Below are 101,818 nucleotides of genomic sequence, written 5' to 3' on the forward strand. Positions count from 1 at the left end.
TTACAACATTCCAGTCGATGCCTTCGCCCTCGGGTAAATCTTTGGGTAAATTAAACAGATTGGACCGAATCAGGCAGTCTTCAACATGACGGACAATTCTTGAGGCTGTGGGCTCTGAAACCCCGTAACTCGTCGCAACGTGAAATAAGGTTCGGTATTCCCGCCAATAGCTCAGACAGAGCAGAACCTGATCCTCCAGGCTTAACTTGGGCGGTCTGCCTTTGGCAGAGACATGCTTCTGCAATTGCTCAACCATCAAATAGAAAGTTGACCATGAGATGCCTGTGAACTGAGGATCAGAAAGCTTGTTTGAATCGATGTATTTCATCCGCAGATTATGCACGAATGCCAAGAAATCCGGAGTGCAAATATTAACCAAAAAGAAGATCGTTTTTTGATTTATGAAAGAGATCTAATAAATTCATCTTAATTCTAAAGTTCATATGAGCACTTAGGTAATTGTTTATTAAAAATATTTAGAGTATTTACTCTAAATAAAAAAATTATTTCATCAAGTTTATCTTATTAATAATCAAAAGATTAACTCTTTTCATCCTAATTATCCAAAATTGTAAACCTACAATAATCATGCATAATTTCCATGAATTTGAGATGTAGTTGTTACTTTAGAATTTAAAAAACCACTATGTCTTAAAAGTGATATATCAAGAAAAATACCATCTATTTACATAAATTTTAAAATAGATATTGAGGGAATAATCATGACACTTCGATTCAAAGTGAGTGGCATAGCACTGTTAAGTACTCTATTAATTGCATGCGGCGGCGGCGGAAGCAGTAACAGCAAGACACCAGCAACCAACTTGCCAGAAAATTTACCAGAAGCAATTTCACCAGAAATACCTGATGACTTTGTTCCTTTTACTGAATATGACTTGCTTGATAAAATCAAAGATAAACTTACCGGCCAGGAAGGTACCAGCGAACTTGCACATAACTATAATGAAGCCTTAGCCCATATGGTGGGAGAAATTTTTGCTGATTATCCCCTTGGTCGTACAGGACGTGCTGTGCAGATTTATAATCTTGGAGTAAACAGCATAAAGATTGGTAATTTAACGTGTGCTGAAGTTACAACAAATGGTAATACCAAGACACTAACCTTAAAGTCAAGTAAAGAAACTTGTATTGTTCTGGACAAGACATTTGTAGCAGGTTCTAAAATCACACAAATTAGCGATGGTGATACAACCACCGTTTCTTTTGACAATGTACGCTATGGACATAACTTGGATTTTAGTTTGAAAGATCAATATTTGATCTCTGGCTCGATTCAATATACATCTTCTAAATCAGACACAGGTCAAGAGCGTAATTACAATATTTCCAATCTGAGCTTCCAGCGTGTAAAAACAGATAGCAATAAATTGCCAGAAGGTGATATTTATAATGCTGAAAGCCGCGAGTATTTACAATTAAAAGATTATTCCTTTAGTTTAGTTGATGACTTTGGCAACGATAGTCATGCTATACGAACCTTAAATTCAAAGGGTACTGTGATCGGTCAGCCTTTAGATGCCACTTTCAGATATACCTTTAGTTTCGATACAGGTTCTACTCCATTTATCATGAAGGAAACAGTGGCAAATAATTATCATCATTTGCCTGAGGAAGGTAGTGTCAGCATAACGCATCAAAAAGGCTTATTTAACTCGCAGCTAATCACCAGGATTAGCCAAGACTCCCCGCAGTCATTGAAAGCTGGAGTGTATCTCGCTAATGAAAAAGTAGATGATATTCTTTGGTCCAATATTATTGGTAAATAACTATAAAAAACCTCATCAAATGGTGGTGAGGTTTTTATTTCAATATTTAATATCTATATTTCTTAATTGCACCAATGATCAGATTTCTAAATATTAGATTGAATTGTAGTAATATGGATCTTTATAATGTGATTTAAGCTATCCACTTTTTTTATAATAGCTTGTATTCTCTTACTTATAGTACTTATCTATTTATATAATTATGATTAAAAAAATAATACTTTTCAGCTCAATACTGATCTCATATAGTTCGATTCAAGCACAACCTAATGCAAATTTTCGGGAAGTTTCAGATTGTGATTCTGATCTGTTTAATGGAAATTTTTGCTCTAAAAGCAATATTTCAAGATACAAAGATGTATTAAAAACATCAAAGGCAAATTTTGATCACAAATTTATTTTGTTAAATACCGGCACGCTTGATTCTTTAGAACTGATTGCGTTGGATACTCAGACAGGTATTGGCTATCCGCTCAACTATCAATTTACGGGTTGGGAAGATAATAACGGCAATCTTAAAAAAAAGCCTTCCTATACTTTTTCATTAAATGATTCAAGAGTATGTCTTATGGGCTCACAATATGACGGTGACCATCCTGGTACGCATCAAACCTATAGCAATATCCGTAATTGTTTTCATATCAAAAAAGATGACAAATATACCTCTTTTGAATCGACGTATATTGATCTAGTTCAATATGAATATAATGTGCAGAAAAATGTCTGGGTGCCTTATTCAAACTAATTTTTTCTTGGGTGATCAGAACATACAAAAGAGGCTTTTCGCCCCTTCTTATATATATTTTTAAACTGCTTGAGGATCCGTCAACTCGGTCATCGGCCAACGTGGAGTTGTGGTCACAGCCAAACCATCTTGCTGTCCGGCTTTTAGACGTTGATAACCCGCAAAGGCAATCATCGCACCATTATCGGTACACAGCGCAGGTTCTGCATAGTACACGGTGGCTTTGATTTTCGCCAAGTCTGCTTCCAGGCGTTCACGTAAACGCTTGTTGGCACTTACACCACCAGCAATCACCAGACGTTTTAAGCCAGTCTGTTTCAATGCCTTCACTGATTTTTTAACAAGTGTATCGACAATGGCTTCCTGGAAGCTCGCAGCGATATCTGCATCACGTCTTTCTTCACCGAGTTTCTTCATTTGAACAGAAACTGCAGTTTTTAAACCACTGAATGAAAACTCCAAACCTTGATGCAGCATTGGACGTGGGAAAGCAAAGGCGTTCGGGTCGCCCTGCTCAGCTAGTCTGGAAATATTCGGGCCGCCCGGATATGGCAGACCCATCATTTTCGCAACTTTATCAAATGCTTCACCCGCCGCATCATCAATCGATTCACCGAGTAATTCATATTGTCCAATACCATAAGCGGCCATGAGCTGTGAGTGACCACCAGACACCAGTAATGCCACAAATGGAAATTCCGGTGGCGTTTTAGAAAGTAATGGTGCCAGCATATGACCTTCCATATGGTGCACACCAATTGCCGGTTTATTTAAGGCAAAGGCCAAAGTCCGACCAAACAGTGCGCCAGTCATTAACGCGCCCATCAGGCCCGGACCACGGGTATAGGCCACCGCATCAATTTCTGATTTTTTGATGCCACTTTGTTCAAGCAGTTCATTCAGTAAGGGAATGAGTTTACGCACATGGTCGCGCGAAGCCAGTTCTGGTACGACGCCGCCATATTCAGCATGCAGTTTAATCTGGCTGTACAGCACCTGTCCGCGCAAACCCAACTCGCTGTCATACAGCGCAAGTCCTGTTTCATCACACGACGTTTCCAAGCCTAAAACGATCATTAAACTGCCTATAACCTGTATCAAATCTATTGCAGCAACTATTATAGACTTGTGATATGAGATGTAAATGAGTAAAATACTGACCTTCACTTGTGATCGAGGGCAATTCGGCCCTGATCTTATCCATAACTTAATGAGGATTCTTCATGCCACAAGTTAAATTGAAAGAAGGCGAACCAGTAGACGTAGCTATCCGTCGTTTCAAACGTTCATGCGAAAAAGCGGGTGTTCTTGCTGACGTTCGTAAACGTGAATTCTACGAAAAACCAACTCAAGAACGTAAACGTAAAAAAGCTGCTGCTGTTAAACGCTACCAAAAGAAATTGGCGCGTGAATCAGTACGTACTACTCGCCTTTACTAAGATTAATTTGTGATTGACTGCTTGGAATAAATAATGACTACTTTAAAAAACCAGATTACTGACGTATTGAAAGCCACCATGCGTGCCAAAGATATGTCAAAGTTGACGGTCATTCGTAGTCTGCAAGCAGCAATTAAGCAAATCGAAGTCGATGAGCGTAAAGAACTTGACGATGCTCAAGTTCTTGCGGTCATTGAAAAGCAAATTAAACAACGTAAAGAATCGATCAAAGCCTTTGAAGGCGCTGGTCGAGATGATTTAGCTAGTAAGGAACAAGCCGAAGTTGAGGTTCTCTCTCAATTTCTACCAGAAGCTATGACTGAGGAAGAACTTGATTCCCTGATTGCGCAAACAATTGAAGCGCAACAAGCTACTAGCATGAAAGATATGGGTAAGGTGATGAATTCTCTGCGTCCGCTCATAGCCGGGCGCGCCGATCCTGCACAAGTTTCATCAAAAATTAAAGCAAAACTTGCTTAATTTCCCATTCTATTTCAAATCTAAATCTGCGTTGAACTGCCTCCATTCCGGACAGTTCTCAGCATTTTCTTATTTATTCTTACTGCAAATTACAATCCACATTATAACGTTTCAGCAACTGCATCTCTTTTGAAGATTTTACCTGCAGTATGACATCCTGCTTGCCTACATTTTGATACTGACGATCCAGATAAGCCCGGTTCTGATCTGCCGCTTTATATAAGCGATCCACATAGCGCTGTACAATCGCGCAAAACTGCTGATTCTGCGATGCGCTAAAACCCTGCTGCTGTGGATTTAAACCTTTTAAAAACTGGCGTGATTCTTTTTGATAATCAGTATTAATCTGTTCAACGGACTGCACGTATTCTGCAGCACTAGCCGCCAATACATTTCCGCCACACCCCAATATCAATAAACCCAATAATATTTTTTTCATAAAATAATTGAAATAAACAACTTAGCTTTGCCCGGATTGTAGCGTGATTTAGTGAACTTCGGCTATATCTACTGAAGCTAAAAATCATTAGAAAAATAGACTTAAATTTTAAACTGTCGCGTTTGCTGCATCTGTTTTAAACGCTGGCCAATCGTTGCCGATAAAGACTGATTGCCTTTGCTGATGCGTTGAGCATGTATTAAGGACTTAATCGCAGTTTCTTCATAGCCTGACCAGTACTCCACTTCAGCCCGATAACGCAAGACGTTGGCGGCTTTTATTGATGAATCAGGTGCTGCATTCGCTGCCAGTTGCATTAATCTCCAGCCACTAACATCACGGGTATTGCTATTTAAAAAGCGCTGTACTATGGTTCTGGCTTGATCAGGTTGTTTGGCACGAATTAGGGTTTCGGCATATTTATAATTTAAAGCACGGTTTTCCGGCATGATTCGTGCGGCTGAACTAATGCTTTTTAGCGCATTATCCAGCTGATTTTGCCCCAGATAAATATCAGTTTGAAATAACACCTGCAAAGGATGCATTTTATTGTGCTTTTTGGCTTGATCCAGTGCGGCTTGTGCCGCCTGAAAGTCTCCCTGCTGAAGCTGATAAGCCGTTAAAGCCAGCTGGCCAGGAAAATCATTACGTTGCACCATTAAGTTGAGCTGTTGTTCAGTGGTCTGACGTGACAGTACCCGCGTATACCATTTAATGATTTCAAAATCCTGATCATTTAAATTACGCTTAACCGCAGGCAACTGATTGGCGCGCAAACGCGCTTCACTCATACGCTCAGTAGTTAAAGGATGCGTCAGCCAGAAATCTGGCATAAAGCTTAAACGGCTAGTGGAACGATGCATCACTTCAAAGAAATCCGCCATACTGTGCGGACTATAGCCGGCAGCATACATATATTGCATCCCGATCCGGTCCGCCTCACGTTCCTGATTACGGCTATAAGTCAATTGCTGATCCAGTAGTGCTGCTTGAGAACCCATCATCACTGCTGCACCTGCATCACCATCTGCCTGTGAAGCGACTAATGCCCCCACCAGAATCCCTGCTAAGGCTAATAACCCTTGTCCTTTAAAGGTTTCTTGCGAACGACTGTAATGACGTTGTGTAACATGTGCAATTTCATGTGCCATCACCCCTGCCACTTCGTCTGTATTCCGGGCTGAATTAATCAGGCCAGCATTTAAAGCAAATAATCCGCCGGGTACTGCAAAAGCATTAATTTTCGGATCATTGATTACCATTAACCCAATCGGCTGCTGTAATTTGGTCTGACTGAGAATGTGGGAAAATATGGAAAGTAACTGATCTTCAAGCCATGGATTCTGAATCACAGGCATTTGTTTCTGGACTTGACGATAGACCTTTTCGCCGATCATTTGTTCTTTTTGCTGATCGATCAATCCGACGCCCGCACCAATATCCGGTACAGAAAATTGTGCAGCAGGCTGATTAAAATAATTATTATCACTATGTCCTGCCGTTGCACACAGACCTAACCCGCACGCCAATACCAAACGTTTCAATGAAAAATCTCTAAAATTCAGTTTCAACCTGTCTCGAATATAGCATCGAAAAATGAGCATAGATGCAGGGAAATGTTATTTAATATTACTTAGATGAACCAATCACTTGCGGATTCACCACATAGCGTGGCACCCGCCCTTCAAGTGCATCGACCAGATTCTGATAAGCCAGCTCAGCCATTTTTCGACGTGTCGCCACTGTGGCCGAACCGACATGGGGCAAGGTAATGACATTATCCAGCTCAAATAATTCTGATTCTTTTAAAGGCTCTTTCTCATAGACATCCAGCCCCGCAGCAAAGATTTGGTTGGCTTTTAAGGCTTCGATCAAAGCCTGCTCATCAATCACAGGCCCACGGGAGATATTCACCAGCACCGCATGTGGCTGCATTTGTGCCAGTTGTTCGGCTCCAATCAGAGCTTTTGATTCAGCATTTAAATCCACGGTAACCACCACGAAATCTGAACGCTGCAAAAGCTCATTCAGAGAGCAATACTGTGCACTGAGGCCTTGAGCCAATTCCGGTTTTTCATGGCGATTATGGTACAGGATATTCATATTGAAACCGTAAAACCCACGGCGTGCAACTGCTGCCCCAATATGCCCTAGTCCAATTATCCCCAGCGTTTTTCCGAAAATATCCATACCAAACTGCGCTTCACGTGTCGTGCGGTGCCATTGTCCCTGTTTGGTCCAGTGATCCAGATAAGCCACTTTGCGTGCAGCTGCCATTAACAGTGTGAATCCCAGATCTGCCGTGGTTTCAGTCAGGACATGTGGAGTATTGGTCAGATAGATATTTTTTTCATTCAGATAATCAACTGCATAGTTGTCATACCCTACACTGACACTAGAAATGATTTTAAGTCGGGTTGCTGGTGCCAGATTATCGCGATTGAGCAGTCGGCCTGCCCCAATCATGCCATCGGCATCGCGCACATGTTCCAGCAACTGTTCATGTACATTGCCCAGTTTCGGCTGTAAAGTTACTACATTAAAATTTTGTTCGAGTTTTTTCTGGACATCCTGATCGATCTGGCTAAATACAATCACTTTTTGTTTCATATGTCCCTATTCCACATCAATATTATTCTGAGTTCTCTGGCCTGTTTTGCATAAACTGCCATAAGCGTTTTTTAAGTATGGGCTGATCCAGCATTTCCTGTAAAGATGCCAGTTGAATCATTTTATTATGTGTCACATGCGGAATAGAGCCAAGGGAAATGATATTTTTTTCCAGGCTCATCATGTCCAGAAAACCCTGAATATAAGATTCAACACCCCGGCCATCTTGCAGATTCACCCAAGGAAAGGGCCAGTTCAGTTCATAAAATTCACTTTGCAGAACACGCTGGATGTTCGTCCATAAAAGCTGGGTTTGCTCGGTCATTTCTGTGGCATCGATGACAATCGTGCAATGTTCCAAGCTTAAAGCCTGCAAGTTGAATGGCGAAATATGAAGAATTTCCCGCTGTTCCTGAATTGGTGCAACCATTACTGGTACTTTACTTTTAACTTCAGCTTTTGCTTCAACTGTAACAGGCTCAGGCGCAATTAAAGGAGCTTTTTCTACCGGAGCAATCTGAGTCGGTTGTGGCAGAATGATTTCGCTATGCAATTCTGCTGGGGCCTGATCACGCCAGATCGAAACCTGATACTGCTGACATACGTCGCCCTTAGGAATCCAGATATCGATTCCTAATGTTGCCAGTATGTCACGCTGATGCCCAATCATCTTTTCTTCATCACCTATTTCAGGTCGAACATTTTAACGGGATTCGCTTTTCTTTGCCGAACTATTTCTAGCTTTTCACTCTCTATCTTGAGTCATTTTAACTCAGAATAGAAATCAATTTATAAGATTACTTTTTTCTACTGCAAGTTTGTTTATAGATCAGTTCTTGAAAGACTGGACTTAAATACATCTTATTAATTTAAAAATACTAGATAATCATCAAGCTGTTTTTCTTAAGCATTTGCTGGGTAATTTCATTGGATTCAAAGCCCAAGCGCCAGTACAAAAGCTCCATCACATCCAGCTCATCCTGAGTCATGATCCGGTCGCTCCACAGGCAAACTTCTGCAATTCCTAACATGCTCAAACGATCACGTAATAACAATCCGGCAATATCATTTAAAATCTCGGCCAAATCAATCGGCTCATCTGAGATTTCACTATACAGCTCAAGTTCTCGCGGGCTAAGAATACGATTTAAAATCTTTTCCCGAACCTCCAGCTGATTATCGCTATTAATCTGCTGCACATGCAGCAAGGCATCAATCAGACGTACAATCTGTGGTTTGACCTCATCTAAAGACGTTGGCGTATGCATCGGCAGTAAATTCAGTTCATACTTCACCCGCTCTAGCAATAAGGCATCCAGCAAACCGATTTCACCATCTTCCTGAATAATCCTTGCCAGCTTCATTAAAAACTGCCGTGCCACCGTGGTTGGCATTCCACCAATATTTTTACAGGCTTGCTGGAAAATCGAGATATGTACCCGTCCATCCAGATTTAATAATGAATCAATAATCGCACGACTGACTTCTGCCTCGGTTGGAATAAATTCACGATATTGCCGGATCATCAGAATCGCGACCATCACCTCACGTGAACCGGTCGAAGTTTGCAAAGCACGCTCAATCAGTTCCGGACGCGGCATATTGGCACGTAGTTCAGGATTCAATGGCTTGATGGCATCTTTAATGGCGAAGCTAATTGGGGACAAACGCAATAAAGGTAAAGGCTGTGGGGATTCCCAGACTGCTGTGCTTTCAGGTACAACATCTTCCAGTGAGCGAAACAGACTAAACAAAGGCTGATTTTTTAATTTCTTCAGATTTTCAAGCTGCAGATCTTGAATCAAGGCAGGATTTAATTCATAAATACGCTGATTAATATTTGGATGAATATTCAGCCAGTTCTGTGGACTTAAAGAATTGGCAAAACACATATGCGAAATGGATTCGGCATATTCACTATAAATCTGTGAACCTGAATGATGCACATGAATGCGCAATAAAGTCTGAATATTGGCATCATTCTGAATCAGGCGTCGGGTTTTCTGGTCATTTTTATAGGTACGTCCGCCCAATGAAATATATTTAATAAAACGTGTAATCAAAATACCCAAGCTGCCAATCAACCAGATGACTGCTCCGATTGAGACATAGAAGGTTTCAAACTTGTTTTCCCGAGGTACATCATTTCGATAAAACCCCAACTTCGCAATCTTGCTGCCCCACTGGCTAAAAGTGGTCAGACTGCTATATAGAATTTTCAGGCGGGTATTTTCAGCTGTTTCACCAGATAGAATCTTGTTAAATTCATGACTGAGCAAGCCATAAAGTTCAATTTCATCAAGAGTTTGTAATGCACCCCAAGTCAGAATAATAGCAGTATCACGTGGACTAAAACCCGCTGTTAATGCATTGACCCCCACTTCATTCGGCAGGACATACATAGCTGGCGGTTCAATCAGGAACGTATCTGCCAGTTGAGTATTGATCCGTAGTGCAGCACTTTCTTCCGGAATACTTTCCATTTGGTTCAGTCGACGCGCGCCCATTTGCTGGGCTAAAGAATAGCCGCCGGCACGAAACGTATAAAATTCATAGATGACCGAAATAATCATCAAGAACAAAACCAGTGCTACCAGATAAGGACTAAGGACATGCCACCATATCGACTGGCTAGGATCAGCATAGAAAACAAACAGGCCAACCACTGTATTGATAATCAGAACTGTTAATAGTATCGCAATCAGACAAAAGCTGGCTAGCAATAGCATATTCTTGTTTTTGACCAAAGCATATCCTACGCTTTTCAATCTACCACCCTAACTGATCTGGTCTTTCCTTGGGCTCATCATAAAACAAAAAAGCGGGAAATTCCCGCTTTTTCATCATGATTTTAATTGCTTAGACTTCGCGTACACCGGTCAGGTCAACTGATGCTGCATCAATATTCACATCAATAAAATTGTCGCCTTTTTTGGCGCCATCACTGCGTTTTTGCTCTAATTGATCGAGGTATTCAGCATTGATTCCACCTGCGACATACACACCATCAAATACAGAACAGTCAAATTCACGCAAATGAGGAACTTTTTTGGTACGTACTGCATCTTTCAGGTCTTCCAGATCTTGGAAAATCAGACGGTCAGCACCAATGATTTCACGGATTTCTTCTACACTGCGTTCAGAAGCGATCAGTTCAGATTTCGCCGGCATATCAATACCGTATACGTTTGGATATTTCACCATAGGTGCCGCAGAAGCGAAGAATACTTTTTTCGCACCCGCATCACGTGCCATCTGAATAATTTCATTACAAGTCGTACCACGCACAATCGAGTCATCGACCAGTAGAACGTTTTTGCCCTGGAACTCGAGCTCAACCGGGTTCAGTTTTTGACGTACTGATTTTTTACGCAGTTGCTGACCTGGCATAATGAAGGTACGACCGATATAACGGTTTTTCATGAAACCTTCACGGAATTTCACACCTAGCATATTGGCTAATTCTAATGCCGAAGTACGCGAAGTATCCGGAATTGGAATCACCACATCGATGTCATGCTCATCGCCCCACTCGCGCAGGATTTTTTGTGCCAGTTTCTCACCCATTTTCAGGCGGGCTTTATAGACAGAGATCCCATCAATGGTTGCATCTGGACGGGCAAAGTACACATATTCAAAAATACATGGACGATATTCTGGATTCGCTGCACATTGCTGGGTAAAGAAGTTACCGTCAGAATCAATGAAAACTGCTTCACCTGGTTCGATATCACGTTCAACCTTAAAGCCTAGTGCCGTAATCGCTACAGATTCAGAAGCAATGATATATTCCATACCATTTTCTGTTTCGCGCGAACCGTAAATTAATGGACGGATACCGTTTGGATCACGGAAGCCTACCAGACCTTGACCGGTAATCATCGCAACAACGGCATAACCACCTTTACAACGCTCATGTACACGCGTTACAGCCTGGAAAATATCTTCAGATGTTGGTACCAGCTTGCCACGTTTTTGTAATTCGTGCGCCAGTACGTTTAGTAGCACTTCTGAATCTGAATCAGTATTCATGTGACGCAGGTCAGTTTTGAACAGGTCATCATGAATTTCTTCAGCATTGGTCAGGTTACCATTATGCGCCAGTGTAATCCCATAAGGTGAGTTTACGTAGAATGGTTGCGCTTCGGCACTGCTTGAAGTACCCGCCGTTGGGTAACGCACATGACCAATACCATAATTACCCTGTAAAGCACGCATATGACGGGTATGGAATACATCACGGACCATACCGACATCTTTACGCAGGAACAGGCGGCCTTCCTGACAAGTCACAATCCCAGCTGCATCTTGTCCACGATGTTGTAACATCGTTAATGCATCAAACAACATTTGGTTAACAGGTGATTTACCAGCTATACCAACTACTCCACACATAGCAACCTCGCAGACAAGCTAGGATTAATAAAAAGGATTATTCGTTGACGCATCTGAACTCTTGGCCTTGGATGCCGGTTCAGATGAGGAATCTGAAGGTTTCTGTGCCCCTTCAGACTTGATATGTTGCAGGGCGCCATTTGCGGCTTCTTTGGAGAGCTCTGTTGCCCAAGGCGCATATGGCAATAAGACCTGTATAAATTTAGACTGCTTCCAGTGCGGCGAACTTTCCACCCACGGACCAATACCCTGCATGGTAATCAGGACAATCAGCAAACCTTTCAGGCTGCCGAAAACACCGCCCGCAAGACGATTCAGCGGACCAAGTTTCAGGGTTTTTAAAATGAGGTTGAGCAGAAAGGTGACAATCCAGGTGAGTACCACAATCATCAGAACGATAAAGGCAAAGGCTGCAATCTTCTGTACCACTGGATCTGTACTGAGAGCAACCATTGAGGGCGCAAGTAGTGTTGAATATTTCGCCGCAATAATCAAGGCAAAAATCCATCCCACTAAGTTCGCAAAGGCTTTAATAAATCCTTGGCGCAAACCGTTGAGCCCTCCAATGAGCAAGATAATCAGTAGAAAGATATCAATGGCATTCATAGGATTTAAAGCGCGGCTACACAGTCTTTAACCAGTTCCGGCCCAGTATATATGAGGCCACTATAGACTTGTACAAGGCTTGCACCAGCTTTTTTCTTGGCCAGCGCATCCGCACCTGAAAGAATACCACCCACACCAATCAATGGAATTTGTCCCTTTAATTCCTCTGCAAATGCAGCCAGACATGCCGTGCTTTTCTCAAAGACTGGCGCGCCTGATAAACCGCCCGCTTCTTCTGCATGCTCCAGACCTTCCACACCTTCACGTGACAATGTGGTATTGGTCACGATCAGACCATCAATCTTGTATTGCAATAACTGCTTGGCAATAAAGGCAATATCTTCAGCTTCAAGATCCGGTGCAACTTTTAATACCAGAGGAACGTAATGCTGATGTTCCTGAGCCAGTTCCAGCTGACGATTCTTCAGCGTTTCCAGCAATTCAGTCAGTGCATCGCCACTTTGTAAACTGCGCAGGTTCTTGGTATTTGGAGAAGAAATATTAACGGTGATATAGGAAGCATAATTATAGACTTTTTCTAAACAAATAAGGTAATCATCTACTGCTTTTTCTACCGGAGTATCAGCGTTTTTACCGATATTGATTCCCAGTACACCTTTAAATTTTGCAGCTTTAACGTTTTCAATCAGTTTGTCCACACCATCATTATTAAAACCCATACGGTTAATAATCGCTTTGGCTTTCGGAAGACGGAATAAACGTGGATGAGGATTACCAGGTTGCGGGCGTGGAGTAATGGTACCAATTTCAATAAAACCAAAGCCTTGACTGGCCAAGGCATCAATATAGGCACCATTTTTATCTAACCCTGCTGCAAGACCGACCGGATTAGGAAATTCGATTCCCATACAGGTCACAGGTTTCACAGCAACATTTTGACGCATCATGCCCATTTTATGGGATGATTTTAATAGTGATAGTGTCAGCTCATGTGCACGCTCTGGTGCTAAAGAAAACAACAAAGGGCGGGCTAGAGAATACAACATATCTAGAAAAGTCTACTGCTTTTTAAGTCGGCATATTATAGGCATAGGCTGACAAAAAAACCATGCTTTGCAAATCTTTATTTTTACCAGTTATTGCACAGTCGCTGTTAATTTAATCTGCCCTGCTTCATTATTTAGTTCCATTTTCTCGATACTTAGCCCCATTTGTGCCAACTGTGTCAGGAAGTTGGCCAGCACAGAATAATTTTCATGAGACAGCATCAACTGAATTTTTCCATCCATTTGCTGTGATGCGACCGACAGCCCTTGTTGCTGAGCAATACGCTGCACTTTTTCTGCTGCATCTAATTGCAAGTCTCCTGCCGGCTTCATAGTAACAGCATTGCTTTGCATCCAGACCAGCGTATCTTTTAGATCATTTAAACGTTTCTGCTGGGTATCTGCTGCCTGATGCATTGCCCAGAGTGCACTCGCAACAGCGGTCACCAGCACAAAGATTGTGGTAAAGATTACCAGAATGCGTTCACGTGCTGACAAACGATCCAGATAATCGGTCAGTTTTTCAATTTGCAGATCCATGCGGTTCTGTAAGGTTTCAATAGCTTTCATTATTGTATTTTCACCAGTCCTACGGCGCCTGTTCCATTCGCCTGTATATTCCCCAATTCTACTTTAAAGCCTTGCTGCCCCAGTTGCTTGGTCAAAGTATTTAAACTCTCAGATGAATTGGACTGTAACTGCAGACTCAATCCAGACGGATCATAATTGACACGCTGTGCCACAATCTGGTTTTGCATCAACACCGGCCCGACTCGGCTAATGAGCTGCAAAGCCTGAGTATCCGCAGTCTGACTTTGACGAAGCTGGGCTTCAAACTGACTTTTAATATTCTGCTCAGTGACCGGATAATTCTGTCCGAACCAGTATTTAAACTGATCAATCGCCTGCATCGCAGTGGTATTGGCGACTTTCTTATATTGGTACCAGCGCACTGCATCGTAAGTGAACTGCAATACCAGAATCCCAAGAAAAACCGCCGCACAGGCTTTCCAGTAACCAGAAACAGTATGATCCGATTTACCCTTTGGTAGGATATTAAATGGATGCTGTTTCGGTTTTTTCAGCATTGGCAACGTATATTGGAACGAGTTTAATTGTTCACGTGTTGCTACCGCTTCTAAACTGCTCATTTGTTCAGGGCTGAGATTGCTAACCTGATATTCCAGATCTTTGGGCTGAAAATCCAGATAAAGGCTCAGATCATCCACTGACTGGCCGATATATTCAGCTTCACGTACCAGCAAATGCCCACCAATTTGTGCAATAACGCGCTGCTGCGCATGTTCAGGCACTGGCAAAACCAGAAAGTCTGGCAATAATGCAGCGAGTTTAACAGGAATCAAATTCAGGGCATGCTGCAAAGTTTCAACTGTAGAATTTGCAATCCCCAGAATACTGATCTGGTCAGGCTGCTGAAAATGATGCAGCACTTTCATGGTATCGACAGGCAGTACTACATATTCTTCTAACAGATATTTAATGCCATCATTGCCCATTTTTTTATATTGGCTCTTTGGCAAAGTCTGCTGCAAAATTTGCACATGACGACTTGGAAAAAAGACCGTCGCCTCTACACCATGATAAGCCTGAATATCCTGAATCAGCTGCTCAAGTGTTGCAGCAGTGTTCCAGAACTCCCCCTTTGACCATTGCCAAACCCCATTGGCTTCCGGCATCCATAAATACAACATCGATTGTGTTCTACCGTTTTAATTGGTTTTTATACTGTTGGAATAAAGCTTTTAACTTGTGTTGATAAGCCTGGTGCAATCACGGCCTGATCATAAATACGTGCTTCTGATAAATGAAATGGATGAAAAGACTCAGTCACGAGAATGGAGGCAATATGCGCCACAACATTCATATGACAAACCACCGCAATGGACTCATACGGCAACTGCGATAACCATTCAACTGCAACTTTAGCATCATCATCAGGCTTGATCGTATTACAGATCACCACGGGCACATCTTTAAAATAGTGCTGTAAATGCGCCAGAGTTTCCTGCGCACGCAATAAAGGACTGACCACAAATACTTCCGGTTTAATGATGTCCTTTAAATACTGCGCTGTCTGTTCCGCCTGTTGATGCCCGCGTTCCGTTAGGGGACGTTTGCTATCATTCCCACTCACTGGTGGCGCGGCTTCGCCATGTCGCACTAAAGTCAGTTGCATCTTATTCCCTATTTATTTTGTCGCTACGGTCATCAGTCAGCATTATAATCATCGCTCTTCCTGTGTTATAGATCAGACTTGATGATGTGGCAAGACAAATTCCACATCACTGCGATGACCATTTTTCATCAAAGATAAAGCGATCGTCAGCGGCGGCGCTCCTTCAAAGATCACTTCATACAAGGCAGTTGTAATCGGCATATAAACATCCAGCTCTTCTGAACGCGCTTTTACCTGCACAATGGTGTTGATCCCTTCCGCAGTTTGACCCAGTTCAGTCGTCGCCTGCTCTAAGGTTTTACCCTTACCTAATGCATAACCAACCTGATAGTTACGACTCAGCGGACTGTTACAAGTGGCAAATAGATCACCTACACCAGAAAGCCCCAAGAAAGTTAGCGGATTTGCACCCAGCTTGACTGCAAATCGGCTCATTTCCGCTAGAGCACGGGTCAGAATCATACTCTTGGTATTTTCACCGACATTATAGGCAGCCGCCATTCCCATCGCGACCGCATAAATATTTTTCAATGCGCCACCCAGTTCTACGCCATGCACATCATCACTGGCAAAGACACGAAATAATGCACTATGGAGTGCCTGTTGCACTGCATAACGTACCAGTTCAGATTCACTGGCAATCACCGTACCTGCCGGCTGACCTGCGACAATTTCTTTGGCCAGGTTTGGACCAGACAGCACACCATAAGGCACTTCCGGTAGTTCTTCACGAATGATGTCACTCATAAAGCTGAAGGTATTGGCCTCAATCCCTTTTGTCAGGGAAATCACCGCTTGAGAGGTTATAAAGGGCTTGATCTGCTGCAACACATCACGGAAAGAATGGCTTGGAATCGCGACTAGAATAATATCGCGATCACGAACAGCCTTCTCCAGATCGGACACAGCAAGCAGATTTTCTTCCAGCTTAAAATCCGGTAGATAGCGTTTATTGATATGTGTTGCATTAATATCTTCAGCTACTTCCGGATCACGAATCCAGATCATGGTATCGCAGCCATTTCGAACCGCGGTATTGGCCATCGCAGTACCAAAACTACCACCGCCTAAAACTGTAATTCTTAAAGCCGTATTCTGGTTGACCACTACCGGTTCAATCAAATCGGTAAAATTTAATTCTGACATCTTGTTTTCTAATATCCTGTGTCTTGAAATGCCTTAGTTTTGATTCCAATAACTTACATAATTCTGGGTTTGGATTTCAGCACGTGGTGCAATCGCTTTTGCCGCCGTACCGATATAGATAATGCCAGAAACCAGATCATCCTTACCAATGCCGAGCGACTGCTTGAAAAATTTTGATTCTACTACTGCGCCACTACGCCACATAGTTGAAAAACCTTGAGCCTGCAAAGACAGCAAGAAGTTTTGAATAGCGGCACCTGAACTCAAAATCTGCTCAAAATGTGGCACTTTCGGATGATCCTGCAAACGGGTTAATGCCAGTACCAGCAAAGGTGCACGAAAAGGATGATTCTTGACCCGTTCAATCTGAGCTGATTCAGTTTGACCCAGATCTATCAGTGCTTGCGATAACAGTTCACCAAATGCTTCACGTTGCGCATCCGGGATGATCACAAAAGTGGTAGGTTTTAACCGGTGATGATCCGGTGCTGTCAAAGCAGCTTTAAATGCCATTTCTAACTGTTCTGCATTCGGCGCAGGTGCCAGCAAATGTCCTATTGATTGACGTTGGTGAATATTTTGATGAACGATGTCGACCACAGATTCCGTCATTGCTTTATAGATCTATAACTTAAAAACTACGGTCAAGATTAGCATATTCCACTAGTAATACTCTAGAAACTTGCAAATACCTCTACCTTGAAAATATTTAAGGAAGATTACAATATTTTCTATGGAATCAATAAAAGGTCTCTTTCATTCACTTTTCTCTCATAGAGCAACATCAAAAATTGCCAAACTTATACAACAGCTCCTAATTCTGTGCTTTTTACTGTGTTTCAATATTCCCAGTTCTGTTTTCAAGCGAGATTTTATGATGAAAAAAACAATTGCGATCAGCGGATTAGCAGCTTCAGCTCTACTTTTAACTGCCTGTGCATCTAACCCGACTTCAGTGGCGGTTCAAAAGGAAAATAATCAGTTTGAAGTAACAGGATTAGGTAAAAACCAGTTAACCTCTAAAAATAATGCAGTGAATGCCGCCAGCAAAACCTGTGGCTCCAAAGCAACTGCGATTATTCTGGATGAAAAAACTTCTTATAATGGTGCACTAAAAGGTGTAGTCGATGAACAGACCGGACAAATGATTCAGGCTGCTGCGACTGTATTAGGCAATATTGCCGGCACCAACACCGGATTGAACCAGAATGATGATTATCAGACTGTTTTAACGTTCCGCTGTGAAGCAAAATAAGCTTCAACATGTGCAGTAATAAAAAACCGCTCTTTAAGAGCGGTTTTTTTGCAGTTTAGATTAGCAATAGCCTTCCAAACGGGTCAGCGGTAATTTTTGTCCAATCGCTTTTTCAATCTCTGGCAAATAGAACGCATCATCTTCCGCCAGGAAACTGATACTTACACCACGCGTTCCCGCACGACCAGTACGACCAATACGGTGTACGTAATCATCGGACTGTTCAGGTAAAGTGAAGTTAATCACATGAGATACGCCATCCACATGAATACCACGACCGGCAACGTCTGTCGCAATCATGATGTTATGTTTACCATTTTTGAACTGGTCTAACATTTTTAAGCGTTTGTCTTGGGCAATTTCACCTGACAGCATTACCACCTTATAACCATCACGTTTTAAATGATCATATAGCTTACGTACCTGATCACGACGGTTAGCGAAAATCATGACCTTTTCAATCGGCTCATCACGCAGAATGTCTTGCAGCAACTTATATTTGTCTGCTTTCGCCACCATATACACACGCTGTTCTACGTCGGCATTGGTTTTTTTCTCTGGCTCAATTTCGACAGTGACCGGTTCAAATAACCATTGCTGTGCCAGATTCAAGACATCATAGCTAAAAGTTGCAGAGAACATCAGCGTCTGACGCTGCTCTTTGCGTGGCGAGAAACGCACAATACGTTTTACTGATGGAATAAAACCCATATCCAGTAGACGGTCAGCTTCATCAATCACCAGGAATTCAATCTGGTCTAGCCAGACTTCTTTTTGCTCGACAAAATCAATCAGACGCCCTGGAGTAGCAACCATGATATCCACTGGCGCTTTATCCAATTGAGCTTTCTGCTTGTCAAAATCTACACCACCTAGAAGTGTTACGACACTCAGGTCAGTAAACTTGGTCAGCTCATGTGCATCGCTTTCAATCTGTAATGCCAGCTCACGAGTGGGTGCCAAAATCAGAGCACGCGGTTCACCACGATAACGCTGTTCTTTTACCGGATTATTCAGCAAGTCATTAATCACGCTAATCAGGAATGCGGCTGTTTTACCCGTACCCGTTTGTGCACGACCAATAGCATCATGTCCTGCCAAGGTGAATTTTAAAACCTTCTGCTGAATCGGCGTCATGGAAGTAAAGCCTAAAGCATCAATTGCCTTTTTCAGTTGGGGATGTAAATTTAAGGTTTCAAAACCAGATGACATAAAGCGCTGCTCTAATTTGATAATCACTAAGATGGAATAGTATAAACAAAAAACGCCCCAATTTATATTGGGGCGTTTATTAGCTTAATCCGAAGATTAGTCTAATGGTTGAACTTCTTCAGCTTGGAAGCCTTTTTGGCCTTTAACTACACTGAATTCAACACGTTGGCCGTCACGAAGTGAACGGTGGCCTTCGCCTTGGATTGCACGGAAATGAACGAATACGTCATCACCGCCGTTGCGTTGAATAAAGCCGAAGCCTTTAGTGTCGTTGAACCATTTAACTACGCCTTGTTCACGAGCAGCTGTCATAAGTTAATCCTCATTGATACTAAAAAAAGGACCACCCGGTGTTGCAAACAGCAGAGCAAACAAGTTTGAAAATATTATTTTTAAGCTTGTAATCATTCTGTAAAACTATTAACAAAATCCCGGTTACATCCATTGTGTATAGGGCGAAAAACAATCAATTTGTTTATCTGAAATCCTAAATACGCAACGAGCTTAACATGGGTTTATGACAATTAATAGATATTTTTTAGCTTTGTTCCTTTTGATTTAGTTATTTTTTTCACAATATATATCAGAAAAATTATATATATTATTTCATGTAACTTTTTAGCTAAATAGTTGGGTTTTGGCATCCTATTTGCTAATATTTATAGCCTTTTTTTGCGATATGAATAAAACGGAAATGAGTGATAACCACGGTCAAGCGCATATTATAGATGCCATGGGTAAACCCTGTCCGATGCCGCTCCTGATGTTAAAGCGTGCATTAAAAGCAGATCAGGGCAAAACATTCTTGCTAAAGTCATCAGATCCACATAGTCAAACTGATGTTACACGATATTGCCAAATGCATCAGTTAAAATGCGAATCTCAACAGATTTCTGCAACTGAGTATCACTACCTGATTGAATCTTAAAAATTTTCAATTAAACTGGATGCTCTCCATACTCGTATAAAAGTTTACATTTCTCTACCCAAATATCCATTATTTGAGGAGAGTTTGGATTAAGATAAAACCTAGTTAAGGGTTAAATCCCCCGCACTTCAAGGAGAACACATGAGTGACAGCCGCAATCAATTGATGCCCCTGTCATTATCGGCGCCAGGTGTCAATCTTGGTGCTTATATTAGCACTGTCAATCAAATTCCTATTTTAACGGCCGAACAAGAAAAAGAGTTGGCTGAACGCTATTACTACGACCAAGACCTGGACGCAGCAAAAATGCTGGTCATGTCTCATTTGCGTTTCGTAGTGCATATTGCACGTAGTTATGCAGGTTATGGGCTGCCTCAAGGTGACCTGATACAGGAAGGCAACCTTGGCCTGATGAAAGCTGTTAAACGTTTTGACCCGAGTATGGGCGTACGTCTGGTGTCATTTGCGGTGCACTGGATCAAAGCTGAAATTCATGAATATGTAATTCGTAACTGGCGTATTGTCAAAATTGCGACCACTAAAGCGCAGCGTAAACTGTTCTTCAATTTACGTAGTCTGAAAAAGTCTTCTAAAAAGTTAACGCTTGAAGAAGCTCAGTCGATTGCCAATGACCTGAATGTAACACCAGAACAGGTGTTGGAAATGGAAGGCCGATTGACGGCTTATGATGCAGCATTTGAAGCATCAGGTGACGATGATGACGAAAATTCAACTCACGTTGCTCCAGCACTATATCTGGAAGACAACCGTTATGACCCGGCACGTCTGATTGAAAATGAAGACTATGAGGAACAAAGCACCTCTGCCCTGCATGAAGCGATGGAACAGTTAGATGACCGTTCCCGTAATATCTTGCAGCGTCGCTGGCTGGATGATGAAAAATCAACCTTGCATGAACTGGCAGCTGAATATAATGTTTCCGCCGAACGTATCCGTCAGCTTGAAAAGAATGCAATGGAAAAGATTAAAGTAGCAATGTCTTCAAACTGATGTATTGAATTAATAAACTACTAATCTTAAGAAAAAGCCTTCATATATGAAGGCTTTTTTTGTCTTTTAATGCCGTGTTTCAGCCTTAGCTTTTATGCTAAGGTTAAGCGCAAACTTTATTGGGAAGGTCAATTCAAATGTGGATTGCGATTTCAGCACTGAATCTTGCGCTTGCAGTCATGCTCGGCGCATTTGGTGCCCATGGTTTAAAGACTCGAGCGACTGAAGCACAGTTGACCTGGTGGCAAACGGCCACAGATTATTTCTTCTACCATGCTCTTGGCTTACTTATTCTGGCAGTGATCAGCCGAGTGATTCCTGAATTGCCAATCAAATGGAGTTTTCTCCTGATCCAGGCGGGGATTTTCCTGTTCTGTGGCTCACTCTATGTCATGGCACTGGGTCTACCGCGCGGTTTAGGTGCAATTACACCAATTGGTGGTGCCTTAATGATTGCTGGCTGGTTAATTCTGGCCTGGAATGCCGTAAAATACCTCAAATAGGTCTGATGCTTTAATCAATAATCATGGAGGGTTGCCAAGATGCTGGTGTATATCAATGGCGAACAACAAGAAACTCAATGCAAGAACCTGCTGGAACTGGTTCAAAGTCTGGCGCTTGAGGGTAAGCGCTTTGCTGTTGAGGTCAATGAAATGATTATTTCTAAAAGCAGATTGGGTGAAACGCCCATTTGCGAAGCGGACAAAATAGAAATTATTCACGCAGTCGGTGGCGGCTAATAACACTTGGAACAATTATGCAAGATTTATTACAGATCGGTTCACGCCAATTCCAGTCTCGTCTTTTAGTAGGCACAGGCAAATATAAAGATTTAAATGAAACAGATCAGGCCATTCAGGCCAGTGGTGCAGAAATTGTAACGGTTGCTATTCGCCGGGTGAATATTGGTCAGCATCCAGACCAACCGAACCTGCTTTCAGTGGTTCCACCAGAAAAATACACCATTTTACCAAATACTGCGGGCTGTTTTGATGCCAATAGCGCAATACGCACCTGTATGCTGGCACGTGAACTGCTGGATGGTCATAACCTGGTAAAACTGGAAGTTCTGGGTGATGAAAAGACTCTTTATCCAAATATTACCGAAACTTTGAAAGCAGCGCGTACCCTGATTGATGACGGTTTTGAAATCATGGTCTATACCTCAGATGATCCGATCGTGGCACAAGAACTGGAAAGTATGGGCTGCGTAGCAATCATGCCTTTGGGTAGCCTGATCGGTTCTGGTCTGGGGATTCTGAATCCACACACGATTTCGATTATTAAAGAAAATGCCAAAGTGCCTGTGCTGGTTGATGCGGGTGTCGGTACTGCCAGTGATGCAGCGATTGCCATGGAACTAGGCTGTGACGGCGTACTGATGAATACTGCGATTGCTGCTGCACAAAATCCGGTCTTGATGGCCTCTGCGATGCGTAAGGCGGTTGAAGCGGGTCGTGAAGCATTCCTGGCCGGTCGTATGCCACGCAAACGCATGGCCAATGCCAGCTCACCTGAAACCGGTTATTTCTTTAAATAATAATCGAGGCTAGAGGCCCAAAAAATTATTTAAATCATGTCGATCTGTTCAGGAGTTTCCAGCAAACTCCTGGACTTTTAAATCTTTATGACTCTGATTACATTTTAAGATTAAGATGAGATCCCTTTCATAAATCAGACAATGGTCGTTCATTAGTATTAAAGTTCCTTCCTTCTCTCTTCAGGATGGGGAGCATGCTCCACGAGAGGATGAGGGGATTTCTTAAAAACCTCTCCCTAGCCCTCTCCTATAAGGAGAGGGAGTTTCCTTGATCATTTTCTAGTAACTTAGATTCTCAAATGAAGAACTCAAAATATTTTTAATTGATGAGAAAGACACATTGCAGCTCATCACAAACCCGTCTCATATGATTTTTAAAAGAGTCCTCTCACCTTCTTTTGATAAACTAACTTATTATCTAACTTCGAACATTTATAAAAATATAATTAAAAGGAATTTAAGTCGATGCTTTATCAGATCAAACTGCCTTTCCTATTTAGCACCCTGCTGTGTATAGCATTTACACAAAATGCATGTGCAACACCTCAGACAGATAGTTCTTCCAAATCAAGCTATCAATCTTTTATTCCGAAAAACTGGAAAGTTCTAGAAAAAGCGCAAGGCGATTTAAATCAGGACGGTCAAGCAGATCTCGCGCTGATTATTGAAGATACTAATCCCGAAAACTTTGTTGCAAATGCAGGTGTAGGCAATCATGTTCTGAATACCAACAAACGAAAACTTTTGATTTTATTCAAGCAGGCAAATGGTTATCAGCTTGTAGCTAGTAATACTACTTTACCAACCGAAGGTGATGTAGAGTCGCCTTGCCTCACTGATCCACTTGGTGAATCCGAAGCCTTAAGCATTCAAAAAGGTGTACTTCGGGTTCATTTACATTACTGGCTAAGCTGTGGTTCATGGTATGTCACCAATTATACTTATACCTTTCGATACCAAGATAATGCTTTTAAATTGATTGGCTATGATGTAGATGATTTTCACCGTGCCTCGGGTGAGAGTACAGCACGAAGCATTAACTTTTTAACAGGCAAGCTAAAAACTACAACAGATGAAAATGAATTTTCAGAACAGACGCAACTTGCCAAAGTTCAATGGTCCACCTTAAAACACCGCTACGCACTGAAACTTGAACAGGTTCAATTTAATCAGCCACAAGAGTTCGAATAAAATTAAATATTACAAACTCTTTCAAACTGAGAATTACAGCTTAAAGTGCTTCTAAAATCCGAATCTTTACACTCGCAACCGCACCTTGAGTGGCTTTAGCATGTTGCTGCATATTTACACTATGCATGTGGGTTTCCAGATGCTGAATACTTTCCCATTTTTCAAACATCATGATTGAAAAAGGCACTTTGGTCTGTAATAGGCTCTCAATCTCTGGATGATCAATATAAACATCATAAAGATGACAGCCTGGCTCTTGTAATACCTGTGCGCGGATGTTGTTAAATGAATCCAGCACTGTTTTCAGATCTTGTTCCGAATGACAGATGATTTCAGCAATAACGGTTAGCATGGTCATATCTCCTGGTTAAGCAAAAATTTGAGTTAAATGTTCACGATACTGTGCGATATACGCTTCAACTTCAGGGGCTTTAATTACATCATTCACAATAAATGTCGGTAAAGCCTGCATCCCCAGGAATTGGTTGGCTTTATGAAAAGGTAGGTAAACGCCATCTACACCCACGCCATGAAAAAACTGCTCGGTATCTGTAAACGCATCCATCGGTGCATTCCAGGTAAGAGATAACATATAGTTTTTATCGTGAATCAGGCCACCTGAGCCATATTTTTTTGAAGCATCTGAACGTGAGCGACCATCATTTGCATACAGGCTGCCATGCCCTTCGGTAAAAACATCATCAATATACTTTTTCACTGGCCACGGCGCACCCATCCACCAGCCTGGCATTTGGTAAATGACCGTATCTGCCCAAAGGTATTTTTCTACTTCTGCTTTTGCATCATATTCATTGTCAGCACGAGTTACCTGAACCTGATGCCCCAGCTTTGTTAATACTTCTTGAGCCAGTTCGGCCAAAGTATCATTTAACTGACCATTTGAGTGGGCAAAAGCTTTTGCGCCATTAATTAATAAAATATTTTTCATGGAAAGAACCTGAAACCAAAAATTTATGCAGGCACTATATAGACTCTGCTTATTGCTAAAAAGCAGTGATTTTGCAAATCATTATTGACTAAATATCAACAATTACTTTGGAAGCAATAAAAAAAGCGCCTTATGACGCTTTTTCAAAATTTTAGTATTAAGGAATCAAACCTTCATCACGCATTGCAATCTGTACAGACTGACGTTCTGCAACCTTATTACGGATATGAATAATATTTTTATATGGACTCAGATCATGTTCAATCTGGTTCGACCAGTTGGTGAGAACAAACAGGTAAGCATCTGCCGGACCGAAATTATCATCGACCAGATAATCATTGTCCGATTCACCAATCGCCTTATCGATATAACTCAATAAACGGTCAATTTCTGCATAGGCTTTTTCTTTGGCTTCATCTGATAATTTTCCAGTGAAGAATACAGCATAAGCATCATGCAACTCTGAGTTGAGATAACCTAACCACTCCAGCACTTTGGCACGTCCCATGCCAGAAGGTGGAATCAGATCTTGTTTTGGATCGTGTTGAGCAAGAAACGGTAAAATTGCAACATTTTCTGTAAGAATTAAACCCGGATTAATTTCTAATGCTGGTACATAACCCTTCGGGTTAATTTCGTAATAATCTGCACCTTTTTCTGTTTTATGGGTTTTTAAGTCAACACGTTCCAAATCAAAATCGACATTAATTTCATTTAAAATAATATGAGCTGCCAAAGAGCACGCGCCTGGCGAATAGTAAAGCTTCATTTCTGATCCTTGTTATACACTTCTCAATGTTTTAAATCGCTTCTGACAAACTTTCAAGTGATCAAACCTGTAAATTGCAAAAAAGCGTAACTGTGATTCAGCACAGTTACATATTCAATATTGAGGAATTTACAGGTTTTTGCAAGTCAATCTTGTGTAGATTTTTATCTGTATCTGTTTAAGATACGCAGGTTCTCAAAATTTAGATGATATTTCGTGATTAACCTGAAAAAAGAAGAATGGTTTTCCAATATCCGGACTGATGTACTGGCAGGTTTGGTGGTTGGACTGGCCCTGATTCCTGAATCTATTGCCTTTTCTGCGATTGCCGGTGTCGATCCGCAAGTCGGCTTATATGCCTCTTTCTGTATTGCCGTGTCCATTGCCTTTTTCGGTGGTCGTCCTGCCATGATTTCTGCGGCTACAGGTGCAATGGCACTATTGATGATTACGCTGGTCAAGGATCATGGATTGCAATACCTGCTTGCAGCCACGATTCTGACTGGAATCATTCAGGTGATTGCGGGCTTTTTTAAAGTTGCCAAGCTGATGCGTTTTGTGTCGCAGGCTGTGGTATATGGTTTCTTGAATGCCCTCGCGATCCTGATTTTTGTGGCACAAATCCCGGAAATTCACCGGATGGACAGTACGGCTTATCTGTTCATTTTAGTAGGTTTGGCAATTATCTATCTGTTTCCTTATATCCCGAAAATCGGTAAAGCCATTCCATCGCCTCTGATCTGTATCGTCGTGCTGAGCGCACTTGCGTTATTGCTTGGTGCAGATATGCGTACTGTGAGCGATCTGGGAGAGTTTCCAGATACCTTGCCAGTCTTTCTTCTTCCAGAAATTCCACTGAATCTGGAAACTTTGCAGATTATCCTGCCTTATTCCTTTACTCTAGCCACTGTAGGTCTGCTTGAAAGTATGATGACGACTACAGTGATTGATGAAGTGACTGGAACTGAAGGTGACCGACATCAGGAATGTCGTGGTCAGGGTATGGCCAATATTGTCAGCGGTTTTATGGGCGGAATGGCCGGTTGTGCCATGATTGGCCAGTCGATTATCAATGTCTCATCAGGTGCTCGTACACGTTTATCGACATTAGTTGCTGGCGTATTTTTACTGTGTTTGGTGGTCTTCCTGAAAGACTGGCTGGCTTATATTCCTATGGCAGCACTGGTAGCTATTATGATTATGGTATCATTTACCACCTTCCAGTGGGGTGCAATCAAACAGTTTGGCAAGCATCCGCTAGAATTTAATACCGTGATGATTGCAGTGATAATTGTCGTGCTTGCTACTCATAATCTGGCGCTCGGTGTATTTGTCGGTGTATTGCTCTCTGCTCTGTTCTTTATTAATAAGCTGGAAAGAACTGTACATGTCTCGACTTATTTGCATAAGCCTAATTCACGTAGCTATATAATTTCTGGTCAGATTTTTTTCAGTAGTACAGAAAAGTTCTACCAGTTTTTTGATTTTAAGGAAAAGCTAGATCATGTTGAGCTAGATCTGACGCATGCACATATCTGGGATGTAACTTCAGTAAATATGCTCAATAACGTCATCCAGAAGTTTAAAGCCCAAGGCATAGACGTGACTGTGATTGGTTTAAATGAAGCCAGTAGCACTTTGATCGACCGTTTTAGTACCTGATCAAGCTTGATCTATAAAAGAGCCGATTGGCTCTTTTATTTTGTCTGAGATATCTGACTCGATTTTTATGGAGAAATACCGAGAAAAGTTTGACTTGCACCGCTCAGGACTTAAAATACCGCATTCTGAATTTTTAGATTTGCCAAAATTATGTCGAACGATCAATTAGACCAGCAAGTCGTGGAGCTGGACAATTTAAGCGAGCACCGTGAAATTGTGACGTTTATGCGCCGCTCAGCGCCATTAAATACCTCTCAACGTACTGCGCTTGAACAATATGGTCACTTAATTTTGGAATATCCGGTAGGTGATTTGCGTCAGCATTTTGAACACCCTGAACGTCCGCTGACTGTCGAAATCGGTTTTGGTATGGGCCGCTCTCTGGTTCTCATGGCGAAAGCGAATCCAGAGCGTAACTTTGTCGGAATCGAAGTGCATGTACCGGGTATTGCGCAGTGCGTGTATGAAGCAGGTATGGCTGGCGTGACGAACTTACGTGTACTGGATGCTGATGCGATTCAGGTACTTCGTGAAATGCCAGACAATAGCATCAACACCGTTCAGCTGTATTTCCCTGATCCATGGCAGAAAAAACGTCACTTTAAACGCCGTTTTGTATCTCATGACCGCATGCCATTGGTTGAGCAAAAGCTGGAACTTGGCGGTACTTTCCATGCTGCAACAGACTGGGAACCGTATGCTGAGTGGATGCTGGAAGTTCTGGAAGAACGTCCACGTTTAGAAAACCTGGCAGGTAAAGGCAACAGCTACCCTCGCCCTGAATGGCGCCCACAAACCAAGTTTGAACGTCGCGGGATCGAAGCTGGCCACAAGATTAATGACTTTATCTTTAAGAAAATTTCTTAATATCTATAAGTCTAAAAAGCGCTGATTATTCAGCGCTTTTTTATTAGCTCTTATGGCGTTCTAAAATCTGCTGACTGAATAATTTATATACATCTGCCAAGTCTTGTCGTTCAGATTGCTCTAGCATCTGCTGATGCATATTCAGAATATTCTGATCACCACGCATCGCAGGTCCAGTCTGCCCCTGACGAGGATCATTTTTCGTCGCTTTATTGGCTGTTTCCAGAATCAATGGATAAAGCAGGCTAAAGTCTACCTGCTGTGCATCCACAATCTGCTTGGCCATGTCATAACAGTAGTTGCTAAAATTGCAGGCAAACACTGCAGCCAGATGTAAGCTCAAACGTTGGTCTGAACTATATTGATAAACTCGTTTGCTTAGGCTATTTGCTAAATGAGTTAAGATTTCTTGATCTTCTGGCTCAGACGCTTCAATAAATAAAGGCGTATTTTCCCAGTCAATTTCACGTTCCAGACTAAAGGTTTGCAATGGATAAAAGACGCCAGACTTTGCATGTACATCTGCTAGAACATTCAGGTGAGAACTGCCTGAAGTATGGACAATCAGCACATCTTGCAAGTAAAAATAGACTTGTCTGATGACCTCAGCAATTGATTGATCACTCACGGCAATGATCATCAAGTCTATATTCTGATTCAGATTCTCAGGTTGAGCGATGGCTTGCGCTTTAAATTGATCAGCCAGTTGCTGTGCTTTATCCAGAGTCCGGCTGTAGATCTGTACAATTTCATGTTGTGCTGACAAAGCACGGGCAAGATGATAAGCCACTCGCCCTGCCCCAATAATACTAATCCGCATTCATCAATATTCCTGAATCATTGCGCACAGCATGCCAATAAAAAAAGGATGAATCAATTCATCCTTTTGCTTTTGAACCGGATTTAGAATTTACGTAAGGTCAGAATCTGTTCACTACGACCGAAAGGCCCGTGAATATCATGCAGCACACCACTGGTGAGACCAATCCCATCTTCACCATATTGTTGCACCACTTCCAGCCCCAACCATTCACCTTGCGGCAGACGGTACATATGAATCTGTAAATCTAGATTCGGGAATCCCCAGCCCGCATTCGGGTCCTGACGTGGCACAATGCCATTCGCGGTATCGACCATACCGAGTAAACGACTAAAATCTGTAGTCGGTTGTCCTTCTACCATATCCAATGAATTTCTGAGCCAGACAATGCCTTTGCCTGCACGATGATCAGGATGTGCACGGGTTTCAATACTTTGAATATAACCGCCCGGCCAGCAACTCATACCCTCCCAAACCGGTAAAAACTCAGGGCTTTCAATCGGAAAATCTTCGATACCTGCAATGGCCCGGCTATCTGAAGTCAACATCCTCCAGGCACGTGCAACAATACAGGTTTTTCCATTGGCACACATTTCTGCCTCAATCAATTCAATAGTTTTGCCAGGACGGATCATGCGTGTAGTAATAGAAAATTCACCAAATGCAATCAGCCCAAAAATATCCAGTCCAACCCGGCCAATGCGCATTTCTGATCTAGGCTGAAACTGTTCCAGTTCAACACATAGAATACCGGTTGCCGGTGCCATATGCTGTTCATGAGGATTCCACGCACCTTGAGCATGAATATTGGAACGATAATAGGCAGTATTACTGCCATCTGTATGCTGCTCGCGCTGGATCAAACTATAATATGCTGACATTCTTCTTAAACTTCCTTGATTATTCTCTTAAACTTTAAAATTCATATAAAGTTTCATGATTTTTATTTTCTGAGTAAAAAACCATAATAATTCATGATTTGACTATAATTTTTGCGCTGTTTAAATCCGACTTTTGTTAAAAGTTCATTTGAATCTTCTACTGAAATCAGGAAAAAGTCCTGCTGCAATCTGGCCAGCATATTTTCGCTTTGCTGCACACTAAGTCCGGTTTGCTGTGCCATTTTTTGCATTACCTTTAATTCATTCTCATCTTCTGGTTGCATCAGATCATAGGTCAATCCGATCCCGCCAGCTTTAAGGCTCTGATAGATAGCCTGAAAAAAATCAGATTTCTGAGGTTCAGGAATAAAATGGACGACTAAAATAGCGAGTGCAGCATCGAATGAATTTTGTTGATCCAGTTCCTGAGTGGTGCACTGTATAAACTGAACTCGTTGTTCAGCGCCAATAGAAGCCAGCTGCTTCCTTGCCTGCTCAAGCATTGCAGCGGAAGGATCAATCGCAGTAAATGTCCAGTTTGGATGCTGTTGCAATAAATAAGATAGTTCATAACCAGTTCCGCAACCCACAATCAGGATATGTGCATTTTCTGGAAGCTCAGTACTGAGTATGGCTTCAATCTGCTGATGCACCAGTTCATAGCCAGGAATCAGTTTACGGATATGATCATCATAACTTGCGACCACCACTTCACTGTGAAAGTTTTTTGCCATCTGTTTACTCTGATTTATATAGAAATAGATTTTTATCTATTTAAAGAAATTGCTAAATACATGACCTCAATTTGCAAGATGGATTCTTCTTCCATTGTGCAGGTGCTTCGTTACTTTGACTGGGCAAAGTAACCAAACCCCTCTGTTTCATTGATATGGCATCCTTGCCATACAATGAAACGGCGGCATCCATGCCGCCAGGTCATCTGATCAAATACTATTTAAACTTAGCTTTAATTAATTTAAGCAATCTCTTTTAAATTTAATTCTTCACGCATAAATTCACGCAACTTGAACTTCTGTGCCTTGCCTGAAGCTGTCATCGGGAAGTCATGGAAGAAACGCACATAACGCGGCACTTTGTTATGCGAGATATGCTCGGCACAATATTGGCGGATGGCTTCTTCGGTACATGGATCATTCTCATGCAGGATAATGCAGGCACAAAGCTCTTCACCATATTTATGGTCTGGCACGCCAATCACCTGCACATCCGACACCGCTGGATGGGTGTAAAGGAAATCTTCAATTTCTTTCGGGAACAGGTTTTCACCGCCGCGAATCACCACATCCTTGATACGACCCTTGATTTTGACAAAGCCTTCATCATCCATTTCCGCAATATCACCGGTATGCATCCAGCGTGCAGCATCAATCACTTCCTGAGTCTTGTCCTGATCTTCCCAATAACCGAGCATCACGGAATAACCACGCACACAGAGTTCACCTAATTGACCGCGCGGCACCACCTTGCCATTTTCATCGACAATTTTAACTTCCAAATGCGGATGGACACGGCCAACTGTACTCACACGACGTTCAACACTGTCTTCTGTTGAACTTTGGGCACTTACCGGTGCTGTTTCAGTCATGCCATAACAGATGGTAATTTCAGACATATGCATTCGCTCTATTACACGCTGCATAATTTCCTGTGGACACGGGCTACCCGCCATAATACCGGTACGCAGACTGGATAGATCAAATTCGTCAAACTGCTCATGTTCCAGCACGGCAATAAACATGGTCGGTACGCCATAAGCCGCAGTACATTTTTCCTGCTGAATGGCTTTCAAGGTTTCCAGCGGATTAAATACGGCAGATGGATAAATCATGGCTGAACCATGGGTAATACAGGCCAGATTGCCCATTACCATGCCAAAGCAGTGGAATAGTGGAACAGAAATACAGACACGGTCTTCTGGACTTAAGTGAATCGCTTCACCGACGAAGTAACCATTATTTAAAATATTGTTATGGGTCAGCATCGTACCCTTAGGATTCCCTGTGGTGCCCGACGTAAACTGGATATTGATAGTTTCATCGAACTGCAAATCAGTGGAGATCTGTTGCAGCTGTTCCAGCTCTTGAGCACTTGGTGTAGGCATTAAATCCTGAAAACGATGAATGCCAGTATGCTGCTGCTCATCAATTTTAATGACATGCTTTAAATGTGGGAGACGTTCTGCATTTAGTAATTTATTTTCAGCCTGTTTTAATTCAGGCGCAATTTTGGTCAGGATTTCCTGATAGTCCGTGGTTTTAAACTGCGATGCAATGACCAGTCCCTTACAGGACACTTTATTCAGGACATATTCCAGCTCATTGCTTTTATAGGCCGGATTCAGGTTAACCAGAATAATGCCTGCCTTGAAAGCTGCGAACTGGGTAATAGTCCATTCCACACAGTTCGGCGACCAGATCGCCAGACGGTCACCTTTTTGCATACCCAATTTCAGCAGCTGACAGGCAAAGGCATTGACCTGATCCTGTAGCTGCCGATAACTCAGGCGTATGTTCTGATGCATGCTGACGACTGCATCGCGATCTGCATACTGCTCGCAAGCTTGATCAAATTTTTCACCAATCGTCATGCCCAATAAAGGCTGGCTGCTGGTTCCATAGGCATAGCTTAACCGTACTTGTGTCATTGAATCGATCTCCTTGATTCTTTGTAATTCTGATTTTCAACTTTACTAATTGTTTTATGACCACGACGACCTTGTCTATGTGCCTGTTTTTGTGTGTCTATGCTACTGAATTTCCCTCCTGTCGATGTACTGCGTTAACACAAAAATCGGCAATCTGTTTGACAAAGTGATCCTTGTAGTTCTGATCAAACATCACATTACGGGACGGATTCAAAGGTTCAATCACGACAAAGGTCATGGCACCAACCACGCCCAAAGCTGCCGTATTTAAATCTTCAAACTCGAACTCTCCATTCACCTTTCCTTCGGCCAGGATTTCCTTAATGCTTTGTTTAAGCAGCTGTTTACTGCGAAAACGCTCATGTTCCATTTCCGGATCAACCGGTTCAAACATAAGTGAATACGCCAACTGGGGGCTATTCATGGCACGTTTCACAAAAGTTGTAACAGATTTTTGCAATTTCAGTTTTGGCGACAAATCCGACCCGGCAATGGAAACAAGAATTCCAACTTCATGCTGAATCGCTGCCGACAAAACCTCAATCAAAATCTGGCTTTTGTTTTCAAAATATCGATATACCAGCCCTGTAGAAACGCCTGCGCGTTCTGCAATCGCCTGAATCGACGCCTCTTTAAAGCCCCCTTGAGTAATCAGTTCACGAGCAGACTGTAAAATCGACAAACGATTTTGTTCCATTCGTTCCTGCATCAGTGATGATCTTTTATAACTCATAATCTTATTCTCAACCAGATAAAATGAATTGTAAATCATTTTGTGAATATAGGTTCACTTTTTTAATTTTTCGTTGTATGTTAAAAAAACAAGCACAACAAAAATGCTTTTGGACACAACAAATATAATCTCAGGATGGATGAAGAATGAATTTACAAAGCTTAGATTTCGGTTTGGATGAAACTCTTATTGCGCTTCGTGATTCAGTGGCCGCATTTTGCGCCAAGGAAATTGCCCCAATTGCCCAGCAAGTTGACCGTGACAATGAATTCCCGGCTCACCTCTGGAAAAAATTTGGTGATATGGGCCTACTTGGTTTAACGGTCAGTGAAGAATATGGCGGTACCAATCTGGGGTATCTGGCCCATATTATTGCCATGCAAGAAATTTCCCGTGCTTCAGCATCCATTGGTTTGTCCTATGGCGCCCATTCTAACCTATGTGTAAACCAAATTAAGCGAAATGGTAATGAAGAACAAAAGCAGCGTTATCTGCCAAAACTGATTTCTGGTGAATATGTCGGTGCATTAGCAATGTCTGAGCCGAATGCCGGATCAGATGTAGTCAGCATGAAACTGAAAGCTGAAGATAAAGGCGATCATTATCTACTCAATGGTTCCAAGATGTGGATCACTAACGGTGGTGATGCCGATGTACTTGTCGTCTATGCCAAAACCGATTTACAAGCTGGTGCCAAAGGCATGACTGCTTTTCTGGTTGAGAAAAATATGCCAGGTTTTAGTCACGGCACTCATTTAGACAAATTGGGCATGCGTGGTTCCAATACTTATCCCCTGTTTTTTGACAATGTCGAAGTTCCGAAAGAAAACGTGCTTGGCGGTGTCGGCAATGGGACTAAAGTGCTGATGAGTGGTCTGGACTATGAACGTGCGGTTCTGAGTGCTGGCCCACTGGGCATTATGGATGCCTGCATGGATACCGTGATTCCTTATATTCATGACCGTAAACAATTTGGTCAGGCACTGGGCGAATTCCAGTTGATGCAAGGCAAAATTGCTGACATGTACTCTACCTGGCTGGCATGTAAGGCACTGGTGTATGCCGTTGGTGCTGAATGTGACAAGGCTGATCATAGCCGAAGCCTGCGTAAAGACGCTGCCAGTGCGATTTTATATGCCGCTGAAAAAGCCACCTGGATGGCGGGTGAAACCATTCAGACCCTAGGTGGGAACGGTTATATCAATGAATTTGCTGCAGGCCGTTTATGGCGCGATGCCAAACTCTATGAAATTGGCGCCGGAACTTCCGAAATCCGCCGCATGCTCATTGGCCGTGAGCTCTTCAACGAAACAGCCTAAACATTAACACTTAGAATAAAACAAGGATGTTCGTCATGAATCAGTTACAGAGCAAAATCAATATACGTAGTGAAGAGTTTAAGACCAACCAGGCTGCCATGCTGCAACTGGTGGATGACCTGAAACAGAAAGTAGAAAAAATTGCCTTGGGTGGCGGAGAAAATGCCCGCCAGAAACATCTGGATCGCGGCAAATTACTGCCGCGTGAACGGATTAATCATTTAATTGATCCAGGCACGGCTTTTCTGGAAATCGGTCAACTGGCTGCCTATCAGGTTTATCAGGATGATGTTCCTGCAGCAGGTGTAGTCGCTGGTGTGGGTCAGGTGAATGGCGTAACCTGCATGATCGTGGCCAATGATGCCACAGTCAAAGGCGGGACTTATTATCCACTTACGGTGAAAAAGCATTTACGAGCCCAGGAAATTGCCGAGCAGAATCATTTGCCATGTATTTATCTGGTCGATTCTGGCGGTGCTTATTTACCTTTACAGGATGAAGTCTTCCCGGATCGTGATCACTTCGGTCGTATCTTTTACAATCAGGCACGTATGTCGAGTCTAGGTATTGCCCAGATTGCAGTGGTGATGGGTAGCTGTACGGCAGGTGGTGCTTATGTGCCAGCGATGTCAGATGAAACCATTATTGTGCGTAATCAAGGCACGATTTTCCTCGGCGGCCCTCCTCTGGTGAAAGCGGCAACCGGTGAAGTGGTTTCTAGTGAAGACTTAGGTGGTGGTGATGTACATACCCGTTTATCTGGGGTTGCCGATCATCTGGCAGAAAATGATGAACACGCAATTGCCATTGCCCGCAACATTGTGGCGAACCTGAATAAAAAGCCAAATAAAACTGCAGATGAAATTGAAGCACCGCGTTTTGACAGTTCAGAGCTGTATGGCATTGTGCCAAGCGATGCACGTAAACCGTTTGATATCCGTGAAGTGATTGCGCGTATTGTCGACGGTTCACGCTTTGACGAATTCAAGGCACGCTTTGGGACTACCCTGGTCACTGGCTTTGCCAAGCTCTATGGAATGCCAGTTGGAATTATTGCCAACAATGGAATTTTATTCTCTGAGTCTGCACAAAAAGGCGCGCATTTTATTGAACTATGTACCCAGCGCAATATTCCGCTGATCTTCCTGCAAAACATCACCGGCTTTATGGTGGGTCGTCAGTATGAAAATGAAGGTATTGCTAAAAATGGTGCCAAGCTGGTGATGGCCGTCGCGACAGCCAATGTGCCTAAACTGACTCTGGTGATTGGCGGTTCTTTTGGTGCCGGTAACTATGGCATGTGTGGCCGTGCTTACTCGCCACGCTTTATGTGGACCTGGCCAAACTCACGTATTTCGGTGATGGGCGGTGAACAGGCCTCTAGCGTATTGTCGACTTTGAAACGCGATCAGATTGAGCAAAAAGGTGGAACCTGGTCAGCTGAAGAAGAAGACCAGTTTAAACAGCCAATTCGTGACCAATATGAACGCCAAGGCCATCCTTATTATGCTTCTGCGCGTTTATGGGATGACGGTGTCATTGATCCAGCGCAATCGCGTGAAGTCCTGGCCCTAAGTCTGGCTGCAGCGATGAATGCACCAATCCAGCCAACCAAATTCGGCGTGTTCCGCATGTAAGAGGTGACAAAAATGGACTATCAATTTTTACAGCTCGAACAGCAGTATCAGGTAGCAACAGTCTGGATTAATCGCGCTGAATTGCACAATGCATTTAATACCCAGGTCATTGAAGAGCTACATGCTTGCTTTCAGTCTTTAAATCAGCGTGATGATGTACGTGTAGTGATTCTGGCAGGCCGAGGTAAAAGCTTTTCTGCGGGTGCGGATCTGAACTGGATGAAAAAGGCCGGTCAGGCCTCACAGGCAGACAATGAAGCCGATGCTCTCAAACTGGCAAAAATGCTGCAAAGTCTGGCGACCTTGAAACAGCCAACGATTGCCCGTGTCCATGGTATTGCTTTTGGCGGCGGTATGGGTCTGGCAGCCGCTTGTGATATCTGTATCGCCAGCACTGATGCCAAGTTTGCAACGTCTGAAGTACGTTTAGGATTAGCCCCTTCGACCATTAGTCCGTATGTGATTCGTGCGATTGGCGCCCGTCAGGCGTCACGTTATTTCCTGACTGCTGAGCGAATCTCAGCTGAACAGGCGAAAACCATTGGTCTGGCACATGAAGTGACTGCACCAGAACAGCTCGACAGCAAAATTGATGAGATTGTGGAAGCGCTCTTACTCGGTGGACCAGCAGCGCAAAACGCCTCAAAACAGCTGATTCAACTGGTCGATCAACAGGTCCTGACTGAAGATCTGCTGTTTAAAACCGCACAGCATATTGCCCATGTTCGCCAGGGAGATGAGGCGAAAAATGGACTGAATGCATTTTTAAACAAACAAAGCCCGGCCTGGATTAAGACCACGGCATAACAACAAGAAGGATCGTAGGATGTTTGAAAAGATTTTAATTGCCAATCGTGGTGAAATTGCCTGCCGTGTGATTCGTACAGCGAAAAAGTTAGGGATTGCCACCGTTGCCGTATATTCCGATGCCGATGCACAGGCACAGCATGTCAAACTGGCAGATGAAGCCATCCATATTGGTGAATCGCCTGCTGCACAAAGTTATTTACAGATTGAACGTATTATTCAGGCAGCAAAAACTACCGGTGCTCAGGCCATTCATCCAGGTTATGGTTTCCTGTCTGAAAATGACCAGTTTGCCCTGGCCTGTCAGGATAACAACATTGTCTTTATTGGTCCGCCAGTGGATGCGATCTTAGCAATGGGTCTGAAAGCGACCTCTAAAGCCTTAATGGAAAAAGCTGGTGTACCGTTAACCCCCGGCTATCATGGTGCCAATCAGGATGCCGATTTCTTGAAACAACAAGCTGACAGTATTGGCTATCCAGTACTGATCAAGGCTAGTGCTGGCGGTGGCGGTAAAGGCATGCGACTGGTCGAGCGTAGTGAAGATTTCCTGAGTTCACTCGCTTCCTGTAAAAGCGAAGCACGTTCCAGCTTCGGCAATGAAGATGTGCTGATTGAACGCTATGTCGTGCAGCCACGCCATATTGAAGTTCAGGTCTTTGGTGATACACATGGCAATTATGTGCATCTGTTTGAACGTGATTGCTCCGTGCAGCGTCGTCACCAGAAAGTTCTGGAAGAAGCACCTGCACCTAAAATGCCAGAAGACAAACTTGAAGCGATGCGCCAAGCTGCAATTGATGCTGCACGTGCAGTAAATTACGTTGGTGCCGGTACAGTCGAGTTCATCGTTGAGCAAGACGGTACTGCTTACTTCATGGAAATGAATACCCGTCTACAGGTTGAGCATCCGGTCACTGAAATGATCACCGGTCAGGATCTGGTGGAATGGCAGTTACGTGTTGCGTTCGGTGAGCCTTTACCGAAACAGCAACATGAATTACAGATTCATGGTCATGCACTCGAAGCCCGTGTTTATGCCGAAGAACCGGAAAAAGGCTTTATTCCTGCGATTGGTCAGATCAGCTATTTGCACTATCCAGAACAAAATGACAGCGTACGTGTAGATAGTGGCATTGTCGAAGGTGATGAAATCAGCACCTATTATGATCCGATGATTGCCAAACTGATTGTTTGGGGCAAAAACCGTGAAGCTGCTTTAACCCAGATGCATCATGCCTTGGGTCAGTTTCATGTCGATGGTCTTGGCAATAACATCGCTTTTCTTGATCGCTTAGTATTATGTGATTCATTTAAAAATGCCCATCTCGATACTGGCCTGATTCAACGTGAAGAAGAGTTCCTACTCAAACCATCTGCTGATATCAGTGCAGAATTAGTGGTCACTGCAGCCTTGGTTGAACTGTTATCGCGTCTGGCTCAAAACCCGACTAGCAATAATCCCGTCTGGCAGCAAAAGGCATTTTGGCGTCTGAATCAGCAAAATAACTACACAATTAAATTACAATGTAATGACGTTTTACGTGTGGTGAGCTTTAAAGCGCTAGAAAATAGTTTCCTGGCAAATTATGAAGGCCAGACACTTACCATCCAGGGTGAGCTGCTTGATCAACACCTACTCCAGTTAAATCTTGCGGGTCAGCAGCAGAAACTGGCATTTAGCCAGACTGAGCATGGCATTACCCTGTTCCAGAATGGTCAAAGCTACAAGTTCAATTATTTGAAAAATGACTTTAATAACCAGGATGAACAAGGGACTGAAAATAACTTGACTGCGCCAATGCCTGGCGTGATTACTCAGGTTCTGGTCGCGGCAAATGACAAAGTGAAAAAAGACGATGTACTGCTGACCTTGGAAGCAATGAAGATCGAATATACCATTCGCGCTCCGCATGATGGCATTATCGCAAACTCATACTTCCAGAAAGGTGATCAGGTTAAAGCCGGTGATGAACTGGTTGAGTTTCAGCCTCTAGCGGAGGAAGTTGCATGACAGATTTCGTTAAAATCGTAGAAGTCGGGCCACGCGATGGCCTGCAAAACGAAAAAACACCTTTAACACTAGATGACCGTAAAAATCTGATTCTGGACCTGATGAAAACAGGTTTGCAGGCGATTGAGGTCGGCTCCTGTGTTTCAGCCAAATGGGTTCCACAGATGGCAGATAGCGATACGCTATTTGCCAGCTTGCCTAAAGATCCGAATATCCAGTTCAGTTTGCTGACGCCAAACATGAAAGGTTTTGAATCAGCGCTGGCTGTGGATTGTAAAGAAGTTGCGGTATTTACCGCAGCTTCTGAAAGCTTTACCCACAAGAATATCAACTGCTCGATTGATGAAAGCTTTGAGAAGTTTGCAGATGTGATGGCAGCTGCCAAAGCAAATGATGTCAAGGTGCGTGGCTATGTCTCTTGTATGGTGGACTGCCCTTATGAAGGTGCAATTGATCCGAAGCAGGTCGTCAAAGTTACACAGCGTCTACTAGACATGGGCTGCTATGAAGTGTCATTAGGTGAAACCATTGGTACGGCAACTCCGGATCGCGTGAAGAACGTCTGGGATGCCTGTCTTTCAGAAATTGATAGTAAAGTGCTAGCCGGTCATTTTCATAATACCTATGGCATGGCCATCGCTAATATTTACCAGTCATTGCTGCAAGGGATTCGGGTATTTGACTCCTCTATTGCCGGTCTCGGTGGCTGTCCTTATGCCAAAGGTGCTTCCGGCAATGTTTCAACTGAAGACTTGTATTACCTGCTCTCCAAGATGGGCTTTGAAACCGGTATTCAACTGGATGCTTTGATGCAGGCCAGCCGTAATATCAGCGAGGTATTACAACGCAATAATCCATCCAATTATGCCAATGCCTATTGGCAAAAAGCCTGTGCTTAAAAACTTAAAATAGCCGGACACTCTATAAGTCCTCATGGATAGAAATCAGCAGATCTTTAGATGAAAGAGATCTGCAAGAGAAGAATAAATCGAGGTAAAAATGTCAAATAAAGTGTATGACAGTGCAAAAGCCGCTTTAGACGGCGTAGTTCAGAATGGACATACCTTGGCGGTAGGCGGTTTTGGTCTATGTGGTATTCCAGAAGCCCTAATTGCAGCTTTAAAAGAAACCGGTGCCAAAAGTCTCACCTGTATTTCCAATAATGCCGGTGTCGATGGCTTTGGCTTGGGGCTATTGCTGGAAACCAAACAGATTAAAAAGATGATCTCTTCCTATGTGGGCGAGAATAAGGAATTTGAACGCCAATACTTAAGCGGTGAACTTGAAGTTGAACTGACCCCGCAAGGAACTTTAGCTGAAAAATTACGTGCCGGTGGTGCAGGTATTCCCGCTTTCTATACCGCGACCGGTGTTGGAACCGTCATTGCTGAAGGTAAAAATGTCCGCGAATTCAATGGCAAGTCTTATATTCTGGAAGAATCCTTAACTGCTGATGTAGCTTTGGTTAAAGCTTATAAGGCCGATAAAGCCGGCAACCTGATTTTCCGTAAAACTGCCCAGAACTTCAATCCGGTCTGTGCCATGGCTGGCAAAGTGACCATTGCTGAAGTCGAAGAAATTGTCGAGATCGGTGCCCTTGATCCAGATGAAATTCATCTTCCCGGCATTTATGTGAACCGGATTGTACTGAATACCCAACCGGAAAAACGGATTGAACAGATGACTTTAAAGGCGGAGGCTTGATCATGGCTTGGACACGTAATGAAATGGCGCAGCGCGCCGCACAGGAACTTGAAGATGGTTTCTATGTGAATCTGGGTATTGGTCTGCCAACCTTAGTCGCAAATTATATTCCAGAGAATATTAATGTCTGGCTACAGTCTGAAAATGGCCTGCTGGGTATTGGAGAATTTCCAACGGCCGATACTGTGGATGCAGACCTGATCAATGCTGGCAAACAGACGGTAACTGCCCGCAAAGGTGCTTCTTTCTTTTCTAGTGCCGACTCCTTTGCCATGATCCGTGGCGGTCATGTCAATATCGCCATTCTGGGGGCTATGGAAGTCTCAGAAAATGGTGATCTAGCCAACTGGATGATTCCAGGCAAGAAAGTCAAAGGCATGGGTGGTGCCATGGATCTGGTCGCAGGTGTGCAAAAAGTTGTGGTGCTGATGGAACACTGCGCCAAAGATGGTACGCCTAAAATTGTCTCACAATGTAGTCTTCCGCTTACTGGTCAGGCCGTAGTGAACCGGATTATTACTGACTTAGGTGTATTGGATGTCACACCTGAAGGTATTCAACTTGTAGAACTGGCACCCGATGTCAGTTTTGATGAAATTCAGAAAGTCACCGGCGTACCTTTACTCCGTAAAGCAGCCTGATTTTTTCCAGCCCTTAAAATGAAAATTTTTAAGGGTTTCTTTTTGGCTGAAGAAAGCCACTTCTTAATAACAAATGCAGAATAAATGGATTTTAATCATGCAAACTCAACAAAATATCTTGCAGCGCTTTGCCATGCGCGTCAGCGACTGGTCTGAAAAATGGTTTCCGGACTCTTATATCTTTGCCCTACTCGGTGTCATCATCGTTGCGATTGCCGCGATTGGCATTGGTGCGCCGGCACAAGACGTCGCGATTTCATTTGGTGACGGATTCTGGAGTCTGATTCCCTTTACCTTACAGATGTGTATGCTGATCGTGGTGGGTTATGTAGTTTCGGTTTCCAAACCGATGCAATTACTGATTCAGAAAATGGCGCGCATTCCTCATTCTGGACGTGGAGCCATCGTTCTCGTCGCCACTGTTAGTCTACTGATTTCCCTGATTAACTGGGCGATGAGTACGGTTCTAACCGCACTTCTGGTGATTGCGCTAGCGCAGCGTAAAGAACTGAATATGGATTACCGTGCGGCTGCCGCAGCAGCGATTATCGGGATGGGCGCAACCTGGGCACTGGGTATCAGCTCTTCAGCAGCGCAATTACAAGCCAACAAATCCAGTCTACCAGAACCACTTTATAATCTGACTGGTGTGATTCCATTTACTGAAACGATTTTCCTGCCGCAATCCATGATCATGACAGCAGTCTTGATTATTGCTTCGATTGCCATTGCCTACTGGTCTGCGCCCAAAGGCAATCATATTAAAACTATTGATCACTTCCCGATCCAGATTGAAGAAGAAAAGACTGAAACCGTGACCCATAAACGGCCGGGTGACTGGCTGGAAAACTCGCCAATCTTAAGTATTCTGATTGTGGTTCTGGGTCTGGTCTGGATGTTTAACGAGTTTTCCAAAAGTAATCCTATTCTGGCAATCTCCAGCTTAAACACCTATAACTTTATCTTTCTGATTTTGGGTGTAGCTTTACATGGTACACCACGTAATTTTCTCAATGCTGTGTCCAAAGCTGTGCCGGCCATTTCAGGGGTGCTGATCCAGTTTCCGCTTTATGGCAGCATCGCCTTTATGATGACCAATGCCCTGAATTCTGCTGACCTGTCCCTATCGCACTATATAGCCGAGTTCTTCGTGTCGATTGCATCCCAGGAAACCTTTGCCATCGTTATGGGAATTTATTCAGCGATTCTAGGCTTCTTCATTCCTTCTGGTGGAGGCAAATGGATTATTGAAGCGCCTTATGTGATGCAGGCCGCACATGACCTGAAAGTGCATCTGGGCTGGTCTGTCCAGATTTACAATGCAGCCGAAGCCTTGCCCAATCTGATTAATCCTTTCTTTATGCTCCCTATGCTGGGAATCTTGAAATTAAAGGCCAAAGATGTAATTGGCTTTACAGTGACACAACTGGTCTTTCATCTTCCGTTGGTACTGTTCTTACTCTGGTTCCTGGGAAGAACCCTGACTTATACCCCACCTGTTTTCTCTTAATTCAGGACAAATAAAAAAGGACGAATCATCCGTCCTTTTTTATACTAAAAGATGATTTAACTAGCTTTCTTCTCAACCACACCTTCATTATCTACAGTATGTACACGACCATCTTCGGTACTCATAACTTCAAAAGTTATACGACGGTTTTGATACTGACCGTTCGAAGTCGCATTCGGTTGAGCAGGCTGATTCGCCGCCATACCTACAGGTTGTAATTGTGCCGGATTCACCCCTTTCTGCACCAGATAATTCACAATGGCTTGAGCACGTTTTAAAGACAGTTCCTGATTTTGAGTGCTGCTGCCTTCCGTATCAGTATGGCCTATCACGGTTAGACGTACATCTTTGGCATATTGCAATAAAGCTGCGGTCTGATCTAGCAAGCTTTTATTCACTTCAGGAATTTCTGTAGAACCTGTCGCAAAATGAATAAGTTGCAGGTTTAAGGCAGTAGCAACATCCAAGGCCTCAATATTTTCCATCTGAAGTTCATCTAAAGCTTTTTTAGCCTCAGTATTGGCTGTACTGATTGCCTCGTCCATATCAACCGGTTTTTGGGTCACGACTTCTACATTTTTAGCCAGACCACGAATCTGACCTGCCAAACGCTGTGCATCTGCACTGTTCGCTGCCTGCACAGACACCTGATTACCTGCCCAAGTCAAAGTCACATTTGACATGCCTTGCAGCAGTTTTAGTACTGAAGGAATCGTATCCTGATCAATAAATTCAGAATGGTAATTTTCATTGGCTACTGCACCACAGCCAATACTGTAATTAAAGATCTGTTTAATTTCATTTTGCAGAATCTGCATATATTTCGGATCATTCATCTGTACCTGACAGTTGACGATTTCACCCTGACTACCGGTGCTGATTTTTAGAATTGCAGGGTTCGTTGCAGCAGCTTCACTCACCGCCTGAGCATTTCGTAATTCATCCGAATCATCATCACGCAGGCATCCACGGAAGAAGAATAAGATAATTGCAGCAATAATCACGAGGAGAATAAATGGCCAGAACACCACTGCCTTTTTCTCTTCAGTCAGTACCGGTTCTGCTTCCGGTTCGGAATCCAGACCCGGTGCGCGGTTCAGGTTTTGTCCTGCTAGTGGAGATACGCCTAGAGATGCTAGTATAGGACCAGCCCAGACTGGAAGTGACCGTTGAATTGAGTCTGTATGGGTATCTAGTAAATGCCCTACTGCTTCAGCAGTGGGTGCACCCGCTTCTGCTTGCAAGAAGCTCATGGTTGGAACAATTGCCCGGTTCAGGGTCTGTTCAATTTCATCTTGAGGTGCAGTTGAATCTAACTGAGCCAGGAATTGTTGTTTTAGGGTCGGATTATTATTAAATAATTCATCAATCTTGGGATTAAGTTGCTGACCCAGACTTTCAATCCAGGCCGGTCTTGCACGAAGAATACTTAACAATACAGGATAGAATTGGGCTAAGGCCTGATCCTTGGCAAATAGATGTTCTGTTTCACCTTGCAGCACAATGGCGGTCACATCACTCTTTAAACGTTCAATTAAATCTGTATTCATCAAGATCACCATTATTCTGATTTATAATGTTTAATATTTAATCAGTGTAGCGACCCACCCTCTTTGGAATGTTAATAATTGTACTGATATCATAAAGTTTCACTGTTTATGTAAGGCTAACTTTTCTAGTATTTTAATTAAGATATAAAAAAGTCAGCCGAAGCTGACTTTTTGTAAACGCGAAATGTAAGTGTTATGCAGCAATAAAAGTTTGCAGCACTTTACCTTTCACTTTTTGATTGAGCAGTGGTGTATTTTTACCTTGAGAAACGATCGTTTCTTTGCTTAATGTCCACTCCTGTTCTGGATCAACCAGTACCCAGCCTGCTTCCGCTTTCCAACGCTCAAACATACTGGCGACTTTCGCAGGAGCAACTGTGACTTTCTCCACCCATTCCAACGGCGTAAAGAAGCCTTCATTCACTAGTTGGATACCGAACGGTACGTAGGTATCAAACGCGGTAAAGCCAGGCTGTGTTTCCGCAAAGGGTGTCATTTTGGCAGAGCTGCTCAGGGGTTCATGATGGGTACAGATCGCATCAATCACACCAGATTTCACACCTTGACGCAGTAATTCTTTGTCAGATTCAGAACGTAATGGTGGACGTACGTGTGCAAGAGAGTTAAAGCCATCAATCAGATGGTCAGTCAGATGCAATTGGTGCATTGCAACATCACAAGTTACTGGCAAGCCTTTTTCTTTAGCAATACGGATCAGTTCTACTGATGCACCACAAGATAACAAGCCAAAATGAGCGCGTACTTTAGTCGCTTCAATCATGAGCAGGTATTTGGCAATTGCTACAGTTTCAGCTAGTGCCGGAATCATTGGCAAGCCCTGACGTGAAGCAATAAAGCCTTCATGCACACAACCATCTTTGGCAATTTGCGGCTCTTCTGCATAGAACACTACAGTCAGATCCAAACCCGCTGCATATTCAAGTGTACGTAATACCACATCATCATTGGCAAACGGCGCACTGGCATTAGAAACCGCAGTACAACCGCCTTTTTTTAAACCAGCCATATTGGCCGGTTGCTGACCTTGCAAACCTTGGGTTTGCGCACCGATCACCTGTAAATAAATACCGCCATCCAGCATGGCTTTTTCAACCAGACCATGAATCAGCGCACCATTATCCTGCACAATCGGTTTGGAATCTGGCGGGGTAAAGACATGCAGAATACCGTTTTCACGTGCAGCCTTACCTTCAGACTTTAAAGTTCCGTGTTGCTGCTGGCCCGGTTCACGTAAACGTGCGCATAGATCCACCATAGTGGGCATCAGCCATTTGCCCTGTCCATCAATGGTTTCAGATACGTTGGCAGTTTCTGCAACACGTTTACCATTTTCGAGATAAACCGTTTCGACTGAATCAGTGTTTTGGATTGGGTCAAGAACACGGACATTTTCAATTTTTACAATAGACATGACTTATTCCTTATACCGCAATCGCTTCAATCAAACCCTGTTCCTGTAACTGACCCTGCATCGCAAGAGCCAGTACCGCCATACGTACTGCAATCCCGTTAGTAACCTGTTTCAGAATCACGGATTGCGGACCGTCTGCAATACTGGAATCAATTTCCACACCACGGTTCATTGGTCCTGGATGCATCACGATACAATCCGGCTTGGCCATGGCGAGACGTTCTTTATTCAGGCCATACATTTTGTAGAATTCAGCCTGAGAAGACAGCGCTGGCGAATCAATACGCTCGTTTTGAATACGCAAGGTAATGATCACATCACAGTCTTTGATGCCATCTTCCATATTATTGAACAGGCGTACATCTTCACTGTAGTCATCAAAACCGTATGGCAATAACGTATTCGGTGCAATCACGCGAATATCTTTGCAGCCTAAGGTTTGCAGTGCCGCCACATCTGAACGTGCTACACGCGAATGCTTGATATCGCCAATAATCGCAATCGACATATCTTCGAATTTTTTATTGGTTTCACGGCGAATGGTCAGCATATCCAGCATCGCTTGAGTTGGATGGGCATGACGGCCATCGCCTGCATTAATGATGGCGACATTTGGACAGACATCTTTGGCAATAAAGTGCGCTGCACCTGAAGATGAATGACGTACCACGAAAATATCTGCCGCCATGGCTTCAAGATTCCACAAGGTATCACGTAAAGTTTCACCTTTAGAGGTGCTTGAACGGGCAATATCGATATTCAGCACGTTGGCAGACAGACGTTTGGCCGCTGCCTCAAAAGTAGTACGCGTTCGGGTAGAATTTTCAAAAAATAGGTTCATCACCGTTTTGCCTTCGAGCAAATTATTGGTGATCAGCTGATTTTGGTCATTAAAAAAGGACAACGCAGTGTCCAGTATTTTTGTAAGAGTTTCTTTAGAAAGACCTTCGATGGTCAGGAAATGTTTAAGATTACCTGCTTTGTTGAGTTGAATCTGGCTCGGTGTATGCAATGCCGCCAAGTGCATGAGAGATTCCTTATACGTTAAGTCAACGTATTATACAGAGATTAGCGAATCTTTATAGTTGATAAAGAGCTCGGTTGTACAAAAACCATCTCGGTAATAAGAATGGAAATTTAAATTCCCATGTATTTTTTCAATAAGATAATTTAACCTGTTTATCTATATGCTTGTTTTTCATTTAAACATGAGTGCTTCAGTCTGGAGCATCCACACCCAATCCCCCAATTAGCGCAATGCGCCAATATAATGATGTGAAACCTGAGCGCGATAGATATCTTCTTCGCTTGGTTCCACAGAAATCAGTTCCTTTTCCGCCTGTTCTTCAGCCTGCAGTTCTGAAAATGACAATAAATCCAGAGTGGTTTTTAAGCGGTTGACCAGATGTAAAAGCTCAGGATCTTCAGTCTGCTCTGCCAGCCCAATCACATGCTTTGCATAGTGGATATTTTCTGCAAGATACATGGCATCAATTACTCGCCCAGTTACTCGTCTTAAACGTGCATAAATCAAGGTAGCGATTGAAAATGCCTCATTCCTGCGTAATTGAAGATCCAACATCTAAGCCCCTCCGAAATAATAATTAAGAATAAAGATGAAGCTGTAATGATCCCCCTCAGCATTACAGCTTCATTGATATTAGATAGAGCAATAAACGTACCAAAATTAATAGGGTGTGTTGACACTTTTAGCTTAAAAAATAGCGAAGTAGTAAAATCAAATCGCCAAACCCAATTTTACTATTCGCTATGCCTCGTACCATGCTGACAGATCAACACTGGCAAAAGTTGAAAACTATTTTGCGTAATTTATCTATTCATCACAACTCAAACTTACGTAATTTTATTGAAGCTATTCTCTATAGAATTAGAACAGGCTGTCCGTGGCGAGATATTCCTTCCTATTTCGGTCAATCAAACTCTATTTTCAAACGTTTTAATCGTTGGTCAAGCAGTGGTAAGTTGCTTAGATTATTCAAATTATTAGCATCATGCCCCGATATGGAATGGATTTTTATTGATGGCTCTCACGTACGTGCTCATCAACATTCTGCCGGTATAGCGAATCAATCCATTTCTAAAAGTGTAGGAGGAAACTCCTCAAAAATACATTTGATTGTTGATGCAAATGGCAATCCTATTGATTTCATGATTACCGATGGAACCACACATGACGTCAAAGTTGCACCTGATTTAATATCAACATTAGACTTAAAAGAGACAAAAGTGGTCTGCGCAGATAAAGGCTATGATTCAGAACCACTGCGTGAACAGATCAGAAAAACAGGGACAAAAGCGAATATACCAAAGAAAATAAATAGCCAATCGAACAATGATCATATGGACTGGTATTTATATAAAATCAGGCATTTAGTTGAAAATATGTTTTGTAGATTAAAGCAATTTAGAGGAATAGCTACCCGATATGACAAGCTCAAAAGAAATTATCAAAGTGCTGTTGCCTTAGCCTGTATATTTTTATGGCTACCTTTATAGGTTTAATTATGAACAGTAAATGTCAACAGACCCCACATACCCATCTGTAAAATAAAAGTTTTATTCAAAATATTTTCATTCTTGGTATTTTGTAATTTTACATCTCTCGTCAATTTTTAGTTTACTTTTTAAGTCAACATTTAGCGCTTTTTAGGATGAGTAAAACTAGGCTGTATATGCTCGAATTTAAAAAATTTCCAAAGCTTTAACAGGCAAAATACGCTAAACTGAGCGCAGTTTTTTATTTATTCTTTTCCGGTCTCTCTATTTTATGAATACCTCTTCACGTTTAAGCAATTATTGGGTCACCTGTGCCGATGGTCTGGAAACCTTATTAGAAGAAGAAATCAAAGGTTTAGGTGTTCAGGATATTGAACGTTTCCCAGGTCGTCTGACCTTCAAAGGCACGCTTGAAAATGCTTACCGCATCTGTATGTGGTCTCGTCTGGCTTCTCGTGTCCTGATGCCAATTCACACGCATGAAATCGAATTCTCCCACGATGCGCGTGATGTTGCAGAAGAGCTTTATGAAGGTGCGATGAGCTTCGACTGGTCACTGATTTTTGCACCACAAAGCACCTTCGCAATTCGTCTGCACGTTGAACGTGATATTAAGGTTAATACCCAGTTTGCGACCCTTCGTGCCAAAGATGGCGTCGTCGATTCCTTTATGGAAGCTGTGGGCAAGCGTCCAAGTATTGATACCAAACAGCCAGAAATCACCATGTATATTCTGGCCGGTAAAAAAGAACATACTTATTGTTTAGACTTATCCGGTGATTCCCTGCATAAACGTGGCTATCGCCGCTTTATGACTGAAGCACCAATCAAGGAAAATCTGGCGGCTGCGATCCTGCAAAAAGGTGGCCTGAAAGATATCAACCCGGATATTGTGGTTGATCCAATGTGTGGTTCAGGGACATTTATTATTGAATCACTGATGATTCTGACTGATCGTGCCCCGGGTCTGGTGCGTCGTTTCGGATTTAATGGCTGGAATGGTCATGACCATGAATTATGGATGGGTATTAAAGCTGAAGCAGCTGAACGTCATAAAGCTGCGCTAGAAAACCCATTACCCAAATTCTATGCCTTTGATGCCGACTGGGAAGCGGTGAAAGCCACTAAACAGAACATTATTGCTGCAGGTTTTGAATCAGCCCTTGATCAGATCAAGATCGAAGAGCGTACTTTAAATGACTGGCCAGATTTCCAGGCTGAAGGCAAGAAAGTCTTCTTTGTGACGAATCCACCATATGGTGAGCGTCTGGGCGATAAGGCATCTAACCGTGCCTTGTATCTGGGTTTGTCTAATCTGCTACAAAAGAATTTCCCGAATCAGAAAGCGGCAGTCATTGCTGCTCAGGTGGAACAGGCCGATGTCTTGGCGTTCAATGACCCGCAAATTCTGCGTTTGATGAACGGTAAACTGCCAATCTATATCCGTTTTGGTACAGTAAAACCGGCAGCAGTCACACGTCCTTTCCTGGAAAGCTGGCAGCCGCAACAATTCGAGCCGATCGAAGGTGCGATGGAATTTGCTAACCGCCTGACCAAGAATATGCAAACCCTGAAAAAATGGGCGGTAAAAGAAAATATTCACTGCCTGCGTTTGTATGATGCCGACTTACCAGACTTTAACGTAGCAGTCGACCTGTATGGCGAACGTCTGCATGTGCAGGAATATGCGCCTCCGAAGAAAATTGATCCAGAAAAAGCCAAAAAGCGTTTTAACCTGGCATTGCAAGCGATTCGTGCTGTGACTGGTCTAGGCCGTGATGCCATCTTTATTAAAACTCGTGCCCGTCAGGAAGGTAAGAACCAGTACACCAAACAAAGTACAGCGTCTAAACGTTTTATCGTCCAGGAAGGCCAAGCCAAGATTCTGGTCAACCTGACCGATTATCTGGATACCGGTCTATTCCTGGATCACCGTCAGATGCGTCTGCGTATTGCCAAAGAAGCCAAAGGTAAACACTTTCTGAATCTGTACAGTTATACTTCTACGGCGAGCTTACATGCAGCTTTAGGTGGTGCAGCGAGTACCACCAGTGTCGATTTATCTAATACTTATTTGAACTGGTCAAAAGAGAACTTTGTTCTGAACGGCCTGACTGTAGACCATGCCGATCAACAACATCAATTCTTTGCATCTGACTGTTTTGAATGGCTGAAAGAAGGTCATGAACAATATGACCTGATCTTTATCGATCCACCGACATTCTCTAACTCGAAAAAATTCTACGGGACTTTCGACGTTCAGCGTGACCACGTCTCTTTATTGAAACGTGCCATGAACCGTTTAACCACTGACGGTACGTTGTATTTCTCGAACAACTACCGTGGTTTCGAAATGGATGAAATGATTGAAGGTTTATATGACGTGGAAGAAATCACGCATGAAACCATTGGTCCAGACTTCAAGCGTAACCAGAAAATTCACCGTGCCTGGAAAATTACTCATCCAAAAATGTAAGGTGTGAATATAAGATAAAGAAAAACCCAGCCTAGGCTGGGTTTTTTTGTTGCGAGGAGAACTTCTATTAGCTGAGTTTCATTTTTTCAAAGACCAGCTCGCCACTTTCACCACGAACGACGATGGTATCACCAGGGCCAAACTCACCTGCCAGGATGCTTTGTGCCAAACCATTTTCAATACGTTGCTGGATCGCACGTTTTAATGGACGCGCACCATACAACGGATCGAAACCAGCTTCGATTAACCGATCGAAAGCACTGTCATCCACAGACAGACGCATATCGCGTTCTGCCAGACGTTGACGCAAGCGGTTCAACTGAATATCGGCAATACCACGGATCTGGTCTTTTTCCAGTGCATGGAACACCACTAGCTCATCAATACGGTTGATAAACTCTGGACGGAAATGTTCCGATACCGCATTCATCACCACTGTACGGACTTCTTCACGAGTTGCTTTATCGCCCAGTTCACGAACATCCTGTGAACCCAGGTTCGAAGTCATCACAATCACGGTATTTTTAAAGTCCACCACACGGCCTTGCGAGTCAGTCAGACGACCATCGTCCAGCACTTGCAGCAGAATGTTAAATACATCCGGATGCGCTTTTTCGACCTCATCGAATAACACCACGCTATATGGTTTACGGCGCACCGCTTCAGTCAGCACACCACCTTCTTCATAACCGACATAGCCCGGAGGTGCACCGACCAAGCGGCTCACCGAATGTTTTTCCATAAATTCGGACATGTCGATTCGGATCATGGCATCGTCACTGTCGAACAGGAAGTTCGCCAAGGCTTTGGTCAATTCTGTTTTACCTACACCTGTTGGGCCCAAGAACAGGAATGAACCACTTGGACGGTTTGGATCTGACAAGCCGGCACGTGAACGACGTACAGCATTAGATACAGCTACTACGGCTTCTTCCTGACCAACAACACGGTTATGCAGGAAGTCTTCCATATGCAGCAGTTTGTCACGCTCACCTTGCAGCATTTTCGCTACAGGAATACCGGTCGCAGCACTGACTACTTCAGCGATCTCATTGTCAGTGACTTTGTCACGTAGCAGTTTTGGTGCTTCACTTTCTTCAGCCGCTTCAATACGTTCCAACTGTTTTTGCAGTTCAGGAATCACACCGTATTGATAACGTGCTGCTTCAGCCAGATCACCTTCACGCTGGGCTTTTTCCAGCGCAATGCGAGCCTGATCCAGTTTCACCTGAATATCTTTGTTGCCTGCTACCAGCGCTTTATCGGCACGCCAGATTTCTTCCAGTTCACTGTACTCTTTCTCTACAGTGGCAATCTGCTCTTCCAGATGTTTCACTTCGCCTTGTGCACCAGAGTCTGCATCTTTTTTCACCGCTTCAAGCTGCATCTTCAGCTGAATCAGACGACGTTCGAGTTTATCCAGTGCTTCAGGTTTAGAATCCAGCTCCATTTTGATACGAGATGCTGCTTCATCAATCAGGTCAATGGCTTTATCCGGCAATTGACGATCTGTGATGTAACGGTGTGACATTTTCGCCGCAGCAATGATTGCAGAATCCAGAATCTGCACACCGTGGTGAGTCGCGTAACGATCTTTCAGACCACGCAGAATCGCAATGGTATCTTCCACGCTTGGTTCATCCACCAGCACTTTCTGGAAACGACGCTCTAAAGCTGCATCTTTTTCAATGTACTGACGATATTCATCCAGAGTCGTTGCACCGACACAGCGTAGTTCACCGCGCGCTAATGCAGGTTTCAGCATGTTACCCGCATCCATGGCGCCATCGCCTTTACCGGCACCGACCAATGTATGCAGCTCGTCAATGAACAGGATGATTTCGCCTTCATGTTTAGCCAGATCTTTCAGAACGGCTTTCAGACGTTCTTCGAACTCACCACGATATTTGGCACCTGCCAGCAATGAACCTAAGTCCAGTGATAATACACGTTTGCCTTTCAGGCCTTCAGGAACTTCACCGTTAACAATACGTTGTGCCAGACCTTCGACAATCGCAGTTTTACCGACACCTGGCTCACCGATCAGTACCGGGTTGTTTTTGGTACGGCGTGACAGCACCTGAATTGTACGACGGATTTCATCATCACGACCAATCACCGGGTCCAGTTTGCCAGCCATGGCACGTTCAGTTAAATCAATCGTATATTTATTCAGTGAGTCCCGTTGATCTTCATGATTATTGCTCATGACTTTTTCATCGCCTCGAATTTGATTAATGACCTGTCGTAAAGTTTCAGTTTTTACGCCAACACTATTTAATAAGGTTTTGGTGGCACCCGTTTCTGCAAGTGCCAGTAATACCCAGTCAGTGGACAGGAACTCATCTCCTGCTTTTTGTGCATAACTGTCCGCTAGATGCAGGGCTTTGGCTGCTTCCTGACTGATATTGATATCGGCAGAGGGATTACCGAGCGTAGCTACATTGTTCAGCGCAGTTTGTACTTTGCTTTGCAGGTCACGCAGGTTCGCTCCTGCCTGTTGCAGCAAGCTCACATTCGATGCTTCTTCCATCAAGGTGGACAAGATGTGAATCCCTTCAATGGCAGCATGATCCTTGCTCATTGCCAGAGATTGCGCATCGGAAAGGGTTTGCTGTAAGCGATTGGTAAATTTCTCAAAACGCATTCTTGTTATTCCTCACAACAAATTTTCTACTTGATGGATATATGGGTGCTGGAAATAAAATTTCAAATAATTTTTTATATATTTTTCAAAAATTTAATTAAATAAAAGACAGAGTTATCAGTATTAATATTGGTATTCAATGAAAATATTTCAAGTGAGCGAAAGTAGAATTTTTAAAGTGAAGATCAATAATGAATATCTGATTTAATTTACTCTGCTATTTTTCGGATGGGTAGAAAATAGAGAAAGACCTTTAGTGCGGTTGCAAGCGTCCTAATAATCGCAATACTGCACTCAAACCATATTCTGTTTGCATCAAGGATCTTGGTATTTGCTGATCCAAAAGCTTGTTAGGTGAATTGATAAACTGGCGCATCCAGCTCAGATCCCCACCATTCAGACCAAATAACGCTTGATAGATATTGATTAAAGTTATTGCTCTTTTACCTGCGGTAGTATCTGGTTCTAATTCTTTTTGATTTATGATTGACGATAATTCTGCTTTAGATAGATCCAGAACTAATGCAAGCTCGGATTCTTGCAATTGCAACTGTTCAGCTAAGTTGAATATAGCTTTGGCTAATACTTGGGATTTAGAAATATCCGTTTCATTATTCATTTTTATTAAATCCTATTGATGAATCTTGTTTTGATTATGCTGCCTTTATCCTTTTCTTGCTATGTTGTTTATCATCAAATTTACTCATCAAATTAAAAGCACCCTCGCTTAGAGGGTGTTTTAGAATGGTAATATCGTGATTATGGTGCCGGATTGGGCTGCTGACGGTGAATGGCTTCAATGCCCTGCAAGACTTCTTCAGACAGATTCACGTCAAACGCCTGAATGTTTTCTTTGAGCTGATCCAAGTTGGTCGCACCAATAATAGTACTGGTCACGAAGAACTGCTGTTTAATGAAAGCCAGTGACAACTGGGTTAAGGTCAGGCCATGCTGCTCAGCCAGTTGTGCATACTGCTCGACGGCCCACTCGCTTTCCGGATTGCTATAACGGCTAAAACGTGAAAATAAAGTCACACGTGCATTGGCTGGACGTGCACCATTGCGGAATTTACCAGTCAGATAACCGAATGCCAGTGGAGAATAAGCCAGCAAACCTACACCTTCGTATTTGGCAATTTCCGACATACCAATTTCATAAGTCCGATTCAGCAAGCTATACGGATTTTGCACGCTAACAAATTTAGAAAGTCCCAATTTCTCTGCCAGATGCAGGAACTTCATGGTGCCCCAAGGTGTTTCATTGGACAGGCCAATATAACGGATACGACCTTTCTTAATTTCGTCATGCAAAGCAGTCAGGGTTTCTTCCAGATTCGTTACGGCACGATCATCTGCAGCTTCTGCATTGCCATAACCCAGCTTGCCAAAGAAATTGGTTGCGCGCTGAGGCCAGTGCAATTGGTACAGGTCGATATAATCAGTTTGCAAACGCGACAATGAATTATCAATTGCTGATGTAATTTCCGAAGCCACGAACTTGGTCTGGCCATCACGGATATGACTACCACCTTGTGACGGGCCCGCAATTTTCGAAGCTAAAAATAGTTTGTCACGACCACCACGTGAAGCAATCCAGTTACCAATAATGCGTTCAGTTGCCCCTTGCGTTTCAGGCTTGGGTGGCACCGGATACATTTCTGCGGTATCCCAGAAATATAAACCTTGATCCAAGGCATAGTCTAATTGCTGAAAAGCCTCTTCCTGAGTATTTTGCTCACCAAAAGTCATGGTGCCCAAACAGATTTCTGGCAATAAGATTCCCGTATCCGCCAATGGTCTGAATTGCATAAAAATGTCCTTTAAGTTTATCTGTTATTTATCAAGAGCAAGTGTGCTATAGCCTATCGGAATTATAAGACGGACTTAAATCATCTTTTCTAACAAGCTTGTGCCAATTTGTTATGTTCTGAATCAGGCTGAAATTTTTAAACAGGAATAAAAAAAGCAAATCCGAAGATTTGCTTTTTATCGTGCTTTTGGCTTATTCGTCTTCGAACTCGCCAGCACCCACTGCTTCAGGTTCTTCCAGCGATGCATCAAAAATCAGAATCGCCTTACCATCGGTTTCAATCATGCCCTGTTCTTCTAGAGTTTTTAGAACACGACCGACCATTTCACGTGAACACCCAACAATACGGCCAATTTCCTGACGGGTAATACGGATCTGACGACCATTTGGCAAGATCATCGCTTCTGGCTGAGATGACAAGTCAATCAGACAACGTGCGATACGACCAGATACATCAATAAATGCCAGGTCAGTCACTTTACGTGTGGTATTTTTCAGACGGCGAACCAGCTGAGCAAAAACTGCATAGCTTAGATCTGGATATTGTTTGCTAATTTCATGAAAGTTTTCATAGGTAATTTCAGCAATTTCACAGACATCACGAGTACGCACTTCTGCAGTACGCTGTGGATTTGCTTCGAAAAGACCCATTTCCCCAAAGAAGTCTCCCGCATTTAAATAAGCTACCACAATCTCACGTTCATCATCTTCACGAAGAATGATAGATACAGACCCCTTCAGAATTAAATACAGCGATTTAGATTCTGATCCTGCATCCACGATCGTGGTACGTTTTGGATAGCGATTGATATATGCACGTTTTAATAACGCTTTCACTGATTCAGGTAGTTGCCCTGGCGAAAGTGCGTCTGTGCTTAATTGTGAAAAGTTTGAAGTCATGCTTACAGTTCCGAATATGGATAATTTATAGATCGCACAAGACCTAATGTGAACTTGTCACACAGTGGGATTGAAATTCCTTATCAACCCAATTTATGTTAGTGTACAGTTACTTCGTAAATTTATAGCTTTTTTTAGGTAGTTGCAATGCAAACGAGTGTTCATTGGCTAGAGAATGTTGCTTTTGAAGCAAAAACTCAAAGTGGTCACAGTATCATCATGGATGGTTCACCTGAATATGGCGGTGAAAACCGTGGTCCTCGCCCAATGGAGCTGATTTTGACCGGTCTGGGTGGTTGTGCTTCTTTTGACATTGTGACAATTTTAAAGAAAGCTCGTCAGGAGATTACTGATGTTCGCTGTGAATTAAAAGCAGAACGTGCCGATACGATTCCTGCTGTATTTACTAAAATCCATCTACACTTTGTGGTCAGCGGTAAAGGCATCAAAGAGAAACAGGTCGCTAAAGCCGTAGAACTTTCTGCTGAGAAATACTGTTCTGCCAGTAAAATGCTGTCTGACGGTGGTGTCGAAATCACCCACGATTTTGAAATAGTAGAAGTGGAATGATCCGCTAATTTCATTAAAAAAGCAGTCTTCGTGGCTGCTTTTTTTACGTCATTTTTTGAGTGAAATACTGTTGGCCATCTTCAAAAATCACTAGGTTTTCAGGCCATCTTAAAGCCCCGAGATGATGAGCAAACTCTGCCTGTTGCTGACGATCTCGATAACGCTTGCCCACTGAATAGTCGACACAGAATACATTCTGCTGCTGTCCAAACCATTGCAGTGCATCAATGTGCTTAAACAGACCGGATTTTTCTTCGGTGGTTTTAAAGTTTCGCCAGTAATGGCCAATTACGACAGGTATCGTATCTGTATAACGCTCCCACCATGGCAAACGGTCAATCATGCGCCAGCGTCCCCCTGCATAGACTGGACGTTGCGCAATTTTTTCTGCGCCTGAGCTTAAGGTACGAATCGGATTTTGCATCTGGTCGCGTAACTCTTTTTCAGCAATATATTTTAATAAGGGAATGCTGGCTGCTGGATCCTTGAATTGTCCTTGATATTGCTGCTGTTCACTCTGGATATATTCATCAAAGCCCAAAGTCTGCAACTCAAGCTCATTTTTCAGAACAAAATGATCATAAGCCTGTCTGATTGAATTAAAAGGAACAGATTTCAATTGTTGAATTGCCTGCGTATCCCAGCAAGCATGCACAATTCTTAAATGGGGTGCATCTAGAGCCAAAGGCAGGCTGTTTAGAAATTCTAGAATCCATGCACGATCCTGAATTGAAGCCTGAACTGAATCAAAAGTTTTGAGATCATCCTGATGCGGTGAACCAAAAAACCAGCCATTGCCTTCCCGTAGCGTATCGGTTAACAAGTTGATTTCATGATTACCCAGAATGCATTGCGCATTGCCATTTTCTATTAAGGTTTTAACCTGTCTGATGACAGCGATACTGTCTGGTCCACGATCACACAGATCCCCGACAAAAATCAGTTTACGCTGTTCAGGATGACGACCTTGCAGATCGTAGCCCAATACTTTTAATAATTGATGTAGCGCATCAATCTCACCATGAATATCGCCAACAATATCCACCGGACCATCAAAAGTCTGCTGTATGAATATCTGATTACTCATGGCTCTACCCTACCCAGGTCAATAAAACCTTTTTTTAATATAGCGCTTATACTTTAAATCAATATAACAAGTTCAGAATTATTTTTTAATCATTTCGATTATTCAATCAAATGACGATAGATCAGAAACTTAACTGAAATCTCATTTCTTATCTAAATGTATATCTAAAAACAATAAAAAACCGGCGCCTAAGCACCGGTTTTATTCACTTTACGAGCTTTAAAGCTAGTACAGCCTGATTAAGCGTTTAGTGATTCAATGATTTGGTTCAATGTAACACTTGGACGCATTACAGCATTTACTTTCGCAGGATCAACTGCATAGTAACCACCGATATCTACAGATTGGCCTTGAACTGCATTCAATTCGCTTACGATCTTCTCTTCATTTTCAGCAAGAGACTGAGCGATCGGTGCAAATTTCGCTTTCAATTCTGCATCTTCGTCTTGCGCTACAAGTTCTTCAGCCCAGAATTTAGCCAGGTAGAAGTGGCTGCCACGGTTGTCTAGCTCGCCAGTACGACGTGATGGAGACTTGTCATTGTCAAGCAATTTACCAGTCGCAGCATCCAGTGTTTTCGCGAGCAGTTTCGCACGTGCATTGTTTTCTTTAATGCCCATTTCTTCCAGAGAAACAGCCAATGCCAAGAACTCACCTAGAGAATCCCAACGTAAGTGGTTTTCTTCTACCAATTGTTGTACGTGTTTAGGCGCAGAACCACCAGCACCAGTTTCGTACATACCGCCACCTGCCATTAGAGGCACGATAGACAGCATTTTCGCAGAAGTACCAAGCTCCATGATTGGGAACAGGTCAGTCAGGTAGTCACGCAGGATGTTACCTGTTACTGAAATGGTATCTAGGCCACGAGCAACACGTTCAAGTGTATAACGCATCGCACGTACTTGAGACATGATTTGGATGTCCAAGCCTTCTGTATCGTGGTCTTTCAGGTATGTTTGAACTTTTTTGATCAGTTCGTTTTCGTGTGGACGGTACGGGTCAAGCCAGAAGATTGCTGGCATGCCAGAGTTACGTGCACGAGTTACAGCCAGTTTCACCCAGTCGCGGATCGGTGCGTCTTTCACCTGGCACATACGCCAGATATCACCTTCTTCCACGTTTTGAGACATCAACACTTCACCAGTTTCAAGGTCAGTGATGTTCGCAACACCCGCTTCTGGAATTTCGAAAGTCTTGTCGTGAGAACCGTATTCTTCAGCTTTTTGAGCCATCAGACCAACGTTAGGAACTGTACCCATAGTACGTGGGTCGAAGTTACCATTCCATTTACAGAAGTTGATCATTTCCTGATAAATACGTGCGAATGTAGATTCAGGCATAACTGCTTTACAGTCGTAAGGTTTACCGTCAGCACCCCACATTTTACCGCCAGTACGGATCATTGCAGGCATAGAAGCATCTACAATCACGTCGTTTGGAGAATGGAAGTTGGTAATACCTTTTGCAGAATCAACCATCGCAAGTGCTGGACGGTGTTCTTGACATGCATGAAGATCTTCAATGATTTCTTCACGTAAAGAAGTCGGTAAAGATTCGATTTTTTCGTAAAGACCAGCCATACCGTTGTTTACGTTAATGCCGAGCTCGTCGAATAATTTACCGTGTTTCTCAAACGCATCTTTGTAGTAAATACGCACACAGTGACCGAATACGATCGGGTGTGATACTTTCATCATGGTCGCTTTAACGTGTAAAGAGAACAGGATGCCAGCTTCTTTACAATCTTCTAATTCTTTTTCATAGAAGTCGCAAAGGGCTTTTTTGCTCATGAACATTGAGTCGATGATTTCGCCGTCTTGAAGCGCAACTTTTGGCTTAAGAACGATAGTTTCACCAGACTTGGTGATCAGTTCCATTTTCACATTACGTGCACGGTCTAAAGTCATAGACTTTTCGCCATGGTAGAAGTCGCCTTCTTGCATGTGAGAAACGTGAGTTTGTGACCAAGGTTTCCATTCACCCATAGAATGTGGGTGTTTTTTCGCGTAGTTTTTCACTGCTGTCGGCGCACGACGGTCAGAGTTACCTTCACGAAGTACTGGGTTCACTGCTGAACCTAGGCACTTGCTATAACGCGCTTTAATTGCTTTTTCTTCTTCAGTAGTCGGGTTTTCCGGATAATCAGGCAGTGCATAGCCCTTAGACTGAAGTTCTTTAATGCATGACGTCAACTGAGCAACAGACGCACTAATATTAGGGAGTTTAATGATATTAGTATCTGGGTCCTGAGTAAGACGACCTAATTCTGCCAGGTTATCTGAAACTTTCTGCTCATCGCTTAGATAGTCTGCGAATTCTGCAAGTACGCGTGCGGCTACAGAGATGTCTGTCTTAACAATCTCAACGCCCGCCGGCTTAGTAAAGGTCTCAATGATCGGCAGTAGAGAGTAAGTCGCCAATAATGGCGCCTCGTCGGTCAGTGTGTAAATGATTGTTGACTTTCCACCAGCCATATATAGCCCCTTGCTTTGGATTGAGTTTCTGATCATCAGGCTTTTGGCCTAATTTCAGCGAACCGGTTACTTAAATAAACTTTGAAAGTAGTGGTGCTGGTTGCACCTCAGTCAAAGGAATATCAATACATATTCAACTTTGCCTGAAAAATTCGTAAAAATTGTCAGCGTGATTCACCGACAGCAGTATTCTACGTGAAAATGAACCTTTTTTCGAATCGGCACATTGCCAAACCATGCGATTTGTGCATTAGAAGGTTAATTTGCAGATTTTGCTTAATTTTACCAAAAATTATAATTTAATCATTATAATTCAATTACTTAAATTAAAAATCAGACAAATTCACCTATAAACTTAATGTGTGCTTAATTCGGTTTTTTGCCATCAATTTTTATCTACATGTTGGGTATCATGAAAATAAATTATCAATGGCCGTAATTTCCATAAGTATGGGTTAAAAAGCGAATTGAAACAGATCTGCTATTCCCTATCTAAATTTATGATCTGCACCTGATAAATTGATAGTTAATCCTAAAGGCTTAAGACAACCTAAATAATAGTCACCTTTCTACTCTTTCTTCAGTTTAAATTATGTGCATTTTTTTAATTACCTTTACAAACACTGGAAATGTATCGACCGTAATTCAAATAAAAAAAATGGTTCTATTGGTTTAATAGGCTTTAGATAATGCCAGTATGTTGGTTTAATTAATAAGAATCTTCTAATTAAATTTGGGTAGAATGCTGATTAATTTACAATAAGGACTTATTTTATGCTGAATTATTTAGTTAGTTTTTCGACATGGGCTGAGAGCAATTCAGGACAGATTCAGATTTTGATAGGCATATTAGCGCTAAGTCTTGCAATTTTTGGTTATAGACAAATAATTGAACAGATAAAAATTGCAAAAAAACAGGAAGATCGTGCAGATGAACAAAGAAAATTTGAATTAAAGATACAATCCCTTAATATGTCACTCATAGCTTTAGATAAAAACGCATTAAAAATAAATAATTTTAAAAAAATATTGAAATTGTCGGAAGGGTCTATCAAATCACTCGATCAGAATAGCGAAGTAATAGAAGGTGATATTCGAAAGTTAATTACACTCACTAAAGAAAAAATTAACCATGCTGAAGAAGTCCAAGAAGATATTTTTGATATGTGTAAGCGTATAAACAGAAAGAGCGCTTTCCATAGTCTAGATGAGCTAACTGCTATATATGATGTATTAATTTCTATAATAAATGATGCAAATAATACTGACTTAATGAGACATCACTTTACGATAACTGAAGATTAACAATCTCATATCATACAAAAATCCTCAGCCTCACTACTCACCCTACCCCATTAACTGAATAAGGCTTTTCGTATGCAGCCTCTAACATGTCAGCAATATCTTCGATCCCGGGTGTAGTAAGTATTTGCCAGCACTTTGATATACGCCCAGTGATTAGGGCCAGCACATCAATCGATAATTTCTATTTATTCACAAAGGGTTGAGTGCTTTATGTCGCGTGTCATAAAAATGAATATCTGGAAGCCCTGCCTTTTGCTTTCTACGTTTCCATATCAACTTAAATGAATTCTCTTTTTGAGGGATTAATATTAAGTCCGTCATATTGAATCAAATCCAGAAGCTCTATAGCCTTTATAGTTAACGGCATATTAAGTGCATCACCATTTTTAGTCTTTGGCAGATGAACATTTCTATCGTAAATATTTTTTATCTTTATACCCATTTCCCCCATCACATTGCAGTTTTAAGTGCAAACCGAAATGTCCATATAACAGAATGATCTGACCTTATTCATAGCATTATTTTATTATCAAAAGATTCAATGTACTTTCTTATTCTTGGCTCAGTTAATTTCATGACGTACTTTCCAAAATTCTTGTCGTAACCTTGACGTAAATTAAGCTGTATAATCGGCAAAAAGTAGCGATTTTACGGATAGTGCTGTTAAGGGTAGACTTTATTCAAGACAACAAAAAAGGGTTTTAAGCTATTGTTTTCGCTTAAAACCCTTATAACATAACGTTTAGAATCTTGGTAGGTATATCCAGACTCGAACTGGAGACCTCTACGATGTCAACGTAGCGCTCTAACCAACTGAGCTATACACCTAGAATGCTTGGCATATTATAAATTTTTCGATCTCAAAACAAGTCTTTTCATTTAATTTTCAATATATACGTACAAGTTTTAAGCAAATCTTTGAATTGTTTCAGATCTTGGTCTGAGAATTCCCTGCCTGAATAAATTGATTTTTCAAATAGTCTAATTGCTTCAAAGAATACAGTCTGATCTTTGTCCTGAACTTGCTGAGATAGCCTTAACATCCACTGATGAAAAGTTTCCGCAGACTGTTTTCTCAAATCTTTTTTTAAAGACTGATTAAACTGCTGAATAGAATGTTCAAAAGGTGACTGTAACTGCCGATTTTTAAAATAGATTTTTAAAATATAAAGCAGTACGAGTATGCCAATACCAGATATTAAAATAATTACGCTGGAATAGACTGAACTTAGGCCCAGTTTCGCTAACCAGCCCTGCTGTGATTCGGCATTATAGCCTACGACCTTACTTTGCCATTGGTAACTTGCATAATCACTCCAGACTCTTAGTTTGGTCAGCCATATATTACGGTGTGATGTCCAGCCAGAATTACTTGCCCATACTCGCTCATCTTGCGAGATTAAATTTTGCATCCCATCATCAATACGTTGCGGGGCTACCATTGCGGTAGGATCAAAACGCTGCCATCTTTGGTCAATCCAGACTTCTGTCCAGGCATGAGCATCCAACTGACGAACTTCCCAACTTTTCCCATCGGGCGCCAATTGTCCGCCTTGATAACCTGTGACCACACGTGCCGGAATTCCCACATATCGCATCAGCATCACAAAACTGGAAGCATAGTGCTCACAAAAACCCTGCCGGGATTTAAACAGAAATTCATCAATCCGGTTTTTGCCGAGTACACCTGGTTTCAGGGTATATACAAAATGATTTTGCTGGTACCAGTTCAAGACTGTTCGGATATAACGTCGCGGATCCTCCCCACTTTGTAGATATAAACGCTGTGCCAGCTGTTGTGCCTGAGTATCCAAATGGACTTGAGTCTGGGTATTCAGTCGCTGAACAAATTGTTCTGGTAGAGCACTTTCAGCATTGTGATTACCCAGCCATTGCAAATGGATCGGTTCTACTCGTTGGGTTAAACGCCTTGGTACGATACTCCAGTCCTGACGGTTATAATAACGGCGTTCCAAAGGCATCGATTTTTCCAGGCCCATCACCCAGAACACAGAAGGATCAGCAGCCAGATATTGGTAATTCCACCCTGATGTGGATACTGGAACAACTTCTCCAGGCTGACGGATTAAAGGCTGCTGATTAATAAAGCTACTGGTCCAGCGCTGTCCATCATATTCATCTAGCACCAATGCCCGCCAATACAACTCTGAACGTGGCGGCAGTTTACTCACATCACCAATAATCCTGAAAGCTAGAGCATTAGATTGAGATAATTCAGCAATATCGCCCGGTGACATACTGTCACCGATTCCGGTTATACCTTTATTTTCTGGAATTGGGATATGCCAAAGCGGTGGCAAACGCGGAAAGAAAATAAATAACAAAATAAAAAACGGCAAAGCATAAAGCACAAATCTGCCGACATATTTGGCATCTTGCTGTAAGGCTATACGTGGTGATTGCTGACTCTGCTGAAACTCACTGGTCTGAATCCGGTATAAGCCAATTAGACAGCTTAATAAGCATAGAATAATCACAACAGCCATGCCAAAAGATTGGCTATATAGAAATGAACTGGCCGCAACAAAAAGCGCAAAATTAAACAGAATAATCAGATCCCGCCGGTTTTTCGTTTCCAGTGATTTGGCAAATAAAAAAGTGGAAAGAACTGCAACACCTGCCTCCACTCCAATAAAACTTTGGTGGCTAAGATAAATACTACCTAATGCTAAGGCCGTGAGAAGAAAAGTTCCTATTTTAGGAAATGGCTTTTGCCGTTTAAGAAAAATCCAGATACACAGTAAGCTAATGACAAAGATAATGCTGAGCAGCACCGGGATGAAAGCTACTTGGGCAAGGATGATCAAGCCTAGGGTCAAGACGATCGAAATTCGGATTTTTCCATCAATCATAGATTCACCCGTTATGCCTGAGCCAATAATTGTTTGGCCTTACGTAACTGTTCTTCACCTGCTCCCTGCGGCAATTCTGCCTGAGGTAAATGCAGTGCATATGCACATTGCTGCTGCTCACATTGCTCAATCAGTCCCATCATCAAGCCCAGTTTCTCCTCATGCGACTGGCTAGGCATGTGTTCATAATGAATCTCAAAGCTATGTTCATCCTGATACTGTTCAAAGACTTTGACATACAAGCCTTGCCCACGTGCAAACTGTTTCCAGGAAACCGCCTGCAATGAGTCTCCAGATTGATAATTTCGTAATTCACGGAACTCATCCATATCCGGTTCAAAGCTATTCTGATAAATCTTGTTTTCCGAAGTATTGTTTTGAGCTTTAGGTGCCACCCAAGCAAACTGATGATGATAAAGATAGGTCCAGGCTCGTACCAGGCCAAAGGGATAAACCGAATAGATCTGAATCACCGGATACTCAAATTTACCGCGACGTTCAGCATAAAATGGCAGCACCCAATGCTGTTTCTGTTCACTCAGATAAACTTTCTCCAGCTGATTGCCGGCCTTAATATACAGATAACGCGGCCGGGCTGTCGCTTGCTGAAAATAAAAATATAGATTAAGCGCATGACCCACCTGCCCAACGTCTTCAGCAACCATTTCGATATCCAGATCATGCAACTGTTTAAAGGTCAGATAGAAGCTAACACATAGCACTGCACTAATCAGAAAACAGAAGCCTAAGATCAGGTTATTGGCATAGTTCACGCCAGCAATAAAGGTGATAAAAATCAAAACCAGATACAGATAACCCTGCTGATAAATAAAGACCAGTACATCCTTTTGAGAAAGTCGTTTTTGCTGTGAAAATTGAAAGCGTTTCGCCAGCCAGTTTTGCCAGGTTTTATCCAAGAGCGGACTCCTTTAACTGACTGCGACCTGTTGCATCACATTTAATGTTTCTGCATCGCTCAGCCCCAGACGATGGGCGGTGACTGCCACAAAAACGGCTTGTACATCGTCCGGAGTTACAAAGCTACGTTGCTGAATAATGGCATTCGCCTGTGCTGCACGTTTAAGCGCCAGCAAACCTCGTGTTGATAAGCCTTGGCGTTTCTTACGGGTTTCTTCTGCTAGATCCAGCATATATTCCTGAACTGCTTCACTGATAAAAATCTGCTGGGTCAACTGCTGTAATTCCAGCACTTCATTTTCAGTAAATACATGTGCCAAGCTAGCGATCAAGGCAAAACGGGATTCTTGCTGTAATAACAGTTTTTCAGCATGACGGGATGGGTAACCCAAAGACAGGCGCATTAAAAAACGGTCAAGTTGGGATTCAGGCAAGACATACGTGCCACTTTGAAATAACGGGTTCTGGGTCGCGATTACCCAAAATGGCTTAGGCAATGCATAACGTATCCCATCCACAGTGGCATAGCCTTCCTCCATCGCTTCTAGCAAGGCACTCTGAGTTTTGGGACTGGAACGGTTAATTTCATCTGCCAGCAAAATCTGGGTAAAAATAGGCCCCTGTTTAAACTCGAACTGATGTTCTTTCTGGTTAAACATATTGATACCGATCACATCACTGGCCAGCATGTCATTGGTAAACTGAATCCGCTGAAATTTTAGTCCTGTAAGATAGGCTAGGCTGCTTGCCAATGTTGTCTTGCCCAAACCGGGTAAATCTTCAAATAATACGTGTCCGCCTGCAATAAGACAGCATAGGGCTAATCTGGTCTGTGCATGTTTATCCAGAACAATCGCATTAATTTCTTGGAAAAATTTTTGAATCTTGGGGGCATAATCAGCCAGCTTCTGTTCAAGCTCATCATTGTTGTGCGCAATATCCAGCTTTTCTTTTTGTTTCATGCCCCAGATCACAATATTTTCCCTAATAAAACATGCTGTAGGATTAACATACACTGTTTTTTAAAATTCCCCAAAGATCAGTCATCTGCCGACTTTATTTCTGCAGAATAAATTGGGAATTTTAGAAATTTTATATGATTAAATTTCCTATAAGAACCAATTGAAACTTTAAGATTAAAGTTTAGAAAAATTGCATTTTCCTTGGCATATTTATTAGAGAAAACAGGTTATTAAAAACCTTTGAGATCTGAACTTATACCTAAAAGGTAAAGACTTTTAAAAATTTAAATTCCCAATGTCAAAATAGATCATAATTTTGTTTTATCTTGTTTGAATCCTAAAATTTGCCCGTAAAAAAGCGCCCCGAAAGGCGCTCATTTTATTCATCTATTAGCATGGACACTTCTTCATATCTCCACCGGCAGATGGATAACGCGAATCTACACAGTGACGATAAAATGTTTTAGGGTCCATCGCTTCCAGATCAGGATGGTGCTTTTTCATATGCGCCAGATAGGTCTGATAATCCGGCACACCCACCATCAGGCGGAAACTCTGCTGTAAACGCTGCCACAACGTCGCAATCCGTGACCAGTTTTTCGGGTTCAGGATCAGGTCTTTTTGTGACATCACGGTCATCTTGATGATTTTATAGATAACCGCTTTTCCACCTTTAGCAAACTTCAAGTTCATGCGCTGCTCCTCAATGTCCTTTTGCAGGCTGAATTTCTTCAGGATCGCGATATACTGCTTCGGCTTCATTTACGGTTGGTACCGGGCTCGCCAGGGCACGACGGATCACGCCAATCGCAGCAAATAGCATTACAAACGCTACGATCATGAAGAAGCCACAAAGTGCTGCGTTGATCTGGTTCGACATTGCGACAGTCTGCATTTCAGCCAAAGTTTTCGCTGGTGCCAGAATTTCATTATTCGCAATTGCCGTATTAAAACGCTCTGCCTGTGCCAAGAAACCGATCTTTGGATTTTCATGGAAAATCTTTTGCCAACCGGCTGTCATTGAAGTAATAAACAGGAATACGGTTGGAACAATGGTTACCCACACATATTTCTCTTTCTTCATCTTGAACAGGATGACTGTACCCAGAATCAATGCCATTGCAGCCAGAATCTGGTTACCAATACCGAACAGTGGCCACAAGCTGTTAATACCGCCTAATGGATCAACAACGCCCTGATAAACGAAGAAACCCCAGCCAGCAACAGCAACGGCTGTACCCAGCATATTACCGAAGAAGTTATGAGATTGTTTTACCGCAGGAATCACGATACCAACTGTATCCTGAACCATGAAGCGACATGCACGAGTACCCGCATCTACCGCTGTCAAAATGAATAAAGCTTCAAACAGAATTGCAAAGTGATACCAGAAGGCCATCATTTCACGGCTGTTAAAGATTTCGGTAATGATATGCGCCATACCAATCGCGAAAGTTGGTGCACCACCCGTACGTGACAGAATCGAGTTCTCACCTACTTCCTGAGCCAAGAGAGTCAGCGCTTCAGGCGTTACCACAAAACCAAGATTACGTACTGCTTCAGCTGCAGTATCTACGGTTGTACCTAGTAGTGCTGCTGGTGAGTTAATCGCGAAGTACACACCTGGATCAAGAATCGCGGCACAGATCAAAGCCATGATCGCTACAAAGGATTCCATTAACATACCGCCATAACCGATTATCCGGATATCGCGTTCGTTGTTGACCAGTTTCGGTGTCGTCCCTGAAGAAACCAGTGCGTGGAAACCGGAAATCGCACCGCAGGCAATGGTAATAAACAGGAATGGGAACATTGAACCAGCGAATACTGGGCCTGTACCATCGACAAATTTGGTAATCGCTGGCAATTTCATTTCCGGCATCGCGAACAGAATACCAATCGCCAGACCGGCAATCACACCAATTTTCAGGAAGGTAGATAAATAGTCACGTGGAGCAAGTAATAACCAGACGGGCAATACTGATGCAATAAAACCATAAATGATCAGTGCCCAAGTCAGTTCAGTACCAGTTAAAGTGAACAACTGTCCCCAGTATGGATGCTGTGCAACGTTTTCACCATAGATAATGCCAAGCATCATCAATACGAAACCAATGATCGAAACTTCTGCAATTTTACCCGGACGGATAAATCGCATGTAGATCCCCATGAAGATGGCGATCGGAATCGTAGCGGCAATACTGAATACACCCCATGGACTGTTGGTCAGCGCTTTAACAACCACTAGTGCCAATACTGCAAGGATGATGATCATCACACCTAGCGCACCAAGCATCACGATAATACCAGCAAAGGTACCCAGTTCCTGTTTTGCCATTTCACCCAGTGAACGACCGTCACGACGGGTAGAAATAAACAGTACCAGGAAGTCCTGTACCGCACCTGCCAGTACCACACCGACCAGTAGCCAGATCGTGCCTGGCAGATAACCCATCTGCGCTGCAAGGATAGGACCGACTAAAGGACCCGCACCGGCAATCGCGGCAAAATGGTGACCGAATAACACGCTTTTATTGGTCGGCACATAATCCAGACCATCACCCAGACGATGTGCGGGTGTTAAACGGCGTGCGTTCAGTTCAAAAACTTTATTGGCAATAAATAAACTGTAGAAACGGTAAGCGATGCTGTACACACAGGCTGCGGCCAGTACCAGCCAGACTGCATTCACATGCTCACCACGACTGAGTGCAAGTATCCCGAAGGAGACTGCCCCGACTATGGCTACCAGGAGCCAGATGATTTTCGAAGTCATGGTTGACTTCTGTTGTAAAGTTTCCATTCAATCCCTCATTTTGTGAAGCATATAAATCAGCGTGATTTTTTTATTCGAGGTACTGCTGTTTTCCCTTGCGACTTTACGCTTGTTCCTTTCAAATTCCTCTAAGACTTTGGCATAAAAAAAGGGGATGATTTTAGTCATCCCCTTTGATAATAGTCTATTTTCCGACCATTATGCACGTTCTAAATAGTCACCAGTACGGGTGTCTACGCGAACGCTTTCTTCTTGCTGAACGAATAATGGAACACGTACTACTGCACCTGTTTCAAGTTTCGCTGGTTTACCGCCACCGCCAGAAGTATCGCCACGAACGCCTGGATCAGTTTCAACGATTTTTAATACTACGAAGTTTGGTGGGCTTACTGTTAAAGGTACGCCATTCCATAACATGATAGTACATTTTTCATTTGAATCGTCTTTTAACCATTTTGCAGCATCGCCCATTGCTGTTTTATCAGCAGCGATCTGTTCAAAGGTTACAGGATCCATGAAGTTCCACATTTCGCCATCGTTGTACAAGTATTCCATTTCCACTTCTACGATGTCTGCAGCTTCTAGAGAATCACCAGATTTAAAAGTTTTTTCCAAAACTTTACCACTGCGAAGGTTACGTAATTTAACGCGGTTGAACGCCTGGCCTTTACCTGGTTTAACGTATTCGTTTTCCATGATTGAACATGGGTTACCATCAAGCATAACCTTCAGGCCAGACTTGAAATCGTTCGTAGAATAATAGGCCATGATTGGCTCACTCCAAACTTACTAACTTTAAGCTATTGATGCTATGGGCTGTTGCAATGTCATTTAGCAAGTCTGACACGAACATGAGTTGCCACATGCACATTCATTTAATGTTGCGTATTCTAAATGAGCAATACACCAAGTCGCAACGAAAAAATCGGTTTTAACTTGCTGACACTGCTTAACTTAGCATCAGCTATTCCAATACTGATGCACAACCAGTCTTCCAAACACATAAAAGTCTCTATGCTTTTGCATACCATAGCAAACTGATCGTGTTTAGAGAAATTTTAGCCAGCTTTCACATTCCCATCTGTAGACAAACTGCTAAACTGCGCACTTCTGGCTATCGCCTTCATCTTTTTTTGATCTTCCGGCATGACACAGTATTTATATCAAGAAGCAAATTGGCAATCGCAACTGAGCGACCTGATCACCGATCCACAGGAATTACTGCAAATTCTACAGCTTTCTCCAGATCAGCTGTTATCTGGTGCTCTGCTGGCCTCTCAAGCCTTTAAACTACGTGTGCCGCGAGCTTTTGTTTCCAGAATGCAGCCAGGCAATCCTTTAGATCCACTTTTATTACAAGTGTTACCGCATCATCTGGAACTGGAAGACCATCCGGGATTTGTCACCGATCCCCTAGGTGAAGAACAGGCCAACCAGCAGCCTGGTGTTCTACATAAATATAAGTCACGTTTTCTACTGACCTTGACCGGTGCCTGTGCAGTCCACTGTCGTTACTGTTTCCGACGCCATTTCCCCTATCAGGAAAACCTGCCTAAAAATGAGGACTGGATCAATATCAAACAATATCTGGAAAGCCAGCCAGATATTAATGAAGTAATTCTAAGCGGCGGCGATCCACTGACCTTATCTAACCGAAAATTAAAAACCTGGATTGAACGACTAGAATCGGTACCACATCTCAAATTTTTAAGAATACATTCACGAGTTCCTATTGTGATCCCAAACCGGATCGACGAAGAGCTACTAAGCATGTTAAAAAACAGTAGGCTACGTATTATTCTAGTGGTACACTCGAACCATGCATCAGAGCTGGATGACCTGACCTGTAAGCAGCTTAATCAGCTGGTTCAGCATCAGATCACGGTACTCAATCAAGCAGTTTTATTAAAAGGGGTTAATGATTCTGCTCAAGTTTTGATTGATTTAAGCTATCGCTTGTTTGATGCTGGCGTGATGCCCTATTATTTACATGTACTTGATAAAGTAAAAGGTGCGCATCATTTTGATTTACCTGCTGAGCACATCAATGAGATTTATACAGAAGTTTTAGCGAACCTACCGGGGTATCTGGTTCCTAAACTAGTTCGAGAAATAGCGGGCGAGAAGAATAAGACACCGCTTTTTGGGGTTTCAACATTTTTGAGTTAAATAATAAAGATGAGTAAGCATACTGCAGACATTTTTCAGACAACGGCTGAACTCACCATAGAACAGCTAAGTTTTTGTCCCACAAATGCCAAAGCATTGCAGGAATGGGTCGCAGGAATTTCAATCCTGCAATTGGGGAATTCATCCAAGTCTCTGTTCAGTGCTTTACTGGAAATTTCCGAACTGAAATGTGCGGAAACCTTGCGTTTTGACCTGATTCAGGTATTGCACCCTACCCTTGAAAATGTTTTGGCCAGTCTTGAGAAACATTTCGTCAATCAGGGTCTGATCACGACAGATCGCAATGACCAGATTATTGAGCTGGCTATGCTGTTACGCAGCTATTTTGCCAAAATCTATATAGATATTGCCAAACGCTGTAATCATCAGCTGAATCATCAAAAGTTTTCACTATTTTCCTTGGGCAAAAAGAAAAGCCTGCAAAGTGCCCGGATGGTGTCTATTTACTATGGCCTGCAACAGTTAAGTCTCCTGCTCTATCAACAGCATATGCTGTATAGCACACCTGGCGCCGGTCAGTGGTTGGCAGCACATCAGTTGCTGGAATGTGCGATGGAAAATAATTTCTATCAGACCAACATCAATCAGGTTCTTGGCACCCAGCACGAAATCCAGAATATTACCCAAGCCTATGCACGACTGATTTTGCTGGATATTTTCAATACTCATCAGATCCGCCCAGCTGAGATTCAGGGATTATATTTATGCAGTGCGGACTGGGCGAAACTGGTTCAGATTCTGCCAAAAGAAACCACACTGTCACGTTATGTGGTTGATGCCAGCAAAGATCATCCGCCTTTACTGAATTCTCATCAGGGTCAGCATTTCCAGCCAAGTTTCTATATTTCGACACAAAACCTGATGGAACACCTGACCGGCACTCAAAGCAAAAATGCCCAGTATCTGTCACGTAATGAAAAGCTGTTCCTGACACCTGCCCTGCATTTTCATATCTATAACCTGCTTTCGAATAATGTCGAACGCCGTCATGAACGTTATGAATATTCCGCACAGATCAATATCTGCTTTGGCTTAACGGTGGCGCATTTTTATCTGTCTAAGGGTAAAAACTTTAATGAAACGCTGGAACTGGAAGGTAATTATGGTTTCCAGAGCGAAAGCAGTTTTGTCAGCTCAATGCATAATGCCGTTCCAAGCGGATTCAGCAGTATCAAGGCGCTCGATCGCGAAGCCAAACAGATTCATACCGCTGAAGTTCTCGATATCAGTGTCAATGGTTACCGGATTAAATGGTCAGGTATCACGCCTGCCAATCTGAAAACTGGTGAATTTATTCTGGTTCAGGAAAAATCTCAAAGCCAGTGGCGTGGCGGAGTCATTCGCTGGATCAAACAGTCAGCAGATAAAAGTCTGGAAATTGGTCTGGAAATTCTCGCACAGGAACTGTTCCCTTGCGCAGTCTATGCCCGTACCGACAAACATAGTATCAATTATCAGCCAGCTATTCTGGTACAGATGACCCAACTCGATCAGGTCTCAACCAGTATTATTGTCTCTGGCTCACAAATGTTTAGGGAAAAACAGACCATTCATTTACGTCTTGGCCAAAAAGAACTCAGAATCTACCTGACCAAGGCACAGCTCATTACACAAAGTTTTATCCGTTTTGACTATGAATTATTAAATGATCAAGAAGAAGATGTCATCGAAAACTTTATACATAAGCAATTGAATGAAACTAGAAATCACGATTTATGGGAAGCATTGAAGTGAGAAATCCATTATTGTCTAAAAAGTTAAAACGTACTGAAACACGTTTACTGATCATTGATGATAATCAAATTAGATATAACCAAATCCGTGATCTCTTAACCAGTAATGAATATCAGGTCGACGCCGTTCTGCTTGATGATCTGCAATCTTTTGAAAAACAGTTAAACTTTAACTGGGACCTGATTATTTTTGGTCGTGCTTATGATCTGAAATATGAACAGGCCTTAAGTCTGGTTCAACTTTCGCAGCAACCTGATCTTCCTATTCTTTTGTTAAAGCCGGAAGATTATCAGGCTGAACAATATGCCCAATATATCCGTAAAGGCATTTTTGACATTCTGAATCTGGATTATCCAGACCGCTTCTTCCTGAATCTGGTGCGTGCCCTTTCCTTTAGCCGTACCATGCAAGCCCAGCGCCATTTAATGGAAGAACTGGAAACTGCACAAAGCCAGGCACAATCACTGGTAGAAGATAGTAACCGTGCAGTCGCAACCATTCAGGAAGGCATCCATATTCAGGCCAATGCCGATTATCTCAAATTGTTTGGACTCAAAAGCGAGGACGATATTATCGGTCTGCCACTTTTAGACCTATTACAGCCGCAAGATTTAAATGATTTTAAATCCCGCTTTAAAAAGATTTCTCAGGGTCAGTTTGATTTAGGCCGTTTTGATATTACTTCTTCGAATCCAAATGTGGCTGCTGCCAACCCGCTAAAACTGGAATTTCTGGCATCTAGCGCTGAAGAAGATGCACTTCAAATCACGATTGATACAGCGACTAATCAGGCGAGTGCCTCTTCTGAAAAAGTTGCAAACAAGCCAAATACCTTACAGTCACTTAAGCGTGAACTCAATCGTGAACCGGCCAAAGCCAATGCATTGATCACGTTCTCCTTTGCTGCGTATGAGCCGCAAGTCCTGAATGGTGATTGGGCGACCTACATAGGTTATTTCCATGAAGTTAAGAAATTTCTAAAAGAGCAGGTTCGTATTCCACTCTTTAAACTGGAACATGATGTTCTGGTGGGGATCATTCAGGCAGATGCGCAAGACATTCTGGAATCCAAACTTGTTGGGTTAGGTTCATTGACCAAACCACAGCTTATTACAGTGAATCAGCAAACTTATCCGCTCAATCTACGCATCGGTTATACCCTGCTTGACGGTGAGTTGCGTGATGAAAGCCATTGTAATGAATTAGTCGGTCGGGCCTTCTCTACTCCTTTACCACAAGCACAAAAAACGTCTGAATTTGTTCTGGATATTCCTGCAACGACTCAGGAATCGATTTCAATGCCGAGCATTGACTTCACGGTTTCAGAACCCGTTATTCCAGCGTCTGAGTCCATACCGGTCAGTCCGGCAGTCAGCACTGTACCACTCACAACCTCTCCAGTATTAAAAGCACTGCGTGAATGTCTGGAACGTGGTGAAATTCATCTGAAATATCAACAGCTCTATGATAAAGAAGATACCAACCTCTATATGTATGAGGTGACTAGTGGCTTTATCTTTGAAAATAAATGGCAGGATATTTCTTCCTTGATGGAACTTAATGAAGATGATGAATTGTCTATTAAACTGGATCGTTGGATTCTGGTTGAATCAAGCAAGCAGTTGCACAACTTTATTACCCAGTATCCGGATGCCCGTTTAATCGTGAACCTGAACCGTGCGGTGCTATTTAAAGACCGTACTTTCCCTGAATTTATTTCCAAACTGATTACCATTATTCGCAGTAAAGTCGAGCATCCTTTAACTTTACAGTTCTCTGAAGAGGATATCCTGATGAACCAGCAGGATGCGCAGAAATATCTACGTACTTTACGTGAACATGGCGCGCGGATTGCGATTCGTAACTTTGGTCACTCTATGTATAGTGAAACCCTGCTACGTGAGTTCGATATTAATGGTCTGAGCCTGGATAGCAAACTGACCAAGATGCTGAACAATGATGCTGAAATTGAACAGTTACAGGAAAAAATCACCACGTACAATGAAATCAAACCAGTGAATATCATGATTCGTGAACTGAATGACATGACCTTATTTGCGAATGCCTGGAACGTCGATGCCCGCTTTATTCAGGGTGATTATTTTCAGAAAAAACTGGATCATCTGATTGATGTACAAGACCACTAAGGTCTTGTACTCGCCTTTCAATCTAGAAACGTGAAATGATTTTCTAAATTGCAGGCACAAAAAAACGGGCATAAAGCCCGTTTTTTCATTTTGGGTATTAACGTTTAACAGAACGTGACATACCAGCAAAACGTTGTTTGAACTTGTCGATACGGCCGCCAGTGTCAACGTTCTTTTGCTTACCAGTGTAGAATGGGTGGCAAGCTGAGCATACGTCTAGGTAAAGAGTTTCTTTACCAACAGCTGAACGAGTTTCGATTACGTTACCACATGAACAAGTAGCAACTAGTTTTTCGTATTTTGGGTGAATATCGGCGCGCATCGTCGATTACTCCATTAAGATGAAAGAAGGTTTTGCTGTCATCGCAATTGATCACTCTCAAATATTGAGGAAGGGCCAGAAACAGGATTCAGGCAGATCAACACCACAACAGACCATTCTTTTGGCCCACCGAGACGGATACCGTCAGAGCTAAGCACAACAAGTTGGGCAGTATTATACGGCAAACAAAAGCAATAAGCGAATTATTCTTCTGTATGTACCGCCTGTTTGGCCCAGAGATTCGCAATCACACCGCAGGCCATAAGCTGGATTTGATGGAAAATCATAATCGGTAAAACTATCATACCAAGTGGCTGACCAATAAACAGAATCTGTGCCATCGGTACACCACTGGCCAGCGTTTTTTTAGAACCACAGAAGAACACCGTTTTTTGGTCGGCACGATTAAAGCCTAACCAGCGTGGAATAAATAGCGACAATAGCATTACGATGGTCAATAAAACCGAACATGCCAGCAGCAGCAAGAGCAAAGTACTTAAGCTGACTTCACGCCAAAGTCCAGCCACCACCGCACTGCTAAATGCCCCATAAACCACCATCAGAATTGAGCCCTGATCGAATACCTTGACGATCTTCGGCATTTTTTGCATTTTTGGGAAGATCCAGGGACGTAGTAACTGACCTAAAATAAAAGGCACCAATAACAGCAGTGTAATCTGCAGGATCGATACCGTCGGATCGAAACCGTGCTGGGATTGTCCAAGAATAAAGAATGCCACCAGCATCGGGGTAATGAACATCCCGATAATATTGGAAAATGAAGCACTACAGATCGCACCAGCAATATTTCCTTGAGCCACTGAGGTAAAGGCGATCGAAGACTGTACGGTTGATGGCAAGAAGCACATAAACAGGAATCCCCAATATAATTCCTGCCCCAGCATTGGCAATAATATTGGCTTTGCCAGCAAACCTAGAATTGGAAAGAGTGCAAAGGTCAACGCAAAGACCAAAGTGTGTAATTTCCAGTGCATCAAGCCTTCAATTACGGCTTCACGCGAAAGCTTGGCACCATGTAGGAAAAACAGGATCGCGATGGCTGCTGTGGTGATCCAGCTAAAGACTTCAGCTGCCTGCCCTGACACTGGCAATACACTGGCCAGTAACACCATAACAAAGAGCAAGATCGTAAAGCGGTCCAATGCCAGCAGTTTAAGCATCTGATGTCCTTCCCTCAAAATTTTATTATTCGATAAAAAATACCCGGCTATCTTAACAGATGCCGGGTCCATGTTATGCATTCAGATTGATGTAATATTTTCATCCATACATGAATACATTTCACATATATCGCTTTATAACACTTAGTTATTACGTGCGTTGTTGTCTTGCTGGATTAGCTCGATTTTATAGCCGTCTGGATCTTCCACAAATGCAATGACAGTGACACCGCCTTTCATTGGGCCAGCTTCACGAACGACATTGCCACCACGTGCTTTGATTTCTTCACAAGCTTTATAAGCATCATCTACCGCAATCGCAATATGACCGTAGCCATTGCCTAGGTCATAGCTTTCTGTATCCCAGTTATGGGTCAGTTCAAGCACAGTGTGATTTTCCTCATCGCCATAACCCACAAAAGCCAAGGTAAAACGACCTTCTTCATAATCACGCTTACGAAGTAAAGTCATACCAAGAACTTCAGTATAGAACTTGAGTGATTGTTCCAGATTGCCTACACGTAACATGGTATGCAGCATGCGCATATTAATCATCCTTATTTACAGATTGTTTTTGGTGTTCACCGAGCAATTTTGCCACCCAAACGACCAGAATCAGGATTGGAATCCCGATTAAAGTGGTCATCAGGAAGAAATTCGGATAACCGATATTGGTCACTATAGTACCCGAATATCCACCTAAAATCTTAGGAGTCAAGGTCATGAGTGAGCTAAAAATAGCATACTGAACAGCGGTAAAGGACACACTGGTCAGACTGGACAGGAAGGCAATAAAAGCAGCGCCTGCGAGACCTGCGGCCAGATTATCGACAATAATTGCAAAATATAGCCACCATGAACTATACGGTTTAATCACTTTACCTTGAATTTCAACATTCTCGCCTGTTCCAATTGTAATCGGCTGAATATCAATATCCATCGGATTGGCCTGAGTCTGCGACAAGTCCACAGCATATGAATGCTGCTGGGTCACTATTGGCTGCTCCTGCTGCATTAAGCTTGCATTGATTCGCTTCACAGGTGCAGTAATCAGTTTCTCGGCAGGAATAGCAGCACTAAAGACACGCTCTTCATCCAGCTTGGCATCGAATTTATCGCCATTCAGCTCTAATACAATTTTTTGCTCTGCAGTTAAATCCGGCCCTAGATACTGACCGCGAACCACGATGCTATTCTCCTGCTCATTGGCACTGATCAGGTTATCTGTGGTAACAGGCAGAAGCTGTAATTGTGCTGCTTGCGAAGCATTCTGTTGCAGATAAGGCAGGTTGACTTGTACTGCATCTGCCGGATGATTCAGATAATGTGCACGAACCTGAATCTGTTCGGCCTCTTTAAAAGCAGTAGTGGGTACATTCAGTTTCCAGTAACCGACTTCATCTGTATCTGCTCGAAAGGTTTGCTGACCTACCTGTACTTCGACCTGCCCCAGCTTTTCACCAGACTTTACTAAGCCAATAAAAATCAGATTGGTTGAACAGGCCAAAATCGCGCCTACAAACATCAGTTTCATGATGTTCATTTTCTGAGCCAGCAAGCCACCTAAAAAACCGCCAAGCAGGGAGAAAATTACCCCATACACTTTCACAGCTTCAGCAATCTGCTCCTTGCTAAAATTTAAATCCTGATAGAACACATTGGAAATCACACCGGCAATAATATCGGAGACCCGATAGAAACCGATCAGCAATAACAACACCAAAGCCAGCTTTAAGCCATAACGATCAAAGAAATCTGCTACGGGATTCACCCAGGTCTCGAATGCCATCTGTTTATTCACAGCACCCATTTTGACCAGAATCGTACCCACACCGAAAGCGACAGCACCTGAACCGATAAAGCGTAAAGCCTCAAAACAGAACAAGGCAAAAGTATCCTGAATCGTCCATTGTTCAGTGATACTCGATACCAAGTCACCGGAATAGACATAACTCAGAACAAAGCTGATAACTGCCACAAAAAACACGCCGACGAGACGGAAATAATCACTGCGCTGATAATCTTTACGTACTCGATCCACTTGAGGCTCACGGATGACCAATGTGGTGATAATCCCAACCAGCATAACCGCCGCCATCGCCAGATAAGTCCATTTCCAGGCATCATAGATATAGTTGCCTTTGGCTGTACCTAAATATGCCGCCAGAAACAGAGCTCCAGCGCCAGCCACAATCATCCCGATCCGGTAACCCGCATTATAGGTCGATGCCAGGACGGTCTGCATCTGGGTTTCGGCCAGCTCAATACGGTAAGCGTCAATGACAATATCCTGCGTTGCCGCCGAAAACCCAAGCAAGACTGCACCCAATGACATCTGCTGTAAATGTGCCTGCCCCAATGCCGGATCTGAAAAAGCCATAATTGAAATTGCAGTCACGATTAGAATCTGGGCAATCAGCAGCCAGGCGCGCCGGCGACCCAAAGCTTTGGTCAGAAACGGGACAGGTAATTCATCGATCAGTGGCGCCCAGACGAACTTGAATGAATAGCCCAGTGCAGCCCAGCTGAAAAAAGTCACCGCACTTTTACTGATTCCGGCTTCACCAAGCCATAAAGACAAACTGGAAAAGATCAAAAGAATCGGGACACCAGCTGAAAATCCGAGAAACAGCATGATCAGGGCACGTCGATCCAGAAATGCTGTAAATGCGGATTTCCAACCCGTCGTTTGTGTTGTCATTGCCTTGTTATTTTCCACGAAAACCAATTGCTGCTATTCAATCCTTTAATAACGTATCTTTCAACAAAATTTATATATTTCTCGCATGCCCGATTTTTTATTTTGTGGCAAAACTGACATGTTGGCTTGAATTTTTCAAGTAAATCTGTATACCTTAAACCTTATCCACGTCATATTTCGTTTTGGACTTTCAACAGTGACTCAGAGACTCGATCAAATTCATTCTTCAATTTCAAGTAATACAACTATATCTCAACAAAACATCAGCTCCGACCTACTTATCTCAGCCTTTGAACAAAGCGAAATTACACCAACCCTTGAAAAGACATGCCTGAAACCGGTACAACTGACGCGTATTGCCGATCCGGATAAAATCCCGGCATCGACCAAACGAATCAAGCCTTTAAATAATTTTTTAGGCCAGGATCGTGCCCGTGCTTCGGTTGAAGCCGGTATTGCCCTGCCATATTCAGGCTATAACATTTTTGCGGTGGGTACAGCAGGACTCGGCAAACGCACTATGGTGAAGCGTTTGCTACAGCAACATGCCAAAACCATGCAAACGCCTAATGACTGGGTTTATGTCAATAATTTTCAGAATCCTCGTCAGCCTATCGCACTGGAATTCCCAGCCGGTCAGGGACCCAAGTTTCAGACGATGCTGCATCAAAGCTGGCAATCCATTCTAAAACAGCTGGAGCGCCGTTTTACTGCGGAAAGCTATCATAACCGGATTGAAATGATTCGCCAGGAAACGGGTGATGAACAGCAACTCGCACTGATTGAACTGACCCGTGAAGGTGAAGAACTCGATCTGAAACTGATTTCCCGCAATGATGAGCATTGTTTTGTGCCAATTCATCTGAAAGATGACAAAGTACAGGAAATGTCTCAGGAAGATTTGAATGCTTTAAGCAATAAAGATCGTGCTGAAATCGCGTCAAACATGCGTTACATGGACAAGAAACTGGAACGCCTAGGCCTTCATTTAGGCGATCTGGAAGATGATGCGCGTGACCGTGTTCAAGTATTGAACCGTGATATCGCTAAACAGGTAGTGATGCCACGCGTTGAGCAGATGCTGACTAAATTCAAGCATGTCGAAGGTCTAGAACAATATCTGAAGCAATATGCTGAAGACATTATTAATAATGTCGAAATTGTATTAGAACAGGAAGAAGATGATTTTACCCCTGCCCAGTTTAGTCGCGTACCAGCGCGCTTCCAGGCCAATGTGATCGTCACCCATAAGCCAAATAGCGGCGCACCCGTTATCTTTGAAGACTTCCCGACGCATTACAATCTATTGGGTCATGTGGAACAGTTGACCCAAAATGGTACGATTACTACAGATTTCACCTTGATCCGTCCCGGCTCCTTGCATAATGCCAATGGCGGTTTCCTGATGCTTGAAGCTGAACAACTATTGGAACAGCCTTATGCATGGCAAGGTCTGAAACGTGCCTTGAAATCTGGGCATCTCAAGCTTTCATCTTTAGAGCATATGCTGACTCTCACCGGTAGCATTTCCATTGAACCAGCTTCTATTCCGCCGAATATCAAAGTGGTGCTGCTGGCAGAGCCAGAAATTTATTATGAAATTCTGGAACTTGAACCAGAACTAGGCAGTATCTTTAAAATCCGTGCTGATTTTACCGATACCTTGCAACGTAATGATGAAAATGAGCAAGCCTATATGCAGCTCATTGCTGACTATGTGCAATCAGATAAATTATTACCATTTGACCGTTCTGCATTATCTGCCCTGCTGACCGACTCAAGCCGTCAGGCTGAAGATCAGAGTTCCCTGTCACTACATGCATTAACGCTGGGCGACCTGATTCGTGAAGCGCATCATCATGCATTCGAAGCGGGTGATAAGATGGTGTCAGAAAAGCATATCAATACCGCACTGGATCATCGTAAATATCGCTTAGGCTATTTACGTGAGCTATTCTGGCAAGATCTGACCCGTGGCACTCAACTGATTGAAACTCGCGGTCATCGTCTAGGCCAAATCAATGCGCTGTCTGTGATTCATTATGCAGATGTTGAATTTGGTCTACCTTCACGCTTAACTGCTTCTGTATATCAAGGTGGCGGTGATATTCTGGATATCGAACGTAGTGTAGAACTTGGCGGTTCTTTGCATGCTAAGGGCGTGCTATTGATGGCCTCCTTTCTAAAAGCCCATTTTGGTCGTGAACAGACCCTGCACTTCTCTGCCGCTTTAGCTTTCGAACAAAGCTATGGTCAGGTGGATGGTGACAGCGCGACAGTTGCTGAACTTTCAGCGCTGATTTCTGCGATTAGCCAGTTACCGATCGACCAGTCCTGGGCAATTACCGGTTCCATGAACCAACTCGGTCAGGTACAACCGATTGGTGGAGTCAATGCGAAGATTGAAGGTTTCTTCGATGCCTGTAAATTGCAAGGCCTGACAGGTAAACAAGGTGTGATTATTCCACGACAAAACATGCAGCATCTGATGTTACGTAAAGATGTCATTGCTGCAGTCGAAGATGGTCAGTTCCATATTCATGCCATTGATAATATCGCGCAGGCTTTAGAAATCCTGATGGCACGCCCGGTCGGGACTATGGACAAGAAAGGTCGTTATAGCAAAAACTCGATCTTTGCTGCTGTGATGGAACAACTCGAATACTGGCAAGCCATTGAAGATGGTGCCGAGTTTGAGGAAGAACCTAAGAAAAAGAAAAAAAAGAAAAAAAAGAAGAAAAAGAAAAAAGATAAGGCGCCTATAAAGGAAGTTCTGACCGATCCAGATACCTTAGCTGAGGCCTTGGTTGCTGAATCAAAAGAACTAGAAAAATCTGAGGGTCAGCAGGCAGAAGATTAATTCTGCCCCCTGCCTCACTATTCACCCATAAAAAAAGCGCTTCTCTCGGAAGCGCTTTTTCACATCTATCAGTTTAATCCAAAGATTAAGCTTCAGGTGCTGGGCTGTATTGTTCTACTAAAGGCTGTAACTCACCTTTTTGGAACATTTCTAGCATGATGTCACTACCACCGATCAATTCACCATTGATCCAAAGTTGTGGGAATGTCGGCCAGTTCGCAATTTGTGGCAGAGTTGCACGAATATCCGGGTTTTCCAGAATATTAACATAAGCAAATGGACGACCAATTTGACTGAGTGCTTCTACCGCACGTGCAGAAAAACCACATTGTGGAAATTGTGGTGTGCCTTTCATATAAAGAAGTACTGCGTGCTTGGCAATTTGGTCACGAATTAACGCTTCGGTATCGCGTGCTTGTTCAGTCATTGATAAATCCTCAACTAATCTGTCTCGCATTATACCCAAAACAGAGAAAAACAGTACGTCTAAAGTAATAAATCCATTTTTATTTACAATTACCCTTTAAATCTGACCAAGTTTTTGCTTATATAAGTTTTTCTTTCCACCTAACAGTAAAGAGTTAGTCATGAACAATATTACCCTCGCTCCGGTACAAACTGATCAACCTTCACATTTGATGCCAGTCTTTGGTCGTCAACCGATCAGCTTTGTCCGAGGACGAGGTGCATATCTTTATACCGAAGATGGTACAGAGTATTTAGATGCCTTAACTGGGATCGCTGTTTGCGGTTTGGGTCATGCTCATCCAGTGATTGCTGAAGCAATTGCGGAACAAGCTGCAACCCTGATTCATACCAGCAACCTGTTTGAAGTGCCTTGGCAAACTGCTGCTGCACAGAAACTGGCTGAAGTCGCTGGCATGGAAGAAGTTTTCTTCTCCAACAGTGGTGCAGAATCGAACGAAGGCGCTATCAAAATTGCGCGTAAATTCGGTCATATGCAAGGTATTGCGTCACCAAAAATTATTGTAGCTGACAAATCTTTCCATGGCCGTACGCTGGCAACCCTATCTGCAACGGGTAACAAAAAAGTTCAACAAGGCTTTGGTCCATTGGTTGAAGGTTTTATTCGTGTACCTTTTGGTGATATTGAAGCCATTGAAGAAGCTGCAATTAACCATCCGGATATCGTGGCTATTCTGGTTGAACCGATTCAGGGTGAAGGTGGTGTCAACACTGCACCGCAAGGCTTTAGCTACCTAGAAGAAATCCGTCAGATCTGTAATCAGCACAACTGGTTAATGATGCTGGATGAAGTACAAACAGGGAATGGCCGTACCGGTAAATATTTTGCTTATCAGCACACCAATATTGTGCCGGATGTACTGACCACAGCTAAAGGTCTGGGCAATGGCTTCCCGATTGGTGCCGTGATGACTCAAGGTCGTGGTGTCGGTGTTTTGACTGCGGGTAACCACGGTTCGACTTATAGCGGTACTGCATTGGGTTCACGCGTGGTTTATACCATTATCGATATTATGCAAAAAGAGAATATCGTGGCCAATGCCGCTGAAAAAGGTGCATATATTGTTGAGCAGTTACGTAACCAGCTTGCAGATCATCAAGTGACTGTACGCGGTTTCGGTCTGATGATCGGGATTGAGTTGCCTAAAGACTGCGGTGAGCTGGTGGATATTGCACGCGATGAATACAAAACCATTATCAACGTGACTGCAGGTAATGTCGTTCGTCTGTTGCCTACCCTGAACATTACTCAGGAACAGGCCGATCAACTGATCGAACGTTTAGTGAAAATGATCAAGGCTTATCTTGCTTAAGTCTATCTTGAACAACAAAAAAGCCGCTTTAAAGCGGCTTTTTTGTTTATAGGGAATTTATGATGCGACTTGTAACAAACGTCCACCAGAGATCTGGCTAAAATATTGTTTCAATGCCTCCAGACAGCGCAGGACTTTAGTCGGTTGCTGTTCTCGATTAGGCATAACTGCATAAAGGGTGACTGGCGGAAGTTTCCATTCAGGCAAGACTTCAATCAGTGAACCATTTAATAAATCTTTTTTAACATCAAGATATAAAATCTTAGCAACCCCATTGCCTTGCAGGCACATGGCTTTTGCAACCAGGCTGTTATTGGTACTAAAGCGTGAGCTCAGTTCAAATTCAACCTTTTCTGCACTATGCACATGCTGAAAACTGAAATTCTGATGATTTTTAATATGCGTTAAAGGCAAAACATCATGATGTTTCAGGTCTTCAGGACGCGAGATAATGGCGGTCTGGTTAATATAGCTTGGCGCAGCAACAAGAATCTGTTCAATCTGCATTAATGGCACAACCTGAAGGTTGTGATCATCATCGTTCTGGTCAAATCGCAGGGCAATATCAATACGCCCTTCCAACAAATCAACCTCATGATTGTTTGTTTCCAGGTGGACTGTCAGGCCACGGTGTGCGGACATCCAGTGAGAAAGTGCAGGAATCACATGATTCGCACATACTTCCGGTAAGGATACAATACGAAGTTCACCAACAAGATCATCACGTAACTCGTTAATGCGAACCTTTCCACGCTCAGCAGCAGACAACATTTCCTGGCAGCTGTGAAAAAAAGCTTGTCCCGCTTCGGTCAGACTTAATTTTCTCGTAGAACGATTTAGAAGTACAACTTCCATATCCTGTTCTAAAGAGCGAATTTGTTGACTCACGGCGCTGGTTGTAATCCCTAGCTCACGTGCAGCACCGCTAAACGAGTTCTTTTCCACAACACAAGCAAAGACACCCATTGCTCGAAGTTGATCTAACATAAATTCCCCTCTAAACTTATGAGATGCTTCATCTTTTGATAAAAGCAACTCATTGTATTATACGGTGAAATTTACGTTTTGCATTATTTATTTAATTATTTGGTAAAACTGCTGTTGGATTAATCGGTTTTCCGTCTAAGCGAACCTGAAACTCAAGCATAGTACGGGTTGTACCAGTCGCCCCCATCTCGGCAATTTTTTGACCAGCCGTTACATTTTGGCCACTTTTCACGCTTAATTTACTGTTATGCGCATAAGCGGTGATATAGCCATTAATATGTTTAACTAATACCAGATTACCATATTCCTTCAGGCCATCTGCTGCATATACCACCTGCCCATCTGCTGCAGCAAAGACCGGATCTCCGACATTACCGCCATAACGGGTACCTTTGATATTTGCAGCCAGATCATAGTTTTGTAATACTGGACCATTTGATGGCTTGACCCAACGTAATCCCGCTGCTGTCGATACTGGGGTAATCGGTGCAGAAGTAGTGGTGGCAGGTTTTGGCGTAGTCTTAACAGTCGTTGGAGCTGGAGTGGTTGGCGCTGAAATCGCAATCGTTTGACGCCGAATCGGGGCAGCTTGGGTAACAGGTTGAGTCGCTGTAGTACGGCGCGCAGTAGTGTTATTTTTCAGGCGAATCGACTGACCCACATAAATACGATACGGCGGAGCAATATCATTCATCTCTGCCACACTGATATAGCTCAGACCATAACGTGCTGCAATGCCACTCAAAGTATCCCCAGAGCGTACCGTATAGAAGTCAGGCGCTGCGGCATAGCGCGTCATATTATTGACCTGAGGTTTAGTGGCACAACCAGTAATAATCATTGTGGAAACAACCACAGTGGACAAAACCAGAGTTTTGATGAAGCTGGATGGTGAAGCATGAATGAAGTATTTCGGTGACACCAAGGACATTATCTTCCTCTCTAACATCTATACGGTTGCAAAAACCCAGTAAGATTAGCAAAGTTTTACTACAATATACTTGTAAGCTTTCATTTTTCACAAACTTATAACATTCATTAGATTTTATTTAGAATCTGGGCTTGCAAAGTGTGAAGTGTGTCATAGTTTGTGGCATCCATCTGAATTGGCGTCACGCTTACATAGCCATTGGCAATTGCAAAAAAGTCTGACTCGATTTCAGTTCCTTTATGTTTTGGCATCGCGACTGCTTCACCCGATAGCCCAATCCAGTAAACCTGACGACCACGTGGATCTACATGACTGGTAATCGGCTTGGACTGGCTACGGCGTCCCTGAAAGGTCACTTTAGTTCCTTTCAGCTCAGCCACATCAGGAATATTCACATTAAAAATATGACGCTCAGGCAAAGTCGGCAAACCTGCCGCAATAAAATCATGTACCCATTGCGCTGCAATGCGATAATCTTCTGGTAAGGTATAAGATCGAACGTTTTGCCCACATAGAGAAACTGCTAATGCAGGTTGTTTGGCCAGACGGCCTTCAAATGCAGCCCCCACCGTACCCGAGTACAGCACATCATCTCCCAGATTGGCACCACTGTTAATGCCGCTGACCACCAGATCGAATTCAACATCAAATAAGCCGTTCATGGCCAGATAGACACAGTCAGCCGGCGTGCCATTAACCGCCCATACATCGGGAGAAATCTGGATCGGTCTTAATGGTCGGTCTAAAGTCAGTGCACTGGAAAATCCGCTACGTTCACTTTCTGGAGCTACCACCACAACACGTCCTAAAGGCCTCAAGGCCTGCGCCAGTGCCTGTATACCTGGTGCAAAAACGCCATCATCATTGGAAATTAATATATTCACTGCAAAATCTCGTTGAGCTAAAAAATGACTCGCTAGGACATTTCATTGTATTAGTTCAGGAATTATATATATTTGTAGCACGATATCCATTAATACATATGGCTTAAGATGATGAAAAAATTCTCTCTTTGGGGTACTTTGGCTTTAAGTTTGGCAACTTTTGTTTCTCCTGCAGTTATTGCCAATGATTTGACAGCTGAAGAAAATGACATGATCGTGAAAGAAGATGTCGCATCTGCACAGGTAATGATTGAAGTATGCCCGGGCATTATTGGTCAGAATGCAAAATTCGATACAACGATTCAGCAGCTGATTCAATCTTATCTAAAAGAATACTCAGACAAATCGATGACCTATCAAAAACTTCAGGCAGACAGTGAATACAAGACTGTGCTTGAAGAAGCACGTCAAGGTGCAAAACAGACTGCAAAAGACGAACAAAAAACAGCGTGTGAAGACGTTTTAGCCTATCAGGAATAAGGTCTTTCTCACTGAAATGAGACGATGCCAGCATCGTCTTTTTTCTCTTACACATTTCTTCATAATTCTACAGCTTCACTACATTTCCCCTCTTTTCAATTTTGAAAATATCTTTAAGCTAACAAATTATTGTTCTACATGTAATTTTTGAGTTTTTTGATGAAACATACATTAATTAAAAGTTTAAGTTTATCTGTTGTTGCTGGTATGACACTTTGGGGAAGCTCGGTTTATGCAGCAAATGAAAATATTGAAGTCACCCCGAGTCAGGAAATCACCAAGCAAGAATTAGCTGCAATTTATGTCCTTTCTGAAATTTGCCCAAGCATGGTCAAAGACAAAGCAAAATTCAATCAGGGGTATAACCAGCTGGTGACTGAATATTTGCCCGGCCAAAAAAATCCGGTTGAGCGCCTGAACCAGATGGTAAAACAGTCAGATTTCCGTAACATTCTGGCCGAAGCACAGAGTGATGCCAAAAAGGCTGGCAAGAAAAAGAATCAGGCCATTTGCAATGAGTTGGTGAGCTACAGTAAATAATCCACTTTTTGCGTGATTGCTTACAATACTTTTGAAATAACCCCGGGTTTCCCATAGAAGTCAGCCTAGCTTTGTCCTAAAATGCTAGGCTCTTCGTGCTTACATCAAGATATTGGAACCCACTAGAAATGACCCAAAAAACTGCCCTTGCTGCATTATTATTAATTCCTAGTTTTAGCTTTGCAGCAACTGTCTTATCTGCACCACCAGAATTGAATAATAAATCTTATGTGCTAATGGACTACGAGACAGGGCAAATTCTCGCATCAAAAAATGAAAATGAAAAATTAGCCCCTGCTTCAATGACCAAGATGATGACCAGTTACATCATCGAGCAGAAGTTATTAAGTGGTGAGCTGACTGAAGATGAACAGGTTCGCATGAATGAATCTGCATGGTGCCGTGGTAGCAGTGCAGAATCATGTATGTATGTACCTTTAAATGGTACGGCGACTGCACTAGAAATGTTGCGCGGGATTATTATCCAGTCCGGTAACGATGCATCTAAGGCGATGGCTGAACATATTGCAGGGAACGAGGGTACCTTTGCACATATGATGAACCAGGAAGCGAAACGGATTGGCATGACCAATACCAGCTTCATCAACTCGACTGGTATGCCAGCTGAAGGCCATTATTCGACTGCGAAAGATATGGCAACTTTGGCTCAGCACATCATCAAAGACAGTTCAAAATACTATCCAATCTACTCTGAAAAAGAGTTTACTTTTAACGGGATTAAGCAAGGCAACCGTAATGCCCTGCTCTATACTGATCCAAGTGTAGATGGTTTGAAAACTGGTCATACTGATGAAGCCGGTTACTGCTTAACGACCTCTTCAAAACGCGGTCCGACTCGTCTGATTTCAGTGATTTTTGGTGCACCAACCATGAATGAACGTGCATCACAAACACGTGAACTTCTGGCTTGGGGTTATGCGAACTTTGAAACCAAAAATGTTCAACCCGCTAAACAGGTTCTAGCCAAGTCTAAAGTCTGGTTTGGTAAGGAAAATGAAGTTCAGATCGGACTTGCAGAAAACTTTAACGTGACTATGCCTAAAGGTCAGGCCAATGCCATCAAGACTCAATTGGTCGTTCAGCCTAAACTGACTGCGCCTTTACAACCAGGTCAAGTCGTAGGTAAATATGTGGCGACTTTAAACGGCAAAGTGATTGCTGAGAAACCACTTGTTGCACTGAAAGCAGTTGAAGAAGCTGGTTTCTTTGCCCGCATGCTGGATCATATCAAACAATTCTTTAGTAACCTGTTCTAATATTTATTATCAATATTAGATCTTACTAAAGCCAAAGCACACATTCATCGAATGTGTGCTTTTTTATTTTATAATGCTTATAAACTTTCAGGATGATACTGACATGAGCCAAAACATTCGCCCTTATCTGGATACTCGCCCGCAAGTCGCTGACTCTTGTTATATCGATCCGATGGCGGTGGTCGTAGGTGATGTCGTTTTAGGTGAAAATGTATCTGTGTGGCCTTTTGCCGTAATTCGTGGTGATGTGAATCATATTCGTATTGGCAAGAACTCGAATGTACAGGATCATTCTATGTTGCATGTGAGTCATAAAAAGGCGGATAAACCTGAAGGTTCACCACTGATTATTGGTGAAGATGTGACGATTGGTCATCATGTAAAATTACATGGCTGTACCATCGGTAATCGTGTTTTAGTGGGTATCGGTACAATTATTCTCGATGACGTGATTATTGAAGATGATGTGATGATTGGAGCAGGTTCACTGGTACCACCGAATAAGGTATTAGAAAGTGGATACTTGTATGTAGGCAGTCCAGTCAAAAAAGTGCGTCCACTGACTGAAAAGGAAATAGCTTTCTTGCCTTATTCAGCACAAAACTATGTGAAAGTCTCAGGCCATTACAAATAAATCGATAAATTAAGGCTACTTTACGTAGCCTTATTTAAATCAAGGAATAACCACATAATCATTCTTAAAACTATTGGCTTTAAAGTCTCCCTCTACCAGATGCACAAATTTCTGGTCAATCTTGTTCAGTTCTAAACAATCATCCACATCAATCACGGCATCGGTATGAGGTTTAAACCAAGTTTTTTCAATGGCCAGCTTGCCTTGTGCTTTAGCCTCAGTCTTATTTTTAGCAGCAACTACCAGATATTTATGGATTTCACCAAACTGATCTGGCACATAAGCACCTAAATTGATCAGGAATAATTTTAAATCCTGTTTTACAGGTATATCCGTCACCTGAACCTGATAATTCAGATCCTGATAGCTAACACCATTGATCGTCATCCAGCCATCGACATGCAGGCCTTTTTGCACACCAAACCATTGTTCCTTCAGATATGGAAAAGCTGTCTTAATATCTGAACTAATGACCGGAACTACATCATGTACTTCTACATTGGCTTTTTCATGCTTGCCGCCCAATAAAGTAATGTAGAGCTTGAGTTCAGACATAAAAAAATCCTTTAAAAGCAAAATAGAGAGACTTTAGCCGCATAGTGTAAATGAAACTTACTCGTTCAACTTCAAGTCAATCATCTCATATTTTTAAAAACCTGAAATTTACTTAAATCAGCATCAACATATTGGATAAAAAAATCCTAATTTGATCTATTTTTAAGCAAGCTTATTTGTATTAAAATAAGGTCCGAATTCCCCTTCTCTTATAAGTGAGTCACGCCAATGAAGTAAGTCTATTTTTCTCATCAACGATTATTTTTAGATTGATGTGCAAAATAGATTGTCTGGCTTGATCTTTCTTCTAGAAAAAAATCCCTTGTTTATTTTGTGCATCCTGTATTTATGAGGTTATTTATGACTCAGCAGGCATGTGTAATATCCAGTCTGACTTTAGAATTCCCTTCCAAAGTCATATTTCAGAATTTAAATTTTACCCTTCCTAAAGCTCAGGTCAGCGCTTTAATTGGCCGTAATGGACAAGGTAAGTCTTTGCTCATGCAGCTTTTGCATCAGACTCAGCATTCTTCTCCACATTGCTCAGGTCAAGTTTCCTGGCAAATGCATCATGCCTATCTACCACAATTGCATCGGTTAAAGGCAGCCACAATTGCTGAAGCACTCGAAGTAAGTCAATTACATCGTGCTTTTAAAAATGTTGAACATGGTACAGCCAGTTTCGAGGATTATGAGCTACTTGAGGATAGTTGGCATTTGCCGCATGAATGGCAGCAACTGTTGAGTTCAGCACAATTACCCACCGATCTGGACTTTCCCGTACAATATTTGAGTGAGGGCAAAAAGACCAAACTTGCTTTATGTAGCTTGTTCTTAAAGCCTGAATATTATTTATTGCTGGATGAGCCGAGCAACCATCTGGATCGTGAAGCACGAACATGGTTAATAGAGCATTTAAAGTTACATCCTGCTGGTGTGATGATCATTAGTCATGACCGGACTTTGCTAGATCAGGTTGATCATATTTATTATTTAAATGAGCATGGATTACAGCACTCTACAGGAAACTATGCGGAGTTTTTTGAACAGTATCAGAAAAATGTCACTTCACTCGAACAGTCAATTCAGCAGAGTCAGCGTGATATTAAACAGATGAAGCACAAGCAGCATGACGTTTTAATGAAAGCACAAAAGCGGGAACGTGCCGGAAACAAATTACGTGATTCGAATTCCCAAGCCAAAGTGCTTTTAGACTTTAAAAAGGAACAAGCTGGTCAAAGTATAGGTAAAGTTCAGGCACAGCACCAACGGCAAATTTTGAATGAACACTCTGAGTTAAAAGTTCAAAAGCAGCAACTTGAAAAGATAAAACCTCAGTTATTTCAATTTCCAGATTTTAAACCACAGTCTGGTGAAATTCTGCGGGTTAAAGAGTTAAAGCTTCCTTTTGGTACTCCACAGCCTGTGAATCTTGCTTTAAGTGCAGCTGAAAAAATTCATATTGTAGGCCGAAACGGAATTGGTAAATCCACTTTGCTGAAACTGATCGCCCAACAAAAGCAGCAACCTCTAGATCAAATCTTTCTGGCACGAAGCTGTTTTTATCTGGATCAAAATTTTAGTTTTCTCAATGAGGCACTAAGTGCGATTGAAAATTTAAGACAGATGAATCCTGATATTCCGGAAGTGGAATGGCGTAATCTGTTGGGCCAACTCAGAATTCGTGGTGATAAAGGTACTTATCCTTTGTCTCAGTTAAGTGGTGGTGAAAAACTGAAAGTGGCGTTATTAGGTCTTAGCCAGGTCTCTCCTCAACCCGAACTTTTATTATTGGATGAGCCAGAGAATCATCTGGATATTGAGTCTAAAGCTTTGTTGGCAAGCGCAATTCGGTCTTATGCCGGCGCTGTGATTTTAGTTTCACATGATGAACAATTTGTGCGTGATTGCGAGATCACTGAAATATTCAAAATGAATGAATAATTTTGATTAAACTTATATACGTAAAAGCCACCTCAACAGGTGGCTGAGCAATCTCAGGAAATAAGCTTATTGTTTTGTAGTCACACCCTGAGAATATAAATTTAATAAGTATTTTGACAGTATGGTATTCCCTACAAATAAAGAGCCTGATTCACTTAAGTGACCATAATCTACCTGGAGCAGGTCTTCTCCTTGAGCTGCCCGAATCCGACATTTGTATTGCTGTTGAACATCATCTTTTTTACATAGATGGTCAATAAGAGATATATAGGTAATTCCCTGAGGATATTGTAATTTTTTCATTTTCTCGTCTACCTGAACTGCTCTTAGATCCAGTCCGGCATCAAATATAAAATCTTCAGCACTATTCCAGTTTTTCGGTTTCACCATCACTTTCGGAAGCGAAGGTTTCCATTGTGAAATTGGCCCCACAATGACGATATTGGATACGCCAAGCTGAAGTAAACTTTTCCCGATGTTTTCCCAATTGGTTTCGTCATGCTTCAAGGCTTGGGTGATAACCACAATTTTGGGCTTAAGTTCTGCGATGCTCTTTAGCGCCAGTTTATTGGAATAATCACAGGCTTCTTTATAAGCTCCTTTATGATAGTTGATCTCGGTTAGCGATGCCCGGCAAATGGAAGAGGTTTTCTGATAAAAAGGGATATCATTGGATTTCAGTAATGTCCTTAGCCCTAAAGAAAGTGCTTCAGCATGAGAATCTCCCCATAAGAACACCCCGCCTTCCTTTTGTTTCGTGATACAGACCGGATCAGGATCATAACTATTATGCTCAGTCAGGCTCACGTAAGTATCACATTTCAGCCAGTACGCATCCCTTAAATTTTTGAATTTTTCATTATAATACTCTAAGAATTTTGCCTGTTCTGAGGCTGCGCCTTGGCGCAGATCTGTATTAAAACCATTAAATATATTTAAAGTAATTCCTAAGCTCATGAGCACTAGAGAAAAATAAAGCGGTTTTATACGATAAACATCTTTCCACTGGTGATATGAAGGTAATTTAATCTGCTCAATATACTTATAGCTCAGAAAACCTAACACTATAGAAAGTACTATTCCGGCATACACATAATATTCAGGCAATGAGTAGATATAGATCAGAACCACCAAAGGCCAGTGCCAGAGGTAAATAGAATAAGACCAGGCTCCTAGTTTTTGAAATACAATATTATTGGTAATAACGCTGTCATTTTGATGTGCCTGAATCATCAGGAAGGTACCGATAACAGGAAAAACTGCCAGATAGCCAGGCCACAAATCTTCTGCTGAAATGAAGAAATAAGACCCCAGTATAAGTGCCAATCCCGTTCCTTCCAGTAACCTTTTCTTATTTTCCTGCAAGGTCAAAGGGTAAAGATAAGCAATTCCCCCGATCATCATTTCCCAGGCTCTGGTAGGTAACAGGAAATAAGCCGGGTTTGGCCATTTATAGGTAGCGATTATTGATAGGATGAATCCTAAAATTGTTCCTGCCAGCAGCATAAATTTCATGGGCTGGATGGACATGAACTTGCGCATGGCAATGAGAACGAGCGGATAAATCATATAGAATTGCCATTCGACGGAAAGTGACCAGGTATGTAATAACCACTTTTCGTGAGTGCCTGCCTCAAAATAACCGGATTCCTTCCAGTAACTGATATTGGATAAAAAAGTCATGCTACTCGCAGCATGCTTACCCAATAACTTGTAATCAAAAGGTGTCAGATAAAACCAGCCAAAAATCATTAATACCAGACATAGCAGGGCCAAAGCTGGAATAATCCGATTCGCACGAGCCACATAAAATTTCAGAATAGAAAATTTTTCATGTTCTAAATCTTTAAATATGATTCCAGTCATTAAAAAGCCTGAAATCACAAAGAAGACATCTACTCCAACAAAACCGCCAGGCATCCAGGCCGCATTAAAATGAAATAGCATGACTGCAATCACGGCAATTGCTCTGAGGCCATTAATGTCTGTTCTGAATTTCATTGGAATCCTGTCCTATAAAGCCTGTTATTTATTTTAATTGTTATGAAATACTGCTAATTTTTATTAAATTTTATTTTAAATCAAATTCTTATATTAAAGCGTAGAATGCAAATATTACTGTTTTAGTATTTTATGTACTCATTATATTCTACGCTTTCTTTTTCGCCAAATACCTTTATTGTTAATCATCTAAATTAAAATCCCGAGTATCGACATAGCCACCGCCGCCTAAATTTTGTAGAATACAGTTTTTATTCCATGGTGCTCCTTTATGACCGCTTGGACTGCTCACGTCACTGTTGCAACTGTCGTCGAAAAAAATGGAAAATTCCTGTTCGTTGAAGAACATACTGAAGGTGTCACCCATACCGTATTCAATCAGCCAGCAGGCCATGTGGAGGCAGGTGAAACCATTGTCGAAGCAGCTATTCGTGAAACCATGGAAGAAACCGGCTATCAGGTTAATGTCACTGATCTGATCGGCATCTATACCTATACCCCACCGATGTTCCCGGATCGTACCTATTTCCGTTTCTGTTTGAGAGCAGAAGCCATCAGCCATGATGAAAATGCTGAACTGGATACCGGTATTGTCGGTGCAGTCTGGATGACGCTGGATGAACTGGTTGAAACCGCACGTGCTCGCAGCCCATTGGTGATTAAAGCCGTGCAGGATGCCCAAGCTGGCAAACACTATCCTTTATCGCTCATTTACGAGCACCAAAATTCTCCCTTAATTTCAAATTTGGATGCCTAATCCTATGCAACAACGTGTCATCGTCGGTATGTCTGGTGGTGTAGATTCATCTGTGTCTGCAGCTCTCCTCCTTCAACAGGGTTATCAGGTTGAAGGTCTTTTCATGAAAAACTGGGAAGAAGATGACGGCACAGAATACTGTACGGCAATGGAAGATCTTGCCGATGCACAAGCCGTTTGCGACAAGATCGGGATTAAACTGCATACTGCCAACTTCGCGATGGAATACTGGGATCGCGTGTTCGAGCATTTCCTGGCTGAATATGCTGCTGGCCGTACGCCAAACCCGGATATTTTGTGTAATAAAGAAATTAAATTCCGTGCCTTCCTGGATCATGCGATCAATCTCGGCGCCGACTTTATTGCCACCGGTCACTACTGTCGTCGCGGCGAGACCATGACCAATTCACGTGGTGAGCAATATGCTCAATTACTGCGTGGTTATGACAATAATAAAGACCAGACTTACTTCCTGCATGCGGTTCATGGTCGTGAAATTAATAAGACCCTGTTCCCTGTCGGTGAAATTGAAAAACCACAAGTACGTAAAATTGCAGAAGAATTAGGTCTGGCAACAGCCAAGAAAAAAGATTCTACGGGTATCTGTTTTATTGGGGAACGTCGCTTCAATGACTTCTTAAAGCAATATTTACCGGCTCAACCTGGAAAAATCGTGCTGGAAGATGGCAAAGAGGTTGGTGATCATCACGGCTTAATGTACTATACGCTCGGTCAACGCGGCGGGATCGGTATTGGCGGTATGAAAGGCGCGGAAGAAGGTGCCTGGTTTGTGCTGCATAAAGATATCGAAGGTAACCGTCTGGTGGTCGGTCAAGGTCATGAACATCCACTGATGCAAAGTACCATATTGTGGTCTGAAGCGATTGACTGGGTAGCCGGTGAACAGGATATTCCTGAATCAGGTTTCCGCTGTACGGCAAAAACCCGCTACCGTCAGCCTGACCAAGCGTGTACTATTTTCAAGGATCCAGAAACACCAAATGGTGTTCGTGTTGAATTTGATGAGTCGCAACGTGCTGTGACCCCGGGTCAAAGCGTTGTATTCTACTCAGGTGAAGTTTGTTTAGGTGGTGGCGTGATTCATCATACCAATGCGCCTAAACCTGATTTTATTAAAGGATGATTTCGGCATGACGGAGTTACCGTTTCAACAAGCCACAACGTTGAATGTTCGTCAAAATCGTGCGTTGGCGCTGGCGGGGGTTTTTCAGGCCACCCAGCTGACGCATATGACTGCATTGACGGGACAGCAAAGCATTGGTGAAAGCGGTAATTTCTATTTTGAACAGTTGATTAAAGCCAGTTTAAATATCCGTCCAAGTGGCAAGTTAAATGCCCAGACCTTAGACTTCTTTAATCAGCTGGCCGATATTTCCCTCGGTTTAAAAACCTTGGAAAGCAGCATTACCCAACCTTTTAATACTTCCCCAAAATCCCGACTTCCAAAACTTTCATCGACCAAGCTTCCAATGTCCTATGCCATGGCACTTCTTCAGTTAGAAAAGAAGGTCTATAGTAATCCCAAGTTTGTTGAAATCATCGAACAATCCCAGCAAAAAATCCTCAGACAGCTCTCCTTCTTCGATAACAATTACATGCACCCCAGCATCATTGCCAATCTCGCTCAAACCTATGTCGATACCGCCGGACAGATCAATCCGCGGATCATGGTGCGTGGCAATGCTGAAGCCTTTAAAGATTCCGGTCATACCAACCGCATCCGTGCTTCCTTATTTACTGGACTGCAGATGGCGCACTTATGGCGTCAGCTTGGCGGCAGTTCATGGGGCATGATTTTTGGCAAGCGCAAGCTGCTACAGGATATCCAAAATCTCGCGCGCTTACAGTTTCAGGTGATTTAAACCATGTTGTTGTACGCGCACCGTTTTTCGTTTAATTCCAAAATCTAGGGAATCGATATGAACGCTTTAACTGCACTTTCTCCATTAGATGGACGCTACGCTAGCAAATGTGATGCGCTGCGCCCTTTTCTTTCTGAGTTTGGTCTGATCCATGCTCGTGTGACTGTTGAAGTGCGTTGGTTACAAGCGCTTGCCAACCGTCCTGAAATCACTGAAGTGCCAGCTTTCTCATCTGAAACCAATGCTGCACTTGATGCGATTGTTGCCAACTTCTCTGAAGAAGATGCCAACCGCATTAAAGAGATCGAACGTACTACAAACCATGACGTGAAAGCGGTTGAGTATTTCCTGAAAGAAAAAATTGCAGGGATTGAAGAGCTGAAAAATGCGGGTGAATTCATTCACTTTGCATGTACCTCTGAAGACATCAATAACCTGTCTCATGCGTTAATGCTGAAAAATGGCCGTGATGTTTTAATCGCGTCTATGCAACAAATTATCGATTCAATCGTGGCTTTGGCTGAGACTCATGCTGAACAGCCAATGCTATCTCGTACCCACGGTCAAACTGCCAGCCCAACCACTTTGGGTAAAGAAATGGCGAACGTGGCTTACCGTCTGGCTCGTCAAATCAAACAGTTCAAACAAGTTGAACTTCTAGGCAAAATTAACGGTGCTGTAGGTAACTACAATGCGCACTACTCTGCTTACCCAGAAATCAACTGGCCTGCTCATTCACAAGCATTTGTTGAATCTTTAGGTCTGACTTTCAACCCGTACACCACTCAGATCGAACCGCACGACTATATGGCGGAACTGTTTGATGCACTGCGTCGTTTCAATACCATCCTGATCGACTTTAACCGTGACGTTTGGGGTTATATCTCTCTTGGCTTCTTCAAACAAAAACTGAAAGAAGGCGAAGTGGGTTCTTCTACCATGCCGCATAAAGTGAACCCAATCGACTTTGAAAACTCTGAAGGTAACCTGGGTATTGCAAATGCCGTATTGGCTCACCTGGGCGAAAAACTGCCTGTATCTCGCTGGCAGCGTGACTTAACTGACTCTACTGTGCTTCGTAACATGGGTGTTGGTTTTGCACAAAGCTTGATCGCGTTTGAGGCATGCTTAAAAGGTATCGGTAAACTTGAACTAAATGCTGCTCGTATTCTTGAAGATCTTGACCACGCACAAGAAGTTCTGGCTGAACCAATCCAAACAGTAATGCGTCGTTATAACGTTGAAAAACCATACGAAAAACTGAAAGCACTGACTCGTGGTCAAGCGATGACTCGTGACATGATGGTGAGCTTCGTGAATGGTAATGAGCTTGAAGCAGTTCCTGCTGCAGACCGTGCACGTCTGGCTGAAATGACCCCTGCAACTTATACAGGTAATGCTGCTGACCAGGCAAAACAAATTAAAGACTTAATTTCTAAAATCTAATTTAGATAATTAAGACCAAAAGCGAGGCTCCGGCTTCGCTTTTTTTATTTATAATTATTTTCAACTTTAAAACAAAACGACAGATAACAAGATGATAGATCATCGATTGAGCGGCAAACATTTGATCAGCCTGGGGGTTTTGGTGGCTGCGATCATTGTTGCCAGCATTCAGCCTCTGGAAATGCAATCCTATTTACTGCATCAGACCGGTACCCTATTTATGATCGGTATGCTGATTTTCTGCCTGTATAAAATCGGACTCAGTTTTCTTAGTTTTAATCTGTATATTCTGTTTTTATTCATCCATATCGTTGCAGCACATTATCTATATTCTTATGTGCCTTATAATGACTGGATTCAGACACTGTTTGGCTTTGACCTAAATGCTCTCATAGGCTGGTCTCGCAACATGTTTGACCGTTTTGTGCATCTGGTTTTTGGCCTGTTGCTCTATCCTGTTTTTTATCGACTATTTCAGGTCTGGTTACCCCAGCAAAAACCATTCACCATTTTTCTTTTAGTCATTCAATTTGTGATGGCAACCAGTCTGATTTATGAATGGATTGAATGGCTGATCGCCATTGGCTTATCACCTGAACAGGCGGAAAGTTATAACGGCCAGCAAGGTGATATGTGGGATGCCCATAAAGATATATTATTAGCGACAGTTGGGGCGATGTTTACTGGTGGATTGATGTTAATTCCAGCAAATAAAAAAGCCCACTAAAGTGAGCTTTTTTATTTGCTGGAATTAAAGACTTAGATTTTATATTTTCTTATTTTAAATTATGGAAGTGGGCAATATCGCTGCCAATCATCTTTCATTTTTTGCAATTCATTACCCGTCAATATCTCGCTGTAATAAATATAATAGGTGGCATCGGGATATTGAATCTCATGTCTGTACATAATTCCACGTAGAGAAACAGGCAACTCTTCTGGGAAGTCATCCGCTAAATTCAGTTCCTCAAATTCATAGTTAAAATAACAATTTTGGATTGCTAAAAATGCTTCAGCCACGGTCATCTTTCTGCTCTTAATGGAAATATGCTTCATTTTAGCTGATGAGCAGTAACCATGCCTGATATTTATGAAGGTTCAATCCATTTAACCAGCTTAGATTCTGCCAAATGCGGATATTTGAACTTATCTAAATATTCAAAGCAGGCTTTTTGACCTTGAGGAATTTTCTTTAGATGCTTATCAAAAAATAGATGACGATTATATTGAGCACCATCAAAGCGGATGCTGACACGCTCAAAGTAACCACCACGACGAGCATTGAATTGGTAAAATTGAATCACGCCACAGTCCTGCGAAGGAATAACAGGTGGAGCATCTGGCTTTAAAAATGCGTAAAGTAAAAAGATTGAAGTGCCCGGAAGAAAGCTGAGCCAAAATAAAATTTTCTTCGATTCGTCAGTGGTTAATTTCGCTTCAGAATAGAACATACATAGCATCGGAATAAAAATGATACTGAAGAAGCCGAATAGTAAAAGAAACGTGAGCATATAAATGAGAAACCACTATAAGTCAGTTATTTATAGCACAATTGTTTGATTTTAGATCATAAAAAAGCCCACCGAAGTGAGCTCTTAGATTCATAACTGAATAATGAATTAAAGTTTAGGATCGCGCATCTGAACCAGATTTGAATTGGCTTTGGTTAGCGTATCTACCACTTTATTCATCACCGCAGGGATAAAAGAATCTGCAATTTGTGCTGCTTGCAAACCTAGTTTTTCGCCCAGCGTTGGTTTTTTACGGGTCTGGATTAAATACACATCATGTTGTGGTAATAGGCCTAGCAGATATTCATCGGAAGTTTGCAGTTTATCCACCAGATTCAGGTCTAGGGCATCCTGACCATACCAGTGTTCACCCGTTGCCACTTTTTCAACATTTAACTGTGGACGATATTTTTCCACGAAGTGTTTAAACAAGGCATGTGTCTGTTGCAATTCTTCTTCAAACTTGGCTTTGCCCTCTTCGGTATTTTCACCAAACATGGTCACCGTACGTTTGTATTGACCCGCAGTATAAAGTTCAAAATCGATCTTGTTTTCTTTCAGCAGACGGTTAAAGTTTGGCACCTGTGCCACTACCCCAATTGAACCCACAATCGCAAACGGCGCAGAAATCACTTCATTTGCAATACACGCCATCATATAACCGCCACTGGCTGCAACCTTATCAACACAGATGGTCACATGAAAACCCGCTTCACGTAAGCGCACCAGCTGCGCAGCTGCAAGACCATAACCATGCACCATACCACCCGGACTTTCTAAACGTACAATGATACGGTCACGACCAGCTTTCGCTGTAGATAGAATCAGGGTAATTTCTTCACGCAGGCTTTCTACCGCAGACGCAGCCATATCGCCTTTAAAATCGAGTACATAGATTTTCTGGTTAGTTTTCTTACGCGCACGCGCTTCTTTTGACAATTGCTGGCTCAATTGCAAAAGTTCCAGTTTAGATGAAGTTGTTTGCGCTATTTTTTTTCGTTGCTCGTTAATGCGCGCATTCAAGTGACTAATACGGATTTCAGCGGGTAATTTGGGGGTATGAAATAACATAAAAATCGGGTCTCAATTATTTATATAGGTTTCAATTTAAGATAAGGTCAAATGATTTTTTTTCAATAGAATATTGTTGTTTAATTGCTGAAACAGAGCAGTATCCATGGGGCTTTAGTAGAGCAAAAATAATTTGTACTATAGAAAATTAATGCCATGTTGATAACCTGCCCAGAGAATAACACCCAGCAATACAGCAGAATTCGCATATAAGGCTTTTTCCTGCTTTTTGAAATAGAAATTCAAACTGAGTCCATACAGCAATCCAATCAGTGTATAAAACATACTGCCGCCTTGTAATTGATGCCACAAACCACCCATGCCTAAACTTAATGCGATCAGCAGCATCAGAAAAACTGACATCTTTTTGAGTGTTTCCATAGCGGATGCAACCTTTTCTTAACATCTATCTTTTGACAGCTCTGCCATGTCAAAGACGGCATATTCTATAAGAATTTAGGGCACAATAGGATTCGGTTTATTTTTCCACATTTCACTGATTCAATTGGGGTGTGTTGACACTTTTAGCTTAAAAAAATAGCGAAGTAGTAAAATCAAATCGCCAAACCCAATTTTACTATTCGCTATGCCTCGTACCATGCTGACAGATCAACACTGGCAAAAGTTGAAAGTTATTCTGCGTAATTTATCCATTCACCACAACTCAAATTTACGCAATTTTATTGAAGCTATTCTCTATAGAATTAGGACAGGTTG

The 101,818-nt window shown here is 42.6% G+C and carries 95 protein-coding genes, 1 tRNA gene and 1 pseudogene; 41 read left to right on the forward strand and 56 right to left on the reverse strand.

Features of this window, described 5'->3' with window-relative positions; all coding sequences use genetic code 11:
• The coding region (locus FTV14_RS06020) for a transposase family protein (protein ID WP_180053540.1) at positions 1-379 on the reverse strand (379 nt) is incomplete at its 3' end.
• Between the two features lie 343 nt (positions 380-722).
• Here FTV14_RS06020 and FTV14_RS06025 point away from each other — a divergent pair.
• Both FTV14_RS06025 and FTV14_RS06030 read left to right on the forward strand, forming a co-directional pair.
• Positions 723-1,787, forward strand: a complete 1,065-nt coding sequence (locus tag FTV14_RS06025) for a hypothetical protein (protein WP_180053541.1) — start codon at positions 723-725, stop codon at positions 1,785-1,787.
• 202 nt (positions 1,788-1,989) lie between these two features.
• Positions 1,990-2,532, forward strand: coding sequence for a hypothetical protein (locus tag FTV14_RS06030; RefSeq protein ID WP_048882070.1), 543 nt, complete (start codon positions 1,990-1,992; stop codon positions 2,530-2,532).
• 60 nt (positions 2,533-2,592) lie between these two features.
• Here FTV14_RS06030 and tsaD read toward each other — a convergent pair whose 3' ends face one another.
• Positions 2,593-3,609, reverse strand: coding sequence for a tRNA (adenosine(37)-N6)-threonylcarbamoyltransferase complex transferase subunit TsaD (gene tsaD / locus FTV14_RS06035; RefSeq protein ID WP_180053542.1), 1,017 nt, complete (start codon positions 3,607-3,609; stop codon positions 2,593-2,595).
• A 146-nt stretch (positions 3,610-3,755) separates the two neighbouring features.
• On the opposite strand from tsaD, the gene rpsU reads away from it, so the two are divergent.
• Both rpsU and FTV14_RS06045 read left to right on the forward strand, forming a co-directional pair.
• Entirely contained in the window at positions 3,756-3,971 is a 216-nt protein-coding gene (rpsU, locus tag FTV14_RS06040) for a 30S ribosomal protein S21 (protein WP_001136722.1), read from the forward strand.
• Between the two features lie 33 nt (positions 3,972-4,004).
• Complete coding sequence (locus FTV14_RS06045) at positions 4,005-4,451, forward strand: GatB/YqeY domain-containing protein (protein WP_180053543.1); 447 nt, start codon at positions 4,005-4,007, stop codon at positions 4,449-4,451.
• A 79-nt stretch (positions 4,452-4,530) separates the two neighbouring features.
• Here FTV14_RS06045 and FTV14_RS06050 read toward each other — a convergent pair whose 3' ends face one another.
• The 13 genes from FTV14_RS06050 to FTV14_RS06110 form a co-directional block, all read right to left on the reverse strand.
• Entirely contained in the window at positions 4,531-4,890 is a 360-nt protein-coding gene (locus FTV14_RS06050) for a hypothetical protein (protein ID WP_180003691.1), read from the reverse strand.
• Positions 4,891-4,991: 101 nt separating this feature from the next.
• Positions 4,992-6,434, reverse strand: coding sequence for a M48 family metalloprotease (locus tag FTV14_RS06055; RefSeq protein ID WP_180053544.1), 1,443 nt, complete (start codon positions 6,432-6,434; stop codon positions 4,992-4,994).
• A gap of 85 nt (positions 6,435-6,519) precedes the next feature.
• Entirely contained in the window at positions 6,520-7,500 is a 981-nt protein-coding gene (locus tag FTV14_RS06060; RefSeq protein WP_180053545.1) for a D-glycerate dehydrogenase, read from the reverse strand.
• Positions 7,501-7,522: 22 nt separating this feature from the next.
• The gene (locus FTV14_RS06065) at positions 7,523-8,170 is read right to left on the reverse strand and encodes a hypothetical protein (RefSeq protein ID WP_180053546.1); all 648 of its coding nucleotides are present in this window, start codon (positions 8,168-8,170) and stop codon (positions 7,523-7,525) included.
• Between the two features lie 208 nt (positions 8,171-8,378).
• A complete protein-coding gene (locus tag FTV14_RS06070) occupies positions 8,379-10,268 on the reverse strand; it encodes a M48 family metalloprotease (RefSeq protein WP_180053547.1) in 1,890 nt (629 codons plus the stop codon).
• Positions 10,269-10,359: 91 nt separating this feature from the next.
• Positions 10,360-11,895: an amidophosphoribosyltransferase gene (gene purF / locus FTV14_RS06075; RefSeq protein ID WP_004782444.1), complete on the reverse strand. Its 1,536-nt coding sequence runs from the start codon at positions 11,893-11,895 to the stop codon at positions 10,360-10,362.
• A 24-nt stretch (positions 11,896-11,919) separates the two neighbouring features.
• The gene (locus FTV14_RS06080) at positions 11,920-12,501 is read right to left on the reverse strand and encodes a CvpA family protein (RefSeq protein WP_180053548.1); all 582 of its coding nucleotides are present in this window, start codon (positions 12,499-12,501) and stop codon (positions 11,920-11,922) included.
• Positions 12,502-12,506: 5 nt separating this feature from the next.
• The gene (locus FTV14_RS06085) at positions 12,507-13,508 is read right to left on the reverse strand and encodes a quinone-dependent dihydroorotate dehydrogenase (RefSeq protein ID WP_005235085.1); all 1,002 of its coding nucleotides are present in this window, start codon (positions 13,506-13,508) and stop codon (positions 12,507-12,509) included.
• Between the two features lie 90 nt (positions 13,509-13,598).
• The gene (gspM, locus tag FTV14_RS06090; protein ID WP_004782448.1) at positions 13,599-14,078 is read right to left on the reverse strand and encodes a type II secretion system protein GspM; all 480 of its coding nucleotides are present in this window, start codon (positions 14,076-14,078) and stop codon (positions 13,599-13,601) included.
• Complete coding sequence (gene gspL / locus FTV14_RS06095; RefSeq protein WP_180053549.1) at positions 14,078-15,220, reverse strand: type II secretion system protein GspL; 1,143 nt, start codon at positions 15,218-15,220, stop codon at positions 14,078-14,080. Before gspL ends, gspM begins: the two co-directional genes overlap by 1 nt.
• 29 nt (positions 15,221-15,249) lie before the next feature.
• A complete protein-coding gene (locus FTV14_RS06100; RefSeq protein WP_159123892.1) occupies positions 15,250-15,705 on the reverse strand; it encodes a histidine phosphatase family protein in 456 nt (151 codons plus the stop codon).
• Between the two features lie 72 nt (positions 15,706-15,777).
• Positions 15,778-16,851, reverse strand: a complete 1,074-nt coding sequence (locus tag FTV14_RS06105) for an NAD(P)H-dependent glycerol-3-phosphate dehydrogenase (protein ID WP_034704062.1) — start codon at positions 16,849-16,851, stop codon at positions 15,778-15,780.
• Between the two features lie 33 nt (positions 16,852-16,884).
• Positions 16,885-17,463 carry a nitroreductase family protein gene (locus FTV14_RS06110; protein ID WP_034169994.1) on the reverse strand — a complete coding sequence of 193 codons (579 nt, stop codon included), beginning with the start codon at positions 17,461-17,463 and terminating at the stop codon, positions 16,885-16,887.
• A 265-nt stretch (positions 17,464-17,728) separates the two neighbouring features.
• On the opposite strand from FTV14_RS06110, the gene FTV14_RS06115 reads away from it, so the two are divergent.
• A complete protein-coding gene (locus tag FTV14_RS06115) occupies positions 17,729-18,106 on the forward strand; it encodes a hypothetical protein (RefSeq protein ID WP_171505595.1) in 378 nt (125 codons plus the stop codon).
• A 60-nt stretch (positions 18,107-18,166) separates the two neighbouring features.
• On the opposite strand, the gene rhlB is transcribed toward FTV14_RS06115, so the two are convergent.
• Together rhlB and FTV14_RS06125 are read right to left on the reverse strand one after the other, a co-directional pair.
• Positions 18,167-19,318, reverse strand: coding sequence for an ATP-dependent RNA helicase RhlB (gene rhlB, locus FTV14_RS06120; RefSeq protein ID WP_004782458.1), 1,152 nt, complete (start codon positions 19,316-19,318; stop codon positions 18,167-18,169).
• 96 nt (positions 19,319-19,414) lie between these two features.
• Complete coding sequence (locus FTV14_RS06125) at positions 19,415-19,630, reverse strand: cold-shock protein (protein WP_004782461.1); 216 nt, start codon at positions 19,628-19,630, stop codon at positions 19,415-19,417.
• A gap of 382 nt (positions 19,631-20,012) precedes the next feature.
• Here FTV14_RS06125 and FTV14_RS06130 point away from each other — a divergent pair, with 382 nt between their 5' ends.
• From FTV14_RS06130 to FTV14_RS06155, 6 genes are all read left to right on the forward strand, one after another.
• Positions 20,013-20,246: a sulfurtransferase TusA family protein gene (locus FTV14_RS06130; RefSeq protein WP_175968201.1), complete on the forward strand. Its 234-nt coding sequence runs from the start codon at positions 20,013-20,015 to the stop codon at positions 20,244-20,246.
• A 141-nt stretch (positions 20,247-20,387) separates the two neighbouring features.
• On the forward strand, positions 20,388-21,257 hold the full coding sequence (gene rpoH / locus FTV14_RS06135) for an RNA polymerase sigma factor RpoH (RefSeq protein WP_004782464.1): 870 nt from the start codon (positions 20,388-20,390) through the stop codon (positions 21,255-21,257).
• Positions 21,258-21,394: 137 nt separating this feature from the next.
• A complete protein-coding gene (locus FTV14_RS06140) occupies positions 21,395-21,760 on the forward strand; it encodes a DUF423 domain-containing protein (protein ID WP_004782466.1) in 366 nt (121 codons plus the stop codon).
• A gap of 39 nt (positions 21,761-21,799) precedes the next feature.
• The gene (gene thiS / locus FTV14_RS06145) at positions 21,800-21,997 is read left to right on the forward strand and encodes a sulfur carrier protein ThiS (RefSeq protein ID WP_005235073.1); all 198 of its coding nucleotides are present in this window, start codon (positions 21,800-21,802) and stop codon (positions 21,995-21,997) included.
• 17 nt (positions 21,998-22,014) lie between these two features.
• Positions 22,015-22,797, forward strand: coding sequence for a thiazole synthase (locus tag FTV14_RS06150; RefSeq protein WP_180003681.1), 783 nt, complete (start codon positions 22,015-22,017; stop codon positions 22,795-22,797).
• A 465-nt stretch (positions 22,798-23,262) separates the two neighbouring features.
• Positions 23,263-23,988, forward strand: coding sequence for a hypothetical protein (locus FTV14_RS06155; RefSeq protein ID WP_180053550.1), 726 nt, complete (start codon positions 23,263-23,265; stop codon positions 23,986-23,988).
• A gap of 40 nt (positions 23,989-24,028) precedes the next feature.
• Here the strand turns inward: FTV14_RS06155 and FTV14_RS06160 are convergent, their stop codons facing one another.
• The 3 genes from FTV14_RS06160 to FTV14_RS06170 form a co-directional block, all read right to left on the reverse strand.
• The gene (locus FTV14_RS06160; RefSeq protein ID WP_180053551.1) at positions 24,029-24,340 is read right to left on the reverse strand and encodes a putative quinol monooxygenase; all 312 of its coding nucleotides are present in this window, start codon (positions 24,338-24,340) and stop codon (positions 24,029-24,031) included.
• 15 nt (positions 24,341-24,355) lie between these two features.
• Positions 24,356-24,937 carry an NAD(P)H-dependent oxidoreductase gene (locus FTV14_RS06165; protein ID WP_179992280.1) on the reverse strand — a complete coding sequence of 194 codons (582 nt, stop codon included), beginning with the start codon at positions 24,935-24,937 and terminating at the stop codon, positions 24,356-24,358.
• A gap of 157 nt (positions 24,938-25,094) precedes the next feature.
• Entirely contained in the window at positions 25,095-25,706 is a 612-nt protein-coding gene (locus FTV14_RS06170) for a glutathione binding-like protein (protein WP_004782472.1), read from the reverse strand.
• Positions 25,707-25,922: 216 nt separating this feature from the next.
• On the opposite strand from FTV14_RS06170, the gene FTV14_RS06175 reads away from it, so the two are divergent.
• Both FTV14_RS06175 and trmB read left to right on the forward strand, forming a co-directional pair.
• Positions 25,923-27,368 (forward strand): SulP family inorganic anion transporter, encoded by a 1,446-nt coding sequence (locus tag FTV14_RS06175; RefSeq protein ID WP_180053552.1) that lies wholly within the window; start codon positions 25,923-25,925, stop codon positions 27,366-27,368.
• A gap of 150 nt (positions 27,369-27,518) precedes the next feature.
• A complete protein-coding gene (trmB, locus tag FTV14_RS06180) occupies positions 27,519-28,235 on the forward strand; it encodes a tRNA (guanosine(46)-N7)-methyltransferase TrmB (protein ID WP_004782474.1) in 717 nt (238 codons plus the stop codon).
• Between the two features lie 43 nt (positions 28,236-28,278).
• On the opposite strand, the gene FTV14_RS06185 is transcribed toward trmB, so the two are convergent.
• The 5 genes from FTV14_RS06185 to FTV14_RS06205 all read right to left on the reverse strand — a co-directional run bounded on the left by FTV14_RS06185 (position 28,279) and on the right by FTV14_RS06205 (position 33,334).
• The gene (locus FTV14_RS06185) at positions 28,279-29,055 is read right to left on the reverse strand and encodes a Rossmann-like and DUF2520 domain-containing protein (protein WP_180053553.1); all 777 of its coding nucleotides are present in this window, start codon (positions 29,053-29,055) and stop codon (positions 28,279-28,281) included.
• 83 nt (positions 29,056-29,138) lie between these two features.
• Positions 29,139-29,936 (reverse strand): thioesterase family protein, encoded by a 798-nt coding sequence (locus FTV14_RS06190; RefSeq protein ID WP_125279240.1) that lies wholly within the window; start codon positions 29,934-29,936, stop codon positions 29,139-29,141.
• Between the two features lie 62 nt (positions 29,937-29,998).
• Positions 29,999-30,670, reverse strand: a complete 672-nt coding sequence (locus FTV14_RS06195; protein ID WP_180053554.1) for a class I SAM-dependent methyltransferase — start codon at positions 30,668-30,670, stop codon at positions 29,999-30,001.
• 242 nt (positions 30,671-30,912) lie between these two features.
• The gene (locus tag FTV14_RS06200; protein WP_180016671.1) at positions 30,913-32,601 is read right to left on the reverse strand and encodes an AMP-binding protein; all 1,689 of its coding nucleotides are present in this window, start codon (positions 32,599-32,601) and stop codon (positions 30,913-30,915) included.
• Positions 32,602-32,698: 97 nt separating this feature from the next.
• Positions 32,699-33,334 (reverse strand): TetR/AcrR family transcriptional regulator, encoded by a 636-nt coding sequence (locus FTV14_RS06205; RefSeq protein WP_180053555.1) that lies wholly within the window; start codon positions 33,332-33,334, stop codon positions 32,699-32,701.
• Positions 33,335-33,480: 146 nt separating this feature from the next.
• On the opposite strand from FTV14_RS06205, the gene FTV14_RS06210 reads away from it, so the two are divergent.
• The 8 genes from FTV14_RS06210 to FTV14_RS06245 all read left to right on the forward strand — a co-directional run bounded on the left by FTV14_RS06210 (position 33,481) and on the right by FTV14_RS06245 (position 42,966).
• Positions 33,481-34,653 (forward strand): isovaleryl-CoA dehydrogenase, encoded by a 1,173-nt coding sequence (locus FTV14_RS06210; protein WP_004782484.1) that lies wholly within the window; start codon positions 33,481-33,483, stop codon positions 34,651-34,653.
• A 35-nt stretch (positions 34,654-34,688) separates the two neighbouring features.
• Positions 34,689-36,290, forward strand: a complete 1,602-nt coding sequence (locus FTV14_RS06215; RefSeq protein ID WP_005235052.1) for a carboxyl transferase domain-containing protein — start codon at positions 34,689-34,691, stop codon at positions 36,288-36,290.
• Between the two features lie 12 nt (positions 36,291-36,302).
• Positions 36,303-37,097 carry an enoyl-CoA hydratase/isomerase family protein gene (locus FTV14_RS06220; RefSeq protein ID WP_180053556.1) on the forward strand — a complete coding sequence of 265 codons (795 nt, stop codon included), beginning with the start codon at positions 36,303-36,305 and terminating at the stop codon, positions 37,095-37,097.
• A 19-nt stretch (positions 37,098-37,116) separates the two neighbouring features.
• Positions 37,117-39,111 carry an acetyl/propionyl/methylcrotonyl-CoA carboxylase subunit alpha gene (locus tag FTV14_RS06225; protein ID WP_180053557.1) on the forward strand — a complete coding sequence of 665 codons (1,995 nt, stop codon included), beginning with the start codon at positions 37,117-37,119 and terminating at the stop codon, positions 39,109-39,111.
• Positions 39,108-40,010: a hydroxymethylglutaryl-CoA lyase gene (locus FTV14_RS06230; protein WP_004782490.1), complete on the forward strand. Its 903-nt coding sequence runs from the start codon at positions 39,108-39,110 to the stop codon at positions 40,008-40,010. The genes FTV14_RS06225 and FTV14_RS06230 overlap by 4 nt, the downstream gene beginning before the upstream one ends.
• A gap of 100 nt (positions 40,011-40,110) precedes the next feature.
• Entirely contained in the window at positions 40,111-40,815 is a 705-nt protein-coding gene (locus FTV14_RS06235) for a CoA transferase subunit A (RefSeq protein ID WP_180053558.1), read from the forward strand.
• A gap of 2 nt (positions 40,816-40,817) precedes the next feature.
• On the forward strand, positions 40,818-41,456 hold the full coding sequence (locus FTV14_RS06240; RefSeq protein WP_004782495.1) for a CoA transferase subunit B: 639 nt from the start codon (positions 40,818-40,820) through the stop codon (positions 41,454-41,456).
• Positions 41,457-41,553: 97 nt separating this feature from the next.
• Positions 41,554-42,966 (forward strand): short-chain fatty acid transporter, encoded by a 1,413-nt coding sequence (locus FTV14_RS06245; protein ID WP_180053559.1) that lies wholly within the window; start codon positions 41,554-41,556, stop codon positions 42,964-42,966.
• A gap of 56 nt (positions 42,967-43,022) precedes the next feature.
• On the opposite strand, the gene FTV14_RS06250 is transcribed toward FTV14_RS06245, so the two are convergent.
• The 4 genes from FTV14_RS06250 to FTV14_RS06265 form a co-directional block, all read right to left on the reverse strand.
• Positions 43,023-44,516, reverse strand: coding sequence for an OmpA family protein (locus tag FTV14_RS06250; protein ID WP_180053560.1), 1,494 nt, complete (start codon positions 44,514-44,516; stop codon positions 43,023-43,025).
• A gap of 193 nt (positions 44,517-44,709) precedes the next feature.
• Positions 44,710-45,948, reverse strand: a complete 1,239-nt coding sequence (locus FTV14_RS06255; protein WP_180053561.1) for a dihydroorotase — start codon at positions 45,946-45,948, stop codon at positions 44,710-44,712.
• A gap of 10 nt (positions 45,949-45,958) precedes the next feature.
• Entirely contained in the window at positions 45,959-46,975 is a 1,017-nt protein-coding gene (locus tag FTV14_RS06260) for an aspartate carbamoyltransferase catalytic subunit (protein WP_004782500.1), read from the reverse strand.
• Positions 46,976-47,197: 222 nt separating this feature from the next.
• Complete coding sequence (locus tag FTV14_RS06265) at positions 47,198-47,530, reverse strand: hypothetical protein (RefSeq protein ID WP_180053562.1); 333 nt, start codon at positions 47,528-47,530, stop codon at positions 47,198-47,200.
• 188 nt (positions 47,531-47,718) lie between these two features.
• Between FTV14_RS06265 and FTV14_RS06270 the strand changes: the two genes are divergently transcribed.
• Together FTV14_RS06270 and rlmKL are read left to right on the forward strand one after the other, a co-directional pair.
• A complete protein-coding gene (locus FTV14_RS06270; protein WP_180053563.1) occupies positions 47,719-48,465 on the forward strand; it encodes an IS5 family transposase in 747 nt (248 codons plus the stop codon).
• Between the two features lie 271 nt (positions 48,466-48,736).
• On the forward strand, positions 48,737-50,941 hold the full coding sequence (gene rlmKL / locus FTV14_RS06275) for a bifunctional 23S rRNA (guanine(2069)-N(7))-methyltransferase RlmK/23S rRNA (guanine(2445)-N(2))-methyltransferase RlmL (protein ID WP_005235042.1): 2,205 nt from the start codon (positions 48,737-48,739) through the stop codon (positions 50,939-50,941).
• A 67-nt stretch (positions 50,942-51,008) separates the two neighbouring features.
• On the opposite strand, the gene clpB is transcribed toward rlmKL, so the two are convergent.
• The 4 genes from clpB to crp all read right to left on the reverse strand — a co-directional run bounded on the left by clpB (position 51,009) and on the right by crp (position 56,298).
• Entirely contained in the window at positions 51,009-53,588 is a 2,580-nt protein-coding gene (clpB, locus tag FTV14_RS06280; RefSeq protein ID WP_180053564.1) for an ATP-dependent chaperone ClpB, read from the reverse strand.
• Between the two features lie 253 nt (positions 53,589-53,841).
• The gene (locus FTV14_RS06285; RefSeq protein ID WP_180053565.1) at positions 53,842-54,207 is read right to left on the reverse strand and encodes an antitoxin Xre/MbcA/ParS toxin-binding domain-containing protein; all 366 of its coding nucleotides are present in this window, start codon (positions 54,205-54,207) and stop codon (positions 53,842-53,844) included.
• Positions 54,208-54,347: 140 nt separating this feature from the next.
• The gene (locus tag FTV14_RS06290) at positions 54,348-55,397 is read right to left on the reverse strand and encodes an NADP(H)-dependent aldo-keto reductase (RefSeq protein ID WP_180053566.1); all 1,050 of its coding nucleotides are present in this window, start codon (positions 55,395-55,397) and stop codon (positions 54,348-54,350) included.
• Positions 55,398-55,590: 193 nt separating this feature from the next.
• Positions 55,591-56,298 carry a cAMP-activated global transcriptional regulator CRP gene (crp, locus tag FTV14_RS06295; RefSeq protein WP_004782527.1) on the reverse strand — a complete coding sequence of 236 codons (708 nt, stop codon included), beginning with the start codon at positions 56,296-56,298 and terminating at the stop codon, positions 55,591-55,593.
• A gap of 147 nt (positions 56,299-56,445) precedes the next feature.
• Between crp and FTV14_RS06300 the strand changes: the two genes are divergently transcribed.
• On the forward strand, positions 56,446-56,868 hold the full coding sequence (locus FTV14_RS06300) for an OsmC family protein (protein WP_004782528.1): 423 nt from the start codon (positions 56,446-56,448) through the stop codon (positions 56,866-56,868).
• A gap of 43 nt (positions 56,869-56,911) precedes the next feature.
• On the opposite strand, the gene FTV14_RS06305 is transcribed toward FTV14_RS06300, so the two are convergent.
• Together FTV14_RS06305 and FTV14_RS06310 are read right to left on the reverse strand one after the other, a co-directional pair.
• Positions 56,912-57,955: a metallophosphoesterase gene (locus tag FTV14_RS06305; RefSeq protein ID WP_180053567.1), complete on the reverse strand. Its 1,044-nt coding sequence runs from the start codon at positions 57,953-57,955 to the stop codon at positions 56,912-56,914.
• A gap of 239 nt (positions 57,956-58,194) precedes the next feature.
• Positions 58,195-60,432: an NADP-dependent isocitrate dehydrogenase gene (locus FTV14_RS06310; RefSeq protein ID WP_180053568.1), complete on the reverse strand. Its 2,238-nt coding sequence runs from the start codon at positions 60,430-60,432 to the stop codon at positions 58,195-58,197.
• Between the two features lie 774 nt (positions 60,433-61,206).
• Here FTV14_RS06310 and FTV14_RS06315 point away from each other — a divergent pair.
• Positions 61,207-61,737, forward strand: coding sequence for a hypothetical protein (locus FTV14_RS06315; RefSeq protein ID WP_180016680.1), 531 nt, complete (start codon positions 61,207-61,209; stop codon positions 61,735-61,737).
• A 751-nt stretch (positions 61,738-62,488) separates the two neighbouring features.
• Here the strand turns inward: FTV14_RS06315 and FTV14_RS06320 are convergent.
• From FTV14_RS06320 to efp, 7 genes are all read right to left on the reverse strand, one after another.
• Positions 62,489-62,565 (reverse strand) — tRNA-Val (locus tag FTV14_RS06320).
• Between the two features lie 47 nt (positions 62,566-62,612).
• Complete coding sequence (locus FTV14_RS06325) at positions 62,613-64,610, reverse strand: DUF3488 and transglutaminase-like domain-containing protein (protein WP_180053569.1); 1,998 nt, start codon at positions 64,608-64,610, stop codon at positions 62,613-62,615.
• An 11-nt stretch (positions 64,611-64,621) separates the two neighbouring features.
• The gene (locus FTV14_RS06330; protein WP_180053570.1) at positions 64,622-65,527 is read right to left on the reverse strand and encodes a DUF58 domain-containing protein; all 906 of its coding nucleotides are present in this window, start codon (positions 65,525-65,527) and stop codon (positions 64,622-64,624) included.
• 12 nt (positions 65,528-65,539) lie between these two features.
• Entirely contained in the window at positions 65,540-66,502 is a 963-nt protein-coding gene (locus FTV14_RS06335) for an AAA family ATPase (RefSeq protein WP_373688481.1), read from the reverse strand.
• Between the two features lie 378 nt (positions 66,503-66,880).
• Positions 66,881-67,183 (reverse strand): YbdD/YjiX family protein, encoded by a 303-nt coding sequence (locus tag FTV14_RS06340; RefSeq protein WP_004782606.1) that lies wholly within the window; start codon positions 67,181-67,183, stop codon positions 66,881-66,883.
• A 10-nt stretch (positions 67,184-67,193) separates the two neighbouring features.
• Positions 67,194-69,293 carry a carbon starvation CstA family protein gene (locus tag FTV14_RS06345; protein ID WP_034702078.1) on the reverse strand — a complete coding sequence of 700 codons (2,100 nt, stop codon included), beginning with the start codon at positions 69,291-69,293 and terminating at the stop codon, positions 67,194-67,196.
• Positions 69,294-69,464: 171 nt separating this feature from the next.
• Positions 69,465-70,034, reverse strand: coding sequence for an elongation factor P (efp, locus tag FTV14_RS06350; protein WP_004782608.1), 570 nt, complete (start codon positions 70,032-70,034; stop codon positions 69,465-69,467).
• A 378-nt stretch (positions 70,035-70,412) separates the two neighbouring features.
• Here efp and epmB point away from each other — a divergent pair, with 378 nt between their 5' ends.
• From epmB to FTV14_RS06365, 3 genes are read left to right on the forward strand one after another with little or no spacing between them, the layout of a single operon-like run.
• Positions 70,413-71,435 (forward strand): EF-P beta-lysylation protein EpmB, encoded by a 1,023-nt coding sequence (gene epmB, locus FTV14_RS06355; protein ID WP_004782609.1) that lies wholly within the window; start codon positions 70,413-70,415, stop codon positions 71,433-71,435.
• Positions 71,436-71,444: 9 nt separating this feature from the next.
• Positions 71,445-73,190: a GTPase gene (locus FTV14_RS06360; protein WP_179992265.1), complete on the forward strand. Its 1,746-nt coding sequence runs from the start codon at positions 71,445-71,447 to the stop codon at positions 73,188-73,190.
• The gene (locus tag FTV14_RS06365; RefSeq protein ID WP_004782613.1) at positions 73,172-75,337 is read left to right on the forward strand and encodes an EAL domain-containing protein; all 2,166 of its coding nucleotides are present in this window, start codon (positions 73,172-73,174) and stop codon (positions 75,335-75,337) included. Before FTV14_RS06360 ends, FTV14_RS06365 begins: the two co-directional genes overlap by 19 nt.
• 97 nt (positions 75,338-75,434) lie before the next feature.
• Here the strand turns inward: FTV14_RS06365 and rpmE are convergent, their stop codons facing one another.
• The 4 genes from rpmE to FTV14_RS06385 form a co-directional block, all read right to left on the reverse strand.
• Positions 75,435-75,659: a 50S ribosomal protein L31 gene (gene rpmE, locus FTV14_RS06370; RefSeq protein ID WP_004782616.1), complete on the reverse strand. Its 225-nt coding sequence runs from the start codon at positions 75,657-75,659 to the stop codon at positions 75,435-75,437.
• Between the two features lie 203 nt (positions 75,660-75,862).
• Positions 75,863-76,840 carry a bile acid:sodium symporter family protein gene (locus tag FTV14_RS06375; RefSeq protein WP_180016683.1) on the reverse strand — a complete coding sequence of 326 codons (978 nt, stop codon included), beginning with the start codon at positions 76,838-76,840 and terminating at the stop codon, positions 75,863-75,865.
• Positions 76,841-76,984: 144 nt separating this feature from the next.
• Positions 76,985-77,386: a lactoylglutathione lyase gene (gene gloA / locus FTV14_RS06380; protein ID WP_004782618.1), complete on the reverse strand. Its 402-nt coding sequence runs from the start codon at positions 77,384-77,386 to the stop codon at positions 76,985-76,987.
• A gap of 1 nt (position 77,387) precedes the next feature.
• Positions 77,388-79,559 (reverse strand): MFS transporter, encoded by a 2,172-nt coding sequence (locus FTV14_RS06385; RefSeq protein WP_373688480.1) that lies wholly within the window; start codon positions 79,557-79,559, stop codon positions 77,388-77,390.
• A 178-nt stretch (positions 79,560-79,737) separates the two neighbouring features.
• Here FTV14_RS06385 and FTV14_RS06390 point away from each other — a divergent pair, with 178 nt between their 5' ends.
• Complete coding sequence (locus FTV14_RS06390) at positions 79,738-82,401, forward strand: ATP-binding protein (protein WP_180053573.1); 2,664 nt, start codon at positions 79,738-79,740, stop codon at positions 82,399-82,401.
• Positions 82,402-82,486: 85 nt separating this feature from the next.
• Here the strand turns inward: FTV14_RS06390 and grxD are convergent, their stop codons facing one another.
• Positions 82,487-82,828 (reverse strand): Grx4 family monothiol glutaredoxin, encoded by a 342-nt coding sequence (gene grxD, locus FTV14_RS06395; protein ID WP_034702064.1) that lies wholly within the window; start codon positions 82,826-82,828, stop codon positions 82,487-82,489.
• A gap of 160 nt (positions 82,829-82,988) precedes the next feature.
• Here grxD and FTV14_RS06400 point away from each other — a divergent pair, with 160 nt between their 5' ends.
• Positions 82,989-84,200, forward strand: a complete 1,212-nt coding sequence (locus FTV14_RS06400) for an aspartate aminotransferase family protein (protein WP_034702061.1) — start codon at positions 82,989-82,991, stop codon at positions 84,198-84,200.
• A gap of 57 nt (positions 84,201-84,257) precedes the next feature.
• Here the strand turns inward: FTV14_RS06400 and FTV14_RS06405 are convergent, their stop codons facing one another.
• The 3 genes from FTV14_RS06405 to surE form a co-directional block, all read right to left on the reverse strand.
• Complete coding sequence (locus FTV14_RS06405) at positions 84,258-85,187, reverse strand: LysR family transcriptional regulator (protein ID WP_034702058.1); 930 nt, start codon at positions 85,185-85,187, stop codon at positions 84,258-84,260.
• A 91-nt stretch (positions 85,188-85,278) separates the two neighbouring features.
• On the reverse strand, positions 85,279-86,118 hold the full coding sequence (locus FTV14_RS06410; RefSeq protein ID WP_180053574.1) for a peptidoglycan DD-metalloendopeptidase family protein: 840 nt from the start codon (positions 86,116-86,118) through the stop codon (positions 85,279-85,281).
• 107 nt (positions 86,119-86,225) lie between these two features.
• Complete coding sequence (gene surE, locus FTV14_RS06415; RefSeq protein ID WP_125278414.1) at positions 86,226-87,002, reverse strand: 5'/3'-nucleotidase SurE; 777 nt, start codon at positions 87,000-87,002, stop codon at positions 86,226-86,228.
• A gap of 108 nt (positions 87,003-87,110) precedes the next feature.
• On the opposite strand from surE, the gene FTV14_RS06420 reads away from it, so the two are divergent.
• The 4 genes from FTV14_RS06420 to FTV14_RS06435 all read left to right on the forward strand — a co-directional run bounded on the left by FTV14_RS06420 (position 87,111) and on the right by FTV14_RS06435 (position 89,933).
• Complete coding sequence (locus tag FTV14_RS06420; RefSeq protein WP_004782632.1) at positions 87,111-87,482, forward strand: MCR_0457 family protein; 372 nt, start codon at positions 87,111-87,113, stop codon at positions 87,480-87,482.
• 159 nt (positions 87,483-87,641) lie between these two features.
• On the forward strand, positions 87,642-88,022 hold the full coding sequence (locus tag FTV14_RS06425) for an MCR_0457 family protein (RefSeq protein ID WP_004782633.1): 381 nt from the start codon (positions 87,642-87,644) through the stop codon (positions 88,020-88,022).
• Positions 88,023-88,150: 128 nt separating this feature from the next.
• On the forward strand, positions 88,151-89,299 hold the full coding sequence (dacC, locus tag FTV14_RS06430; RefSeq protein WP_004782636.1) for a D-alanyl-D-alanine carboxypeptidase PBP5/6: 1,149 nt from the start codon (positions 88,151-88,153) through the stop codon (positions 89,297-89,299).
• 103 nt (positions 89,300-89,402) lie between these two features.
• Positions 89,403-89,933, forward strand: a complete 531-nt coding sequence (locus FTV14_RS06435; RefSeq protein ID WP_180015331.1) for a gamma carbonic anhydrase family protein — start codon at positions 89,403-89,405, stop codon at positions 89,931-89,933.
• Positions 89,934-89,972: 39 nt separating this feature from the next.
• Here FTV14_RS06435 and FTV14_RS06440 read toward each other — a convergent pair whose 3' ends face one another.
• The gene (locus FTV14_RS06440; protein WP_180003449.1) at positions 89,973-90,488 is read right to left on the reverse strand and encodes a DUF1543 domain-containing protein; all 516 of its coding nucleotides are present in this window, start codon (positions 90,486-90,488) and stop codon (positions 89,973-89,975) included.
• Positions 90,489-90,848: 360 nt separating this feature from the next.
• Between FTV14_RS06440 and FTV14_RS06445 the strand changes: the two genes are divergently transcribed.
• Entirely contained in the window at positions 90,849-92,432 is a 1,584-nt protein-coding gene (locus FTV14_RS06445) for an ATP-binding cassette domain-containing protein (RefSeq protein WP_180053575.1), read from the forward strand.
• Positions 92,433-92,498: 66 nt separating this feature from the next.
• On the opposite strand, the gene FTV14_RS06450 is transcribed toward FTV14_RS06445, so the two are convergent.
• Positions 92,499-94,433, reverse strand: a complete 1,935-nt coding sequence (locus tag FTV14_RS06450) for an acyltransferase family protein (RefSeq protein WP_180053576.1) — start codon at positions 94,431-94,433, stop codon at positions 92,499-92,501.
• 271 nt (positions 94,434-94,704) lie between these two features.
• Here FTV14_RS06450 and FTV14_RS06455 point away from each other — a divergent pair, with 271 nt between their 5' ends.
• The 5 genes from FTV14_RS06455 (at position 94,705) to FTV14_RS06475 (ending at position 99,246) form a co-directional block, all read left to right on the forward strand.
• On the forward strand, positions 94,705-95,190 hold the full coding sequence (locus tag FTV14_RS06455; protein ID WP_180012299.1) for an NUDIX hydrolase: 486 nt from the start codon (positions 94,705-94,707) through the stop codon (positions 95,188-95,190).
• A 4-nt stretch (positions 95,191-95,194) separates the two neighbouring features.
• Positions 95,195-96,334, forward strand: coding sequence for a tRNA 2-thiouridine(34) synthase MnmA (gene mnmA, locus FTV14_RS06460; RefSeq protein ID WP_034703632.1), 1,140 nt, complete (start codon positions 95,195-95,197; stop codon positions 96,332-96,334).
• Between the two features lie 7 nt (positions 96,335-96,341).
• The gene (gene hflD, locus FTV14_RS06465) at positions 96,342-97,073 is read left to right on the forward strand and encodes a high frequency lysogenization protein HflD (protein ID WP_004782648.1); all 732 of its coding nucleotides are present in this window, start codon (positions 96,342-96,344) and stop codon (positions 97,071-97,073) included.
• 57 nt (positions 97,074-97,130) lie between these two features.
• Complete coding sequence (gene purB / locus FTV14_RS06470) at positions 97,131-98,519, forward strand: adenylosuccinate lyase (protein WP_004782649.1); 1,389 nt, start codon at positions 97,131-97,133, stop codon at positions 98,517-98,519.
• 91 nt (positions 98,520-98,610) lie between these two features.
• Positions 98,611-99,246, forward strand: a complete 636-nt coding sequence (locus FTV14_RS06475) for a DUF2238 domain-containing protein (RefSeq protein ID WP_125278405.1) — start codon at positions 98,611-98,613, stop codon at positions 99,244-99,246.
• Between the two features lie 59 nt (positions 99,247-99,305).
• Here the strand turns inward: FTV14_RS06475 and FTV14_RS06480 are convergent, their stop codons facing one another.
• The 4 genes from FTV14_RS06480 to FTV14_RS06495 form a co-directional block, all read right to left on the reverse strand.
• The gene (locus FTV14_RS06480) at positions 99,306-99,545 is read right to left on the reverse strand and encodes a hypothetical protein (RefSeq protein WP_159123128.1); all 240 of its coding nucleotides are present in this window, start codon (positions 99,543-99,545) and stop codon (positions 99,306-99,308) included.
• Positions 99,546-99,607: 62 nt separating this feature from the next.
• Complete coding sequence (locus FTV14_RS06485) at positions 99,608-100,030, reverse strand: hypothetical protein (RefSeq protein ID WP_180012522.1); 423 nt, start codon at positions 100,028-100,030, stop codon at positions 99,608-99,610.
• Between the two features lie 108 nt (positions 100,031-100,138).
• Positions 100,139-101,101, reverse strand: a complete 963-nt coding sequence (sohB, locus tag FTV14_RS06490) for a protease SohB (protein ID WP_159123126.1) — start codon at positions 101,099-101,101, stop codon at positions 100,139-100,141.
• A gap of 138 nt (positions 101,102-101,239) precedes the next feature.
• Positions 101,240-101,482, reverse strand: a complete 243-nt coding sequence (locus FTV14_RS06495; protein ID WP_180053577.1) for a hypothetical protein — start codon at positions 101,480-101,482, stop codon at positions 101,240-101,242.
• A gap of 205 nt (positions 101,483-101,687) precedes the next feature.
• On the opposite strand from FTV14_RS06495, the pseudogene FTV14_RS06500 reads away from it, so the two are divergent.
• Positions 101,688-101,818 (forward strand): annotated as a pseudogene (locus FTV14_RS06500) (IS5/IS1182 family transposase); the annotation flags it as partial.

Source organism: Acinetobacter sp. YH12236 (genome assembly GCF_013417645.1).
Taxonomy (GTDB): domain Bacteria; phylum Pseudomonadota; class Gammaproteobacteria; order Pseudomonadales; family Moraxellaceae; genus Acinetobacter.

Excerpts from the sequence above, each read along its gene's own strand:
- FTV14_RS06025 (WP_180053541.1), top strand. The coding sequence starts at position 723 with ATGACACTTCGATTCAAAGTGAGTGGCATAGCACTGTTAAGTACTCTA.
- FTV14_RS06030 (WP_048882070.1), top strand. The coding sequence starts at position 1,990 with ATGATTAAAAAAATAATACTTTTCAGCTCAATACTGATCTCATATAGT.
- tsaD (WP_180053542.1), bottom strand. The coding sequence starts at position 3,609 with ATGATCGTTTTAGGCTTGGAAACGTCGTGTGATGAAACAGGACTTGCG.
- rpsU (WP_001136722.1), top strand. The coding sequence starts at position 3,756 with ATGCCACAAGTTAAATTGAAAGAAGGCGAACCAGTAGACGTAGCTATC.
- FTV14_RS06045 (WP_180053543.1), top strand. The coding sequence starts at position 4,005 with ATGACTACTTTAAAAAACCAGATTACTGACGTATTGAAAGCCACCATG.
- FTV14_RS06050 (WP_180003691.1), bottom strand. The coding sequence starts at position 4,890 with ATGAAAAAAATATTATTGGGTTTATTGATATTGGGGTGTGGCGGAAAT.
- FTV14_RS06060 (WP_180053545.1), bottom strand. The coding sequence starts at position 7,500 with ATGAAACAAAAAGTGATTGTATTTAGCCAGATCGATCAGGATGTCCAG.
- FTV14_RS06065 (WP_180053546.1), bottom strand. The coding sequence starts at position 8,170 with ATGATTGGGCATCAGCGTGACATACTGGCAACATTAGGAATCGATATC.
- purF (WP_004782444.1), bottom strand. The coding sequence starts at position 11,895 with ATGTGTGGAGTAGTTGGTATAGCTGGTAAATCACCTGTTAACCAAATG.
- FTV14_RS06080 (WP_180053548.1), bottom strand. The coding sequence starts at position 12,501 with ATGAATGCCATTGATATCTTTCTACTGATTATCTTGCTCATTGGAGGG.
- FTV14_RS06085 (WP_005235085.1), bottom strand. The coding sequence starts at position 13,508 with ATGTTGTATTCTCTAGCCCGCCCTTTGTTGTTTTCTTTAGCACCAGAG.
- gspM (WP_004782448.1), bottom strand. The coding sequence starts at position 14,078 with ATGAAAGCTATTGAAACCTTACAGAACCGCATGGATCTGCAAATTGAA.
- gspL (WP_180053549.1), bottom strand. The coding sequence starts at position 15,220 with ATGTTGTATTTATGGATGCCGGAAGCCAATGGGGTTTGGCAATGGTCA.
- FTV14_RS06100 (WP_159123892.1), bottom strand. The coding sequence starts at position 15,705 with ATGCAACTGACTTTAGTGCGACATGGCGAAGCCGCGCCACCAGTGAGT.
- FTV14_RS06105 (WP_034704062.1), bottom strand. The coding sequence starts at position 16,851 with ATGTCAGAATTAAATTTTACCGATTTGATTGAACCGGTAGTGGTCAAC.
- FTV14_RS06110 (WP_034169994.1), bottom strand. The coding sequence starts at position 17,463 with ATGACGGAATCTGTGGTCGACATCGTTCATCAAAATATTCACCAACGT.
- FTV14_RS06115 (WP_171505595.1), top strand. The coding sequence starts at position 17,729 with ATGAAAAAAACAATTGCGATCAGCGGATTAGCAGCTTCAGCTCTACTT.
- rhlB (WP_004782458.1), bottom strand. The coding sequence starts at position 19,318 with ATGTCATCTGGTTTTGAAACCTTAAATTTACATCCCCAACTGAAAAAG.
- FTV14_RS06125 (WP_004782461.1), bottom strand. The coding sequence starts at position 19,630 with ATGACAGCTGCTCGTGAACAAGGCGTAGTTAAATGGTTCAACGACACT.
- FTV14_RS06130 (WP_175968201.1), top strand. The coding sequence starts at position 20,013 with ATGAGTGATAACCACGGTCAAGCGCATATTATAGATGCCATGGGTAAA.
- rpoH (WP_004782464.1), top strand. The coding sequence starts at position 20,388 with ATGAGTGACAGCCGCAATCAATTGATGCCCCTGTCATTATCGGCGCCA.
- FTV14_RS06140 (WP_004782466.1), top strand. The coding sequence starts at position 21,395 with ATGTGGATTGCGATTTCAGCACTGAATCTTGCGCTTGCAGTCATGCTC.
- thiS (WP_005235073.1), top strand. The coding sequence starts at position 21,800 with ATGCTGGTGTATATCAATGGCGAACAACAAGAAACTCAATGCAAGAAC.
- FTV14_RS06150 (WP_180003681.1), top strand. The coding sequence starts at position 22,015 with ATGCAAGATTTATTACAGATCGGTTCACGCCAATTCCAGTCTCGTCTT.
- FTV14_RS06155 (WP_180053550.1), top strand. The coding sequence starts at position 23,263 with ATGCTTTATCAGATCAAACTGCCTTTCCTATTTAGCACCCTGCTGTGT.
- FTV14_RS06160 (WP_180053551.1), bottom strand. The coding sequence starts at position 24,340 with ATGCTAACCGTTATTGCTGAAATCATCTGTCATTCGGAACAAGATCTG.
- FTV14_RS06165 (WP_179992280.1), bottom strand. The coding sequence starts at position 24,937 with ATGAAAAATATTTTATTAATTAATGGCGCAAAAGCTTTTGCCCACTCA.
- FTV14_RS06170 (WP_004782472.1), bottom strand. The coding sequence starts at position 25,706 with ATGAAGCTTTACTATTCGCCAGGCGCGTGCTCTTTGGCAGCTCATATT.
- trmB (WP_004782474.1), top strand. The coding sequence starts at position 27,519 with ATGTCGAACGATCAATTAGACCAGCAAGTCGTGGAGCTGGACAATTTA.
- FTV14_RS06185 (WP_180053553.1), bottom strand. The coding sequence starts at position 29,055 with ATGCGGATTAGTATTATTGGGGCAGGGCGAGTGGCTTATCATCTTGCC.
- FTV14_RS06190 (WP_125279240.1), bottom strand. The coding sequence starts at position 29,936 with ATGTCAGCATATTATAGTTTGATCCAGCGCGAGCAGCATACAGATGGC.
- FTV14_RS06195 (WP_180053554.1), bottom strand. The coding sequence starts at position 30,670 with ATGGCAAAAAACTTTCACAGTGAAGTGGTGGTCGCAAGTTATGATGAT.
- FTV14_RS06200 (WP_180016671.1), bottom strand. The coding sequence starts at position 32,601 with ATGACACAAGTACGGTTAAGCTATGCCTATGGAACCAGCAGCCAGCCT.
- FTV14_RS06205 (WP_180053555.1), bottom strand. The coding sequence starts at position 33,334 with ATGAGTTATAAAAGATCATCACTGATGCAGGAACGAATGGAACAAAAT.
- FTV14_RS06210 (WP_004782484.1), top strand. The coding sequence starts at position 33,481 with ATGAATTTACAAAGCTTAGATTTCGGTTTGGATGAAACTCTTATTGCG.
- FTV14_RS06215 (WP_005235052.1), top strand. The coding sequence starts at position 34,689 with ATGAATCAGTTACAGAGCAAAATCAATATACGTAGTGAAGAGTTTAAG.
- FTV14_RS06220 (WP_180053556.1), top strand. The coding sequence starts at position 36,303 with ATGGACTATCAATTTTTACAGCTCGAACAGCAGTATCAGGTAGCAACA.
- FTV14_RS06225 (WP_180053557.1), top strand. The coding sequence starts at position 37,117 with ATGTTTGAAAAGATTTTAATTGCCAATCGTGGTGAAATTGCCTGCCGT.
- FTV14_RS06230 (WP_004782490.1), top strand. The coding sequence starts at position 39,108 with ATGACAGATTTCGTTAAAATCGTAGAAGTCGGGCCACGCGATGGCCTG.
- FTV14_RS06235 (WP_180053558.1), top strand. The coding sequence starts at position 40,111 with ATGTCAAATAAAGTGTATGACAGTGCAAAAGCCGCTTTAGACGGCGTA.
- FTV14_RS06240 (WP_004782495.1), top strand. The coding sequence starts at position 40,818 with ATGGCTTGGACACGTAATGAAATGGCGCAGCGCGCCGCACAGGAACTT.
- FTV14_RS06245 (WP_180053559.1), top strand. The coding sequence starts at position 41,554 with ATGCAAACTCAACAAAATATCTTGCAGCGCTTTGCCATGCGCGTCAGC.
- FTV14_RS06250 (WP_180053560.1), bottom strand. The coding sequence starts at position 44,516 with ATGAATACAGATTTAATTGAACGTTTAAAGAGTGATGTGACCGCCATT.
- FTV14_RS06255 (WP_180053561.1), bottom strand. The coding sequence starts at position 45,948 with ATGTCTATTGTAAAAATTGAAAATGTCCGTGTTCTTGACCCAATCCAA.
- FTV14_RS06260 (WP_004782500.1), bottom strand. The coding sequence starts at position 46,975 with ATGCACTTGGCGGCATTGCATACACCGAGCCAGATTCAACTCAACAAA.
- FTV14_RS06265 (WP_180053562.1), bottom strand. The coding sequence starts at position 47,530 with ATGTTGGATCTTCAATTACGCAGGAATGAGGCATTTTCAATCGCTACC.
- FTV14_RS06270 (WP_180053563.1), top strand. The coding sequence starts at position 47,719 with ATGCCTCGTACCATGCTGACAGATCAACACTGGCAAAAGTTGAAAACT.
- rlmKL (WP_005235042.1), top strand. The coding sequence starts at position 48,737 with ATGAATACCTCTTCACGTTTAAGCAATTATTGGGTCACCTGTGCCGAT.
- clpB (WP_180053564.1), bottom strand. The coding sequence starts at position 53,588 with ATGCGTTTTGAGAAATTTACCAATCGCTTACAGCAAACCCTTTCCGAT.
- FTV14_RS06285 (WP_180053565.1), bottom strand. The coding sequence starts at position 54,207 with ATGAATAATGAAACGGATATTTCTAAATCCCAAGTATTAGCCAAAGCT.
- FTV14_RS06290 (WP_180053566.1), bottom strand. The coding sequence starts at position 55,397 with ATGCAATTCAGACCATTGGCGGATACGGGAATCTTATTGCCAGAAATC.
- crp (WP_004782527.1), bottom strand. The coding sequence starts at position 56,298 with ATGACTTCAAACTTTTCACAATTAAGCACAGACGCACTTTCGCCAGGG.
- FTV14_RS06300 (WP_004782528.1), top strand. The coding sequence starts at position 56,446 with ATGCAAACGAGTGTTCATTGGCTAGAGAATGTTGCTTTTGAAGCAAAA.
- FTV14_RS06305 (WP_180053567.1), bottom strand. The coding sequence starts at position 57,955 with ATGAGTAATCAGATATTCATACAGCAGACTTTTGATGGTCCGGTGGAT.
- FTV14_RS06310 (WP_180053568.1), bottom strand. The coding sequence starts at position 60,432 with ATGGCTGGTGGAAAGTCAACAATCATTTACACACTGACCGACGAGGCG.
- FTV14_RS06315 (WP_180016680.1), top strand. The coding sequence starts at position 61,207 with ATGCTGAATTATTTAGTTAGTTTTTCGACATGGGCTGAGAGCAATTCA.
- FTV14_RS06325 (WP_180053569.1), bottom strand. The coding sequence starts at position 64,610 with ATGATTGATGGAAAAATCCGAATTTCGATCGTCTTGACCCTAGGCTTG.
- FTV14_RS06340 (WP_004782606.1), bottom strand. The coding sequence starts at position 67,183 with ATGAACTTGAAGTTTGCTAAAGGTGGAAAAGCGGTTATCTATAAAATC.
- FTV14_RS06345 (WP_034702078.1), bottom strand. The coding sequence starts at position 69,293 with ATGGAAACTTTACAACAGAAGTCAACCATGACTTCGAAAATCATCTGG.
- efp (WP_004782608.1), bottom strand. The coding sequence starts at position 70,034 with ATGGCCTATTATTCTACGAACGATTTCAAGTCTGGCCTGAAGGTTATG.
- epmB (WP_004782609.1), top strand. The coding sequence starts at position 70,413 with ATGACACAGTATTTATATCAAGAAGCAAATTGGCAATCGCAACTGAGC.
- FTV14_RS06360 (WP_179992265.1), top strand. The coding sequence starts at position 71,445 with ATGAGTAAGCATACTGCAGACATTTTTCAGACAACGGCTGAACTCACC.
- FTV14_RS06365 (WP_004782613.1), top strand. The coding sequence starts at position 73,172 with ATGGGAAGCATTGAAGTGAGAAATCCATTATTGTCTAAAAAGTTAAAA.
- rpmE (WP_004782616.1), bottom strand. The coding sequence starts at position 75,659 with ATGCGCGCCGATATTCACCCAAAATACGAAAAACTAGTTGCTACTTGT.
- FTV14_RS06375 (WP_180016683.1), bottom strand. The coding sequence starts at position 76,840 with ATGCTTAAACTGCTGGCATTGGACCGCTTTACGATCTTGCTCTTTGTT.
- gloA (WP_004782618.1), bottom strand. The coding sequence starts at position 77,386 with ATGCGCATGCTGCATACCATGTTACGTGTAGGCAATCTGGAACAATCA.
- grxD (WP_034702064.1), bottom strand. The coding sequence starts at position 82,828 with ATGACTGAACAAGCACGCGATACCGAAGCGTTAATTCGTGACCAAATT.
- FTV14_RS06400 (WP_034702061.1), top strand. The coding sequence starts at position 82,989 with ATGAACAATATTACCCTCGCTCCGGTACAAACTGATCAACCTTCACAT.
- FTV14_RS06405 (WP_034702058.1), bottom strand. The coding sequence starts at position 85,187 with ATGTTAGATCAACTTCGAGCAATGGGTGTCTTTGCTTGTGTTGTGGAA.
- FTV14_RS06410 (WP_180053574.1), bottom strand. The coding sequence starts at position 86,118 with ATGTCCTTGGTGTCACCGAAATACTTCATTCATGCTTCACCATCCAGC.
- FTV14_RS06420 (WP_004782632.1), top strand. The coding sequence starts at position 87,111 with ATGATGAAAAAATTCTCTCTTTGGGGTACTTTGGCTTTAAGTTTGGCA.
- FTV14_RS06425 (WP_004782633.1), top strand. The coding sequence starts at position 87,642 with ATGAAACATACATTAATTAAAAGTTTAAGTTTATCTGTTGTTGCTGGT.
- dacC (WP_004782636.1), top strand. The coding sequence starts at position 88,151 with ATGACCCAAAAAACTGCCCTTGCTGCATTATTATTAATTCCTAGTTTT.
- FTV14_RS06435 (WP_180015331.1), top strand. The coding sequence starts at position 89,403 with ATGAGCCAAAACATTCGCCCTTATCTGGATACTCGCCCGCAAGTCGCT.
- FTV14_RS06440 (WP_180003449.1), bottom strand. The coding sequence starts at position 90,488 with ATGTCTGAACTCAAGCTCTACATTACTTTATTGGGCGGCAAGCATGAA.
- FTV14_RS06445 (WP_180053575.1), top strand. The coding sequence starts at position 90,849 with ATGACTCAGCAGGCATGTGTAATATCCAGTCTGACTTTAGAATTCCCT.
- FTV14_RS06450 (WP_180053576.1), bottom strand. The coding sequence starts at position 94,433 with ATGAAATTCAGAACAGACATTAATGGCCTCAGAGCAATTGCCGTGATT.
- FTV14_RS06455 (WP_180012299.1), top strand. The coding sequence starts at position 94,705 with ATGACCGCTTGGACTGCTCACGTCACTGTTGCAACTGTCGTCGAAAAA.
- mnmA (WP_034703632.1), top strand. The coding sequence starts at position 95,195 with ATGCAACAACGTGTCATCGTCGGTATGTCTGGTGGTGTAGATTCATCT.
- hflD (WP_004782648.1), top strand. The coding sequence starts at position 96,342 with ATGACGGAGTTACCGTTTCAACAAGCCACAACGTTGAATGTTCGTCAA.
- purB (WP_004782649.1), top strand. The coding sequence starts at position 97,131 with ATGAACGCTTTAACTGCACTTTCTCCATTAGATGGACGCTACGCTAGC.
- FTV14_RS06475 (WP_125278405.1), top strand. The coding sequence starts at position 98,611 with ATGATAGATCATCGATTGAGCGGCAAACATTTGATCAGCCTGGGGGTT.
- FTV14_RS06480 (WP_159123128.1), bottom strand. The coding sequence starts at position 99,545 with ATGACCGTGGCTGAAGCATTTTTAGCAATCCAAAATTGTTATTTTAAC.
- FTV14_RS06485 (WP_180012522.1), bottom strand. The coding sequence starts at position 100,030 with ATGCTCACGTTTCTTTTACTATTCGGCTTCTTCAGTATCATTTTTATT.
- sohB (WP_159123126.1), bottom strand. The coding sequence starts at position 101,101 with ATGTTATTTCATACCCCCAAATTACCCGCTGAAATCCGTATTAGTCAC.
- FTV14_RS06495 (WP_180053577.1), bottom strand. The coding sequence starts at position 101,482 with ATGGAAACACTCAAAAAGATGTCAGTTTTTCTGATGCTGCTGATCGCA.